We start from the raw sequence: 85,985 nt of genomic DNA, 5'->3' as shown, positions 1-85,985 counted from the left end.
CAGCATTGGTTTCCACCCCAAAATCCTAAAGTCAAGGTTGAGGGGTGCGGAATGTGGGCTCATAGCACACAAACCGACCGATAATGGCTATCGGTCGGTTCTTTTCATACTGATTTTTCTTGTAGTTGACCCTAGAAGCAAGGGAAGGAACCCTCGGACGCGCCTTTTTATACCGAATTCGAATAGATAGCAAGTTTTTTTGTTGCCCAAAGGCCCCTGGGAGAGGGGCGGGGTGAGGGAATGAACGAAGCAAAACGTTGCCAATAAAGATTATCTATCGGAAGTTGGCAGAGTGGGGATTGTACGGGCCGACCAGGACAACCTCGGCCTACTTCAGTGGGGCAACAAGGGGCGCAGGTAGGCCCGGATCTGGTTGTAGTCGAAGGTGTAGACCGAGCCGTTGGGGGTGGTGATTTCCAGCAGATCGCCGCCGTCCTCTACCACCCGGCGCAAGAGCAGAAGACCCAGGGGGTTGTAAAGCTCTACCTGGGCTGCGCGGTAGGCCCCCTCGAGCCGGGGGTGGCGTTGGGTCAGGCCGTAGGGGGAGACCAGTGTTTCGGGCACCTCCACGGCCTCGTGCGACCAGGCCGACTCGTTGGGGTCAAGCAGCTCGTCTTCTTCCAGGTGGGCCAGGCCCCCGGCCAGCTCGAGCGCCGAAAGCCACAGCACTTCCTCCCCGACCCCATCCGACAAAACCAGCTTGAGGTTGTCGTAATTGTTGTCGTCTTCCAGGTGGGCCCAAAAGCCCTCGGGAGGTTTCATGATTTCAGTTTACGACAGACTATTTATGTCAAACGTCCCTCAGCGCAAAGCGCCGCCCCATAGGCCGTAGCCCAGCCAGACATAGGGGCAATAAGGGGCCTGGGCTCGATCTGGTAAAAATACCAGACCCGCTCGAAGGCCTGGCGAATGGGCTTTAGGTCGGGCAGGTGCCCCACAATCACAATCTGGGATAACCCTGCAGCCCGCACCGCGTTGATGGCAATCATGGCGATTACCTGTCCCACCAGCGTAACCAGGCCCGCTGCCAGATCCTCCCGGCTGGGGCTGGTCGCTTCTACCAACCGGCCCAGGTTGACGGCGGTGGCGTCGGGCGGAAGGTGCCCTATCCCCCCTCCGATCACATCCACCAGCGTGGAGTCCACACCGCTGGGGTTGCCTTGGGCAGCCAGGCGGGCCACCTCGAGGGGATCGGCCGTACCCAGCAACAGCCTGGATAAGCCAAGCAGGGTTCCGCCCCCCACCGCCGAACCCGTAAAGTGCTGGGCTTCGGTTTCTCGGGCCGCAATCATGGCCGTGCCGGTTCCTGCCGAGACCACCAACGCCTCCCGCAGCCCGGTGAGGGCCAGCGCACCGCGTCCCACCGCCTGGGCCTCGCCGATTTTCTGGACGGGTATCCCCTCGAAGGCTTCGGGCAGCAAGCGGGACAAGCCGCCCGTACTGGCAATAGCCCCCAGTTCGGCCAGCCTCACACCCAGGCTTTGCACCACGGCAGCCAGGGCTTCCGCACGGGCGGGCCCGGTCTTGAGCATCTGCTTGGCCACAATGCTGCCGTCTTCAACCAGCACCACATCGGTATTGGAAAGCCCAAAGTCTATGCCGAGCTTCAACATTAAGCCCAGGATAACCTGCCCGAGCCAGGTTTGTAGGGGGGCATAGAGCCGCATTAGACCCCAGCCGCCATCTCTCATGGATCGCCATACACTTTACGTATTATAGCGCTTTGGATATCATAAAGTCATGTCGCAGAACCCAAGCCCTACCCTGGCACTCACCGGACTGACCCTGCGGGTACAGAACCTCGAGCGCCAACTGGCCTTTTACCGCGATTTGCTGGGCCTCGAGGTAATCCGCAGCCAGCAGCAAGAGACCGACCTGGCCCTTCCAGGCCGTCACTTCACCCTCACCTTGCAGCACCAACCCACCGCCCCCCTGCGCCCCCAACCCACCCTGGGGCTGTACCACTTTGCCCTGTTGTTACCCAGTCGGGCCGCCCTAGCAAAAGTCTTCTGGCGGCTGGTAGAGGCCCGCTATCCCCACTTTCAGGGGGCCTCCGACCACGGGGTCTCAGAGGCCCTTTACCTGGCCGACCCCGAGGGAAACGGGCTCGAGTTCTACCGCGACCGGCCCAGAGCAGACTGGCCCTTTAGGGGCGAGCGGCTGGCCATGGTTACCAAGCCGCTCGACCTGGAGGCCCTTTTGGCTGAAGCCGAGGGCAGCGAAGGCCTCGACCCCCAGACCACCCTGGGGCATCTGCACCTTCACGTGCGCGACCTGGACGAAGCCCAGGCCTTCTTCGAGGGTCTTGGCATGGAGCTTATGCAGGGGGATTATCCAGGAGCCCGCTTCCTGGCCGCCGATGGCTACCACCACCACATCGGCATAAACCTGTGGGCTCGAGGTCGTACAGCACCCCCCCATGCCACCGGCTTGCTGGGCTACCAGCTGGCCCTAAGGGGCCGCCCCGCCCAGCGCTTGAGCGACCCCAACGGCGCCAGTGTGGAAGTTGTGCCCTTGTAGCCGCACAAACCCATGCCCTGCCCAGGCCATCCCACTGACAGCAACCCCCGACGCAGGCATCCCAAATAAGGGTTTTACCGGGTAGGTTCACCTGAACCGACCAAAAGAGATGTACTGGGCAGAGATGCGCCCATTGAAGCGTTTATTGAACATCGCTGCGAAACCGGCATGATCGGGTAGATTGAAAGCGTGACAGCCTTTAGCAAAAACGACTTTGGCCCCGGCTTTTCCTGGGGGGTGGCTACCTCGGCCTATCAGATTGAGGGCGCGGTGAACGAGGACGGGCGCAGCCCTTCCATCTGGGACACCTTCTCGCATACCCCCGGCAAGATCAAAACCGGCGAGAACGGCGATGTGGCCTGTGACTTCTACCACCGCTACCACGACGACATCGCCTTTATCCGCCAGATGAACATGAAAGTCAACCGCTTTTCGCTGGCCTGGCCGCGCATTCTGCCGGGTGGAACAGGGCCGGTTAATCCCAAAGGGCTGGACTTTTACCACCGGGTGATTGACCGGACGCTGGAACTGGGTCTAGAGCCCTGGATTACCCTTTACCACTGGGACTTGCCGCAGGTTCTGGAAGACCAAGGCGGCTGGACCAACCGGGATGTGGTGGGCTGGTTCAGCGAGTATGTGGGGGTGTGCGCCCGTGCCTTTGGCGACAAGGTCAAGCACTGGATGGTGCTCAACGAGCCGACCATCTTTACCGCACTGGGTTATATGCAAGGCCTCCATGCCCCGGGCCGCAAGGGCTTTGCCAACTTCCTGCCCGCCGTCCACCACGCCGCTATGGCCCAGGCCGAAGGGGGGCGCATTTTGCGGGCCAGTGTAAAGGATGCCCAGATTGGCACCACCTTCTCGGCCTCCTACATACAGCCCGCCGGCCCCACCTGGCTCAGCCGCGCTGCAGCAGCCAGCTACGATGCGGTGGTGAACCGGCTCTTCATCGAACCTGCCCTGGGGCTGGGCTACCCCTGGAAAGCAGCGCCCTTCCTGCTGGCCTTAAAGCGCTACATCCGCCCCGGCGATATGGAAAAGCTGGCCTTCGATTTCGACTTCATCGGGCTGCAAACCTACTTTCGCCAGATGGTGCGCTTCGATCCCCTGGCCCTGGGCACGTTTGCCCGCGAGATCCCCCATGCCGAGCGGGGGGGCGAGCTGACCGAGATGGGCTGGGAGGTCTGGCCAGAAAACATCTACCTGCTGCTCAAGCAGTTTGGTGCCTACAAAGGGGTAAAGCGCATCATCATCACCGAGAACGGGGCCGCCTTCCCCGACACCCCCCAGGGCGAGCGGGTCAGCGACCCCCAACGCTTGAAGTACATTCAAGACCACCTGGCCCAGGTGCTGAGGGCCCGGCAAGAGGGCGTGAGGGTAGAGGGGTACTTTTACTGGAGCCTGCTGGACAACTTCGAGTGGGCCGAGGGGTACCGGCCCCGCTTTGGGCTGGTGTACGTGGACTACCCCACCCAGAAGCGCATCTTGAAGGACTCCGGGCGCTGGTTTGGCGAGTTCCTGGCCAACTGACCAGCGGGTCAGTTAGAATGGCTGGGATGAGTACCCTACCCAAACGCACCGAATTGCCCAAGGAACAAACCTGGAACCTCGAGGCCCTGTTTGCCTCGGAAGCCCTGTGGCGGGCGGCCCTGGAAGAGGCTGCCCAAAGGGTGGAAGAGGTCAGGCCATTTGCCGGACGGCTGGGCGAGTCGCCCCAGGTGCTCTTGCAGGCCCTACAAACCTACGAAACCCGGATGCTCGAGGCCATGAAGGTGCTTCAGTACGCCTCGCTACAGCTCGCCACCGAGGGCACCAACCCCAACTTTACCCGCATGGTGGGGGAGGCCCGGGCGGTGGTTACCCAGCTGGCTGCGGCGGGGGCCTACCTCGAGCCCGAGCTACTCAGCCTACCGAAAGAGACCCTCGAGCGCTTCCTAGAGGCCCTGCCCGAGCTGGCAGTGTATCGGCACTACTTCGAAGCCCTGCAAATCCGCAAACCCCACATACAGAGCGGTGAGGTAGAGACGGTACTGGCCGCGGCTTCTGACCCCCTGGGGGCGCATGCGGCCACCGCCAACGCGGCCACCAACGCCGACATGCAGTTCAGGCCGGTTGAGCACCAGGGCCAGACCCTACCCGTCTCGCACAGCACCATCGGCGAGCTCTTGGTACACCCCAGCCCTGAGGTGCGCAAAGCCGCCTGGGAGTCGTATGCCGACGGGCACCTGGCTTTCAAGAACACCCTGACCCACACCCTGCAGGGCAGCATCAAGAGCTTTGCTTTTCAGGCTCGCACCAGGGGCTACAAAAACAGCCTGGAAATGGCCCTGGCAGGAAGTCGCACCTGCGGCGATAACATTCCCCAGGCCGTCTACGACAACCTGATTGCCACCTTCCAGGCCCACCTGCCCACCTGGCACCGCTTCTGGCGCATACGCAAAAAGGCCCTGGGTGGCAGGCTTCATAGCCACGACGTGCCCATCTACGATGCCCCCGCGCCCCTGGTGCAAAGCCCACCCATCACCTTCTGGGAGGCCGCCGAGACCATCTGCCGGGGGATGGCCCCCCTGGGGCGGGAGTATGTGGAACCCATGCGGCGGGGCCTGTTCGAGGAGCGCTGGGTAGACTGGGGCCAGAACCAGGGCAAGCGGGCCGGGGCCTTCTCCTCGGGCCTCAAGGGCACCTTCCCCTATATTTTTATGAGCTGGTCGAACGACATCTTCTCGCTGAGCACCCTGGCCCACGAGCTGGGCCACTCCATGCACAGCTACTTCACCCGCCAGACCCAGCCCATCATCTACGCCCGCTACAGCCTGTTTATCGCCGAGGTGGCCTCGAACTTCAACCAGGCCCTGGTACGGGCCATGCTGCTGCGCGAGGCCCAGACCCCGGAGTACAAGCTGGCGGTGCTAGAGGAAGCCTTCAGCAACTTCCACCGCTACCTGTTTGTGATGCCCACCCTGGCCCGCTTTGAGCTCGAGCTCTACCAGCGCATCGAAAAAGGCGGCGCCCTGACCGCCCCCTACCTGATCGAGCGGCTGGCCGAGCTCTTCGCCGAGGGCTACGGCGGCGAGGTGGAGTTGGACAAAGAACGGCTGGGGGCAGGCTGGATGAACTTCTCGCACCTGTACAGCCCTTTTTACGTATACCAGTACGCCACCGGCATCGCCGCCGCCAACGCATTGGCCAGGGATGTGCTCGAGCAGGGCGAGCCCGCCGCCAAGCGCTACCTGGACTTCCTCAAGGCCGGCGACTCGGTCTACCCACTGGACGCGCTAAAACTGGCCGGGATTGATATGAACAGCCCCGAACCAGTGGAGCGGGGCTTTGCGGTGCTTGCAAGCATGGTGGACGAGCTCGAGCGGCTGGTAGGGTAAAACCTTCACCTCCACCAACTCAGCCCCAACACCTCCAACAGTTCGGCAAAAGCACGCACAGTTTGGGCAGGGTGGTGTACTCTATGCCCTAAGAATCTGCGCGAACCCCAAGCAAGTGCCAAAACCCAGGGGGGTTCGCGCAAGCCGAGAAATCGGCTAGGGGACATTGAAAACCCACATTTGCCCCACCCTGCGCCACCCTGCGTCGGAAGCACTTTTGGGGGGGTTCGCGCAAACTCCCCCTTGAACCCCGTCCAGCACGCACGCTAGAATGAGGCCGTTGCACTCGGGTGAGAGCTCGAGTGAGGATTGAAACGAGGGAGGCCTCCAGCCCCTCCACCGTGCCCTGCGTTGCACTCGGGTGAGAGCTCGAGTGAGGATTGAAACCTGACCATGTACCCGCTGCTAACCTTCCTGAACGTTGCACTCGGGTGAGAGCTCGAGTGAGGATTGAAACGGGGCCTGGGTGCACTACAAGGCCGCAAGCCCCAGCCTGTTGCACTCGGGTGAGAGCTCGAGTGAGGATTGAAACTGGACGATGCCGCAGCTACCGCGTTCAACGGCTGTTGCACTCGGGTGAGAGCTCGAGTGAGGATTGAAACTTGAGGTTGAGCGCCTGGGGGAAGTTGGGGGCCACCGGTTGCACTCGGGTGAGAGCTCGAGTGAGGATTGAAACCCCACCCTACCCACTCGGGCCAGGGGATACGATTTGTTGCACTCGGGTGAGAGCTCGAGTGAGGATTGAAACTTGACAATACAAGCAAATTTTTCACAACTTCTAAACGTTGCACTCGGGTGAGAGCTCGAGTGAGGATTGAAACAACACTACCGGCTTTACCTGGAGCGGCCCAATAGCCCGTTGCACTCGGGTGAGAGCTCGAGTGAGGATTGAAACCGCGAGCAGGGCGAGGAACTCTGCCGCCTGGTGGCCGTTGCACTCGGGTGAGAGCTCGAGTGAGGATTGAAACTGTGAACCCCTTCACTTCCCTTCGCCCAGCCAGCGCGTTGCACTCGGGTGAGAGCTCGAGTGAGGATTGAAACCATGGGCCAGAAGTAGCGGGCGCTTCTGGGGATATGTTGCACTCGGGTGAGAGCTCGAGTGAGGATTAAAAAACCATGACAGAGCGAAAACCAATGAACGCCCAAAACTACCACCGTTTGGTGGTAAAAGTGGGCAGTGCTGTACTGAGCGATGCAAAAGGACGTCAACAACAGCTCGAGATAGCCGCACAAATAGCTGCTCTTCGGGCAGAAGGCCGCGAAGTGGTGCTGGTTTCTTCTGGTGCAGTAGCTACAGGCCTGAGCAAGCTGGGTTTCAAGGAGCGTCCCAAAACCATGCCCGGCAAACAGGCCCTTGCCGCGGTAGGCCAACCCACGCTGATGCATCTGTGGGAGCAGGCTTTTAGCTGGTACGGGCTGAAGGTAGCTCAGGTCTTGCTCACTGCCGAAGACCTGGCCCACCGCCACCGCTACCTGAACGCCCGGCAGACCCTGGAGACGCTTTTGGAGTGGGGTATTGTCCCCATCATCAACGAAAACGACACGGTGATGGTGGAGGAAATCAAGTTTGGCGACAACGACCAGCTCTCGGCCCTGATTGCCTCGCTGGTGGGGGCCGACCTGCTCATCTTGCTCTCCGACATCGAGGCCCTCTTTGAGGCCGACCCCCGCACCCACCCTAAAGCCAGGCCCATTCCCTATGTGGAACGGGTGGACGCTGCGGTGCTGCGTATGGCGGGCGAGAGCCCCAATCGGGTGGGCACCGGCGGGATGAAAAGCAAGCTGCTGGCGGCAGAAAAAGCCCAGGCTGCCGGAATTCCCACCTTGCTGCTACCTGGCAATAGGCCCCAGAGCATTAGCCAGGCCCTGCGCGGCGAGCCGGTCGGCACGCTTTTTGCCGGGGGCAGCCGCCGCTACAGCGGTCGAAAGCTCTGGCTGTACCAGCTTCCCAAACCCCAGGGGGAGGTGGTGGTGGATGCCGGGGCAGCCCAGGCTTTGCGCCAGGGCGGGGCCTCCCTTTTGCCGGCGGGTATCCTCGAGGTGCGCGGGCAGTTCGGCGTGGGCGAGGCGGTGCGCTGTCTGGACGAAGAGGGCCAGCTCATAGGGGTGGGCCTGGTCAACTACAGTTCCCCCGAGCTATCCCGCATCAAGGGCCAGAAAACCAAAAATATCGAGACGATTCTGGGTTACAAAAACACCGACGAGGTCATCCACCGCGACCACTTCGCTCTGGACTCGGAGCTCGAGTGATATTTTGGTGTCATGACCGCCACCCCCGAACTCAAGACCTACGCCCTGGCCGCCAGGGCCGCCTCGAGGGCCTTATCGTCGGCCTCGCCCAAAGCCAAGAACACCGCGCTGCTGGCAATGGCGGCGAAGCTCGAGACAGAGCAAGAAGCACTTTATGCCGCCAACCGCCAGGATCTGGAAGCCGCCCAGGCCGCGGGCCTCTCGGCGGCCAAGCTCGACCGCCTGCGCCTGAACGAAAAAGTGCTGCACGACCTTTTGGCGGGGTTGCGGCAGGTGGCCGAGATGCCCGACCCCATAGGCGAGATTGAAGGCTTGCAGATTCGCCCCAACGGCTTGCAGGTGGGGCGAATGCGCGTTCCGCTGGGGGTGATCGGCTTTATTTACGAGTCGCGCCCCAACGCCACCGTGGAGGCCAGCGCCCTTAGCCTCAAGGCCGGAAACGCCATTCTGCTGCGGGGGGGCAAGGAGGCCTGGCACTCCAACAACGCCCTGGTGGGGCTGTTGCAGGAAGCCCTGCTCGAGGCCGGCCTGCCCAAAGAGGCCATCCAGCTGGTGCCCACCACCGACCGCAGCGCCATCCTGGAGATGTGCCACCTGGGGGGCCTCCTGGACCTGATCATTCCCAGGGGCGGCAAGGAGCTGATCGAGCTGGTGCAGCGCGAAGCCCGCATGCCGGTGCTGGCCCACGCCGAGGGGGTCAATCACCTCTTCGTGGACCAAAGCGCCGACCTGGAGATGGCGGTGCAAATTGCCCTGAACGGCAAAATCCAGCGCCCCAGCACCTGCAACAGCCTGGAGAAGGTGCTGGTACACCAGGCCATCGCCCCGGTGTTTTTGCCCCGGCTGGCCCAGGCCATGCAACAAGCTGGGGTGGAGTTGCGCGGCGACGAGCGCACCTGTGCCCTTATTTCTGCCAAGCCGGCCACCGCCCAGGACTGGCAGACCGAGTACCTCGACCTGATTCTGACCGTGAAGGTGGTGGACTCGCTCGAGGAAGCCCTGGAGCACATCGCCCGCTATGGCTCGCGGCACACCGAGGCCATCTGCACCCAGCACCACGCCCACGCCATGCGCTTTTTGCGCGAGGTGGACGCCTCGCTGGTGCTGGTGAACGCCTCGCCCCGCTTCAACGACGGCTTCCAGCTGGGGCTGGGGGCCGAGATTGGCATCTCTACCAGCAAGCTGCACGCCTATGGCCCCATGGGGGTGAAGGAGCTCACCACCACCAAGTTCGTGGCCCTGGGCCAGGGGCAGGTGCGCGAGTAAAGATTGCAGCGCCAGGGTCTAAATTTTTCGCATTACCCTGCCATCCGGCTCTACCCCCACGCCCATGCAGCCCATCATCGCGCAGGTCTACCAGCTATATACGCGCGCCCACATCCCCTTTTTCTCGGCGGCCCTGGCCTACTATGCCCTCTTTAGCCTGATGCCCCTGCTGATTCTGCTGGCCGGCGTCTTTGGGCTGGTGCTCTCGGGCAACCAAGACCTGCGCCACGCGGTGCTGCTGCGGCTCATCGAGCTGGTGGTGCTACTCTTCCCCACCCAGCCCGACCTGGCCCAGACGGTGGTGAACTTTCTGACTCGAGGGGCCTTCCCCCTCACGCTGGCCAGCCTGCTGGTGTTGCTGTGGGCCAGTAGCAATTTCTTTGCCGCGCTGGCCTATGCCCTGAGCCTCATCTTTGGCAGGGCTTCGCCACCGCCCCAGCCAGCAACCGACTGGCCCCAGGCCACCCCTTTAGCCGAACCAGGCCTGCGGCGGCGGTTTCAGCGGGGCCTGGCCCTGCTGGCGGTCATGCGCGGGCGCATTGCGGGCCTGCTGGCCCCCTTGCTGCTGGGGCTGGCCCTGATTCTACTGGCCCTATTCGGGCTGGCCCTGGGCTTTCTGCTGCGCTACCTGCCGGCTGAGCTGAGCTTTTTGCGAAACGGGGTGGAAGTTGTTGTGCCCGTGCTGGGGGCAATGCTGCTTTTTTTCCTGACCTATATGCTGCTTCCCGTGCCCACCCCGCGGGTTCTGGCCGCGCTTGCCGCCGCTACCCTGGCCGCTTTGGCCTGGGAGGGCGTCCGGCTGGGCCTGCCCCTGCTCTTGCCCCGTACCCAGTACGAGCTGGTCTATGGCCCCATCGCCGGCTTTCTGCTGGCCCTGGCCGGGTTTTACCTGACCATGTGGATTTTGCTGGTGGGGGCAGTATTAGCAAAAATTTTGACCGACCGCTCGAGCGACACCATATAAGTTGCGCCAGGGCAGATTGGCAAAACCAGCGGAATGAGTCAATGCATACCTGGCGCGATTCCTAAAGCGAACTTTCGGTACGGCATCTCGCATTTCGCTTATGGAGACACTTAAACGCTCAGAGCCGTCCAGCAAGCCGAAAAGGCCCAAATGGCCTGGTACCATGAAGTTCACGCCTGCCGGTCGGTTTGAATGGACACACTCTGGTGCTACCGCACTCTTCACAGGCGTTGCCTCCCGTCCGGGAGGCAACTGTGCTGTGCAGGACTCAGCAATCGAGTTGTAAGCGGCTCAATAATTGCAAAAGCGCTCTAGTACCGCTTATCCACCAGGGGCGGCCCTTCCAGGGTGGGGTCGGCCTGGATATCGTCGAGGCGGATGCCGGTGGCCTGTTGCAGGGCCGGGCCAAGCTGGGGCGGGACGGCCTCGGCCTTGATGCGCAAGGTTAGCTTGTCGGTTCCACCCTCCTTGGTTTCGACCACCAGCTGGGCACCGCCCCTGGGGTCTATACCAAAGGCCATGAGCATGGGCGCGAGTTCGGTGGGGTAGAGTTTGACCCCCTTGACCTTGACCATCAAATCGGTGCGCCCGATCACCCCTCTGGGCAGGCACAGCCTGTCCTCTTTGCGGGATACCACCGCCAGGTCGCCAGTGCGGAAGCGAACCATGGGCATCAGGGTACGCGACAAAGAGGTCACCACCATCTCCCCTTTTTCACCTTCCGGGGTAGGCTGAAGCGTCTCGGGGTCAAGCACCTCGATGATGGCCATCTCGGGAATTTCCCACATCCCATTCTTTTCCAGGCCCTCCCCTGCCACCACACCCAGCTCGGAAGTGCCGTAGGCGTCTACAGCAATGCCCCCTATGGCCTGCTCGAGCCTCTCGCGGTAACCCGGCACCGAAGTAAAGGGCTCGCCACCCGCCATCAGTAGCTCGAAGCGGCCTCCCGCCTGGGCAATCTTCATCGCAAAGCTGGGGTTACAGACCAGGATCTCGAATCCATACTGCTGCTGTAGCTGAACGATGCGCTCGGCCTCGCCCGGGCCATGCGGCAGCACCATGGCGCCGGCCCGCTGCAGGGCCTCGTGGAACAACCAACCACCCGCAAAAATGTGGTAGCCAAAAGCCACCAGGGCTTTCTTCCCGGCCACCCCCAGGCGGCGCATCTGGGCCGCCAGGGCCTCCGCCTGGTACTGCACGTCGTCCGCCGAGAGGTACTCGGGCATCCAGCCAATGGCCGGGCTGGGGGTCAGGTGCATCAGGGCAGCACCCTGGGGCGGCCTGGGGTTCGCCTGGATGTAGGCCAGCCACTCCTGCCGGGTGGTAAGGGGTAAGCTGGCAAGCTGCTCTAGGGTTACGCCAGAAGCGTCCACCGCGCTGAGTTTTTGCGCGTAGACAGGGTGTTTTTGCGCGGCGGCAATCACGGTGCGAAGGCGTTGGACTCGATCCATACTGCTCCTTTCTTCTTTTCTTACGCGGCGATTATACGGCCTACTGCCACGCTTTTGCTTCTGTTGAAGCGGGCTCGGCCCAGAGCGCAAGGTCTTGGGAGTTCAATCGAACAAGTCGAAGAGTTTAGACAGCTTGCTTTTTTTCTTTCCGCGACGCTTGTAGGCCTCGTCTTCATCGGTGTCGTAGGGGCTACGCGGTTGGGGTGGTGGCGCGTACTGTCGGCGGTAGCTATCAAGCTCGGCCTCGTATTCCTGCTCGTACTGCCGTACCTGGCCCAAAAGCTTTTCCAGCTCTCCGCCGTCGAGCCAGACCCCCCGGCACCTGGGGCAAACATCTATGTGCACACCGTTGCGCTGTATCTCGTTCATACCTGTTTCGCAGTTGGGGCAGATTAAAAGCGGCATATGTTTCTCCATATATCAGCATGCAACAAAAGCGGGTTCGAAAACAGTCGGCCATCACGACAGTTACAACAGCGCGGTCTTCAATGGTGTCGTGGGTGGTTCGATTATCACTGGGTTCGCTCGGGAAGGGCCCTATACTCCAGGGCAATGAGCACTTTAATTGCGCCGCTGCTGATCACTTTTGCCTTGAGTGGAGTGGCTTTCTTCGCCCACCGCGCCATGAAGCAGATGCACCGCCGCTTGCTCGAGTCCGAGCTTGGGGGGCGCAGCTACAACGAGCTGAGCGAGCACGAGCAACAGTTCATCAACGAGGTGGTCAACCACAAATTTCAGCAGTCCCTTGGAGGCAGGCTCGCCACATTCGTGCTGCTTTATGCTTACCCTACGCTCTACATTGGCGAAAGGATGTTCGGGCGCACCCACTGGAGTGCCGTTGAGGTTTTTGGCATTTCCTCCCTGTTCTATTTTGTGGCTCTGGCGCTGGTCGATATGGTATCCAGGGCCATGACCATGGGCTGAATGCCAGGCCAGCCCCAGCGGAATGCCCAAAGAAGCCTCCAAGGCGGCTTTGTTTCGGTGGCAAGAAATTTAGCCCTGCCGCTTAAGAAGCTCCAGCGCAAGCCAGAGCCCAAACCGCTTTTCCGGGCTTTCAAGCTCGCCCAGCATGCCCCGGAGCTGCTCGAGGCGGTAGTAAATGCTTTGCCTGCGCACACCCAACTTGCGGGCTGCTTTGGCAATGTTGAACTGCGCCAGAAGCAGGGCCTCGAGGGTAGCCAGTAAGGTGCTTTTGGGGCGGCTGGGCAGGCGCAACAGCGTCCCGAGCTGGCGTTCTAAAAAACGCTGGCCAAGCCCGGCCTCGATAAGGGCATCCAGGAGCGATTCCAGCAGGGGCTCATCCTCCCTGACAGCGGGGCGCAGGATTCGCTCGTGGGCAGCCCGGGTCAGCTCGGCAAAGCGCACCTCGCTGCGAAAAACCAGAATGGGAAACTGCAGCATCCGGGCGGTCTGGAGCATCTCGGGGGGTACTTCTTTTAGCCACTGCACCAGCTCGAGCCCCAGCCCACCCACCCCGGCCTCGGCCAGCGAACGCACGTAGGCCACGCGGGCCTCGGGTGTGGTGCGGGCCAGCTCGAGGCCCGTGGAAAGCAAAAGCTCGCCCCCCGAGAGCAACCTGGCAGCGTCCAGCACCTCCGCCACGTGTACCCAGGTAATCTGCCCATCGAGCCTGGCCTGACCCGAAAGCAGTTCGGCCCCTTTGAAAGCGGGGAGCCCCAGGATTTGACGAAGGGTAGGAAGGCTCATCGGCTCAAACCTGGCCCGGGCCGCTACCGACTCAGAATCCAACGCATGGTTTTATCGGCCAGCCGATCCAGGGCCTGCACCGACAGCTCGAGGTGCTCTTCTTTGGTGTCTTCGATTTTGTTGTGGCTAATGCCGTGCAGGCTTTGCACAAACAGCATGACCGTAGGAATACCAGCCCTGGCCACCTCGGCGGCGTCGTGCAGCGGCCCTGAGGGCAGGCGGTGCGAGACCCCGGCCACCTCGCGGATGGCCTGATCGCAAAACTCGATCAGCTCGGGGTGGAACAAAATGGGCTCGATGCGCCAGATGGTCTGCCAGTCCGGCGCGGGCAGCCCACCTTCGCGGGCGAAACGCTGGCTGGCCTTTTCTGCTTCAAACTTAAGCCGGGCCAAAGCCTCGGCATCGAGGTGGCGCTGGTCGAGGGTGATGGTGCACTCGGCCACCACACTGGTTACGATACCCGGCCTGGTTACGCAACTCCCGATGGTCGAGACCCCGCCATTGCGGTCGGTGATGTTGTAGATTTCGGGGGCCATCCTGGCCGCGGCCAGAAAGGCATCCTTGCGTTTGTGCATGGGGGTCGAACCAGAGTGGGCAGCCTGACCACGGAAGGTGATGGCGTGGCGCTCCACCCCAAACGTACCCAGCACCACCCCCAAAGGCAGGCCCATGTCCAGGAGCACCGGGCCCTGCTCGATGTGGAGCTCGAGGTAGGCCGCAGCATTTTTCTGTTCGAGCTGGGCCTCGAGCATCCGAGAGATTTCCACCCCACAGCGCCGCAGGGCATCTTCCAGGCGAGTCCCGTCCTTATCGGTACGGTCTTTTTCCAGCCCGGGCTCCAGGGTTCCCGAGAAGGCCGAGGAGCCCAGCAGGCTGCGGCCAAAACGGGCCCCCTCCTCGTCGGCCCAGTCTACCAACCGCACCGTTACCGGGGGCTTTCCCTGGTATTCCTGGGCAATCCGGCGCAGAACCTCGAGGCCCGCCAGCACATTCAGACAGCCGTCCAGCCAGCCTCCGCCCGGCACCGAGTCCAGGTGGCCCCCAATCAAGAGGGCCTTCTCGCTTTGGCCTTGTAGCGTAACCCAGTTGTTGCCCGCGGCGTCGTAGTGCTGTTCCACAGGCAGGTCTGCCAGCTTGCTGTTAAACCATTCGCGCGCTTTGAGCCAGGTATCGCTCCAGGCCACCCGCCAGGCTCCGTTTTCATCGGCGGTTAGTTCGCGCAGTTCCTTGAGCTCGGCCACGGTTCGTTTGGGGTTAAGCATGGTTCCCTCCAAAAAGCAGTCTGTTTCGACCACCTGGTGTGAAATAGGGGGCGACACATTGGCCGCCCCCTAGCGCAGATTGCCTTCACGCTTTAGTGCAGGTTATTTCCAGTCTCGAGCGCGCTTGCCGGTAGCGGCTTCCCAGGGGCCATAGTCCACCGTGGCCGCCGGGGGGTCTTTGGTCAGAATACCCTGCTCGCGCAAGAGCCGCACCGAAGCCTGATAATCGGCGGGCACCAGGAAGCCAGCCCAGCCTTTGGTGGTGGCCCCAGCGTTGTAGAGCTTGGCGATTTCGGTCATCTGCCAGGTCTGGTGGCCTTTAGCATCCGCACGGGTGCCGGAGCCCTTGCAGGTGTTGCCACATACCGGCAGCACGTACTTCTCTACTGTCTCGGCCTGGTTGGCTACCGCCCAGTTCCAGCCCTGAATGGAGGCCCGAATCAGGCGGGCTGCTACCTGGCGACCGGTGAGGCCCGAGCCTTTAAAGTTGCGGTCGTTCAGCACCCGCTCGGTGGTAAAAATCAGGTCTTCCAGCAGGTTGATGCCCAGGTCGGCCAGCTTGAAGACATCTACCTTGGTCTCGTCGTAGCCCAGCCCGGCGATCTGGTTGACTTCGTTGTAGATCATGGCCGAGACCAGCTGCACTTTGTCGGGGAAAACCAGGGCGGGGTCGAAGGGGTAGCTCACCGCAGTTACATCGGGGTTGGTAACCCGCGGGTCCAGCGAGCTGGTCAGGCCGCATTTGCGGAACAGGGCCACTGCGGGGTACTCGTTACCGGAGGGCCAGACCCCTACGCTCTTTCCTTTGAGGTCTTTGCAAAGGTCCTTGATGCCGGTGGACTTCAGCGCAACCAGGGTAAAGCCTGAACGCTGGAAAATCTGGGCCAGGTGCACCACCGGAATACCGCGCTCACGGGCAGTTAGCAGGTCGGCAATCCAGGTGGTGCCGAAGTCGGCTGCACCAGACTGCACCACCTGAATGGGCGATTGGTCACCCGCAGGCAGCAGGTTAACGTCGAGGCCCTGAGCCCGGAAAAAGCCCCGCTCTTTAGCCACAAAGAAACCAGCAAACTGCGCCTGAGGAAACCACTTCAGCTGCAGGTTCACCTTGACCAGGTTTTGCTGTGCGCTTGCAAGCGACGCCAGCACGAAGACTGCCAGTACCCAAAAGACCGACCACTTCTTCATCCTTGCCCTCCTTTTTGTGCCAGAACGACTTTAGATGGTAGCCTACTTCAACCTATAACCCTCTTGTCAAGCAATTTCTTTCCTCACCTCCCAACCAGCTAATAACGCATGTTTCGTGGCCGCGTTGCTTTTTCCCATCGGCCACTAGCTGCCTGCAAGTTATGCGCCACCCAAGCCTCCTTTGCCGCTCGAGATGCCGGTTTCGCCGCGAAGCGGGGTGACCGAAGGTGCGAGCCTGGCGTAAGGGTCGTCAGCGGTACGATACGTGCCACCCCGTCAACCTCCGCTCGAGCCAGGCCACCAGGCTGTACCAGGCGATGCCGATAATCGAGGCCACAATAATGGCCGACCACACGATGTCGAAACCGAAACGCCCCGCTTCGATCTGGATTCGAAAACCCAGGCCCTGCCCATTGGCCCCAAAGAACTCGCCCACAATGGCCCCAATCATGGCCAGGGTTGTACCCAGCTTGAGGGCGTTGAATATAAAAGGCAGTGCGTTGGGCAGTCGAAGCCAGCGGTACTGCTGTGCTTCGCCAGCAGCATACGAGCGCATCAGGTCGAGCGAAAGCGGATTGACCTCGGTCAGACCCCGAAAGGCATTCACCACCATGGGGAAAAACACCGTAATGGCTACGATGACGGCCTTGGAGGGCCAGTCGATTCCAATCATCTTGACCAGCACCGGGGCCAGGGCCACAATCGGGATGCTGCTAAAGACCGTGGCATAGGGCAAAAGGCCGCGCTCGAGGAATACGTAGCGGCTCACCAGCAAAGCCGTGAGCAGGCCCAGGCTGCAACCGATCAGGTAGCCCACCATGGCCTCCAGCACCACGGTCTGGTAAGCGTCTCGCAAAAGCACGTCCCGCACATCCAACAGGGTCATGAGCACCCGGCTGGGGGTAGGAATCAAGCCCGTAGGAACCTGATAGGCCCGCAACAGGGCCTCGGCAGCCACCACCACCGCGAGGAGCGTGAGGGCGGCTGGCGTAAAGCCAATAATAGGGTTGGTGATGTTCACAAACTGCTGGGCCACCCTGGCAATGCCCCACACCACCAGCAAGAAGCCCAACCCAATCAGGAGCTTCTGGGCACTGGAAGCCGGTTCGGACATGTCCCACCAGGCCGCGATGAACCAGAGCAATAGCCCAAACCCAAGCCCCAGCAATAGCCACCCCGACCCGTATCTGGCAATAGGCCCGTATAACAGGCTCACGAACGCACCTCCTCCCGCGCAGCCAGGCGGGCCTCTTTTGTGGGCACAGCCACCACCTGGCTCGAGCGTCGCCAGGGCGTGAGCAGGCGCTCGAGCCAGTTCACCAAAGCCACCAGCAAAATGCCCAGCACCGCCGAAGAGAGCATAATCACCCACATCGCCACCACGTCCGAGGCCCTCGAGTTCTCCGCCAGCATCTTGCCAATGCCCTGAAAGCTGATGGTGGAGATTTCGGCCACAATGGCCCCGATCAAAGCCGCCGTCATGGCTACTTTGAAGGCGGTAAACAAATAGGGCACCGAGGCCGGAAAGCGCAGCTTGAGGTAGGTCTGCCAGTTGTTAGCGTTATAGGTTTTCATCAGGTCGAGGGCCAGGGGGTCGGGGCTTTTGAGCCCTTTGGCTACCCCGATGGTGATGGGGAAAAAAGCAATGTAGGCTGCAATGATGGCCTTGGGTAGCCAGCCCTGCACCCCGTACTGCCCCAGCAAGACCACCAGCATGGGCGCAATGGCGATGATGGGCACGGTTTGCGAGGCCACAATCCAGGGCAGCAAAGCCCGCTCGAAGGCCCTCGAGACCACCATCCCGATGGCAAAAAAGAAGCCCACCAGCGTCGCCAGCAGCAAACCCACCACCGTCTCGAAGGCGGTCACGGCGGCGTTGATGGGTATGGCGTTGGGCGAGTTGAGGGGAAACATCAGGTTGGCAAAACCGTTCCAAAGCTGCTGGGGAGAAGGCAGCACCGGGCTTCTGAGCTGGGTCGCACACTCGAAAGCGGTCTTGCAGGGCAGGGCTGCCCCGGTGTCCAGCGCCCGCTGGGCCGCTGGGATGTTGGCAAGGTACATGATGGGCCAGTACAGCGCCACCACCACCAGCGCCACCACCAGCATCGGCACCAGGTTGGGCGAGAGGCGCGTCACTCGGTCACCTCGTAGCCGTGGCCTTTACGCAGGGCTTCGCGCACCTCGGTGGCCAGCTCGAAAAAGCGGGTGGTCTCGCGGGTCTCGAAGGTGCGGGGCTGGGGCAGGTCTACCGGTATGACGGTCTCGATTTTTCCGGGGCGGGGGGTCATGACCACAATCCGGGTGGACAGAAACACCGCCTCGGGGATGGAGTGGGTCACAAAGATGACGGTTTTGCCCGTCTCGCGCCACAGCCGCAGAAGTTCTAAGTTCAGGTTCTCGCGGGTAATCTCGTCCAGGGCCCCAAAAGGCTCATCCATGAACAAAAGCTGGGGGTCGAAGGCCAGGGCCCGCGCGATGGAGACCCGCTGTTGCATCCCGCCCGAAAGCTGCCAGGGGTAGTGCCGGGCGAACTTCTCCAGCCCCACCAGCGAGAGCATCTGTTCGGCCCTGGCCTTGCGCTCAGGCGGCGGAAAGTTCATCACCTCCAGGGGCAGCATCACGTTGGCCAGCACCGTGCGCCACTCCATCAGGGTGGGGGCTTGAAAAACATAGCCGTAGGCCCGGCTTTTCCGCGCTTCCTCGGGAGTTTTGCCCCCGATGCGGATGGTGCCCGCAGAAGGCTTTATCAGGTCGGCCAGCAAGCGCAACAAGGTGGTCTTGCCGCAACCCGACGGCCCAATCAGGCTGATGAACTCGCCCGGGGAAATCTCGAGGTTGGCGTCTTTGAGCGCCACCGTTCCGTTCTGAAAGACCATCGAGACCCCCTGCACCGATACAATTGCGCCAGGGTTGGAACCTTTAGCAGATAGCTCTGAAGCGGTATTGGCTCGCATCATGTTCGTTCCTATTTGTGCCGGTTGCCCGTCAGGGCTGCGGTCAGGCCCAGCCCGATGTAGATACCCCCGGTGACGAGCCGCTGTCCCTGGGCAAAGCGCGGCTCACGGGCTTTGTGACGCAGCCAGCCCCCCAGTGAGCTGGACAAAAAGGCATAGGCCCCATCGCTAAGGGTTGCCAGGCCAATAAAAACCGTCCCCAACAATAAAAACTGCGACCAGGCCGCTCCCCGGGCCGGGTCTACAAACTGGGGCAGGAAGGCAAAAAAGAACAGCGCAGTCTTGGGGTTGAGGGCATTGACCACGAACCCTTGCAGAAAAATTTGCCGCAAGGGCTGGCGGGCCAAAGCCCCGAGCTCGAGGGGCTCTTTAGAAAACCAGGTGCGCAAGCCCAGGTAAACCAGATAAGCGGCCCCCGCATACTTAACCAGGTTGAATGCCAGGGCGCTGGAAAGCAGAATGGCCGAAAGGCCCAAGGTAGCCATCAGCACGTGTACCATACCCCCACACTGGATGCCCAGAACGCTGGCCACACCCGCCGCACGCCCCTGAGAGGCGCTGCGCGTAACGATGTAGAGCACGGCAGGCCCCGGAATCAGGAGCAAAGCCAGGCTGGCCAGGGCAAAAACAAGCAGTTGGTCTGGGGGTATCAGCATCTCGATCTACCTCTTAGTGGGATTTTACCAAGGCTTGCATAAATATTCATTCATGGGCTACCTCTTTCTAAAGCCCCTTTGGGCCAGTATTAAGAGGAGTCCGCCAACTACCGCAAAAAGCGCCCATGCCGAACTGCCCCCAAGCGCCAGGATTGCGGCTATCCACAGGCAGATCCCACCCAGCAAATTCAAGACCCATCTCGGCTTCATCTAAAAGTACATGGGCTCGCGCCGCAGGAGCTTACCCCGCCCTTTCTCGCCGACAAACTGCCCATCCCGCACCGCCACCTTGCCGCGCACCGTTACCACGCTGGGCCTGCCGTCAATCTCGAAGCCTTCAAAGCCGTTGTAGTCGTTGTTAACGTGCTGGGTCCTGACCGAGATGGTGCCGCGGTAGTGGGGGTCGTAGACCACCAGGTCGGCATCGCTACCTACCGCGATGGTGCCTTTGCGCGGGAACAGCCCAAACAACTTGGCGGCCCTGGTGCTGGCAGCATCCACGAAGCGGTGTATGTCCAGATGGCCCCGGCTCACACCATAGGTGTAGAGCAGGTTCACCCGGTCTTCGATGGCCGGGATGCCGTTGGGAATGGCAGTAAAGGCATCTTTGCCCAGTAGCTTCTGCTCGGTATCGAAGGGGCAGTGGTCGGTGCCCACGGTGTCAATGAAGCCCTGGGCCAGCGCGTCCCACAGGGCTTTTTGGTTGTGCTTATCGCGCAGCGGGGGCGACATGATGTACTTCATGGCCTCTACCCCGCCCCGCTCGGCATAGGTTTTGTCGAGCAGGAAGTGGGGAATCACCGACTCGATAAAAATGGGCACCCCCCTGGCCTTGGCCGCCATGGCCGCATCCAGGGCAGGCTTGCAAGAGAGGTGCACCACATAGCCGGTAGCCCCGGTGTTCTCGAGGAAAGTAGCAAAGCGCGCCGTGCCTTCGGCCTCCACCGACTCAGGCCGGCTGGGCTCGTGCCACTCGGGGCCGGTCTTGCCCTCGGACAGTAGCTTTTGCTGCAGCTGCCCCACCAGCTCGGCGTTCTCGCAGTGGGCCGTCACGATCACCCCCAGCTCCTTGGCCAGGCGCAGGGTCTGGTACATCTCCCCGTCGTCTACGCCGAAGAAGTTTTTGTAGGAGAGGAAGATTTTGAAGGAGCTGATGCCGTCGGCCACGATCTCCCGTAGCTGCCCCTCGGTTTTTTCGTCGAACTTGGAGACCGCCATGTGGAAGGTGTAGTCGCAGTAGCTGTTGCCCTCGGCCTTGCTCTTCCAGAGCTGGTAGCCCTCGAGGGTATCGTCGTTGCGGCTGGGACAGCACATCTCGATATAGGTGGTGGTGCCCCCCATCAAGGCCGCCTTGGAGCCGGTCTCGTGGGTGTCCTTGGCAAAGGTAGCCATGAAGGGCAGGTAGATGTGCACGTGGGGGTCAATGAACCCCGGAAAAACGTACTTGCCCGAAGCGTCAATCACCTCAGTGCCGGGCGGGGCCTCGAGGTTCTGCCCGATGCGGCTAATGGTTTCGCCCTCGGCGTAGATATCGGCTTTGTACCGGCTGTCTGCGGTAATGATTTCACCGTTCTTGATGAGCAGTCCCATAGTCTGAAATCCCCCTTGTTTTTAGAAGCCGTATTTGCTTCTTATGGAACTAACAATGAATCTGGCATCGTACACAACGGCGTATCCCGATGGTCTTTCAACAAAACAAATCACAGTATTGGTCGTGCTCGGTCTCGTGATTGTGTAAAGCAAAGTGTTAGTTGCACCAATCGTGACGTTTCTTTGATTTGCAGACTCTGCAACGATAAAATAGCGGTAGCCAGAACTCAGACAAACCTCAGCACTACGCAACATGGCAAAGTCGGTAGCTTGTTCTGGACTTGTAAATCCGTTACCCTTGAATGAAACCCTCCATATATTTTCTCCCAGCCTTGTCTCCGAAAATCCTCCTGTAGGGCCTTCAGGTTGGTACATAGTAGCGCAGGAGGCGAGAACTGCGATCAAAAAAGCATAGCCCAGATGCTGCACTCGTTTCATCACCAGATTGCCCCAATAAACACTGTGCCCGTTATGCAACTGCGAAAAGAAATTGGCTTGGTACCGATTGTCCTTAGTAACGATTTCACCGTTCTTGATGAGCATTCCCATACGCACCTCCATAGATGTAATCGTCCTCGGGAACCAGGTCTTTAGCCATAGCGAGCTCGATAAAGCCTCAGGGCAGGCTCTGCTCAAAAACCCCGCGATAGATTTGGGGCAGCGTGATCTGCCCATCCAAACAAGGCAGCGGGATGTTGCCGTCCCCGGTGAGGTCCTGGTGGTTCCAGTGCCCCGCCTCGTCGCGGTACCAGTGCCGCACAAACAGGGTGTCCTGATCGACAACCAGATAGGTGCGAAGGCTGGGGAGGCGGGTGTACTCCAGATACTTTTCGCGCAAGTCCACGCTTGCGGTAGATGGCGACAGCACCTCGACCAGAATGCAGGGTTCGGTTTCGTAGTATTCGTCAGGGGGTCTCTTACCGCAAACCACCATAATATCCGGGTAGTAAAAGGCCACTTCGGTATCCTCTCTGCCCACGCGAAGCTTTACCGCCTCTTGGTGCACGCGACAGGGCAGGTTCTGGGCGAGCTGCCAGAAGTGGGCATGAATGTTTCCAGCAATACGGCTGTGCCGCAGGCTCGAGCCAGCCATGGCATAGACCTGACCCCCTACATACTCACGGCGCACCTCAGACCGAAGCTCGCTCTCGAGGTACTCTTCAGCGCTCATCAGCTTGGCAACCGGCTTGACCATAGACCTAGTGTAACCTCTCCAGGACAGGATTTACCTTGACCTTTTGCCGTTAGCGTTTAGTGAATTTCAATCCCCATCTCTTCCCGATACCGCTGCATGGCCTCCCAGTCGGTGCCCACCTCGGGCCGGGCCTGGGTGAGTTGATCCCAGGTGATGGAGGGGCGCCCAGAGGGCAGCTCGACCATCTCGATGCAGCCATCCACCGGGCAGACGTTGTGGCAAAGGCGGCAGCCCACGCAGTCGTCCTCGCGCACCACCGGCTGGGGGCGGGTGCTCACCGCCTGGTGTTTTCCGTTGGAGTGGACATCGTAGCGGTAAGGCGGCACCACCTGGCCGCTTGGGTCTACCAGGTCGATGCACTGGTGGGCCGTGTCGTTGCAGGCCACGTAGCAAAGGTTGCAGCGGATGCACTTGTCGGGGTCGATGCGGGCCACCGCCCGGAAGGAGAGGTCGAAGTCCTTGAAGTCGGAGATACGGTGAAGGCTTTTGCCCACCACCTCGGAGATGGTCTTGAAGCCTTTGGCATCCATCCAGGCATTGAGCCCGTCGGTCAGGTCTTCGATGATGCGAAAACCATAGTGCATCACGGCAGTACATACCTGAAGGCTGGTCGCACCCAGCAACAAAAACTCTGCCGCATCTCGCCAGGTTGAGATACCGCCCATGCCGCTGATGGGTACCCCCGACTTTCGCACCACCTCGTCCACGCCCAGCGAAGACAGCATGTTCAGCGCGATAGGCTTAACGGCGGGCCCCGCGTAGCCACCATGACCACCCTTGCCCCCGATGTTTGGGGTGATCTCGAGGGTATCCAGGTCTACCCCGATGATGGAATTAATGGTGTTGATGAGCGAAAGCGCGTTGGCCCCCGCAGCCAGGGCAGCCCGTGCCGGTGGCACCACCGAGGCCACGTTGGGGGTGAGCTTCACGATTACCGGAATCTTGGCGACATCCATCACCCAGCCGGTAATCTGCTGGCAGTAGCTCGGCACCTGACCCACCGCGCTGCCCATCCCCCGCTCGCTCATGCCGTGGGGGCAGCCGTAGTTGAGTTCGATACCGTCGGCGCCGGTGTCTTCGATCTTGAGGATGATGTCCCGCCAGGCCTCGGGGGTCGACTCCACCATGGCCGAAACAATCACCGCCCGGTCGGGCCAGTGGCGCTTCACGTCCCGTATCTCCCGCAGGTTGACCTCCAGTGGCCGGTCGGAAATTAGCTCCACGTTGTTGATGGCCAGCATTTTCTGGCCCCCATAGTGCCAGGCCCCATAGCGGTTGGACACGTTGAGCACGGGGGCCCCGATGGTCTTCCAGACCGCCCCGCCCCAGCCGTGCTCGAAGGCCCGGTGCACCTGGGCCCCGGAGTTGGTGGGGGGCGCCGAGGCCAGCCAAAAGGGGTTGGGCGACTTGATGCCAGCAAAGTTGATACTGAGGTCTGCCATGATTGACTCCTAAAAAGCGAGGAAAGAGAAAAGTAGAAAGAAGAAAGAGAAAAGTTGATAGAGGAAAGTAAAGTCAAAAGAAGGTTTGCTACTTTGTCTGCTTCCTCTGGGTTTGGATAGAGGTCTTGAGGCCGCTGATGATTTTGGATAGCTGACGGCATTGCTGAGATAGCTTTTCGAAGTCGGGCTCGGAGATGTATGCAACGTCGCAGGCAACATAGAGCTGGGAGCGGACTTCGCCACAGGAGGCCTTTGCGATGGCCAGGAACTGGTGGAACTCGTTGCGGTTGCCGCGCTCGTAGCCTTCGGCGATGTTGGACATAATGGAGACAGAGGCGCGTTGAATCTGATCCCTCAGGCCGTAGTCCTTAGCAAAATCGCCTTTGCGCGAAACTCTGTAAATCTCCTTGACCAAGGCTCTAGCCTGCTGCCAAGCAATCAAGCTTTCAAATCCTTCCACTTTCCGTTCCATACTTTCCTCTTTCCACTTTCCCCTTTCCACAGCCATTTACAGCTTGCGGTGTATCGCATGGGCTGCCAGCTTGCCGTCCTGCACGGCCATCACCGTGGAGGCCGAGCCTTTGGCGCGGATGCAGTCGCCACCTGCGTAAACTCCCGGCAGGCTGGTCTGGTAGTCCTGGTCTACCTTGATAAAGCCTTTCTCGGTCTCGAGGCCCAAGAGCTTCGCCACCGTAGGCTTCTCTTGCCCAATGGCTTTGACGATCTGGTCACAAGGCAGCACGAACTCCGATCCCGCCACGGGCACTGGGGCAGGCCGGCCCGTAGCGTCTGGCGCGCCCAGCTGCATCCGCACGCACTTCAAGCCGGTTACTTTACCGTCCTGAACCAGCACCTCTGTCGGCTGGGTGAGGAAGCGAAACTCAATTCCTTCTTTTTTAGCAAACTCAAACTCGTGGGGATAAGCGGTCATCTCTTTTTGGGTGCGACGGTAGACCATCGTCACGCGCTCGGCCCCCAGACGCTTGGCAATGGTGGCGCAGTCCACAGCGGTATTGCCTGCCCCTATCACCACCACCTCACGCCCCACCTGCAAAGCCCCTGGGTTCATCTTGGAGGTCTCGATATAGCCAAGGCCATCTACAATAAACTCCTCACCAGGAATGCCCAGCGGAGGCACTGCGCCCAGACCCACGCTCAGGAAAACCGCATCAAAGTTGTTGCGAACCTCTTCCCAGCTGAGGTTTTGCCCCAGCTCCATCTGGGTTTTTATCTCGACCCCAAGCCGTTTGACCATCTCGGCCTCGGCCAGGGCCACTTCCACCGGTTCGCGCAGCACAATAATGCCATAGGTAGAAAGGCCATTAGGCAATTCACGCTTCTCAAACACCGTTACGCTGTGGCCAAGTTTGGCAAGCTCTCCAGCACAGGTCAGGCCCGCTGGCCCAGCCCCGACTACCGCAACCTTTTTACCAGTAGGCGCACCAGGCTTAAACACATCTATGCCCCGCTGGTAAACGTAGTCGGTGGCGTAGCGCTGCAACCGCCCGATCATGATGGGTTTATGCTCGGCCCCCAGTACGCAGGCCCCCTCGCATAGCTCTTCTACTGGACAAACCCGTGCACACGTAGCGCCCATCAGGTTGGACTCCAGAATCGTCCGGGCCGAGCCCACGAGGTTCCCTGTAGCGATTTTCTTGATGAAGCTGGGAATATCTATGTGGGTCGGGCAGGCCTGGGTACAGGGTGCGTCGTAGCAGTAGAGGCACCGGTGGGCCTCGACCACTGCTTCGTGATCGCTCAGGGGCGGATGGTACTCACTCAGCACTTCCTCGGGTTTGATAACCTGCACACTTCCTCCTTTGCCAGCCGCTTGTGGAAGTTGGCTTAAAAAGCCAAGAGACCTTCTCGGTGAGCGATTCACTAAGAAGGTTCGAGCCCTCGCGGGAGCCGATTTAACCCAAACAAGCTGGCTTTATTGAAAGCGAATATACGAAGAAAAGCAGGCCGTTGTCAAGCATCCAGGTCTTTCTGGGGGCTTCAGTAGGTCTGCCGATTCAGAAACCCTCGAGCCCGCTCGATTGTGTTATAAGTAAAACCCAATAGTCTCATTATGTATTGACTTAAATGGTTCTATGTTATAAACATATTACATGTCGCTGAAACGAACTTCATCCAAAAAAAGTCTGGTTCGGGAACTCCTGCTAGACATAGCAACCGGGGCCATTGCAGCCTTGCTGCTGGTGCTGTTCGCCCGGATGGTGCCTGCCTATTAAGGCACAGGGGCTGCCGTTCACAAAGGGCCTGCGGCTACCTCGATTCCAGCCTGTTGAGCAAATTGCGCACCAGGCTGAAAAGCGTAGCAAGCACCTGCGTAAAATCACAGCATGTACGAGACGCTCGAGGGTACGGTAGTCCACGCTCAGGTCGCTAATATTCACGGAGCAGTTTTTTACGATGTGGTTTTGCAAACCCCAGAGGGAAGGCGCCATTTACGCTTTCAGGACACCTTTTTGAACCCGCCCCCTAGGGAAGGCGAGCATCTACGGCTCGAACTCATTTTGGGCAACGTTAACGAAGTCAGGCGAATTGCAGCACCTTAGCGGTGCTGTGGGGGTAGCTGATGATGGGTTTCAGAAGCCAAGCTAAACCAACCTTGAGCAAAGAAGGCTCAAGTTCGCTAAGTGTAAGATTTGACCCTATCCCAGCACCATCTGCCTTTAGAATCTAAGGTGTATATCGCTCCCAGTACAGCCGCGAGAGCGACGAATCATGAGCAGAACATAGGAGATAGATACCATATGCGCTTAGAACTGCCGGTCATTCCACTGCGAAACACCGTTATCCTTCCCCACACCACCACCCCGGTGGATGTGGGCCGCGCGAAGAGCAAGCGCGCAGTCGAAGAAGCAATGGGGGCCGACCGGTTGATCTTCCTGGTAGCACAGCGCGACCCGGAGGTTGACGACCCCACCCCCGATGACCTTTATGTCTGGGGTGTACAGGCCGTGGTGAAGCAGGCCATGCGCCTGCCCGATGGCACCTTGCAGGTGATGGTGGAAGCCCGGGCCCGGGCCGAAGTCAAGGACTATATCCCAGGCCCCTACCTGCGGGCCCGCGGCGAGGTGTTCACGGAAACTTTTCCTGCCGACGATACGGTCGTGCGGGTTTTGCTTGAAGAACTCAAGGATTCTTTCGATAAATACGTGGCAAGCCACAAATCGCTGCGGCTCGACCGCTACCAGCTAGAAGCGGTCAAGGGGACCAGCGATCCGGCCATGCTGGCCGACACCATCGCCTATCACGCCACCTGGACGGTGGCCGAGAAGCAGGAAATCCTCGAGCTCACCGACCTCGAGGCCCGGCTCAAAAAGGTGCTGGAGTTCCTTAGCCGCGACCTCGAGCGCTTCGAGCTGGACAAGCGCGTGGCCCAGCGGGTTAAAGACCAGATGGACACCAACCAGCGCGAATACTATCTGCGCGAGCAGATGAAGGCCATCCAGAAAGAGCTTGGCGGCGAGGATGGCCTGGGTGACCTCGAGGCGCTGCGCAAGAAAATCGAGGAGGTGGGCATGCCCGAGACGGTCAAGACCAAAGCCCTCAAAGAGCTTGACCGGCTCGAGCGTATGCAGCAGGGCAGCCCCGAGGCCACCGTGGCCCGCACCTACCTGGATTGGCTGACCGAGGTGCCCTGGAGCAAAGCAGACCCCGAGGTGCTGGACATCGCCCACACCCGCCAGATTCTGGATGAGGATCACTACGGCCTGAAGGACGTCAAGGAGCGCATTCTGGAATACCTGGCGGTGCGGCAGCTCACGCAGGGGCTGGATGTGCGCAACAAAGCACCCATCCTGGTACTGGTAGGGCCGCCGGGCGTGGGCAAGACCTCTTTGGGCCGCTCCATTGCCCGTAGCATGAACCGCAAGTTCCATCGCATCAGCCTGGGTGGTGTGCGCGACGAGGCCGAAATTCGCGGCCACCGCCGTACCTACATCGGGGCCATGCCGGGCAAGCTGATCCACGCCATGAAGCAGGTGGGGGTGGTAAACCCCGTCATCCTGCTGGACGAGATCGACAAGATGAGCTCGGACTGGCGCGGCGACCCTGCAAGCGCCATGCTGGAGGTGCTGGACCCCGAGCAAAACAACTCCTTCACCGACCACTACCTCGATGTCCCCTACGACCTCTCCAAGGTGTTCTTCATCACCACCGCCAACACCCTGCAAACCATCCCCCGACCCTTGCTCGACCGCATGGAGGTCATCGAGATTCCGGGCTACACCAACATGGAGAAGCAGGCCATTGCCCGGCAATACCTGTGGCCCAAACAGGTCAAGGAATCGGGCATGGAAGGCAAAATAGAGGTTACCGACGCCGCTATTCTGCGGGTGATCTCCGAGTACACCCGCGAGGCCGGTGTACGGGGCCTCGAGCGCGAACTGGGCAAAATTGCCCGCAAGGGGGCCAAGTTCTGGCTCGAGGGGGCCTGGGAGGGGCTCCGCACCATCGATGTCCCGGACGTACCCACCTATCTGGGCATACCCCGCTTCCGCCCCGACAAAGCCGAGACCGAGCCCCAGGTCGGTACGGCCCAGGGTCTGGCCTGGACGCCGGTGGGCGGTACCCTGCTGACCATCGAGGTCGCCGCTGTGCCGGGCAGTGGCAAGCTGAGCCTTACAGGTCAGCTGGGCGAGGTGATGAAGGAGTCGGCCCAGGCCGCCCTGACCTATCTGCGGGCCCACACCCAGGAGTACGGCCTACCGGAAGACTTCCACAACAAAGTAGACCTTCACGTACACGTACCCGACGGCGCCACCCCCAAGGACGGCCCCAGCGCGGGCATCACCATGGCTACCGCCATCGCCAGTGCCCTTAGCCGCCGTCCAGCCCGCATGGACATCGCCATGACCGGTGAGGTTAGCCTGCGCGGCAAGGTAATGCCCATTGGCGGCGTGAAGGAAAAACTGCTGGCCGCCCACCAGGCCGGTATCCACAAGGTTGTGCTGCCCAAGGACAACGAACCCCAGCTCGAGGATCTGCCCAGAGAAGTGCTGGAAGGGCTGGAAATCAAGCTGGTTGGGGATGTGGGCGAGGTGCTGGAGTACCTCCTGTTGCCCGAGCCAGCCATGCCCCCCGTGGTGCAGCCCGGCGAAAACCGTCAGCAACCCGGTGCCGGTGCCTGACCCAGCCCAGCAAGCCATTGAGCCCCCATTATGGGGGCTTTCCCCGTTATTCGTGAGTGTCCCGCAAGGCTTTCCAGAAACGCTCCTGTAGCTGTGGCTCCACCAACAGCCCACTCCCCCGCTTGCGGCGTACCCGGGGCCGCCCGTGTAAACCCTGTTCGGCCAACACCAGGGCCACCTCTTCCAGTGCCCGGCCCAGATCGTGCGTGGGCCGGTAAAAGATTTCACGCCGAAGTTTTCCCAGGGCATCAAAATACTCCACCTGCACCACCGCCCGGCCCTGCTCGAGCCACACCAGCACCTGATCCAGCCTTGCTTCCACCTCTTTAGATTACGCCAGAGGGGCCAGCTATTTGCCAGCCGGTGCTGTATTGCTAAAAAAATAAGCGCAGCTATTTGGCGCTGCGCTTATTGCACGACCGGCTCGCTAAGGAAGGCTAAAGCTTCTTGAGGGACTGAACCAGTTGCCCCAGTACGTTTTGAGCATCGCCGTAGAGCATCCGGGTGTTATCGGCGTAGAACAGCTCGTTTTCTACCCCCGCGAAACCTTTGCCCTGACCGCGCTTAATCACGATGGCGTTCCTGGCCCTGTCCACCTCTAATATCGGCATGCCGTACAGCGGCGAGCCCTTGCGCCGGGCGGCAGGGTTGACCACGTCGTTGGCACCGATGACCACTGCCACATCGGCTTGGGGGAACTCGGGGTTGATGTCTTCCAGGTCGTAGAGCTTCTCGTAGGCTACCCCGGCCTCGGCCAGCAACACGTTCATGTGGCCGGGCATACGGCCTGCCACCGGGTGAATGGCAAACTTGACCTCGATACCTTTGGCCTCGAGCACATCCGTCAGCTCACGCAGCTTGTGCTGGGCCTGGGCCACCGCCATGCCGTAGCCTGGCACAAAAATCACCTTGGAGGCATAGGCCAGCATGACCGCGGCGTCCTCGAGGTCAATCGGCTTGAGGCTGCCCTTAACCTCGCCGCTATCCTGCTCCACACCAAAACCACCCATCAGCACGCTCCATAGGCTGCGGTTCATGGCCTTGGCCATCAGCAGGGTGAGCAGGGTACCGGCGGCCCCCACCACTGTACCGGCCACGATGAGGGCAGCATTACCGATAGCAAAGCCTTCAAAGCCCACCGCCAGCCCGGTAAAGGCGTTGTAGAGTGAGATCACCACTGGCATATCACCCCCGCCAATCGGCAGGGTCATGAGCACCCCAAAACCCAAGGCCAGCAGGAAGAACACCAGAATCAAGGGCCCCGACTGGGTGAGGAGCACCATTATGGCCAGCACCAAAGCCCCTACCCCCACCGCAGCATTGACCAGCTTCTGGGCAGGGAACTGGATAGGCCGGCTCGACATCAGGCCCTGGAGTTTGGCAAAAGCAATCAGGCTGCCGGTGAAGGAAACCGAGCCTATAAGCGCACCCAGGATGGCCAGGAACTTGAGCCCCTGCGCTTCGCTAAACTCTCCCCGCAGAAGCTCCACGGCCGCAATAGCCCCGGCAGCCCCACCCCCCATGCCGTTGTAGATGGCTACCATCTGGGGCATATCGGTCATCTGTACCCGCTTGGCGGCAATCCAGGCCACCACCGTACCGAGGATGACCGCCAGAATCATCAGACCCTGGTTGTGCAGGCCAGGGACAAAAAAGGTAACCAGGGTAGCCGCGACCATCGCCACCCCAGCCCAGATCACCCCGCTTCGGGCCGTATTGGGCGAGGACATGCGCTTTAGGCCCAGGATGAAAAGGAAGGCCGTAACAAAGTAAACAAGCTCGACGAAGTTCTCCATAACTGCGGATCGCAAAAGCAGATAGCCAAGTAGCCCTAGAGCTGCTGGCTGCCTGTCTTAAGCTACTGACCCCCCTTCGGCTTCCGCTCAAACATTTCCAGCATCCGCTCGGTTACGGCATAGCCCCCAGCGGCATTGGCCGCGCCCAGAATCACCCCAAAAAAGCCAATGGCCTGTTCCAAGGGCGTTTCGGCATGGCCCAGCACCACCATAGCCCCCACCACCACAATGCCGTGGATGAAGTTGGAGCCGGACATCAGGGGGGTATGCAAAATAACCGGCACCCGGCTTATCACTTCGTATCCGGTAAAAGCCGCCAACAAAAAGATATACAGCGCAGCCCAGGTTGAGTCCATCAAGCACCTCCTACCAGCGCCCGGGTGGGCGCATGGGCAATCTCGCCTTGGTGGGTCAGAAGAGCCCCTGCCAGAATTTCGTCGCTCCAGTCGGGCGCAAGCTGCCCATCTTTAATGAGCAGCTTGGATAGGTTATAGAGGTTTTTGGCGTACATCTCGCTGGCGTGCACCGAGAGCGCACTGGGCAGGTTCAAAGGCCCCACCACCTTGACCCCACCGACCTCGAGGGTCTGTCCGGGCTGGGTTAGCTCGCAGTTGCCACCGGACTCGGCGGCCAGATCCACAATAACTGCGCCAGGGTTCATGCGCTCCACCATGTCTTTGGTGATGAGGATGGGCGCTTTGCGGCCCGGAATCTGGGCGGTGGTGATCACCGCGTCCATGCTGCCCACTTCTTTGGCCAGGGCCTCGTGCTGAATTTTCTTTTCTTCTTCGGTCAGCTCGCGGGCATAGCCCCCTTCGCCCTCGGCGCTGATGGGCAGCTCGATCACCTTAGCCCCCAGCGAAAGGGCCTGCTCGGCAGCGGCTTTGCGCACGTCGTAGGCCCAGACGTTGGCCCCCAGGCGGCGTGTGGTGGCGATGGCCTGCAAACCCGCCACCCCCACGCCCATCACCATTACCTTGGCCGGGCGAATGGTACCGGCGGCAGTGGTGAGCATGGGGAAAAACCGGCTGCTCTCGCGGGCCGCAATCAGGGCCGCCACATACCCAGCCACGGTGGCCTGGGAAGACAGCACGTCCATGCTCTGGGCACGGGTAATGCGGGGCACCAGCTCCATGGCCAGGGCGGAAATCTTGCCTGTAGCCATGGCCTGCACCCGCGACGGGTTGCGGTGGGGGTACATCAGGCCCGCCACAATGGTACCGGGCTCGAGCTGGGCCAGGTCGGGCTCTTCCAGGGGCTGCACAGTAAGCACCACCTGTGCACCTTTGAAAAGCTGGTCTCTAGTAACCACGTCTGCCCCAGCATTGCGGTAAGCGTCGTCACTGTAGAAGGCCTGGGCGCCTGCGCCCGTCTCGAGGCGTACAGCCCAGCCTTCCTTGATCAGACGGCCTACCACCTCTGGCGTAAGCGCCACCCGGCGTTCGCCCGGGGCGGTCTCTTTGGGAACTGCGATTAAAACCATTGAACCTCCTATAAAAAACGTGCCGCAGCGTTGGTATACCTTCTCCGCAGGGAAGTATACCAGTGTGTGAATAGAGAGCAACGTCCCGACCCAAAGCATTGACCTCGGTTTCCCGCGCTGGATACAATCGCTTCTGTTCAGATAAGGAGCGCTTGTGGATTTCCAGGGAAAAGTGGTGATCGTGACCGGGGGCGCTTCGGGCATGGGGGAGGCTTCCGCCCGGGAGTTCGCCAGAGCGGGGGCCAATGTGGTGATTGTGGATCGGAACCGGGCCTTAGCCCACCGCATCGCCGCCGAGCTAGGCGCAGAAGTGCAGGTTGGGGATGTGAGCGATTCGGCTTTTTGCAACGCGGTGGTGGCAGATACCCTGGCCCGGTACGGGCGGCTCGACGTGCTGGTCAATGCGGCGGGCATCATCGTGCGGGCCAGCGGCGAAGACACCAGCGACGAGCAGTGGCAGCGCATCATGGCCGTGAACGTTAGCGGCACCTTCTTTATGTGCCGGGCTGCCATCAAAGCCATGAAGCCCCAGGGGAGCGGCGCCATCGTCAACTTTGGCTCCATCTGGGGCGAGCTGGGGGCCGCCGGGGTGGCCGCCTACTGCGCCAGCAAGGGGGCGGTGCACAACCTTACCCGCGCGCTGGCCCTCGACCATGCCAGGGACGGCATCCGCATCAACGCGGTCTGCCCCGGCGAGGTCAACACCCCCATGCTCCAGTCCGAGCGCAAGGAACCCGTTACCCCCGAACTGCTGCAGCGCCTGGCCGATACCGTGCCGATGGGCCGCCTGGCCGACCCGCGCGAGATTGCCCAGGTGGTGCTGTTCCTGGCCTCGAGCAAGGCCAGCTACATGACCGGCTCGCTGGTGTTGGTAGACGCAGGGTTCGCAGCCCGCTGAGGCACCGGTCGGCCATATACCCATCTGAAGGGAGCACGCCATGGAGTACCGAAATCTGGGCCGAACCGGCGTCAAGGTTGCGCCTTTGGCTCTGGGAACCGACAACATCCTGAACCCCACCCCCGAAAAAGAAGCCCAAAAGATGATTTTGCGCGCCATAGAGGCCGGTATTAACCTGCTTGACACTTCCAATAGCTACATGCGGGGCGAGGCCGAGCGGGTGATCGGCCAGACCCTAAAAGAAAGTGGCCTGCGCGACCAGGTAATTGTGGCCACCAAAGCCCACTACCCCACCGGCCCCGGCCCCAACGACTGGGGGAACTCGAGGCTACACCTGATGCGGGCTTGTGAAGACTCGCTCAGACGCCTGCAGACCGACCACATCGACCTGTATCAGCTGCACCGCCCGGTTTTCGACATGCCCATCGACGAGACGCTCGCGGCCCTGACCGACCTGGTGCGCCAGGGCAAGGTGCGCTACATTGGCAGTTCCACCGCTCCGGCCTGGAAGGTGCTGGAGGGCATACTGGTGAGCGAGCTGAAGGGCTACGTGCGCTTTGTGTCCGAGCAGCCGCCCTACAATTTGCTGGATCGGCGCATCGAAAACGAGCTAATTCCCATGGCCCAGGCCTATGACCTGGCTGTTCTGCCCTGGTCGCCCCTGGCCATGGGGATGCTGGCCGGACGCTACGCCGACCAGGAGCTTCGCCCGGAAGGTTCCCGCGCCCGCCTGCGGGGCGGAATTTATGCCGAGCGGGTCTCTGCCCGGGCCGTGCAGATGGGCAACCGTTTTGTAAAACTGGCCCGCGAGGCCGGCTACGACCCCGCCCAGCTAGCCATCCTGTGGGTCAAGGATCAGCCGGGCATCACCGCCCCCATTCTTGGGCCTAAGAGCGTGGAACAGCTCGAGCACCTCCTCCCGGTGCTGGAGATGTCCTTACCTGAGGACATCCGGGCCGCCTGCGACGGGTTGGTGCCGCCAGGCAGCGCAGTAGCCAACTTTCACAACTCGGCCCCCTGGATGAAAATGCAGCTGGAGGTAGGTTGAGCCAGCCCAATTTGGAAACTCAGCAGGCCCCGAAGCCCTTCAGCGCCCCCGCAATAGCACAACGCCCGGCCATACATTGGCCGGGATTTTGAAACAAAAAGCGCACTTACCTCGTTTGATTCAATACTTTTACCTGAGGCGGGCAGCTTTGAGCTAAACTGTATAGAACGCTTAAGGCAGATTTACTGTGCTGGATTCGTAGAAGAGCCCACAGAAGCCGTAGCCGCCGAAGGCTTGGCACCGGGGGCCATGACCATGTTCATGTCCCGGCCCAGCATCTCTGGGCGCATTTCCACAAAGCCAACGCCTTCCAAATCTCTGGCAATGCGATCCAAAAGCTTGTAGCCCAGTTCCTGGTGGGCCATCTCACGCCCACGGAACATAATCGTGACCTTGACCTTGTGCCCTTCCTCAAGGAAGCGCCGGATGTGCCCAAGTTTGGTGTTGTAGTCGTGGGTCTCAATTTTGGGGCGGAGCTTCATGCTCTTGAGTTCGGTGCGCTTGGCTTTCTTGCGGGCCTCCTTCTCGGCTTGCTGCTGCTCGTAGCGCCACTTTCCGTAGTCGAGCAGCTTGGCGACTGGAGGAACCGCATTGGGCGAGACCAGAACCAGGTCATATTCGCGCTCTTTGGCCATGCGCAAGGCTTCGCGGGTATCCACTACCCCAACCTGTGTGCCGTTTTCGTCAATCAGGCGTACCTGACGCACTCGAATCCGCTCATTTACTGGAACGTCCTTGGTTATAAGTTCACCTCCGCAAGCAACAAACCCAGCTGAGTTGAGTTGCCCACATCCTCGAGTGTACACAAAAAGCGGGTTGCGCGGCAACGCTTGGGCGCCATGCGGGCTGCATAAGGTTCTGAAAAGCTCGGCGAAATGCCCTCTCCAACAGTAGCATAAAGACACCATGCTAACCACAACCGACCTACCAGGTATAAGGCTCCTAACCCTAAACGACCCCCAGCGGCGAAACCCGCTCTCCCCTGCCCTGGCCAAAGACCTGCTGGCTGCCCTGGATGCTGCCGAGCAAGACCCGGCCATCCGGGCGGTAGTACTAACCGGGGCAGGCCCTGCCTTTAGCGCCGGGGCCGACCTGGAATTTCTCAAGCAGGTTACCACTGCCGGCGCCGAAGCCAACTATGCCCACTCGCGCGAGCTAATGCGCCTATTTCACCGGGTTTACACCTTTCCCAAGCCCACCCTTGCTGCCGTTAATGGCCCCGCAGTAGCCGGTGGGGCCGGTCTGGCCACCGCCTGCGACCTGGTGGTTATGAGCGAGCAGGCCCAGATCGGTTACACCGAGGTAAAAATTGGCTTTGTAGCCGCTCTGGTAGGGGTAATTCTGGTGCGGGCAGTGGGCGAAAAACACGCCAAAGAACTGCTGCTTACAGGCAAGCTGGTCTCGGCCCTGGAGGCCTACCGCATGGGGCTAGTAAACAGGGTGGTGCCAGCCGAACAGGTGCTGGACGAAGCCCTGGCCCTGGCCCAGGAGGTCGCAACCAACGCCCCCACCTCGCTCTCGCTGACCAAAGAGCTGTTGAATGCCTTGCCGGGAATGGGCCTCGAGGACGGCTTTCGGCTGGCCTCCATTGCCAACGCCTGGGTGCGCGAGACCGGCGACCTGGCCGAGGGCATCGCCGCCTTCTTCGAAAAGCGCCCACCCCGGTTTTAGCGTTTTCTAAGGGCCTTCAGTTGCTCGGCAGCCTCTACCGCGCTAATCTGGCCTTGTTCCAAAGCGGCCAGGATGGCCTCTTTTTCCTGGGGGCTGGGCCCCTCGGGCATCTCCTGGTACTCGTAGCCCAGCACCTTGAGCAGGGCTTCGAAGCGGGCCCGGATGGTGGGATAGGACAACCCCAGGATCCGCTCCACCTCCTTTAGGTTGCCCCGCACCTTGATGTACAGGCGCAAAAACTCCAGGTGTTCGGGGGGCAACAGGGCAAACTCGTTGGGCTGAAACTCGCCGCGGATCTCGCTGTGGCAGGCAGGACAAAAAAGAGTTGTTACGCGCAGGCGCCCGTGGCAACCTTCCACCGGGCATTGGGTAGGCATGGGAAACACACTCATACACTCTCCATGAACCCCACCTGAAGCTTTTTGTTTAGGGTTAGGTCAAAGTCAACCGGATGCAAGAGCAGCTCCTGGCACAGCTTCAGGTGGGGGCCCCAACAAAGGAGACAAACCAAAGACATTTCTTACCAGGACACATATCGCGGTCGCCCCTATTTTCTTTGTAGCATCTTCCCTGAAGACCGCCCTAGGCAGTGGCCTTTAGCGTTCTGTCAGCTGGGGTTTACCATATACCCACCCTGATATAGACCTGCTGCGGGGCTTTGGCCTGAAAGGCCTTAGGCTTCACCTCTAGCTCCAGCAGTGCAAATGGGGGTAATTTGCGCAGCTGCCAGGTCTGGCCCCGCAGGGCCTTTAGGGCAGCAGCAACCTGGGGAGGATGGCCCTTTGAGTGGCGCAGGGCCTGGAGGCCTATGCTTAGAAAGAGCTCGAGCAGCACCAGTGGCGCGAATAAAACGATGGGTATGGGTATCGCCTGCACCCGCACCCACAGGTACACAAACCTTGGGCGAAGCAGGTGCAAGCCTCGCCAGCCTGGCGAAATAGCTACTTTAGACACTGCGGTCATTATATGCGCCTCCAAGCTGGGGGAAGCAAAGCCCACCCTCAGACCACCTCAATCAAGACCTTCATGGGGCCGGAGACTTTTGTCACCCCGTTTTTCTCGCTAGCCACCTCGTTGACCTCTATATCCACCAGGCGCCCTTCGGGCAGTTCGCCCTTGAGCATATCCAGAATGCCCGCCAGGTCGATGCCCTGGGCACTTAGCTGCTGCTTGGTCTCGGGGGGAATGAAGTTGGCGGCAAACTTGGCCAGAGCAGCCGGCAGGTTGACCTTGAGCTTAACCTCTTCACCATCCACCACGATGCGGAGCATCCTGGCGATGCCTCTGGGGGCAGTGGGGGTGCTGGCCACCGCATAGGCCAGGCCCGGGCCAGGGGCCGCCTGGGGCGTTCCCGATTCCATTGCTTCCAACAAGCGAATGGCCTCCTCTGCCGTTATCTTGCCTTCCTTGACCATATTCATAATGCGCTTCTTGTCTTCCATAAACACTCCTTTTAGAACTGGGCTAGGTTTACCGCGCGCGCACTTCCAGATTGCCCATGCGAAGCGCAACCTCGAGGCTGGCCTGGCCGTCTCCAAGCTGCCTAACCCCACTCGAGCCGTAGTCAAAGCCCCGGATTTCCTGGTTGCCCGTGCTCACGCTGGGGTTCAGCCGAACGCTGCTACCGGGCAGCAAGTCCAGTTCGGCGTTGCCCATCGAGACCCGCAGGCGGTGTGTGCCGTCGCGCAACAGGAGTGAGCCTTCGATGTTGCCCGCCGTTACCTCGAGGTCGAGCCCCTCTACCGCCCTTAGTTCGACGTTGCCCACAGCCACCCGGCCCCGTAAGAAGGCGATCCCCTCGGCCTCGATCTGGCCCGCCTTGCCATCCACCTCCAGACCCCAGCCAGGGGGCAGCCGCAGCTCCAGCGTGCCCGTCCGGCCCAGCAAACCATGCAAAAAGCCCTCAGCGAACCAGTTTGGCACAACCTCGAGGTCTTCCCCCAGTGGGCGCACTTCTGCTGAACCCTCAACCACCGGCCTCTTTAAGCCTGGGTCGAGCCTGGCCTCGAGCTGGCCTGCCATAAGCCGGACCCGCACCCAACGCAGCCCCTCTGGCTGCCCGTCCGCAGCCGCAGGAGCGGCATACTGCTCGCCCATGGTCTTTCTGGCCTCTTCAACTGCCGCCTCGCCCTCGTCGAGGGCCGAAAGCAGCAGATCGGCTTCCTGCTGGGTAATTTTGCCCGCCTGTAGCAGGGCCTGGATGCGTTCTTGCTCAGTCATGGGAACCTCCGTAGACAAACGAAACCAAATTGCTATCTAAGCTTTTTGCAGCCGGTGACCTTTTACCTGGGAGGGCTCGAGGGCCTCAGCCCAGGCCCTGAGTTGCCAGGCAATGCGATGTCGAAGGGCATGCCTGGGCAACTGCCGCTCCAACTCGGCCTCCTTACGATAGGTGTTCATTTTGTCGGCCACTAGCACGGCAAGCTCCACTGAATTGAAATGCCCAAACATAACTGCCCTCCTTGGTTATAAATATAAACCAAGGTTTTACATTTTGTCAATATCTGCTTTACATATCCAGAAGATTAGTTTTCTACATCTGCCCCAGCAGCGCCTGGAAGCGCGCTATTCGCTCAAGCAAGACCTCCATACCGCCCTGCCAGAATTCCTCCGACTCCAGATCAAAGCCAAAGCGGGCGGCCAGTTGCTCGGCTGGGTATTTGCCCACCGAGGCCAGCAGCGCGTCGTAGCGGACCACAAAACCTTGGCCCTCTTCCTGGTAGCGCCGGTACAGCGCCAGGCCAAACAAAAGCCCGAAAGCATAGGGAAAGTTGTAAAAGTTCGCGCCGTAGTAGTGGCCTTTCACGGCCCACATGTAGGGATGATAAGAGGCCAGGGCCTCGCCATAGGTGGCTTGCTGGGCCTCCAGCATTAGCTGGCAAAACTCGTCCGCCGAAAGCTCGCGCTCCCGCCGCCGGGCAAACACCGCCTGCTCGAACAGGAAGCGCGAGTGAATGTCGACAATCACCTGGGCAGCACTTTGCAGGCCTCCCTCGAGCACCCCCAGCTGGTCAGCCGGCGGCAGCACCTGCAAAGCCGCCTCACCCACCACCGTTTCGTTCATGATGGAAGCGGTCTCGGCCAGGGTCATGGGCTCCTGACGCAGCAGATGGGGCACCTCCCGCAAGCAGTAGTTGTGGTAGGCGTGGCCAAGCTCGTGGGCCAGGGTCGAGAGCGACTCGAAGCTGTCCTCGTGGTTGAGCAGGATGCGCGAGCGCCCCTGCCCTACCGGGGTGCAGTAGGCCCCGCCCACCTTGCCCTTACGGGGTGGCGCATCCATCCAGCGCTCGGCATAGGCCCGCTCGGCCAGGTCGGCAGCAGCAGGCGAGAAGCCCGATAGGTGCTCGACAATAAATTGCCGTCCTTCTTCCCAGCTCCACTTTTTGGGGCTTTGGCCGGGCAGTCCCACCGGGGCAAACAAATCCCACCAGTCCAGGCGCTCTTTCCCAAGCGCGCGGGCTTTGCTGACAAAGTAGCGCCGCCAGTGGGGAAAGCTCTGCACCATCACCTGCTGCAGCGCATCCAGGGTCTTTCGGCTGATGCGGTTTTCAAACAAAGCGGGAGCCAGGTCGTCTTCCCAGCCGCGCTTGCGGTTCAGGGTCGAGACCTCGCCTTTGTAGCCGTTCAGGGCTGCCGAAAGGGCAATTTCGTTGGCTTTCCAGGCCGCAAGCTCGGCCTCATAGGCGGCCTTTCGCACCGCCTCGTCGGGGTGCATGGCCAGGTTACGCACCGCCGAAATGGGCAATTCTTCCCCATTCAGCACCGCGACAATCTGGCTGCTGAGGTTGCCGTGGAGCTTGACCCAGGCTCGTCCACCTGAAAGCGAGAGTTCGGAGGCCAGCACTTCTTCTGCTTCCGACATCATGTGCTGGGAAAGCACTTTAGCTTCCTCGATTAGAATTTGGTAATCGCCTGCCTGCACCGCCTCGGCATCCAGGCGGGCCAACCAGCGCTGAAGACGGGGGCGTAGCTTCTGGTACTCGAGGTAGAGCAGCTCGAGCTCCGAGAGCTTGGCCTGGGCTAGGGCATCGGAGCTATCGGCATCTACCCGCATCAGCACGTAGGCATACAACGGCCCCAAAGTCTCACCAAAGGCGTTAAGCCTGGTAATCAGGGCCTCGAAGGTTCCTCGGTCGGCAGCCCCTTCCGACCCACAGTGGGTTCGGATAAAATCTTGCAAATCCCGCAGTTGGCTGGCAACCTGGCTCCAGGTAGACTGAAACTTTTCGGATTCAAAGCCCGGGAAAAGAGAGTCTATATCCCAGGTCGGAAGTTCGGCAGTGGCTTGGCTCATATGTACAAGTATAGGGACTGAGCTGAAGCCAGGATAGCGGTTGTCGAAAATGACCCACTGGGCTCACTTCTGCCGCTTAAAGCGGCCACAAAAACACCCGTTTTGTTCGCTGGGGTTCCCTGGGCTTTCTGCTGGCGTGGGCCGAAGATCGGTGGGGGTTCAAAGAAGCGCGATAAAATCCTGGGTATGCAGTTTCCGGTGCGCGTTCCCATCCAGGTGCGTTTTAGCGACCTTGACACCCTAAAGCACGTCAACAACGCAGTTTACCTGACCTACGACGAAGTGGCCCGGGGCCATTACCTGGGTCGGACAGGTGCCGCCATTGATGGCGGAAACTTTGTAATGGCCAGGGCCGAGGTAGATTACGTCCGGCCCATCCTGTTTGATGGCACGGTAGAAATTGCCATCCGGGTCGAAAAGGTGGGCAACTCGAGCTTCCGCACCTATAGCGAGACCTGGGCCAGCGGTGAACTGGCGGCCCGCATCAAGGTGGTGGTGGTCTGGCTCGAGGACGGCAAACCAGCCCGCATCCCCGATAGCCTGCGCGAGGCCATTCGGGCTCTGGAAGTCGAAGCGGTAGAAGGGTTGTGAGAGCGGTTCCCGCGAATGCCCAGACCTGCACAGCACAGCCACCTCCCGGATGGGCGGCAACATCTGTGAAGAGCTAGAGCAGTTTTTAGCTATGCTGGAGCGGTTCGGTTCAGCCCTACAGCCGCAGAATACCTCTCTCCAGCGCTACCGTTACGGCCGCGGTGCGGTCGTCTACCCCCAGCTTTTCGAAGGTGTGCAGCAGGTGGGTTTTGACGGTGGCCTCACTAATTTTTAGCTTGCGGGCAATTTCTTTGTTGGAAAAGCCTTTGGCTACCAGGGCCAGCACCTCGAGCTCACGCACCGACAAGGTTTCTTCGCTGGGGCCGCGCATCCGGCCCAACAGACGGGCGGCTACCGGGGGCGAGAGCACCGCTTCACCTTTGGCACACAGCCGCACGGCGCGGAAAAGCTCCTCACGCGGGACATCCTTGAGCAAGTAGCCGGTAGCGCCCGCCTCCACCGCACGCACGATTTCGGAGTCGGTGTCGTAGGTGGTCAGCACCAGCACCTGAACTTTGGGGAAGCGGGCCCGCACCTGCCGGATGGCGGTTACCCCGTCCATCTGGGGCATACGCAGGTCCATCAGCACCACATCGGCCCCGACCTGCTCGAGCACGCTCAGGGCCTCCAAACCATTGGAAGCTTCACCGACCACCACAAAGTCGGGCTGGGAAGAAAGCAGCCCCGAAAGGCCGGCCCGTACCACGGGGTGGTCGTCTACCAGAAGAATCCGAATAGGGGTTGGGGCAGTCATAGCGATCTCTCCTCTGTTCTGGAGGGAGTCCCGTACAGGGGCAGGCTAAAGGCCAGGGTGGTGCCCAGCCCAGGCTCACTCTCCACGGTCATCCGGCCTCCCAGGGCCTCTACCCGCTCGCGCATTGAGCGCAGGCCAAAACCACCCGAAGTAGACGGTTGCAGGCCCACCCCGTCGTCTTGCACGTCCATCAGCACCATGTCGCCCAGGTAGGAAAGGGTGAGGGTGGCGTGGCGGGCCTTGGAGTGTTTGCGCACATTGGCCAGGGCCTCCTGGGCAATGCGCAGCAGACCCACCTCGAGCTCCGGGTGCAGCGGGCGGGGCTCGCCGGTCAGGGTGAACTGTGCGCTGACCCCACTCTCCTGCTGCCAGCGCCTCATCAGCCGCTGCAAGGCTTCGGGCAGTGAGGTGTTCTCGAGAATTTCGGGTCGCAAAGCCCAGACCATCCGGCGGGCCTCCGATAATCCCTCGCGGGCTGCGTTGCGGGCCTGTTCCAGGTAGTGCGTGGCCGAAGTCTCGTTTTCCGAGGCCATCTCGGCGGCCTCGAGCTGCACCACAATGCTGGCAAAGCCCTGGGCCAGGGTGTCGTGAATCTCGCGGGCCAGGCGCTGGCGCTCCTCCAGGATGCCAGCCTGGCGCGAGGCCTGCTCGAGCTCACGGCGGGTGCGCTCGAGTTCCTCCCGCGCTTTGGTCTCCCGTACCAGGAGCTCGAGGGTAAACAGGGCATACCCCGAGTACAAAAAGGCGATGAAGATAAAAAAGGCCAGGCTCAGGTTGGGGTACTCGGCAGGGGTGGGCAGGGCACCCCAGGAGGTGGTTCCCTGCGGCCCCTGGCTCAAGACGATTTCAAAGGTAATCTGCAAGGGCTCCTGCTGGGCCCACCAGAGCGACAAAGCGCCCAACCCCAGCACGATTAGGAGCACCACCCACAGCGGCAACCAGTAGCGGGCCACCACCGGAACCAGGCCCAGGGCCAGAAAAGGAAGGTAGTTCTGGCTAAGCCAGGCCACCACCCCCACCCCAATAAGGATCAGGAAGGCAAACTCCCAGGCCCGGCGCTGCCCTGGCCGCACCGCCCACACCACCACCCCCAGCACGGCCACCGCTGCGCCAATGCGCCAGGCCGTCTGGGTGGGGTCTTGCCAGGGCAGCAAGGTGGGCACCTCGAGCGGGCGGGCTGGCACCAGCAGGGTAAAGGCCAGCACCGTGAACAGGTTGAGGGCGGTCAAGAGCACCACCACCTGCGCCACCGGGCGGCCTGCAAAAAAGCTCCGGAATGGCCTGAGCATACAAAAATTGTAGCCCAGCCTGCTTCAGTGGTTTGCGCAGGAATGCCCATTTGCCTGCTCTACGCAAAAACTTGGTTCTCATGCAAAAATGGGCCTGTCTCCATCGCCCACGGGCTCAAAAGGGCGGGTTTGCCAACAGGAGGTCTCATGCAGAAAATCACCTTGCCTCATCGCTACTCGGCCAGCGGTTCACGTTTTCGCGAAGCCTCCATCGAGACCGGCTGGTTGTGCTTTAAAAACGGCACGGTCTCGATCCGCATCCACCTTCCGCTGGTCACGCGCCTCGAGCTTTCTTATCAGATGCGCGACTGGCTGATGGCAGTGGCGTTTGTGGGATTATTTGTGGGGCTCTCTAGCCTGGGCTTGCGCTGGCTAGGCTGGCTCAACATTCCCCAGCTGTTGAAAATAAATCCCGCGCTGCTGGAGTATGGCGCGCTTGCCCTGGCCCTCGTCGCCTTCGTCTCGTATCTTCTGTTTCCCATCCGGGTGCTCTACCTCTACGACGGCAACGCCGCACCGCTTCTGGTGCTGGGCAGCAAAAAGGCCATCGAGGACATGGAAAACACCCTCTGGGCTTTCTTAGAGGCCCATAAAAAGCAACCCTGAGGATCGAGGCGCCCCCCGCGAACCCACGGCCCGGCGTGTTCAGGTGCGGCCTGGCGAGCGGGCGCCTGAGCCTCTTAACCCGACCATCGACCACCCTGATAACACCCCATTCCGAAAGACCTTCGCCCCACTACCCCTGAGCCTGTTTGTTGCCCAACAAAGCATAAGAAATGTCTTTGATTTGTTCTCCTTCTGGGACTCCCACCTGACACTGGTAGCAACAGCCCGAAAAAACCAGGATGTTTTGACCCACCCCAAGCGGGATGCTTCAGGTGGGGCGCAAATCAGATGGGTATTTTCATTTGGCAACCAAATAGTTTACAAAAGTTGTCATCTTTGATAACCTGGCCTGCATCGGCTGGGGATACCCAGCCAGTAGGGAGGACAGATGTCGCTTTCACGCAAGAGTACACAGGCTACACCGGTTCTGCCCCAGCAGACCATCCGGCCCCAGTACGGCCTGCTGGGGCTGGGGTTTTTGGGGGCAGCCTGGCTCTATGTGCAGTTGCCCACATCCCAGGGCCTGCTGCTTTTGCTGGGGGTGGGGCTGGGCTTTAGCCTGTTTCACGCCCGGTTCGGCTTCAGCTCAGCCTTCCGTCAGCTTCTGAGCGTGGGGCAGGGGCGGGCCTTGCAGGCCCACATGCTGCTTCTGGCCGTTACCGCCACCCTGTTTGCCCTTTTGTTTGCCCTGGGCCAGGGTCTGGGCGGCCAGCCGCTCGCGGGATACCTGGCCCCCATTGGGCCGGGGCTCTTGCTAGGGGCTTTTTTGTTTGGGGTAGGGATGCAACTGGCCGGGGGCTGCGCCTCGGGCACGCTGTACGCCACCGGGGGCGGCAGCCTGCTGGGCCTGCTCACCCTGGTGAGCTTTATGGGGGGCTCGGTGCTGGGGGCCTGGAACCTCGAGTTCTGGACTTCAGGGCCAGGGGCTGTAGGCAGCCTGCCGCCCATCTCGCTGGCCGAGCGCTTGGGGTTGTGGGGGGCGCTGGCCCTGACGCTTGCACTGGTGGGGGGATTGGCTCTTTTGGCCGAGTGGGTCATCCGCAAGCGGCAGCCCCCGCCGCTTTTCCAGCCCCAGGGGCCTAAGGGCTGGGCTCGAGTGCTGCGCGGCACCTGGCCGCTGTGGGTGGCTGCTTTGGTGCTGGCCGTGCTCAACGCGGCGGTGCTCTACGTAAGCGGCCGCCCCTGGGGCGTTACCTACAGCCTGACCCTGTGGGGTTCGCAGGCCGTGGAAGCCCTGGGCCTGGCCCAGCCGACGTTTTGGGGGTTCTGGAACGGCCAGTCGCCCCTGGGGCTCTCGCCCCTGGGCCACCCCACCGCCCTGACCAACCTGGGCATCCTGCTGGGCGCGCTATTGAGCGCCGCCGCCGCCGGGGTGTTCGGCAAAAACCCCCGCCTGGGCTGGAAAACCCTTCTGGCCGCGGTGGTGGGTGGGCTCCTGATGGGCTATGGGGCCCGGCTGGCCTACGGCTGCAACATCGGCGCCTACATCGGCGGGGTGGCCTCCTTCAGCCTGCACGGCTGGGTCTGGCTGGTCATGGCCTTGCTGGGCACCGGGGCTGGGCTGCTGCTGCGCCCCTGGTTTGGGCTGTCGAACCCCAAACCCACCGACTCGGTTTGCTAGAGCGGTCTTTGGAGAGAATGGTTCGATCCCGATCAAAAAAAGGGCTGTTTGATGCTCATTCTTACCGCTGGGAAACTCGAAAACATGCGCCTGCGCCCAGAGGCGAGAATAGCCAGGACCACGATAAAGACCAGCATCAGGGCGGCGAGAACTTTCATAGGTTCCCCCCTATGCCTAGTTACCCGGCGCCGAACCGCTGCGGCGCACGATGGGGGCTTGGGAGCCCTGGCAACCAGCCAAGCGGGAGCTGGCTTTTAACAGCATTCTGGGTTCACGCTGAGGCTCGGCTGCGTCTACTAACCCCACAGGCTTTGGCCTTGGGCTTTGCCCTAACGGCCAGCGCTGGGCTTGGGCAGGTGTCTGTTGTTGGAGCCGACCTTCCAGGACGTCGTACATAAGGAACCATGTGGCTATCGTGACCCCAGGTTCATCGGCAAAAGCCAGGGCTTTCTTAGGCAACGTCGCCTGGCTCCTGAGGGTTCCTGTACCCCTCAAACGCAGGGTGCCCGTGAGCCCTACGGATTCCACAAGGCCCTCCAGTTGCTCTGTTAAGGTGCTGAAGGTAAATGTGTCCGTCCCCCTAACGTCTTGCTCAGGCCGAGGCGGGCGGTCGCCGCACGGGTAATCTTCTTTGAAGCGGTAGGTGTATTCCCCATCCAGCTCGAGGTTGAAAAGTGGAAGGGTAAGTTTATAGGTTTTGCCCGAACCCATCTCGGCAACAGCAAAACTTTCACCCGGTGGCGCCACCCGGGGCTCCCCGCCCGCAATGAAGCTGTAATCGATGGTGCGGCGAATCGTTCCCTCATTTGGGGCACAAACACAATCTTCCACCAGGTTCAGGCGATACGTTACCCTGGCCCGCGCAAAGCCACCGGGTCTTGGCTTCGCGTAAAAAACAGCACCTATGTCTTTTCCTATGGCCTGGGTGTTTGTCACGTCGAGGGCGTTTTCGGCAAAAGCATCCACTGAAAGTTGCCCGCCATCGCGAAAGGTGCGACTAGCGATCACGACGGTCTGAAACTCCATCCAACCCTCGCTATCAACTACCTTTATTGAGGAGGCCACCGTCACCGTGCGTCCTCTGTCAGCAATTTGTGCAGTGACACGCACTGGGTTGGGTCTGGGCAGGCTTTTGGGAGCCAGGTAGACCCTGGCGCTGGGCTTGCCCTCATCAAGCAAACGCCCCAGCGCGTCGCTGCCCCCCGGAACTCCCTGCACCGCCCAGGCGGTAGCAGGAACCGCAGTAATCTCTGCCAGGTTGTACCCAGAGCCCGCATCCAAAGCTGCGGGGCTGATTTTTAGGGCCGTCAGGGTGAGTCGCGCGCCCACCCGCACCGACTGCTGCTTCGGGTAGATTTTGTAGCGAACGGTCGCGGCATAGTCTCCCGGCCTCCTGACCTGGGCCTTGAGCCTCACCCCCGCATTTTGAGCAGCCCTGGCAGAAGCGGCTTGGGTCTGTGGAACGCTAACCTGCCAGCGCCCATCGTTGCCCTGGTGGGCCATCAGAAGGTCTTCGGGAGCGATGCCCTCGAGCTGCTCGGGGCGCAGCTCAAGGGAGAGCTCGAGGGGCTTTAGCAGTGGCACATCCTTGTCGGGGTTGCCGACCCACTCCTTGGCGGTCACGCGGTAGGTCAGCCCCACCCCACCGGGCACAGCATTGGAGATCAGCTGGATGCCAAACCGGGTGAGGTCGGCGACGGCTCCTTGCGGCACTGTCAGGGTCAGCAGGCCATCCTCACTGCTGAAGCTGCCTCCGGCTGGGCCGATAGCGCTGTTAGGCTGAGCCACATGGTTGCTGATGGGCTTGCCGGGTTTAGTGCTAGCATTGGGCAGCGGGTCATTGGAGTTGAAAACTTCATCACCTCGGTTGCCACCGTTACCCCCGCCGGGTTCGCCCTGCCCGCCACAAGCTGCCAGAAAAAGCATCAAGACCCCTGCGATCGCAATCTTGTAGTTCATAAAAGTCCCCTTTCCTCAGCGCCGCTCGAGGTTGTACCAGGGCCCCTGCCCGCTCGTGTAGCAAATGTAGGGGCCCCAGGCGTGGCCGGGGTAGTGGCAGCCCAGCATGAAGTCCTCCCCACCCGCCGGCAAGGTATAGCTCCAGCGGTGGTAGCCGGTGAGGGGCTTGAGGGTGTGCTCCTGCACGCCATTCTCCGCACCACACTCACGGATACGCACAATCAGCCGGGCCTGGGTAGCCTCGAGGCGCACGTCCCCCTGGTAAGTGTCTGAGCCGCGCTGGTTGGTGATCTTGAACAGGGCGTTGCCCTTTTCGAAGTAGATCAGGTCTTTTTTGCAGACCCCCTCGAGGTTGACCCGGACATAGGCCAAGCCCATCTCGTAGCCGCCTGGCAGCCAGCGGAGGAAGCGGTGATGGCCGGTGCCCTCGGGAAACTGGTAGGCCCCGGTCTGCGGGTTGTAGAAGTTGGTATCCCGGTAACCCCACAGCCCCAGCATCTCGTCATAAGGCCCAGCGGTGCCAAGCTGGAAGTCTTGGGGCTGGGGGGGCTGGGGCGGGTTGGCCGGTAGGGTAGGGTTCAGGAGCTTGAACTTGAGGGGATAGGGGCCACCAGAGAGTACCATCTGCACAGTGGTGTCCAGGAAGGTCTCGTACTCCGCCACCGAGGCATCGAAGCTCACCGGGCTTATGGCCAGGTTCAGCGAGCCCGAGTTGGCGCAGTTTTGCACGTCCAGCCGCCGCTCGCGGGGCCGCAACACAAGTCTGCTTCCGGTAAACTCGGCCTGCCCCACCATCTGGTCGAAAAAGCTGACCAGCGCGCAGGTAGACGATACGCCCTGGGAGTAGTGGGCAAAGTAGAACTCGCCGTTGGGCTTGACCTTGAGCTGGGCCGAGTAGCCCTGGGTCATGTTGAAGGTCACCCCGGTGTAGAGGTTGGTAAACTCCCCCCCGCTGGCCAGGGTGTCCTGCCAGACACCGCTCAGTTCGGCAGGAAAGCTACCGGTGGGCGGGTTGCTGCCGCCGGGCGGACTGCCCTCGTTTCCACCCCCTCCACACGCCGTCAGAAACAGCCCTGCCAGTAGTCCCATCACGGTTTTGTTCATCGTTACCTCCCTTGGCCCGGAGTCGGGAGCCTGGGATACCCCCTTACTCCGGTGCTTCCTCCTGCTCTGCCTCAATCTCCTGCTTCAAAAAGGTCGTCAGGCTGCTTACATCGGCAAAGTAGTGGCGCTCTTCTCCCTGGCTCACCGAGGCCCGCCAGACCGCTCCCTCGGGGCTGGGCTCGTACCAAATGCGAACCACGTAAATCTGGCTGGGTTTCAGGGTCATGGCATCCTTACCTTGGTGGTTGTGGGCAGCCCAATGTGGGTAAATGGGGTGGGTGTCGGCAGGAGGAGGCACTCCACCAACACCCCGAGGTTCTACTTCTGCACCGTGATGATCGCGCCGGTAATGGGCAGACCGCTCACGGTGGGGCTTCCTTGAGCGCTCAGTGCGGTCAGGTTGATCTGGTAGGTCTTGTTAACCGGGGTGGTGTTTGGGCCACCCACACCGCAAGCCGCCAGGGTCAGGGCCAGGGCTAAAGCCAGAAAGCCCGCCCGCAACGAGCGCATGCGCCATGCGCCCAGCAACATCAGGGGCAGCAAGGTCAGCAGCAGCGGCGTGGGTAGCGCCGGGAGGCTCTGGGCTTTTTGCATCGCCGGACGGGCCGCCAGCGTGCTGGCAATATCGGCGGCCACCAGGAACTGGCTAGCGCCTGGGCTAAGTGCAAGCGGGGTAGACAGGGTGAACGTAAGGGTACCATTGTCGGCGCTGAAGGTGCCAGTGGCGATGGGCGTTTCGCTCGAGTCCATCTGGCCGTTGGCGTTGGCATCACGGATTAGCTTGATGGCGGTGAGGTCGAGGCTGTCGTTGCCGCTGCCGCTGGCTTGCAGGGTGATGTTTTGGAGCTGGGTGGCCTGCGAGGGATTGAGGGTAAAGGCCAGCATCAAGACGTTGCTCTGGCCCTTGTTACGGGTGGCATCGGTGGGGGCGTTGGCGGGCTTGGCTGCGGTAATGGTTGGGCTTCCTGCCGGTGTGGTGTTAAAGGTAGCCGTGACCGTCTTGGCGGCGTCCATCGTAACCGAGCAGGTACCTGTACCTGTACAGGCCCCACTCCAGCCAGCGAAAGTAGAAGCTGCATCGGCCACCGGGCTCAGAATCACGCTGGCCCCCGAGCTAAAGGTAGCGCTGCAGGTCACCCCACAGTTGATGCCTGCTGGGCTGCTGCTAACCGTGCCGCTGCCGGTGCCACCTTTATTCACAGTGAGCGCGAAGCTGGCCGCAGGGGCCTGGGTGTAGTTCACGCTGGCGGTAGCGCTGCCGGTGGTCACGGCAACGTTTTGGCTGGCCGGATTGGGGTTGTAGGTGGTGCCACTCACCACCACACTTGGGGCTGTGACGGTGTAGCTGCCAGTTACCACATCGGAAAGCGACTGGCCGGTGCCGGTCAGGATGGTGCGCTGCTGATTGAAACCATCCGGGCCGGTGATGGTGAGGGTCGCGCTGTTGCCGCTGGGAAGGCCCGAGACTTGCAGGTTGAGGGTACCGAAGCTCTGAGCGGTATTGAAGGTAGCGGTCACGTTTTGCGCTGCGTTCATGGTCAGTGAACAGGTGCCCGTGCCGCTGCAACCACCCCCACTCCAGCCAGCAAATGTAGAACCACTGGCCGCTGTGGCGCTGAGGGTGATGGAAGTGCCTGCGCTAAACGCAGCAGAGCAGGTCGCACCGCAGTTGATGCCAGTGGGGTTGCTGCTGATGGTGCCGCTACCGGTGCCGCTTTTGTTGACGGTAAGGCTGAAGGTAGAGGCAGGCGCGGTGTTGAAGGTTGCGGTGACGCTCTGGGCCGCGCTCATCGTCACCGTGCAGACGCCCGTACCGCTACAACCGCCCCCACTCCACCCTGCAAAAACCGAGCCCGACGCGGGTGCTGCGGTTAGCGTTACGGTGGTTCCCTGGGCGAAACTGGCGGCACAGGTGGCCCCACAGTTGATACCCGCTGGGCTGCTGGTTACGGTTCCTGAACCCGTACCATTCTTATTGACCGTGAGGGCAAAGGTGGAAGCAGCCGAGGTGGTGAAGGTCTGGGTTGGACTGTTGAAGGTTCCTGCATCGGTAACGAAGCGATAGCGCCAGAAATAGGTGGTGTTGGGGGTAAGGCCGGTCAGGCTGGTGCTGACGTTGGGAAAATTGAGGGCATTGTTGGGCACGTTAGCCGGAGGGGTGGTCAAGCCAAAGGAATTGGTGGTTCCATAATCCACATATAACTGGCCGCCCTTGAAGTAGCTAAAAAGATTCACCCCAAGGGTTGCTGTGGTTGCGCCAACCCCGCTGCTTTGCAGGTTCTGGAAGCTGGCCTGATAATAAACCGTCACCGCAACAAACGGCGCAACACTGCCCCAGACAGTCTTAGCCACCGCAGTCAAGCGGTGGGTGGTCGGGCCGGCGAGTCCCAACAGTTGTTTGTTGTAACGCACCGGTACACGGATATCCACCTGCCAGCCAGGTGCAACAACTGCATAGCCAAAATACAGGCCCCCGCTGGTTCCGATAGAGGGTGTTTGCGAACAGCCTCCCTGGAAACCCGGTGGATTATCGGTAAACTCAATCACCTGGTTGGGGGTCGTGAACTTGATCGCATAGCAGCGCACCCGGTTGGTACTATCAATTGCCAGCGTAGCCCCGTCCGGAAGGAAAAAATCAAAACCGATGGTGTCGTTGGTACACGGACTTATGTTGGAGCCCACCGCCCGCACATAGCCCACATCACCAGTCTTGGGATAAGACGTGCTGGGATCAGTAAAAAAGCCAACTTTGTTCTGTGAGGCGATCGCGCTAATGTTGGTAATGGGGCAAATCTGCCAAACTGGAACATCGTTTCCGTCCACGTAGCCAGGGGCTGCCTGTGCAATCGGGTTCAACAGGCCCAACACAAACAAAACCCCAAAAGCCAACCTTCGTATCCCTCGCACGAGTCCCTCCTTGCTCAACCCTTCCGGGTAATGCAGACAAGGTAGGGCAAGCGGCATGACTGGAGCATGACTGAAGAAAACAGGCCCCTGGCGGGGCCTGTCCGAAGCGCTAGGGTTACCTCGAGGGCACGCTTTCAAGCCATCTGCGCTGCTCAGGCGTCGGGCGCGTCAGGTCGTCGGTCAGCACCTCGAGCTGAAAGTCGGCCCGAAGGTTACCGGGACGCACCACCACCAGTTCGCCGCTCCGATCCACCACCCCGCCCAGGTAATCTCCCCGGTTTACCAAGTCGTCGTTGTTGACGTCTTTCCAGCCCAGCACCACATAGTCACCTGGTGTCAGGTCGGGGATGGTATAGGGGGCCGAGGTACTGCTCTGGGTCAGTTGAACCACCTTAGACCTGCTTACATCACAACCGCTCGCGACCAGAAAGCAGGCCACCACAAAGGTATCTTTGATGCTGGCGCTGGTTCCAGCGCCCACCCTGAGGCTCAGGGGCAAGGTGGCGGTGGTGCTGCCCGAAATGCCCCGCACGGTCAGGCTGTAGGTTCCGTCGGGAACTGTGCCGGACACGCTCAGGGCGAGGGTGCTGCTATTGGTGGTGCTGGCCGGGTTGAAGCTGCCGCTCACCCCGGCGGGCGCGCCCAGGAGGCTCAGGCTTACCGCGCCGGCAAAGCCCCCGCTGCGGCTGATGGTGATGGGCACGCTCAGGCTGCCGCCCGGCTGCACACTCAGGCTGGTGTTTGGGGTGGTGAGGCTGAAGCCCGCGGTGCTGCCCCCCTGCACCGCGGCCAGGGCCGCGTTGGCATCAATCAGACCGGCCCCGCACTCGCTGTCGCTGGGACGGACGCACTGGGTAGCGCTCAGGGGCCGGGCGGTGGACTTGAGGATTTGCAGAACCTGGGCGGTGCCCAGGCTGGGGTTCAGGGCCTTCATCAGGGCCACCACCCCCGCCACGTGGGGGGCCGCCATCGAGGTGCCGTTCTCGAACATATAATTGAACTGGCCGTTCACGTCGTTGCGGCTAAGACTCAGCACACCGTCAGCATAGCCATCGTTATTGAGATCCTTGCTCACATCCCCCCCTGGGGCCATCACATCGATGCGGGGGCCGTAGTTGGAGTAGGGGGCCCTGGCGCCCGCAAAGTCGGTGGCCCCCACGGTAATGACATTGGCGCAGCTGGCCGGGCTATAGAGCGAGGCATTGTCGTTCTCGTTGCCCGCAGCCACCACCACCACCACACCATTGGCGGTGACCTGGTTGATGGCGTTTTGCCGGGCGGTGGTGCAGGGGTTCTCGCCCCCCAGACTCATGTTGATGACCCTGGCCGGGTTGGGGTTGGTGGGCGCGCCCGGTACCGGCTGGCCCGCAGCCCACAGGATGGCGTCTATCTGGTCGGCGATGGTCGCCCCCAGCAGGCCAATTACCCGCACGTGCAGGAGGCGGGCCTGCCAGTCCACGCCGGCCACGCCGGTGGTGTTGTTGGTGGCCGCCCCGATGGTGCCCCCCACGTGGGTGCCGTGGTAGCCGGTGCTCCGGGCATCGCCAGGGTCGTAGGGGTCGGGGTCGCGCCCGTTGCCATCGCCTGCATTGGCGTAGGGGTTGGGGCCGCCGAGGAGCGAGACCATATCGTAGCCCGGCAGCAGGCGGTTGCCCTGGTCGGGGTGGGACTGGGCCGGGTTGCCCGCACGGTAAAGCACCCCGGTGTCCAACACCGCCACCACCACGCTGTTGCTGCCGGTGGTCTGGTCCCAGGCCTGGGGCAGGTTGATGGCGGGGTAGTGCCACTGCAAGCCGTAGAGCTGATCGTTGGGAACAGCCAGGGGCTGCTCGAGCCAGTTCAGGTCGGCGGAGGCCACCTCCGGGCGGCGGCGCAGGGCCTCGAGCAAAGCGGGGGTCTCGGCCTCGCTCAGGCTGGCGCGGTAGAGCGCGGTGTGGGCAAGCCCCAGGGGGCGCACCTGCTGCAGCTCCACCAGGCGGCCCTGCACTGCAAGCCGCAGGCTACCCAGCGATTGCAGGCTAACCCCTCCGCGAAACTCCACCAGCACCTCGCCCGGCACAAAGCGCGGCGCTCCGCTGCGGCGCAGTTTGCCCACCTGAAAGTCCAGCCGCTGCCCGGTGATGCTCGAGCCCAGCGAAACCGTGCCCCTAATGCTGCCCGGCCCCTCGCCGGGGCAGGCGGTCAGGGCAACCATCAGTACCAATGCCATCCCCCACCTGAGTCTGTTCATCTTGATCTCCTATGTCCCACCTGGCCCCGCGTGTGGTTCAGCCCGTCTTGACCATTCCTAGGTTTAGCCAAGCCCAGGGTAGGGGGTGCGGCATGACTGGAGGATGACAGGGGCTAAAAGGTGGCAATTCCAGCCGCTCGAGCGGCCTCGAGCACCCCCTGAGGCAGGGGATTCTGGCTCAAGAAGCTCTGCCGGTGCTGGGGGGGCACCTGGTTTTCGGTAATCTGCAAGAGGTGGGCCAGCACCTGCCGCAGCAGGGCCTTGTCGCTTTGGTGGTGGGCCGCCTGGGCGCGGTGGTGGGTCCAGAGCACCTCGAGCCTCGAGCAGCCCGCAGGCCAGTAGTGTTCCAACAATTGCATGGCCGCCTGGGTATGGCCCAGGGCCTCGTGGGGGCGCCGGGCCTGCAGAAGGGCCTGGGCATACAGGGTGTGGGTGGCGGCGAGGAGGGCCGGCCAATCGTTTTGCTGGGCCAGCTTTAGGGCCTCCTGGCAGCTCTTCAGGGCCTGCTTGGGGGGCAGCACCCGGGATTGAGCCAGGAGAAAGCGTCCATAGGCCTGGCTTTGCTCACCGGCAAACAGCTCGTTCAGCTTCTTTATCCAGGGGCCAGTCTCTTCTCCGCGCCGGTGTGCCAGCAAAAGCCCCAGAATCCGGTAGGTGGCCTCGTCGCGCCGGGGCAGGTCGGGTTGGCCCAGGGCCCGGCCCAGCCAGTCCGAGGCCAGCGCCCACTCACCCCACACCCCGCACAGGCGGGCCATCTGGTACTCGCTAAAAGCCCGCGTCCAGCCCCACTCCTCCGGCACGATGCGCAGGGCCTGCTCCAGGGCCTGCTGGGCTTCGCGGTAGCGCTCGAGGTCGTGGTAGCGCAGGGCCAGGTTGTTGCAGTGGTGCACCAGGCGGCCCACCACCCCCTGCATCCCCTCCAGCAAACGCCCCGCCTGGAGCTGGGCCTCCAGGGCCGCTTCGGCCAGGCCCAGCGCTGCCAGGCAGACCCCGCGGTTGTGGTGAAAACCCACCCGCATGAGGCGGTTCTCGGAGCGCTCGAGGATGGGCCCGGCTGTCTGGTAGTAGGCCAGGGCCTCGCGGTGGCGCTCGAGCTGATCGTAGGCAATGCCCAGGCGCGAGGTGCAGATGGCGGCCTGTAACTCGTTGCCCCGCGCCAGATGAATATCCCGGAGTTGTTGCAAGGCGGCGATCAAATCGGTGGCTTTGTGCTGCACAAAAAGCGACTGGGCCAGGGCATCCAGAAGCCGGATGCGCAACTCGGGTTGGTCTATGTCCTGGATGTGGTGCAAACCCTTGCGCGCGGCCTGCTCGGCCTCGGCTCCGTAGGCGTGCTCCCCCAGGCGAATGGCCTCGCGTAACCAGGCCCGACCTTGCTGCTCCGGGGTATGGGCCAGGGCCAGCATCCGCTGGATCAAAGCTGCGTGCTGCGAGCCGGTATCGAAGCGGCTCATGACCTCGCTGAGGGCTTCCAGTAAAGCAAAGACCTGTTCGCTTTCCCCCTGGTGTTCAGCCAGTTCAACGGCACGCTGATAGAAATGGGCGGCCTCGACCAGTTGATAAGAATCCTCAGCCCGCTTGGCGGCCCGGGTTAAAAAAGGAATAGCCCGGCTGGGCTCGCCCTCGAGCCAGTGGCTTGCGATGCGGGCCGGGTCGGCCTGCACACTCTCCAGGTAGCGCGCAGTCTGCTGGTGCAGGTAGGTCTTGATGCTGGCCGGAACACCGCTCCGGGTGGCCTCGTAGAGCAGGTCGTGGGTAAAGGCGTTGCCCCGCAGCAGTTGGGCCGCCTCGAGCTCGGCCCAGGGCGGCAAAAGCGCCAGCGGCGTGGTCTGTAGCGCCGCCGCGGCCAGCTCGGGGGAAAAGTCGGGCCCGGCCACCGCTGCCGTGCGAACCAGCCGCAGGGCCTCGGGGGAAAGGCGCTCGAGGCGGGCCTGGATCAGGGTGGAGATTTTGCTCGAGAGCGGCAGGCGGCCCGGTCTGGGCTGGCCCAGGCCCCCCGACTCCCACAGGCTGCGCAGGGTCTCGAGCAGGAAAAAGGGGTTGCCCCCGGTGTGGCGGACGAGGGCCGTAGCCCAGCCCGGCACATCGTCTTGCAGGCTGGGCAGCTCGAGGCTCGCCAGCAGCCCCTGCACGGCCAGCGCGTCCAGGGGTTGCAGGCCGATCTGCACGGCCTGCCCGCCCTGGATGGCCTGCTCCAACAGCGCCTGTGCCCAATCCGGCAGCTCGCTGCTACGAAAGGCCAGCACGGTGTGCAGCCCTCCGGGCTGTCCCCAGTAGGGGCTCAGCACAAAGTGCAGGAGCTCGAGGCTGGCCATATCGGCAAACTGCAAATCGTCCACAGCCAACTGCCCCAGCCCCTCTGCCACCGCCAGGCGCACCAGCTCGGCGCTGGCCTGAAAGAAGCGCAGCTTCTCGGCCCTGGACTGGATGGGGGGCTGGGCCGGCCCCAGCTCGGGCAGCAGGCGGGCCAGCTCCTGCCGAACCCAGTCCGGCAGCAGAAGCCCGGAAAATTGCGCCAGAATCTTTCGGCAGAAGCGGCTAAAGGCAGCGTAAGGAATGCCCTGGTCGCCTGGGCGGCCTTCAAACAGCAGCGCCGGGCCCCGGCTGTGCAAAAAGTCCTGTAGCAATCGGCTTTTGCCCACGCCCGGCGCACCCGCAATCAGCAGGGCTTGCCCCTTTTCCCAGGCGGCTTCCATCTGGGCCCACTCGGCCTCGCGCCCCAGGAGCCGGGGCGGGCGCAACACCGCCAGCGGGATTTCCGGGCGCTGCGCCGGTATGGCCGGAACCAGCAGCTCCCCCCGCTCAATCTGCTGGCGCAGCTCCTGGGTCTGGGGCAGGGGCGCCACCCCCATCTCCCGCAGAAGAATCGCCTGGCAGCGCTCAAAGGCGGTCAGGGCCGCGCTGCGGTCGCCCAGCAGATACAAAAGCCGCATCACCTGGCGGTGGGCCGCCTCCGAGAGCGCGTCCGATTCGAGCAGGGCTTCGGCGTAAACCAGCGCCTCGCGGTACTGCCCGGCCTGCTCGAGGTCATGGGTCAGGGTCCAGAGGGAGGCCCACCGCATCTCGGCCAGCTTCTCTCGCTGCACCAAGAGCCAGTCCTCGAACTCGGGGCAGTCGTCGTAGTCGAGCCCCTCCAGGAGCTGCGCCTGGTAAGCCACCACCTCCAGATGACGGCCCGCAAAGTGGGCCACCTGAAACTCGGCCACATCTACCTGCAAGCCCTGTAGCTCGAGCACATCGCCGCCCCACACCACTTCGGCCTCGGCTGCCTGCTTGAGCCGCCTAAGGGCCTGGGCCAGGTTGTTGCGGGCGGTGGACTCGGAGGAGGCGGGCCATAGCAGGCCTGCCAGCTTGGAACGGCTGGTGGGGCCTTCTAAGGTCAGGTAAGCCAGCAAACCCGCGGTCTTGCGCTCGAGTGGGCGCAGAAGGCGGTGCCGAAGCTGCAACTCGGGATTACCCAGCAGAATAAGGTAACCCGGTAGCAGGTTGGCCCCACCTGCCCTGGTATTTTCCAGGCGCCTTTGCTGCACTTATCCATTGTAAAGAAGCACAGTAAAATTCACTGTTTATTCAGCACACCAAGCGCCACTTCCAGACTTTCGGGTTTGCAAGTGCTGCCCAGGCTACAGCCCGAACCAGGTGAACGGATAATAGCTCACCAGCTCATCGCGGTAAGGCTCCACCAGCCGCACATTGGCCGCCGGGGCTACGGGTTTGGAGAGCTCGACTTTGGGATTAAAGTCCCTGGCCCCAATCTGGCGCAGGATTTCCTGGGGGTTCAGGCCCGGTATGCCGTAACCCAGGGCTGCATAGACCTGGGCCCGCACCCAGGCGTACTCCTCGAGCGAAAAATTGTGCTGGTTGAGCGCCTGAACCTGAATCTTTTTACCCTCGAGCACCAGCGAGCCCCCTTCGCGGAATAAGTCCAGAGCGGCGCGGTAGTCCAGTGTTGGCTGTCCTGCTTGCTGGTTGGCCAACTGGTTAAGCCGGGCCTCTAGCCGCCGGTAGCGCTCCCCAAGTTGCTGCTTCACATCGCGCTGCACCCGCAGGAAACGCTGCAGCTGCTCGGGGCTTAGCCGCGCATCGGCAGGGGGTGTGTATGCGGCCTGTCGCTCAACGCTTTTGTCCAGCGCGATGATCTGCCGAAAATCGTTAACCAGGGTTTGGGCCGGCCGAATCAGAAAAGCATAGGCCGCCCAGCCCGCCAGTCCCAAAAACAACAAAAACCCAAAAAGAACCAGCATGAGCCATCTCGTCATGCAGGCAGGATGGCATATTGCAGGCAAAAAAACTGCGCTTTCTGGTTCAATTTGCCCCAGAAAACAGGCGCGCGTTCTCTGGTAAACTGCTTGCAGCATTGGGCCAGGGTTCTGGACAAGGCTTAGCAAAAAGCAGCCTGAACCCGTAGTATATAGCGCAAAGGGCAAGACTTTCGGGCTATGAACCAGACCCTCCAGAACCTCGAGGCCCAGCTAGGCCAACCCCAAGCACCGTCGGAAAAACTGCGCTTGCTCGATGAGCTATACCAGTTCTTGCGCCATAGCGACCTGCGACGGGCCGGACAGCTTGTGGAGGAGATGCTTGTTTTATCGAAAAACCAGACCGGCCTGGCAGGGCGGGGTCTGGCCCTCAAAAACCTGGGCGATTTCCATTTTCGTCAGGGCAATCTGCCCGCAGCCCAGGGCTGCCTGGAGGAAGCCCTATTGGTTTTGCGCAGTGCGGGCGAGCTCAAAGGCCAAATAGACACCATTAACGCACTGGGCAACCTCCACTACTTTCAGGGCAGCTTTCCCCGGGCCCTCGAGTACTACCTGGAAGCCCTCGAGCAAAGCCGAAAATACGAGCAAAAAGTGCTGGAGGCCAATGCCCTAAGTGGTGTTGGCATGGTTCAGTACACCCTGGGCAACCATCAGGAAGCCACCAAGTACTTCCTGCGCAGCCTGGCCCTCAAGCGCGAGCTGGGCGACCGCCTCAGCGAAGCCGGAACCCTGAACAACCTGGGTCTGGTCTACCTCGAGGTAGGCGACCTTTCCGGGGCAGTCCAGCTCTACCGCGAAAGCCTGGCCATCAAGCAGATGCTGGGCGACCGTCAGGGCCAGGCCAAGGTGCTTTCCAACCTAGGTGTGGTGTTTCAGCGCCTGGGCCGTATCCAGGAGGCCCTGGACTACCACCAGCAAGCCCTGGAGATTGCCGAGCAGCTGGGCAGCCCCCAGGTACGGGCCACCTGTTTGGAAAATCTGGGTCTCTCACATACAGCACTAGGTAAGCTGGATAAAGCGCTGGAATTGTTCCAGGCCTGCAAAGCCCTCTACCAGGAGCTGGGCAACCGACTGGGTGAGCTTAGCGCATTGCTGCAGGTGGGCTCGTTGTTGGGCCGTATGGGGCAGGCCGATAGCGCCATTCGAACCCTGCAACAGGGACTGAGGCTGGCCGAGGAGCTGGGGCCACAAAAACCGCTGCTGGAGTTCCACCAGGCCCTGGCCGCCGTTTTTGAGGCAGAGCAAAAACACGCCCTGGCACTGTACCACCTGCGGCAGGCCCTGGAAATCGAGCGCAAGCTGCACAAAGAGCAGCAGGCCCAAAAGACCGCGGCCCTGCTGGCCGGGTTCCAGGTAGAAAAAGCGCGCCAGGAAGCGGAAATCGAACGCTTGCGCAACACCGAGCTGGCCCGCGCCAACCGCGAGCTGGCTCGAGCCATCGAAAACCTGAAGGAGGCCAATGCCGAGAAGTCGCGCCTGCTGGACAAACTGCGCCAGCAGTCCGCCGAGCTGGAACGCCTGGCCCGCCAGGATCCCCTCACCCGGCTGCACAACCGCCGCTATCTGGAGGAAAACCTCGAGCGCGAGTTTGCTGCCTCCAGGCGCTACAATTTCCCCTTGAGCGTGGCCCTGGTCGATATCGACAACTTCAAGCAAATCAACGACACCTTTTCCCACCAGGTGGGCGACGATGTGCTGCGAATTATCGCACAAATTCTTGAGTCCGGCTGCCGTGGGGTAGATTTTGCCGCGCGCTACGGCGGCGAGGAATTTGCCCTGGTTTTCTCTCAAACCGACCTGGCGGGCGCCCTGGTTGCCTGCGAGCGGGTGCGGCAGCGCGTCGAGAACCACAACTGGTCTGACCTGCATCCCAGCCTGAAGGTCACGGTGAGCATTGGCGTAAGCAGCGACCCCACCCTCCCCAACCACGAAAAACTCCTGGCCGCCGCCGACGAGCAGCTATACGCAGCTAAGCGAGCCGGGCGGAATCGGGTCTGCCCGCAAAGCTAGAGTGCTCTTCACAAGTCTGCTCACAACTCGATTGCTTTGTCCTGCACAGCTCAGTGGCCTCCCGGATGGGAGGCCACGTCTGTGAAGGGTGCGGCCTCTGTTCATGTTTCCTGCAACCAGGGCACGCCTTACGTTGCACGGGGCATTGGTGGGCCTCGCCCGGTAAAGCGACTGCCCTGACCGGGGCCAGGCGTGCTATCCCCTACCTTCGCCCCTACCTTATGCTGTTGGCATGCGTGTACACCCCGATGTCGCCCAGGCCCTGCACACCCACCGGGCCGTGGTGGCCCTCGAGTCCACCGTTATTACCCACGGCTTGCCCCGTCCCTTGAACCTCGAGCTCGCCCGCAAGCTCGAGGACACCGTACGGCAGGAGGGGGCCATCCCCGCCACCATTGCCATCCTGAAAGGGGAGGTGGTGGTGGGCCTAACGCCAGATGAGCTCGAGGCCATCGCCGCCGACGATACCGCCGACAAAGCCAGCCTGTGGAACCTTGGGGCACTCGTCGCCCAGGGTAAAAGCGCCGGCACCACCGTGGCCTCCACCACCTTCCTGGCCCACAAGGCTGGCATCCGGGTGTTTGCCACCGGCGGCATTGGCGGCGTGCACCCCCACCCCTACGACGAATCGGCAGATCTGCTCGAGCTTTCCCGCACCCCCATTGTGGTGGTGTCGGCAGGACCCAAAAGCATCCTCGACCTCGCCGCCACCTTAGAGCGGCTCGAGTCGCTGGGGGTAGCCCTGCTGGGCTACAGAACCAACCACCTTCCCGCCTTTCACAGCCCTTCCAGCCCCTACCTGCTGCCGGCCCGGGTCGATTCGGCCCAGGAGGCCGCCCGGGCTTTTCGGGCTGCCCAGGAACTGGGCCTGCCGGGGGCCAGCCTGGTGCTCAACCCCATCTCCAGGGGGCTGGACTTTGCCCAGGTTCAGCGCTGGGTGGAGCAAGCCACCCAGGAGGCCGCCCGGCTCGGGATTGGCGGCAAGGCCCTGACACCCTTTTTGCTCCGGCGCATATCCGAGTTGAGCGGGGGCCAGACCGACGAGGTCAATCTGCGGCTGCTGGAAGAAAATGCCCGTTTGGCTGCCCAAATTGCCCAGGCCCTGGCCCAGGGGTAATGCCCCTTCCCGTTACGCATGCACAGTCACGCTTTGTGGCATAGAATAGGGCGAAATGTGTGAGCTGGGAAAGCGGCTAAAAGAAGCCCGGGAGGCCAGGGGACTGGAAATTGCGCAGGCGGCGGAGTTTCTAAAGGTGCGGCGGGCTGTTCTGGAGGCCCTGGAAGACTGTCGTTTTGACGAACTCCCCGAACCCCCTCTGGCTCGAGGCTACCTCAGGCGCTACGCCCAGTTGCTGGGTCTCGACCCCGCCCCCTTGCTGGCCCTCTATCCGCTGGGCGTGCCCCAAGCCGCAGCGCCAACAAACCCCACTACCGGTTCCAGAACGCCTTCTGTTGTTGGTTCCAGGTGGCTCTGGCCAATTCCATTGCTTGTGCTGTTGGTGTTGCTGGGCTGGTGGGGATACCGCACCCTCGACCGCCCCAGTACCACAACACCAGCGCCCACCCCATCGGCCCCCGTCGCGCCTCCGCCCCCGCAGCAGGTGAGCCTGCGCATTGCCACGCAACCCCAAGGCGCCAGGGTCTACCTCGATGGCTTCTTGCTTGGACAGGCCCCCCTCGAGGCCCGCGTCGAGGCCGGTGAGCGCACCCTCCGCATCGAAGCGCCCGGCTACCAAAAGTATGAACAGGTGCTCAGCCTGCAAAGCAACCGCAACCTGAGCTTGGCCCTGACCCCGCTTCCCCCCGCACCACCACCTACCCCCACGGCTCCCTCTACCCCCGAAAACACACCCCCCGCGAATCCGGCCAGCCCCACCCCCAGTACCGGACTGGTACTGAGGCTCGAGGGCACCAGCTGGATACGGGTAACCGACGCCCGCACGGGTCGGCAGCTCTACGAAGGCACCGTACCCGGTGGAACCCAGCTCAGCTATCCCCTGCCGGTGGTGGTGCGGGCCGGCAATGCTGGGGTGGTGCGGGTGTTTGTGAACGGCCAGGACCAGGGACGCATGGGCAATGTGGGTCAGGTGGTCACCCAGCGCTTCGGGCAGTAGCAACCAAACCGTTGGTCAGCAAACCTGCTATACTCGGCACTGTTGTCGCGCCAAGGGCGCACAGGAGAGCGAATGGCAGGCAAGGTTGGGTTTGTAAGTCTGGGCTGTCCGAAGGCCCTGGTCGATTCGGAGCAAATTCTCTCGCGCCTGCGGGCCCAGGGGTACGAGACTGCTCCCACCTATCAGGAGGCCGATGTGGTGGTGGTCAACACCTGCGGCTTCATCACGCCCGCGATAGAGGAGTCGCTTTCGGCCATCAGCGAAGCCCTTGCGGAAAACGGCAAGGTGATTGTGACTGGCTGCCTGGGGGCACGGCCCGAGGTCATCCAGCAGGCCCACCCACAGGTGCTCGAGGTCACCGGCCCTGGCGAAGTAGACCGGGTGCTGGCCGCTGTGCAGCGGGTGGTTCCGGTAGACCAGAACCCCTTCACGGCCCTGGTTCCTCCACAGGTCAAGCTTACCCCCCGCCACTACGCCTACCTCAAAATTGCCGAAGGGTGTAACCACAAGTGCAGCTTCTGCATCATTCCCAAGCTGCGCGGCCTGCAAAAAAGCCGCGACGCCGCCGATATCCTCTTCGAGGCCACCCGGCTGGTGGGTACCGGTAGCAAAGAACTGCTGGTCATCGCGCAAGATACCTCCGCCTATGGGGTAGACATTCGCCACCGCACGAGCGAGTACGCAGGTAAGCCGGTGCGGGCACACCTGGTGGATCTGGTTGGCGAGCTGGCCGGCCTGGGGGCCTGGGTGCGGCTGCACTACGTGTACCCCTATCCCCACGTGCGCGAACTGATCCCACTCATGGCCGAGGGCAAGCTGCTGCCCTACCTGGATGTGCCCCTTCAGCACGCCAGCCCCAGGATTCTGCGGGCGATGCGCCGCCCCGGCGGCGCCGAGAGTCACCTCAAAACCCTGCAAGAATGGCGCTCCATCGCACCCGACCTGGCGATTCGCTCAAGCTTTATCGTAGGCTTCCCCGGCGAAACCGAGGAAGATTTTGCCCTACTGCTGGACTTCATCGCCGAAGCCGGGCTCGACCGGGTGGGCTGTTTTACCTACTCCGAAGTAGAAGGGGCCGATGCAAACGCCTTGCCCGGGGCTGTGCCCCAGGAAGTCAAGGAAGAACGCCAGGCACGCCTGATGGCTTTGCAGCAGCAGATTAGCCTGGAGAAAAACCGAGCCCGGCTGGGGCAGACCCTCGAGGTCATCGTGGACGGCTACGGCGAGCTGCCCGGCCAGGTGGTGGGGCGCTCCAAATACGACGCCCCCGGAATTGACGGGCTGGTGTATGCCGAGACCGACGGCACCGTAAAAATCGGCGAGATCATCCGGGTTCGGGTTACCCAGGCCGAAGCCTATGACCTGCACGGCGAGATGGTGGGGCGGGTGGCCTGGAAACCCGGGGTTCCACAGGTGCAGAGCGTAGCTACAGAAACCGTTCGGGTGTAAGCTGAACCAAGTTTGGGTTATGGAACCTTCGCGACTCGGTTTGGGCTTGGACGCGCGGCACAAATGCAGCTTCATCGCTTTTCTCGCCGCCAGCGCTGTTGGCGAAAAGCTGCTACCACACAAGGTTTCGGCCACCTGGAAGCGCAGCCTTTGCAAAAAGCCGGCAGGCTACCGGGCTGGGGGCCTTCGGCAGCCAGCATTTAGCGCCTGGCATGTGAAAAGGAGCCAGCTATGTACATCGTGATTGCTGGCGGCGGCGAAATCGGCTCACAGATCGCCAAAGCCCTACACACCCAGCACGACCTGGTGGTGGTGGACACCAACCCCGAGGCCAAGGAACGGTTGGGGGGTTTGGATGTGCAGGTGGTGATCGGTAGCGTCACCGACCCCGAGGTTTTGCGTGAAGCCAAGGTAGACCTGTGCAACACCTTTATCGCAACCACCAACTGGGATGAGGTCAACCTGATCGCCTGCATGCTGGCCAAAGGCCTGGGGGCCAGGGAAACCCTGTGTTTTGTGGGGAAGCAATCCTACGTGGACATCCTGACCGACCCGCGCACGGTGGAAATTTTGGGCACCCGCATCGACCAGGTCTTCTGGCCTCAGCGCTCGCTGGCCAAGGAAATTGTGGAGGTCATTCGAATCCCCGGTGCCGTGGACACCGAGGTGCTTGCCGGGGGCCGGCTGCGCTTTGTGGAGTACCAGGTGCGGGAGGGTGGCCCCTACATTGGCAAGCAGCTGGTCTTGCTGGACTGGCCTCCCGGCAGCCTGCTGGCGGGCATCATGCGCAATGGTCGTTTTGTCGCAGCCACCGACCCCGAGTTCAACCAACTGGCCCTCGAGCCCGAAGACCGCATCTTCTTCATGGCCACCCCTCAGGGTTTCGATGCCCTCCAGGCCTGTTTTGCCCCCCGCGAGCGGGTACGACGGGTGATGGTGGTGGGGGGCGGCAACGTGGGCTACATGGTCACCAAAGAGCTGCTAAAGCACCGCCTCGAGGTCACCATCATCGACCACAACCCCGACCGTTGTGCCTGGCTGGCCGAACACCTGCCGGGGGCGCTGGTGCTCGAGGGCGACGGCACCGACCTCGAGCTCTTGGAGTCGGAGGGCCTCGACCACGTGGACGTGATGGTAGCAGTTACCGAGAACGACGAAAAAAACCTGCTGGTCTCGCTCTTGGCCAAGCAGGTGGGGGTCGCCAAGGTCATCACCCGGGTCAACCGGGGCGAAAACCGCCGCCTATTCGAACATGTGGGCATCGACATCCCCCTCACCCCCCGTGCGGCAGCAGTGCGCGAGGTGGTGGACTGGATAGCCCCCGACAACGTAGACCATCTGGCCCTGATTGAAGACAAGGTAGAACTACTGGAGTTTGAGCTTCCCTCAGATTTTCGCGAAACCCCTTTTGAAAAATTATCGCTTCCCAAAGGGGCTATTGCGGTAGCCCTCGAGCGCGGCACCAGAGTTTACCTGCGCGCCCCCATGCTGGCCGTCACGGCTGGAGACAAGCTACTAGTGCTCACCGACCGACAGGTAGCCGATGAAGTCCTGGCCCAGGTTCGCTAAAGCACAAGCCGTCAACCCCATCCCGGTCGCCACCTACATGACCGGAACCGTCTACATCGCGCTGGGGGCCGCGATGGGGGTGCTGGGGCTGGCCGACTGGCTGCTGGGAGAAGATGCCCTGGGTTTTTTCGTGGGGGCCGCCATGGGGTTGAGCCTGGGCCTGGTGCTACGCCGGCTGGGAAGCCCCCAGGCCGAACCCCGCCGGGCCGAGGCCCTGCTGACGGTGGCCGGGCTGTGGATTATGGTTCCCATACTGGGCGCCATCCCGCTCTGGATTTCGGGGGGCCTTAGCTACCTGGATGCCCTGTTCGAGGCCACCTCGGGCTTCAGCACCACCGGGGCTACCATCCTGACCGATTTTTCGCAGTTGAGCTACGGGCTTTTTTTCTGGCGCAGTATGAGTCAGTGGTTTGGCGGCATGGGCATTCTGCTTTTGTTTATTGTGGTTCTGCCCCACCTGGCCCTGGCCGGGCGACAGATGTTTTTTGCCGAGACCACCGGCGTACAAAAACAGCAGCTCACCCCCAAGCTGCGCCAGACCGCCTACTACATTCTGCGGGTCTACCTGCTGCTCACCCTGCTCACCCTGACCGCGTACCTGGTTACCGGAGTACCGGTCTTCGAGGCCATTGCCAACACCTTCTCCAGCGTCTCCGCCGGTGGTTTTAGTCCCAACCCCCAAAGCTTTGCCAGCTACGCCCCCCTCACCCAGTGGGTTGCAGTAGGGGTGATGTTCCTCACCGGGGTGAACCTGCTTTTGCAGTACCGGGCCATTTTTGGTCGGGAGTACAACGCCCCCCTGCGCGACCCCGAGTTTCGGGCCTATGCCCTAATCGTGCTCACGGTGGGGCTGGTCATGGCCAGCGTGCTGTTCTTTCGCCACGACTACAGCCTCGAGCCCGCCCTGCGCCACGCCTTCTTTCAAACCACCTCCATCATCACCGGCACCGGCTTTGCCTCGGCCGACTTTGCCCAGTGGGTGATACCGGCCCAAACCCTGCTGGTCATGCTGATGTTTATTGGGGGTAGCGCAGGCAGCGTGGGGGGCAGCATTAAGGTTATCCGCTGGCTGATTATTGCAGCCCTGGTGCGGCGAGAGCTGCAGCGCGCTTTGCACCCTCAGGCCGTGCTGCCCTTGCGGGTGGGCAACAAGAACATCGGCGAGGACGTGATGCGCTCGGTTGCGGCCTTCATCACCCTGTATGTGGGTCTGTTTGCCCTGGGGGTGCTGGTGATGGGAATATTGGAAGAAGACTTTGTGGTAGCCTTTACTGCCTCAGCAGCAGCTATCGGCAACGTGGGGCCGGGCCTTGGTGAAGTGGGGCCCATGGCCCACTACGGTAACCTGCACCCCATCTCCAAGGCGGTGATGATTTTTCAGATGTGGGCAGGCCGCATCGAGCTAATCGCGGTATTTTCACTGTTTACGCCCGAGCTCTGGCGCCGCTTGCGGGCCTGACATCGGTTTTGTATGAAAGCAAGAGCGAAACCCTGGCCCCTGGAAAACCTGCGCTTTGCCTACTATTTTCTGGGCGTGGTCTACCTGGCCCTGGGCCTGGTCATGCTGGGGCTCGAGGTCCTCTCTTTGGTGCTGGGGAAATCGCCCTGGGGGTTTCTTGTCGGCGCCGTCGTAGGGCTGGGGCTGGGCTGGTGGTTTCGCAGCCTGGGCGACCCCAAACACGAGCCAGGCCGGGCCGAAGCCCTGCTTTCCATAGCCCTGATCTGGCTCCTGGTTCCGCTCCTGGGAGCCATTCCCTTCTGGGTGGCGGGAGGCATGAACTACCTCGATGCCCTTTTCGAAGCCATGTCTGGCTTCACCACCACCGGTGCCACGGTGCTGGCCGATTTCGAACAGTTTGGCTACAGCTTGTTTTTCTGGCGCAGTTTAATGCAGTGGTTCGGGGGCGTGGGGATTCTGGTGCTGGTGATTGCGCTGCTGGCGCATCTGGCTGTAGCAGGCCGCCAGCTTTTTATCACCGAGAGTACGGGCATACAAAAAGAACCCTTTACCCCCCGTTTACGCACCGCCGCCCTGAGCATTCTCAAGGTCTATACGGCCCTCACCCTGGCGGCAGCCCTGTGCTACTGGATTGCCGGAGTACCGGCTTTTGAAGCCGTCTGCAACGCCCTCACGACCCTGCCTGCGGCCGGGTTCAGTCCCAACCCCCGCAGTTTTGAGCAGTACACGCCCCTGGCCCAGTGGTTCGGTACCCTGTTTATGTTTTTGGGGGGTGCGGGGTTTGTGTTGCAGTACAAACTCTTTTTTACCCGTGACCCACGTCCGCTTTTGAAAGATGTGGAGTTACGGGTCTATACCCTCATTGTTCTGGTGTTTGGCTTTTCGTTGGCCGTCTTTTTGATGACCCACCACACCCAGGACATGAACTATACCTGGAGCGATGCCATCCGCCATGCCTTCTTTAACGTAACCTCCATCATCACCACCACCGGCTACGCCAGCGCCGACTTTGCCCTGTGGGTTCCGGCAGCCCAGGCCATTCTGGTTGCAGCCATGTTTGTGGGGGGATGTGCAGGCTCGGGCGCAGGCGGCATCAAGGTGGTTCGCTTGCTGGTGGTGGGCGCCATTGTGCGGCGGGAACTGATACGCTCGTTGCACCCCCAGGCCATCATCACCCTTCGGCTGGGCAGCAAAAGCCTGGGTGAGGACGTAATGCGCTCGGTGGCGGCCTTTATTACCCTCTATGTGACGCTGGTAGCTGTTGGGGCCTTGCTGATTTCTTTGCTCGAGAACAACTTTGTGGTGGGTTTTACCGCCAGCGCCCAGGCGGTAGGCAACATCGGGCCGGGGCTGGGCGAGGTGGGGCCGATGGGCAGTTACGCCGGGCTGGAACCGCTCTCCAAAGTAATCCTGATTGTGCAGATGTGGGCGGGGCGCATCGAGCTGATCCCGGTGTTCTTGCTGCTGACCCCGGAACTGTGGAAAAAGCTAAAGAGTTAAAACAAGCCCCCAACGCAGTAAACTATCCTCATGTCCAGACCCCCGGTTGTGCCTGAATCTTTTCGCCTTGACCACAAAAAAGTGAAGGCTCCCTACGTGCGTTTGGCGGGGGTAAAGGAAACCCCCAAAGGCGACCGAATCGAAAAGTACGACCTACGTTTGGCCCAACCCAACCAGGAGGCCCTTAGCACCGGGGCCATCCATACCCTCGAGCACCTCCTGGCTACGTACATGCGTTCCCACCTGGAGGGGGTGGTGGATATCTCGCCCATGGGCTGCCGCACCGGGTTTTACCTGGTGGTGCTGGGCGAACCGGGGCCGCAAAAGGTGCTGCAAGCCTTCCAGGCCACGCTAAAGGACGTGGCAAACCACGCCGAGCCGGTGCCGGGGGTAAGTGAGCTCGAGTGCGGCAACTACCGCGACCACGACCCAGAGGGTGCCAGGGCCTGGGCCAAACGGGTGTTGAGCGGCCATCTGCACGTTCAGGAAACCATCGAGATTGCTGAGTAGAACGTTTTATCCTTTGGGTGTGCCGCGGTTTACACCGACCTTGATACAGGCGTTTCCCGCTGCTTCACCGCTGGATGTTCGGTCGCACCAATGCTAGGCTAACCCAGTATGTCCATGGTTGCGCTATTTGCTGCAGAGGGAGCCGAGGCCCAGGCGTTACGCCGTTTGCTTAGCCTGCAGGAGGCTGTAGACGGCCCCTGGGTCATCCACCAGGGTGAGCTGGGACGCTACCCGGTGGTGCTCATCGAGACTGGGGTGGGCAAGGCCGCAGCAGCGGCCGCGGTTGCTTATGCCAGGGTCCGCTTCAGCCCCATCCAGGCCATCTGGGTGGGTGTGGCCGGGGCTTTGCACCCCGACCTCAAAACCCTGGATCTGGTGCTGGCGCAGGATGCCGTGCAGTACGACGTAGACATCACCGCTTTTGGACGCGCTCCGGGTGAGCTGGCCACCGGTGAACGCTTTATTCCTGCCGATGCCGGGCTCACCTCCAAGGTCTTGCGCACGGCCTTGGGCATGGGGCTGCCCATCCACCTGGGCCGGATTGCCAGCGCCGACCGCTTTCTGGCCCATCGCAGCGAGGCCGAAGAGGTGCGCCGGGTATTTGCTGCCGATGCCGTCGAGATGGAGGGTGCGGCTGCTTTGTGGACTGCCCGGCGAATGGGCCTGCCGATGGCCCTGCTCAGGGCCATCACCGACCAGGCCGGTAGCGATGCGCCCCTGGCCTTTGAAACATTTTTGGAAAGCGCCTCGGAGCGCCTGGCTGCGCTCATAGACCAGGTTTTGAGGAGCTAAGCTGTACCTGGCAGTTGCCCTCCATCTCTGCACAACTGGATGCGGTAGAGCCTTATGCTGTCGGGTTGGTCGCGGGACCCCGCCTCAGGGCCGCCTGGGTATACTGAGGCAAAGTGGGCAGGTCAGGTTGGTAGTGTGGGTACTCGAGGAGGAGATAGCATGGGGGTTGCATCTGTAACTGAGCAGCGGCTGGGTTCAGAATCAGAGGAATTGCAGCACGCCAACAGCGGACACGTCAAACTCTTTTGCGGCAATGCCAACCGCCCCCTGGCCGAAGCGGTGGCCAAAGCCCTGGGCATCCAGCTCGGCGAGGCCACCGTGGAGCGCTTCCCCGACGGTGAGGTGCGGGTACGGCTCCTGGAGAGCATTCGCGGCGACGACGTATACCTGATCCAGTCCACCGCCCCCCCGGTCAACGACCACCTGATGGAACTGCTGGTTCTGGCCGACGCCGTGCGCCGCAGCAGCGCCGGGCGCATCAACGCGGTAATTCCTTACTTTGGCTACGCCCGCCAGGACAAGCAAACCCAGGGCCGCGAGCCCATCACGGCCCGCCTGGTGGCGGGCCTGCTGGAACACGTGGGCATCCACCGGGTCATTACCGTAGACCTGCACGCCCCGCAAATTCAGGGGTTTTTTTATCAGCCGGTAGACGAACTCTCGGCAGTGCGCCTGTTCGCCGAGTACCTGGAAAACCAGCGCCTAACAGATAACGCCGTGGTGGTCTCGCCCGACTCAGGAAGGGCCGAGCAAGCCCGGCGGCTCTCGGAGCGGCTAAACCTACCGCTGGCCATTCTGGCCAAACGCCGCACCGGCCCCCGCGAGACCCAGGTCAGCTATGTGATTGGCGACGTGGCGGGCAAACGCCCCCTCGTCATCGATGACATCATCTCCACCGGTGGAACCATCCGGCGCGGGGTAGAAGCCCTGGTGGCCGCAGGGGCCGCTCCTGAAGTGGTGGTGATGGCCTCGCACGCCGTACTGGTGGGCAACGCCCGGGAAAACCTGGCCCACCCGGCCATCCGCGAGGTAATCTTTACCGATACCATCGCGCTTAACCCAGCCCTGGGCTATACCATCCTGCCCACCGCACCCCTTCTGGCCCAGGCCATCCGGCGGGTGCACACCAACCAGTCGGTGAGCGTGCTCATTTAGGGGCCTCGTCGCATATCCAGCAAGCCCTGGCCAGAAGCCTCCCCTGGGGTCTCCCCCAGCGCGCTGGGGTCGGTGTAGTTGGCCAAGAAAGCCGACTCGAGGGCCTCTGGGGTCAGGGGCACCAGGGCCGTGGCCTGGCGGATAATCGCCACCGCACCGCTCACGATGGGCGCGGCAAAGGAAGTACCGGTGAACTGGGCCTCGGTGTTGTTGGGCTGCAGGCTAAAGACCCGCTCACCGGGGGCCACCAGGTCTACAAAGTCGCCCTGGCCGCTAAACCCGCTCACCCGCAGCCCCGTGCTGTACTGCCCCACCGCCCCCACGCTCAAGAGCCCCTTGAGCAGGGTCATGCGGCGGACCGGGTCGCCGCTGGTCGAGAGCCCCCGGTTGCCGCCAAACGAGGCCGGGAAGTGGTGCAGCACCCCTTTCTTGCTGCTGCGAACAGCCCACTGGTTGCCCGCTGCCGCCACCACCGGAATCCCCTCCACGCCGCGCTTCATCAAGGCATCCTTGAGGATGATGTAGAGAATCTCGCTGGGGGTATCGCTGCCCAGGCTCAGGTTAAGAACAAGTTTCTGATTTTTGTTCTGCTCGGCAAAGGCCACCGCATAGCAGATGCCCCGAACCACCGCCGCCAGGGGGCACTTGCCCTCCTTGTTACAGCTCTTGATGGGCAGAATCCCGGCTGCAGGAGCCACACCGTAGGCGGTGTCCGCAGCCAGCGCGGCTGCCGCTGTGCCGTGACCCATTCCACTGCCATATTCATCCAGGTTGGGGCGGGGGGTGTCGGGGTCGGTGAAGTCGGTTCCAGGAAGCAGGTTGAGGCTGGTCAGGCTGGCCACCCCGGTGTCCACGATGGCGATGGCGGTTCCGGCCCCGGTGTAGTTGCTGCCCGGATTGAGCCTTATGGCCTGACGGGCGTTGATGGGGCTGGTGCCGGGGGCTGGGCTGGGGTCGGTATCGTAGCCGGTAAGGGGATCGATGCCCAGGATGCCATCCAGGTCTACAACCAGGCCCGCAGCGGCGGACTCGAGCCGCTCGAGCAGAGCCCCCAGGGCCAGAGGCGCCCCCGGAAGGGCAGCCACCTGTGCCAGCCGCCCAGCGCAAGGCCCCCCCGAAGCGCCCAGCGGCAGCGAGCGATCCCCCTTGGCAGTGGGCACCACCTGCAGCCCTGCACCAGCCAGCTTCTGGGCCAGGCTGTGGTCGGTAACGCCGGGCCGAACGATTACCAGGGCCTCGGTGCCCACCCCCTCGCCCAGAACGGTCAGGCTGCCGCTGGCGCGGTTGCTGCCCTCGGTGAGCTCGAGGGGCTGGGGGCCACCCCAGAAGTTGCTGGGAACCCTGAAGATAACCGCACTACCCGCTCCTTCCCCCTCGGCGCGAACCTCCGCGATGACCTCCCCCGCCAGGGTCAGGCGCAGGCTCGAGCCCGCCCGCCAGGGAATGCTCACCCGCACCTCCTCGTCCCAGGTGGCCCGTCGGGGTGAGGGGTATACCGTGGCCGAAACCGGGCTCCCCCCACCGCTCGGGGTAAGGTCGCAGCCCACCAGACTCACCAGCGTTGCCAGCACTACCGTCCATCGCATCCTCAACCTCCAACCACAGGATCTCCTCGATCAGGTAGGCACTCCTGGGCATGCGCCCAGGGTGCTCCCTTCAACCTGAACGCTCCATGAACGCCCTTAGCTGCTCGCGCTGCTGCTGGGCCAGGTCGAGGTACCCGGCGTTCTCCGAGACCGCAATGGCCTCCTGCCAGACCTCGAGGTCCCCCTCCAGCTCGGCCAGATTGGAAAGGGCCAGGGCCAGCACGTAGGCCTCGCCGGCCTCTCGCGCGGCGGCAATGGCCCGGTAGTAGAGGTTGCGGGCCTCCTCGAGCTGCCCCAGGATGTGCTGCAAAGCCCCCGCGTTGTTGCGGGCCAGCGCCAGCTGCTTGAGGTTGCCCGAGTTCAGGGCCACCTGCTCGGCTTGCAGAAAGCTGTGCAGGGCCTCTTGGAGGTGGCCTTTGCGCTCAAGTTCTTTGCCCAGGTTGATGAGGGCCTGGGCCCGTACCTGGGGGTTGTCCTGGGCGGCCTGCAAAACTTCCGCAAAAGCCTCGGCTGCGCTCTCGCCCTGTCGGGCCCGGGTGATGGCCAGGTTGCCCAGCGCCCCCAGCCTGCGGCCCTCGTCCCCTAACCCCAGCCACAAGGCAGCCGCCCGCCGGAAGGCCGCCGAGGCCTCGGCCAGCTCACCCCGCGCCAGGAGGATAAGCCCCAGGGTGTTGTGGGCCTCGGCCCGGGCTGCAATGCCGCCCGCAAGGGCTTTTTGCGCAGCTTCCTGGGCCTCTTCGGCCCGGCCCAGGCGGTAAAACAGGGTGGCTTTAAGGGCCAGGTGCTCAGGGGTTTCGGGTAAAAAGCGCATGGCCTCGAGCGCTTCCCTATACATCCCGGCCCGCTCCAAAGCCCGCGCCCGCAGCAGGCTCAGCTCGGGGTGCGGGGGGGCCTCGGCCAGTTCCTCGGCAGCCCGCTTGGGAAACCCGCGCCGGATCAGCTCGCTGGCCCAGGCGGCGTAGGCCTGCAGCATCTGGGGCTTGTCGGCCTCCTCGATGAGGGCCCTGGCCCGTCGGAAGAGGGGCAGGGCTTGCTGGGGTCGGAGCTGGCGGGCCAGCCCCAGGCTCAGACGGGCCTCCTGGGCCGGGCGTTCGGCCACGTAGTGCAAAGCCGCCTCACGGCCAAACACTGATCCATTCAGGTCGATCAGGCCCGCCGCGAGCAGCTCATCTACGGCCTGGGCCATGGCGGTGGCGTTCAGGCCCACCGCCCCTCTGGCCAGCAGCAGGTCGGGGTTTTCCAGCAGGGCCAGGGCCATGTAGACCTGCCGGGCCTCTTCGCTCAGGGCCCAAAGGCGGGCCTCGAGCGCGGCCTCGAGGGGCTCACCCCGCAGCCAGGCCGCCACCAGTACCGGAAGTCCTCCGGTGGCCTCAAAGGCCCCTGGCAGTCCGACCAGGTCTTCCTGGCTTAGCGGCCCCAGCTCTAGCAGCGCCTCTACTGCAAAAGGCGGCTCGCCCTGCCCTGCCAGCACCACCCGCCCCGGGGGCCTCAGCTTGCGCAGACCAGAAAGCAAGCGCTGGCTCTCGGGGTCGGCTTGCTCCCAGCCGTCTACCAGCAGGCTTTCACCCAGCGAGGCCAGGCGCCGCAGCAGGGCCTCTTCCCCGCCCTGCACCGACTCGAGCAGGGGCTCGAGGGTGGCATAAGGCAGCCCCGAGCGGGCCGGTAGGTACAGCCAGCCCGTGCGGGCCTCGAGCTCGCGCAAAAGGGCGCTCTTGCCCATCCCGGCCCCGCCCTTGACCCAGACCCAGTCCCCCTCGGGGGTGTTGAGCAAGCGCTCGAGCTCCCGCACCCGTCCGAGCAGGCCCGGCAGGGTGCTTCGCGGGGCAACGCCACGGGACAGGCGCAGGCCCAGCTCCCTGGCTTCGCGCTCGAGGGTTTCGGCCAGGGGGTGCGCCCCAGCCAGCAGCAGCCGGTGCAGTTTGGGCAGGTCCTCGGGCTCGAGGGGGGGCGCCGCCGCCACCCGGTAGGCCTGCTCGGCCCGCGCCGCTGCCTCGGCAAAGCGGGCCTGGGCAGCTGCGCGCTCGGCCAGCACCAGGTGGGCCTGGCGCACCTCCAGGGCCAGCCGCTCCCGCACCTCCAGCACCCATTCCTCCAGCTCTGGGCCCAGCGCCTCCTTCAGGCCCTCGGCAAATGGCCCCCGGTAAAGCCCGATCCCTTCCTCCCAGCGCCCCGCCCGCAGTGCGTCTTGCAAGGCCAGGGCATCACAGTCCAGGTCTACCCAGGCCCGGCTCTCGTCGTTGTAGGCCACCCCCAGCTTACGCAGCTTGCTCAGCGCGACCGCCAGCGAGTTCAGGGGGTCGGCGGCCTCGGGCCAGAACAGCTCGGCCAGAAACCGCCTCAGCCTGGGGCCCTCCAGGGACAGATAGGCCAGCAGCAATAGCGGCTTCTCGCGGCTGAAACCGCTGCCCTCCAGGCGCAGGCCCCCCAGGGTGTGAAGCATGGCATCAGTTTAGCGGACGCCCTGCCAGAGGATGTAACAGCACCTGCATCAAGCCATCCTCAGGACGTCTTAAGGCGTTGGATTCACGCGTTTACCGGTCAAACAAAGCCCGTCAATTGATGCAAACCGGAAGCTCAAAGCGCTGCGACATGGTTACGGGACGCGGCCAGGCGCTGGATGTAACCCCGTCCGAGACCTCGAGGAGGGCCACAAACTGTTGCTTGTAGCCAGGACAGGTGTTAACCGAGGGGAAAAGGGTGGCCAGGTTGGGGATGGTGACGCTGGGCAGGGTCGCGTTGAGGCGCTGCCCAAAGCTGTCGGTGGTGATATTCACACTGCCCGAACCCCCAGGCACCGCTTGCTTGGGGCCGGGATACCCCCCCACCACCTCGGCAATGTACCAGGCGTAGGTCAGGGTATCGGTATCGGCGTCGAAAACGCTACCTTCCAGCAGCACCTCGGGCAGCCCCGCCTCGCATGGCGGGGTTTTTTTGTGGCGTTCATGGGTCGTTCAACCCCTGGCCTCTACCCTGGGGGCACCTTCGGGAGAACCGAAGCCCTCACGAGGAGGAAGACCATGAAACACCTTTGGAAGTTAGCTCTAGCAAGCGTGCTTTTGGTGCTGGCGGCCTGTACCGCAACCCAGCCCAGGGAAACCCCAACCTATACTGCGGGTTCCCATCCCGGCTACGCCCCGGGCCGCAAGGGTGAGGTCAAGACCATCACCATCGGCGGCAAGCCCTTCACTTACGAGGTAATCGACGGCCTGGCAATCTACCAGGGCGACATGATCTTGGGAAGCGAGGCCCAGTTGATGCGAATGGCGGCTCGAGCCGCCGAGTCCGGCATCAAGCCCCAGGGTGTGGGCTGCTCGGAGGGTTTCGGGGGCGACTTCGGCTGGAGCTGTACCCGCTGGCCCGGTGGGCGGATACCCTATGTCTTCGCCAACGACTGGGGCAGTGAGGCCAGCAACATCACCATGCGCACGCGCATCCTGCAGGCCATTGCGCACTGGGAGGAGCACACCAACCTCGACTTCTACGAAGACGCTGGCGGGCCCAACAAACTGGTCTTCAAGAACTCCCAGGGGTGCTCCTCCTTCGTTGGGCGGCGGGACGATCTCTTCAACGAATCGCAAGATGTCAACCTAAACATGGGCTGCGACCTCTCGGCCGTGATCCACGAGATCGGGCACGCGGTGGGCCTGTACCACGAGCACTCGAGGGAGGATCGCGACAGCTTTGTGCAGGTGCTCTGGGGCAATATCCAAGACGGCAGGGGACACAACTTCAACCGCCACGTTGATGACGGCTTTGACATCGGGCCTTACGATTTTGAGTCCATCATGCACTACGACTGCTTCGCCTTCAGTCGCAACGGTATGCCCACCCTTCAGATTCTGACCCCGGGCATCACCTGCGCCAACGTGGGCGACAACGTGGTGCTCTCCGAGGGGGACATCCTCTCGGCTTACCGGATGTACCCACCCAGCTTCAGCATCGGTGGGTTGACCGAGGGGCAGAGTTTCCAGCGCAACGGCACCCTCAACCCCACCCTCACCGCCCCCGATCCCATCCGCCCAGCCTTCGTCCAGTGGTTCCTCGACGCCTCAGCTACCCCCTTCGGCAGCGGCACCTCCCCCAGCCTGAACCTCAACTCGCTCACGGTGGGCAACCACACCCTTACGGCACGGGTGATCATCAAGGGCGTGGTGGTGGGGGAACGCAGCATAGGCTTCAGGGCCACCAACGTCAATCCCACCGTTAGCATCCTCGAGCCCGCCAACGGAACTACCGTCTGCGTCAATCAGAACGTGACCTTCCGCGCCAGCGTTGGCGACGTGGATAGCCCTGGCTTCACCCTGCCCAACAGTGCCGTGAGCTGGCGCGTTGGCGCGGGCGCACCCTTCGCCACCGGAAAGGAGGTCAGCCGTAGCTTTAGCCCCGCCGGCAGCTACACCGTCACCGTCACCGCCTCCGACGCCGACGGGGGCACCGCCAGCGCCCCGGTGAACCTTACTGTGGTCAACTGCACCAACAACCCGCCCACTGCCTCCATCACCAACCCCGCCAGTGACCTCGACGTGACCCCTTCTACCTCAGATGCCAACGGCTTCTACTACCAGATTACCCTCCAGGGCAACGCCACCGACCCCGAAGACGGCCCGCTGAGCGGCGCCTCCCTCGTCTGGACCACCAACCGCGCCGACGTCCAGCCCGGCGGCCCATCCACAGGGGATCAGGACTTGGGAACCGGAACTTCAGTGACCAACGTCCGTCTTTATACCACTTGCGCCATGCCCTACTTCGGTACGGTAGTACACCGTATTACCCTCACCGCCACCGATAGCGCAGGCAACCGCGCCTCCCGAACCCGCCTGATTACCGTTCGCACCCTCTGCTAAAAACACCTGTTGCTCCTGCCTGCACTCATTCGGGCAGGAGCTATTTTTTGGTAGGAAGAGCGTTGTTTAGTCTCTACCAATACACAGCCTCGGTAATACAATGTCTGTAAACCCAGCAAAGGAGGAGGTATGAATAGACTACTGGCTGGTATCGCAATCGCCCTATCGGCCCTGGTGCTGGCCCAGGCCGCCCAGAAAACCTACCGGCTCATTGTCAACGGCCAGGCCCAGGCCAGCCCGGCCATCGTGGTGGGGGGCAAGACCTATGTGCCCCTCGAGGCCCTGCAAAAAGCCGGGGCCCAGGTCTCGCTATCAGGCAACGAGGTGCGGGTGCAGTTCATCCCGGTGGGGGGACAGGAGCAGGCCATGCTGCTCGAGGGCAAAAAGGGCGAGTGGCTCTCCAACGGCACCTGGCGGCTGCGGGTGCTGGATGTAACCCCCGGCACCAACCCCTTCTTCGGCTCGGGGCCGGGGTATGTGGTGCGGGTAGAGGTGCGCAACCTGACCAGCGGTCGGCTCTCGCTGCACAAAACGGGTTTCGACGGCTTCCAGCTCCTGGACAACCGGGGCAACAAGCTGGTGGCCGCTAGTTTTGGCGAGCAGTACACCGATCTGCCCCAGGCCGACGGTGTGGTAATCAACCTGCGCTTCGGGCCCAACCCCAAGCTGGAGGAAATCGGCACCCCCGACAAGCTCCTGGTCAATTTCCGCCCCAGCGGCGGCAAGCCCGCGCTGCGGGGTTTTAGGGTATTCCTGGGCGATTGAACGTTGCCGAAAGCAGGTCTTTGAAGTTAGGAACCGACCAACACAAAGGTGCAGACGCCATGCCGGTTTTGGTCACCCAATGCAGCGGAGGGCGCGAGAGCACCCGCAGCCAGCATCCGGATTTACCGCCGACGTTCGTCCTGATGCGGGTGTGGACTCCCTTCGGTCGGTACGAACAGTCAGCTCGCCCAAACTCGGCGCACACCCCACAAAAACAGCCGGGGAGGCATATCCTCCCCGGCCTTTCTGATGAAGCGCTATTCCTTGCTCTCTGCTTCGCTGGTCTGAGCCGCAGCCTCGGCTTCCAGCTTAGCAGCGGCCCTGGCCTCGGCTGCTTCCTTGGCGGCAACAGCGCGGGCTTCAACGTCCTCGTTGAGGCGCTTGCGGTCGCCCTTGATGCGGGCCGCCTTACCGCGCAGCTCACGCAGGTAGTACAGTTTGGCCCGGCGCACCTTACCCCGGCTCACCACCTGCACGCTTTCGATGAGGGGCGAGTTGAAGGGGAAAATGCGCTCCACCCCTTCGTTGAAGGAGATTTTGCGTACCGTGAAAGCGCTGTTGAAGCCGTTGCGCTTGATTTTGAGCACCACGCCTTCGTAGGCCTGCACACGGGTACGGTTGCCTTCGACCACCTTGTAGTTGACCCGCACGGTATCGCCCGGTTTGAACTGGGGGATGTCGGTACGGGTGTACTTTTTCTCTACCACTTTTAGCAATGCGCCACGGTTCATGGTCTGACTCCTTGCTCCAGCGGAACCTACTTATGCGCCCTTTGCCGGTCTGGCAAGCCTGCGGGTTCATGGATTGTTGCCCTCGAGCGTATCCGCTAAAGCAGATACTCGGGACAGTCAGCAAGTTGTGATTCTAGCAGCCGGGATAGCCGTTGTCAAAGTTTTTTGACGCGCTATGCCCACATCTCAAGTCTCGTTTTCCTCGAGCCAGGCCAGATCCTTTGGGGTCAACTCGGCTTTTTCCAGCAGGTCGGGTCGGCGCATTCTGGTTCGTTTTAGGGCCTGCTTGCGCCGCCATTCGGCAATTTTGCCGTGATGGCCCGAGGTGAGAATTTCGGGCACCGCCAGGCCACGAAACACCGGGGGGCGGGTGTAGTGGGGGTAGTCCAGCAGTCCAGTAGCGAAGGAGTCCTGCTGGTGGCTCTGGGCCTCTTTAATCACCCCCGGCAGCAGGCGGGCGGTGGCTTCCAGGATCACCAGCGCGCCCAGCTCCCCACCCATCAGCACGTAGTCGCCAATCGAAACCTCGCGGGTTACGAACTGCTCCACACGGGCATCAATTCCTTCGTAACGACCACAAACCATCACCAGGTGCGACTTTTTGGCGAGCTCCTCCATCAGCCGCTGGTTAAGGGGTTGGCCGGCGGGGGTGAGCAGGATGACCTCATCGGCAGGCCCGGCGGCCTCGAGGGCCCGCACCACCACGTCCACCCGCATCACCATACCGGCCCCGCCGCCATAAGGGGTGTCGTCTACAGTTTTGTGTTTGTCCTCGGCGTAGGCCCGGATATCGCGAATATCTACATCAATCAAGCCCTTCTGGATGGCTTTTTGCAGAATAGATTCCTCCGTCCAGGGGCGGATTAAATCGGGGAATAGGGTCAGGATGGTGTATTTCATAGCAAGGCTACTCGAGCAAACCCGGTATGGCCTCGATGTAGATGCCGTCGGCCTCGACCCTGACGTACGGGGCCTGAAAGGGCACCATGTAGGTCTTGCTCTGGGCCCGCAAGGAAGCGCCCCTGGCTTTGATGACAAGCCGCTCCTGGGCTCCATCTTCTACGTCAACCACCTCTCCAAAGGGCTGACCGTCCACAAAAACCGGCCTGCCGATCAGCTCAAAGTAGTAGTATTCGCCTTCTTCCAGCGCAGGCAGGTCTTCCTGGTCGGCGTAGACCCGCAAGCCAGCGAGTTGCTCGGCCTCCTGGCGGCTTTCCACGCCCGCCAGATGCAACACCATCTCGTTGCCTTGCTCCTCGATCTCTTCTATTGCACGGTAGCCCAGACCCTCGAGGTAGACCCGCTCGAGGTCAAAAATCACCGTCTCGCCTCGAAACTTGAGGCCCCCCGCCATGCCATAGGCTTTTCCCAGTCGTCCAATTTCGATACGCCGCATAAAAAGTCGGGCATATGGCCCGGCGACTAACGCACTTCCACCGAAACGCGGCCCTTGGCAAACGAGCGCACCACTGTACGAATGCTCTCGATGACACGGCCCTGCCGTCCAATAATCCGACCCTTATCCTCGGGGTGGGTCTCGATGTAGTAGACCAGACCCTCGCGGCCCCGGCGCTCGTCCACGCGAATAGAGGCCGGGTGGTCTACAACTGCTTTGGCCAGGTATTCAACCAGATCCTTCATACCTACTAGCCTAAGGCCAAAAGCTAAAAGCCGAAAGCCCGGGTTTTGAGCTTTCGGCTTTGCCCAGGGCTGGCCTCAGGCCTGCTTGATGAGCTTCTTGACGGTATCGGTGGGCTGGGCACCTACCCCCAGCCAGTACTGCAAGCGCTCCTGGTCGAGCTTGAGCCAGTCTTTGGTGGTCTTGCGGGGGTCGTAGTAGCCGATGCGCTCAATGTAGCCCCCATCGCGCTTGGTACGGCTATCCACCACCACGATGCGGTAGTGGGGGTTTCCTTTGGAACCGAAACGAGACAGACGAATCTTGGTCATGTTTTACTCCTTTTGTGTCTAAAGCGGCACTTCCAGCACCGCATTGTCAGCCGCAGGCCAGGGGTCTCCCCTCCTGCGACACAAGACCTATCTCCTGAACAAACCCCGTCCTCCTCTGGCCTGTTGTTTAGCCAGGGCTTTCAGCATCTGCTTGGCGTCTTCAAAGGTTTTGATGAGGCGGTTGACCTCCTGCACCGAAGTACCGGAGCCCGCCGCAATGCGCTTTCGGCGCGAGGCGTTCAAGATGCGCGGATCGCGGCGCTCCTTGGGGGTCATGGAGAGCACGATGGCCTCCATGCGGTTAATCTGCTTTTCATCCACCGAGAAGCCCGGGGGCAACATTCTGGACATGCCCGGAATCATGCTCAGAATTTCGCTGAAGCTGCCCATCTTGCGCATCTGGCGCATCTGGCTGATGAGGTCCTCGAGGGTGATCTCCTTGAGGTCTTTTTGGGGCGCCTCGAGCTCGGCCTGCTTGGCCCGCTCCATAAGGGTCTGGAGGTCGCCCATGCCCAGGATACGCTGGGCCAGCCGGTCGGGGTAGAAGGGCTCGAGGCCCTCGATCTTCTCCGAAACACCCGCAAAGTAGATGGGCTTGCCGGTCACATAGCGGGCCGAAAGCGCCGCACCACCCCGGGCGTCGCCATCGAGCTTGGTGAGAATCAGGCCCGAGACCCCAATGCGCTCGTCAAAGGTTTTGGAGACATTCAGGGCCTCCTGGCCGGTCATGCTATCCACCACCAGCAAGGTTTCGGAGGGACCCAGCATCTGTTTGAGCTGGGCCAGTTCGTCCATCAGGGCCTGGTCTATCTGGAGACGACCGGCGGTGTCTACGATCACCAGGTCGCGGTAGTCGAAGGTCAGGTGCTGCTGCAGGCGGGTACGGGTGGTCTGGGGGGGCTCACCGTCGGCCACTTCCAGAACCGGAACCCCGATTTTCTCGCCCAGGATGCGTAGCTGCTCGCGGGCCGCAGGCCGCTGGGTGTCGGCGGCTACCAGCAGGGGGCGTCGTCCTTTGGACTTGTAAAAATGGGCCAGCTTGCCCGAAGTGGTGGTTTTACCCGAACCCTGCAACCCCACCATGAACCACAGGTTGCCCTCGTTCTTGAGCAGGGGCTGTTTGGCCTCCCCTCCCAGCATCTCCACCAGTTCCTCGTAAACCACGCTCAGGATTTGCTCTGCTGGGGTCAGGCTCTCCAGCACGGCCTGCCCCAGGGTTTTTTCCTGCACCCTGTTTACGAAGTTTTTCGCCACCTCGAAGTTGACGTCGGCGTCCAGCAGCGACATGCGGATTTCGCGCAAGGTGGCTTTGAGGTCGGCTTCTGTGATACGACCCCGCCCACGCAGCTTATCTACTGCGCTACGGATGCGTTGGGAGAGGTTTTCAAACATAAGTTTTAGTTTAGCGAACTGCCCAAGAAACCACTAAAGGCATTTTTGCGATTTTTGGCCCATGTCTTGCAGGCCGCCCGCTAGGGTAGCAGCAAAAGGTTGAGCGTGTCAATATCAAGTTGAGGCGGCCCCTCCAGCAGCAAAAGCAGGGCCTATTCCTCTATCTCGCTTTCCAGCTCGCCTTCCTCGGGGTTTCTCTTCATCAGCTCGCGCAGCACAGCGGTGGCGTAGGCCCCTTTGGGCAGGAAGAAGCGCACCCATAGCCCCTCTGGCGCTTCCTCCACCCCCCATTCCGTCAGCGGGAAGCGGATCAGGCGACGATCCCCCCGGCGTGAGGCAAAGTGGCTGCGCTCGAGCTCATATTTTTGCAAAATCCGATCCTCGAGGGCCCGGGCCAACCCTTGCGCTTCGCGGTACTTTTTGCCGTACAAGGGGCCGGTTGCGCTTATTTCGAAGCGCAGGGCGCGGGGGTTTTCCAGCGCGGCCTCCTGCACCACAAACTCCCCGCCGGTATCGTGCTTTTTAGCCACATCCCCTTCAATCACCTGGGCAAATAGTCCTTCTTCCAGGCGAAGGGCCAGCCAGTCGTTGAACAAGAGGCTTTGCAGGCTCGAGAGCAGAAACTTCTTCAGCCAGGAGGGGCTGTGTACCTTGCCCTTCTTGACCAGCTCGTAGCCTTTGACGGGGTTTAGCCCGCCAATGCCAAACCGCTGTGGCCCGTAGTAGTTGGGCACCCCCTGCTGCTCCAGCTCGCGCAAAATGGCCTCGGCTACCTGCTTGGGCAGGGTAGCCTGACCCCTAGCACGAATCAGAATGCGGAAGCGGTTGCCCCGCAAGTGGCCCACCTTCAGTTTGTGGGGATGCAAATCCCGCTGCAAAACCCGTACCCCCTCGAGCTCAGCCAGGCTTTCCAGGCGCGGCTCATGCCGGGCGGGAATACTGAACCACTGGCGGGTCAGGGCGTGTTTGTCCTTTAGGCCCGCAACCCCAATGTGGGCTTCGTTGATATGCAGGCGGTCGCGCAAAAACTCAAAAACGGCCCGGGTGGTCAGGCCCTGCTTTTCGATCAGCACGAACAGGTGTTCACCGCTGCCCAGCGGGCTGTAAGCGGGCACCTCTTCGACCTGAAAGTCCTGCGGTAGGTGGCGAATCACCCCCTCTACGCCCGGCAGGTGGGGGGTCAGGTAAGGGTAGGCATTGAAGTCGAAGCGCAGGTTGGGCAAATCTGGCATACCCTATAGCATATAGGGGTGGATTTGCTGGAGGCCAGCCAACTTGAAGCCCAGTTCGCCACCCATCTGACCCGCATGGTACCCGAAGGGGGCCTGGTTGCTGCGGTGTCGGGCGGTAGCGACTCGGTGGCCCTGCTGCTGCTGCTCACCTCCACCCCCCGCAAGGTGGTGGTGGCCCATCTCGACCACGGGCTGCGGCCCGATTCGAGCCAGGATGCCCAGTGGGTCAGGGCCCTGGCCGAGCGCCTGGGCTACCCCTTTGAGTCGGAAAGGCTCGAGGTGGCCCGAATCGCCGAAGAGCGGGGGGGGAACCTCGAGGCCACCGCACGGGAGTTGCGCTATGGCTTTCTGGCTAAAGTTGCCAAAAAGCACCAGGCCCAGGCCATTCTGACAGCCCACACCGAGGATGATCAGGCCGAAACGGTATTGCTCCAGCTATTGCAGGGCACGGGTCGCGGCCTGGGCATGCGTCCCCGGCGGGGCAAGGTGGTGCGACCGCTGCTCGAGCTCAGCCGCAGCACCCTGCGGGCCTACCTGAGGTGCAAAAAGCAAGACTGGCTCGAGGACATTTCCAATGCCGACACCTCGCTGGATCGGAATTTTCTTCGGCATGAGGTTTTCCCCAAGCTAAAGCAGCGTTTTCCCCAGACCAACACTTCCCTGGCGCGGTTTGCAACCATCTCTCAGGTAGACGACGATGCCCTCGACCCCCTGGCCGGGCAATTGCTGCTGCGTGACCTGCGCTGGCCCTGCCCGGCTTTCCGCATCGCGCCGCTTCTACAGGCCTCCGCGGGTCTGCGCCGCCGGGCTTTGCGGCAGATGCTCGAGCAGATCAACCTGCGCCCCGAAATGGGCTGGGTAATGCAGCTCGAGCGGGCCTTGCAGGGTGAGGCCTTTACCTTACCCGAAGGCTGGCAGGTACGCCGCCGCGACGGCACTTTGTTCCTGATTCCCGCCAAATTGGAGGATTTTCCAGCCTGGCGCGGCTCGAGGCTCCCCCTGCCCGGCGACCTGATCGACCCGGGCAAAGGTCTGGTTCGGCTGATGGATTTTTTCACCGAGCACGGCGTCCCAACCGAACTAAAGCAAGCCTGGCCGGTGCGCGCAGTGGGCAACATCGTGCAGGAGGTGTGGAACCTCTGGCCCGAGTCAGAAGACCTCGAGCACATGCGCACGGCGCTCGAGCAGGCCCGGCTGGCCGGGCACAACCACGAGGTGCCCATTGGGGCGGTGCTGGTCTGGGACGATGAGGTGCTGGCTGTAGCGCACAACCAGGTAGAACACCGCCGCGATGCCACCGCCCACGCCGAGCTACTGGCCCTGCAAAAAGCCCTGCACAAAAAGCAGGCCAAGGTACTGCCGGGGGCCACCATCTACGTTACGCTGGAGCCCTGCCCGATGTGTTTTGGAGCACTCATGGAGGCCCAGGTGCGGCGGGTGGTGTATGCGGTGGAGAACCTCAAGGCTGGGGCCGTAACCATTCACCACATGAAACCGCCTTTTGCCTGGGAAGGGGGCTGGCTCGAGCGGGAATCGGCCCGCTTGCTAAGGGACTTCTTCTCACAAAAACGCGCGGCAGAACAGGGCAGCCCCTAGTCCGACCCAGCCCAATTGCTCAAAACCCACCCAGGGCAACAAGGGCCAGGCGCGGCAGACCCTGGGCAGTGTCTCCATAAGCAAAATGCAAGATGCCATACCGAAAGTTCGCTTTAGGAATTGCGCCAGGTATGCATTGACCCATTCCGCTGGTTTTGCCAATCTGCCCTGGCGCAACTTGGCAACCCGTGACTTCTCGGCCAAGTTGTGCTAAAGTCTCTAGTCGGCGCTGCCAGGCCCGCCTGCGGAGGGGTGCCGGAGTGGTTGAACGGGCCGGTCTCGAAAACCGGTATAGGGGTTTCCCCCTATCGAGGGTTCGAATCCCTCCTCCTCCGCCAGCTTCAAAGAGGCACCACAAACCACGACCCCAATAGCCCAAAGGCTGGGGTTGTTCGCTGTTCTTTTTCACCCTAGAAATGCATTTTTGGGCTTAACCTATAAGGCAATGGACACCATTTTGCGCGAAGTCACCACCGAAGAGGTGCGCATTCTCCTGGATCAGTTCGGCCTCAATGCTGAACAGGTCAAGGAAGACCTGTTCCATCTGGAGCTGCCCAACGGCCTGCGGGGTCATCTGATTACCTACGGCGAGCCGTATGTCAGCAGCTTGCAGTTGCGGGCTGGGTTCTCGGGTTTCGACCGGGTAGAAGCGCGCCACCTGCTCAACTGGAACCGTCGCTACCGCTTTACCAAGTCGTACCTGGATGCCGACAACGACCCCGTTCTGGAAAGCGACCTGCGGCTTGTGGGGATCACGCCCGAGGCCATCCACGCCTTTGTGCACGATTTTGGCGACCAGGTTACCCTGTTTTTTTCCTATCTGCGCATGATTGACGCCAACCTGGTCGAATAAAGCGCTCTTCGCAATTATTGGGCCGCACAATCAACCCGCCCAAAACCCAAACTGCCCCCCCAGCAACCGCCGCCCACGCAACACCTTCTGGGTTGCGGCCAGGCCGTTTTGCAAGGCCTCCCGAAAGTCCGGCTGCCCCAGCAAGTACATTAGACCCACCAGTTCACCAATTACGGTAAAGCCACGCACCTGTTGTTCTGTTGCCCACAGTTTTTGTGCCGTGCGCTCGGAAAGCTGCCAGGGCACCTTCAGGTAGTGTTCGGGGCCATGCCAGGGCTCGAGCTGGCCCTGATAGGCAGCTTTCTCTCGTCCCCGTAGGGCTGGCACCACCCCAGGGGCACAGTAACGGGGCGAAAGGTTGGTTAGCACCCCGCGGCAGGCCAGGGGGCGGTGGGCATGCACCGAGCATGCGCCCTCCGGTGTGAGCAGTGGGCAGGGGTTATCTTCCAGAAAATACCGGGTAGGAAAATCGGGCTGGTTTTTTTGCTGAGCCAGGCGCCTGAGCCTTTTGGGGCCTTCGGCTTCGACACGGGCAAGCACCCCAGGCTGGTAGGCCTCGAGCGCTTCACGCAGGTATTCGGCCTCGACCAGCCCCACCACCACCCAGGCCGAGCAGCAAGCAAAGCAGCCCTTACCACAGCTCACCTGCACACGGCGTTCGCCCAAGTAAGCCATAGTGCGACGCTCGAGCTGCCCGTGGGCTTTTATTACCGCCTGGCGCAAAACCGCGTTCATTTGGTTTTGATGATACTCTCACAAACCCAAAAACCAGCAGCTTGCTTGCAATCCCCTTACGGGGCTTTTTGTTTGCGACTTTCAAAGATGGCTCAAGACTTGGGCCTGTTTGCGCGTTGCAATCCCCTTACGGGGCTTTTTGTTTGCGACAGCATACCCCGTTAATCGCCGTCCTGTAAAGGGCTCTTAGAGGGGGTATTTATGAGAAAACCGAGTTATCCACAGGCAACCTGTGGATAAGTGGGCAAAAAGTGGCAGTTTTTGCGATGA

At 61.9% G+C, this 85,985-nt stretch carries 79 protein-coding genes, 1 tRNA gene and 1 CRISPR repeat array; of the genes, 31 read left to right on the top strand and 49 right to left on the bottom strand.

The features are described from left to right. Nucleotides 1–333: 333 nt before the first annotated feature. The gene (locus ABWU19_RS01065; protein WP_435899948.1) at nucleotides 334–762 is read right to left on the bottom strand and encodes an RHS repeat domain-containing protein; all 429 of its coding nucleotides are present in this window, start codon (nucleotides 760–762) and stop codon (nucleotides 334–336) included. Nucleotides 763–785: 23 nt separating this feature from the next. Next, nucleotides 786–1,613 carry a Fumble domain-containing protein gene (locus ABWU19_RS01060; protein WP_435899947.1) on the bottom strand — a complete coding sequence of 276 codons (828 nt, stop codon included), beginning with the start codon at nucleotides 1,611–1,613 and terminating at the stop codon, nucleotides 786–788. A 127-nt stretch (nucleotides 1,614–1,740) separates the two neighbouring features. On the opposite strand from ABWU19_RS01060, the gene ABWU19_RS01055 reads away from it, so the two are divergent. The 6 genes from ABWU19_RS01055 to ABWU19_RS01030 all read left to right on the top strand — a co-directional run bounded on the left by ABWU19_RS01055 (nucleotide 1,741) and on the right by ABWU19_RS01030 (nucleotide 10,377). After that, nucleotides 1,741–2,520 (top strand): VOC family protein, encoded by a 780-nt coding sequence (locus ABWU19_RS01055; protein WP_435899946.1) that lies wholly within the window; start codon nucleotides 1,741–1,743, stop codon nucleotides 2,518–2,520. A 189-nt stretch (nucleotides 2,521–2,709) separates the two neighbouring features. After that, nucleotides 2,710–4,050 carry a GH1 family beta-glucosidase gene (locus tag ABWU19_RS01050; protein ID WP_435899945.1) on the top strand — a complete coding sequence of 447 codons (1,341 nt, stop codon included), beginning with the start codon at nucleotides 2,710–2,712 and terminating at the stop codon, nucleotides 4,048–4,050. Nucleotides 4,051–4,076: 26 nt separating this feature from the next. After that, the gene (gene pepF, locus ABWU19_RS01045; RefSeq protein ID WP_435899944.1) at nucleotides 4,077–5,897 is read left to right on the top strand and encodes an oligoendopeptidase F; all 1,821 of its coding nucleotides are present in this window, start codon (nucleotides 4,077–4,079) and stop codon (nucleotides 5,895–5,897) included. A gap of 279 nt (nucleotides 5,898–6,176) precedes the next feature. Continuing rightward, a CRISPR array of direct repeats spans nucleotides 6,177–7,010; the repeat unit is 37 nt; unit sequence GTTGCACTCGGGTGAGAGCTCGAGTGAGGATTGAAAC. Nucleotides 7,011–7,031: 21 nt separating this feature from the next. Then, nucleotides 7,032–8,147, top strand: a complete 1,116-nt coding sequence (gene proB / locus ABWU19_RS01040; RefSeq protein WP_435899952.1) for a glutamate 5-kinase — start codon at nucleotides 7,032–7,034, stop codon at nucleotides 8,145–8,147. 12 nt (nucleotides 8,148–8,159) lie between these two features. After that, entirely contained in the window at nucleotides 8,160–9,413 is a 1,254-nt protein-coding gene (locus ABWU19_RS01035) for a glutamate-5-semialdehyde dehydrogenase (protein WP_435899943.1), read from the top strand. 64 nt (nucleotides 9,414–9,477) lie between these two features. After that, the gene (locus tag ABWU19_RS01030; protein WP_435899942.1) at nucleotides 9,478–10,377 is read left to right on the top strand and encodes a YhjD/YihY/BrkB family envelope integrity protein; all 900 of its coding nucleotides are present in this window, start codon (nucleotides 9,478–9,480) and stop codon (nucleotides 10,375–10,377) included. A 311-nt stretch (nucleotides 10,378–10,688) separates the two neighbouring features. Here ABWU19_RS01030 and ABWU19_RS01025 read toward each other — a convergent pair whose 3' ends face one another. Further along, nucleotides 10,689–11,828, bottom strand: coding sequence for a phenylacetate--CoA ligase family protein (locus ABWU19_RS01025; protein WP_435899941.1), 1,140 nt, complete (start codon nucleotides 11,826–11,828; stop codon nucleotides 10,689–10,691). 102 nt (nucleotides 11,829–11,930) lie between these two features. Then, entirely contained in the window at nucleotides 11,931–12,233 is a 303-nt protein-coding gene (locus ABWU19_RS01020) for a zf-TFIIB domain-containing protein (protein ID WP_435899940.1), read from the bottom strand. A gap of 147 nt (nucleotides 12,234–12,380) precedes the next feature. Here ABWU19_RS01020 and ABWU19_RS01015 point away from each other — a divergent pair, with 147 nt between their 5' ends. Next, nucleotides 12,381–12,752: a hypothetical protein gene (locus tag ABWU19_RS01015; protein WP_435899939.1), complete on the top strand. Its 372-nt coding sequence runs from the start codon at nucleotides 12,381–12,383 to the stop codon at nucleotides 12,750–12,752. A gap of 69 nt (nucleotides 12,753–12,821) precedes the next feature. Here the strand turns inward: ABWU19_RS01015 and ABWU19_RS01010 are convergent, their stop codons facing one another. From ABWU19_RS01010 to ABWU19_RS00950, 13 genes are all read right to left on the bottom strand, one after another. Continuing rightward, the gene (locus tag ABWU19_RS01010; protein ID WP_435899938.1) at nucleotides 12,822–13,535 is read right to left on the bottom strand and encodes a PucR family transcriptional regulator; all 714 of its coding nucleotides are present in this window, start codon (nucleotides 13,533–13,535) and stop codon (nucleotides 12,822–12,824) included. Nucleotides 13,536–13,558: 23 nt separating this feature from the next. Then, on the bottom strand, nucleotides 13,559–14,797 hold the full coding sequence (locus ABWU19_RS01005) for a Zn-dependent hydrolase (RefSeq protein ID WP_435899937.1): 1,239 nt from the start codon (nucleotides 14,795–14,797) through the stop codon (nucleotides 13,559–13,561). 102 nt (nucleotides 14,798–14,899) lie between these two features. After that, nucleotides 14,900–15,985, bottom strand: coding sequence for an ABC transporter substrate-binding protein (locus ABWU19_RS01000; RefSeq protein WP_435899936.1), 1,086 nt, complete (start codon nucleotides 15,983–15,985; stop codon nucleotides 14,900–14,902). A 250-nt stretch (nucleotides 15,986–16,235) separates the two neighbouring features. Continuing rightward, a complete protein-coding gene (locus ABWU19_RS00995) occupies nucleotides 16,236–17,201 on the bottom strand; it encodes an ABC transporter permease (protein WP_435899935.1) in 966 nt (321 codons plus the stop codon). Beyond that, nucleotides 17,198–18,121 (bottom strand): ABC transporter permease, encoded by a 924-nt coding sequence (locus ABWU19_RS00990; RefSeq protein WP_435899934.1) that lies wholly within the window; start codon nucleotides 18,119–18,121, stop codon nucleotides 17,198–17,200. Before ABWU19_RS00990 ends, ABWU19_RS00995 begins: the two co-directional genes overlap by 4 nt. After that, the gene (locus ABWU19_RS00985; protein WP_435899933.1) at nucleotides 18,118–18,942 is read right to left on the bottom strand and encodes an ABC transporter ATP-binding protein; all 825 of its coding nucleotides are present in this window, start codon (nucleotides 18,940–18,942) and stop codon (nucleotides 18,118–18,120) included. The genes ABWU19_RS00990 and ABWU19_RS00985 overlap by 4 nt, the downstream gene beginning before the upstream one ends. Nucleotides 18,943–18,950: 8 nt before the next feature. Continuing rightward, nucleotides 18,951–19,595, bottom strand: coding sequence for a LysE family translocator (locus ABWU19_RS00980; RefSeq protein WP_435899932.1), 645 nt, complete (start codon nucleotides 19,593–19,595; stop codon nucleotides 18,951–18,953). 210 nt (nucleotides 19,596–19,805) lie between these two features. Then, entirely contained in the window at nucleotides 19,806–21,185 is a 1,380-nt protein-coding gene (hydA, locus tag ABWU19_RS00975; RefSeq protein WP_435899931.1) for a dihydropyrimidinase, read from the bottom strand. A 21-nt stretch (nucleotides 21,186–21,206) separates the two neighbouring features. Then, on the bottom strand, nucleotides 21,207–21,734 hold the full coding sequence (locus ABWU19_RS00970) for a CC0125/CC1285 family lipoprotein (protein ID WP_435899930.1): 528 nt from the start codon (nucleotides 21,732–21,734) through the stop codon (nucleotides 21,207–21,209). 67 nt (nucleotides 21,735–21,801) lie between these two features. Continuing rightward, nucleotides 21,802–22,380 carry a Uma2 family endonuclease gene (locus ABWU19_RS00965; protein WP_435899929.1) on the bottom strand — a complete coding sequence of 193 codons (579 nt, stop codon included), beginning with the start codon at nucleotides 22,378–22,380 and terminating at the stop codon, nucleotides 21,802–21,804. Between the two features lie 56 nt (nucleotides 22,381–22,436). Further along, complete coding sequence (gene preA, locus ABWU19_RS00960; RefSeq protein ID WP_435899928.1) at nucleotides 22,437–23,822, bottom strand: NAD-dependent dihydropyrimidine dehydrogenase subunit PreA; 1,386 nt, start codon at nucleotides 23,820–23,822, stop codon at nucleotides 22,437–22,439. Between the two features lie 88 nt (nucleotides 23,823–23,910). Beyond that, the gene (locus ABWU19_RS00955; protein ID WP_435899927.1) at nucleotides 23,911–24,294 is read right to left on the bottom strand and encodes a four helix bundle protein; all 384 of its coding nucleotides are present in this window, start codon (nucleotides 24,292–24,294) and stop codon (nucleotides 23,911–23,913) included. A 36-nt stretch (nucleotides 24,295–24,330) separates the two neighbouring features. Continuing rightward, entirely contained in the window at nucleotides 24,331–25,632 is a 1,302-nt protein-coding gene (locus ABWU19_RS00950; RefSeq protein WP_435899926.1) for an NAD(P)-dependent oxidoreductase, read from the bottom strand. A 301-nt stretch (nucleotides 25,633–25,933) separates the two neighbouring features. On the opposite strand from ABWU19_RS00950, the gene ABWU19_RS00945 reads away from it, so the two are divergent. The 3 genes from ABWU19_RS00945 to lon all read left to right on the top strand — a co-directional run bounded on the left by ABWU19_RS00945 (nucleotide 25,934) and on the right by lon (nucleotide 28,963). Further along, nucleotides 25,934–26,056 (top strand): hypothetical protein, encoded by a 123-nt coding sequence (locus tag ABWU19_RS00945; RefSeq protein WP_435899925.1) that lies wholly within the window; start codon nucleotides 25,934–25,936, stop codon nucleotides 26,054–26,056. 111 nt (nucleotides 26,057–26,167) lie between these two features. Then, the gene (locus tag ABWU19_RS00940) at nucleotides 26,168–26,383 is read left to right on the top strand and encodes a hypothetical protein (protein ID WP_435899924.1); all 216 of its coding nucleotides are present in this window, start codon (nucleotides 26,168–26,170) and stop codon (nucleotides 26,381–26,383) included. A 198-nt stretch (nucleotides 26,384–26,581) separates the two neighbouring features. Beyond that, nucleotides 26,582–28,963, top strand: a complete 2,382-nt coding sequence (gene lon, locus ABWU19_RS00935; RefSeq protein ID WP_435899923.1) for an endopeptidase La — start codon at nucleotides 26,582–26,584, stop codon at nucleotides 28,961–28,963. Nucleotides 28,964–29,009: 46 nt separating this feature from the next. On the opposite strand, the gene ABWU19_RS00930 is transcribed toward lon, so the two are convergent. The 4 genes from ABWU19_RS00930 to ABWU19_RS00915 form a co-directional block, all read right to left on the bottom strand. Then, nucleotides 29,010–29,285, bottom strand: coding sequence for a hypothetical protein (locus ABWU19_RS00930; RefSeq protein WP_435899922.1), 276 nt, complete (start codon nucleotides 29,283–29,285; stop codon nucleotides 29,010–29,012). Nucleotides 29,286–29,400: 115 nt separating this feature from the next. Then, a complete protein-coding gene (locus tag ABWU19_RS00925; protein ID WP_435899921.1) occupies nucleotides 29,401–30,759 on the bottom strand; it encodes an NAD(P)(+) transhydrogenase (Re/Si-specific) subunit beta in 1,359 nt (452 codons plus the stop codon). 62 nt (nucleotides 30,760–30,821) lie between these two features. Beyond that, on the bottom strand, nucleotides 30,822–31,115 hold the full coding sequence (locus ABWU19_RS00920; RefSeq protein WP_013014151.1) for an NAD(P) transhydrogenase subunit alpha: 294 nt from the start codon (nucleotides 31,113–31,115) through the stop codon (nucleotides 30,822–30,824). Beyond that, nucleotides 31,115–32,242 (bottom strand): Re/Si-specific NAD(P)(+) transhydrogenase subunit alpha, encoded by a 1,128-nt coding sequence (locus tag ABWU19_RS00915; protein WP_435899920.1) that lies wholly within the window; start codon nucleotides 32,240–32,242, stop codon nucleotides 31,115–31,117. The genes ABWU19_RS00920 and ABWU19_RS00915 overlap by 1 nt, the downstream gene beginning before the upstream one ends. Nucleotides 32,243–32,396: 154 nt before the next feature. Between ABWU19_RS00915 and ABWU19_RS00910 the strand changes: the two genes are divergently transcribed. Then, nucleotides 32,397–33,140, top strand: coding sequence for an SDR family NAD(P)-dependent oxidoreductase (locus ABWU19_RS00910; RefSeq protein WP_435899919.1), 744 nt, complete (start codon nucleotides 32,397–32,399; stop codon nucleotides 33,138–33,140). Between the two features lie 40 nt (nucleotides 33,141–33,180). Next, nucleotides 33,181–34,188, top strand: coding sequence for an aldo/keto reductase (locus ABWU19_RS00905; RefSeq protein WP_435899918.1), 1,008 nt, complete (start codon nucleotides 33,181–33,183; stop codon nucleotides 34,186–34,188). A gap of 182 nt (nucleotides 34,189–34,370) precedes the next feature. Here ABWU19_RS00905 and infC read toward each other — a convergent pair whose 3' ends face one another. After that, on the bottom strand, nucleotides 34,371–34,931 hold the full coding sequence (gene infC, locus ABWU19_RS00900; protein WP_435899951.1) for a translation initiation factor IF-3: 561 nt from the start codon (nucleotides 34,929–34,931) through the stop codon (nucleotides 34,371–34,373). A gap of 163 nt (nucleotides 34,932–35,094) precedes the next feature. Between infC and ABWU19_RS00895 the strand changes: the two genes are divergently transcribed. After that, nucleotides 35,095–35,859, top strand: coding sequence for an enoyl-CoA hydratase/isomerase family protein (locus ABWU19_RS00895; RefSeq protein ID WP_435899917.1), 765 nt, complete (start codon nucleotides 35,095–35,097; stop codon nucleotides 35,857–35,859). On the opposite strand, the gene ABWU19_RS00890 is transcribed toward ABWU19_RS00895, so the two are convergent. From ABWU19_RS00890 to ABWU19_RS00865, 6 genes are all read right to left on the bottom strand, one after another. Beyond that, nucleotides 35,856–36,251: a DUF2089 domain-containing protein gene (locus ABWU19_RS00890; RefSeq protein WP_435899916.1), complete on the bottom strand. Its 396-nt coding sequence runs from the start codon at nucleotides 36,249–36,251 to the stop codon at nucleotides 35,856–35,858. The genes ABWU19_RS00895 and ABWU19_RS00890 overlap by 4 nt on opposite strands. A gap of 226 nt (nucleotides 36,252–36,477) precedes the next feature. Next, complete coding sequence (locus tag ABWU19_RS00885; protein ID WP_435899915.1) at nucleotides 36,478–36,822, bottom strand: hypothetical protein; 345 nt, start codon at nucleotides 36,820–36,822, stop codon at nucleotides 36,478–36,480. A gap of 38 nt (nucleotides 36,823–36,860) precedes the next feature. Continuing rightward, nucleotides 36,861–37,301: an SHOCT-like domain-containing protein gene (locus ABWU19_RS00880; protein ID WP_435899914.1), complete on the bottom strand. Its 441-nt coding sequence runs from the start codon at nucleotides 37,299–37,301 to the stop codon at nucleotides 36,861–36,863. Nucleotides 37,302–37,329: 28 nt separating this feature from the next. Further along, nucleotides 37,330–38,079 carry a hypothetical protein gene (locus ABWU19_RS00875; RefSeq protein WP_435899913.1) on the bottom strand — a complete coding sequence of 250 codons (750 nt, stop codon included), beginning with the start codon at nucleotides 38,077–38,079 and terminating at the stop codon, nucleotides 37,330–37,332. 36 nt (nucleotides 38,080–38,115) lie between these two features. After that, the gene (locus ABWU19_RS00870) at nucleotides 38,116–38,259 is read right to left on the bottom strand and encodes a hypothetical protein (protein WP_435899912.1); all 144 of its coding nucleotides are present in this window, start codon (nucleotides 38,257–38,259) and stop codon (nucleotides 38,116–38,118) included. A gap of 133 nt (nucleotides 38,260–38,392) precedes the next feature. Further along, a complete protein-coding gene (locus ABWU19_RS00865) occupies nucleotides 38,393–40,153 on the bottom strand; it encodes a M3 family oligoendopeptidase (protein WP_435899911.1) in 1,761 nt (586 codons plus the stop codon). Between the two features lie 186 nt (nucleotides 40,154–40,339). Between ABWU19_RS00865 and ABWU19_RS00860 the strand changes: the two genes are divergently transcribed. Beyond that, nucleotides 40,340–40,744 carry an acyl-CoA thioesterase gene (locus ABWU19_RS00860; RefSeq protein ID WP_435899910.1) on the top strand — a complete coding sequence of 135 codons (405 nt, stop codon included), beginning with the start codon at nucleotides 40,340–40,342 and terminating at the stop codon, nucleotides 40,742–40,744. 115 nt (nucleotides 40,745–40,859) lie between these two features. On the opposite strand, the gene ABWU19_RS00855 is transcribed toward ABWU19_RS00860, so the two are convergent. Both ABWU19_RS00855 and ABWU19_RS00850 read right to left on the bottom strand, forming a co-directional pair. Next, on the bottom strand, nucleotides 40,860–41,498 hold the full coding sequence (locus ABWU19_RS00855) for a response regulator (RefSeq protein ID WP_435899909.1): 639 nt from the start codon (nucleotides 41,496–41,498) through the stop codon (nucleotides 40,860–40,862). Then, nucleotides 41,495–42,787, bottom strand: coding sequence for a sensor histidine kinase (locus ABWU19_RS00850; RefSeq protein WP_435899908.1), 1,293 nt, complete (start codon nucleotides 42,785–42,787; stop codon nucleotides 41,495–41,497). The genes ABWU19_RS00855 and ABWU19_RS00850 overlap by 4 nt, the downstream gene beginning before the upstream one ends. A gap of 147 nt (nucleotides 42,788–42,934) precedes the next feature. On the opposite strand from ABWU19_RS00850, the gene ABWU19_RS00845 reads away from it, so the two are divergent. Further along, a complete protein-coding gene (locus ABWU19_RS00845; protein ID WP_435899907.1) occupies nucleotides 42,935–43,393 on the top strand; it encodes a hypothetical protein in 459 nt (152 codons plus the stop codon). A gap of 388 nt (nucleotides 43,394–43,781) precedes the next feature. Beyond that, a complete protein-coding gene (locus ABWU19_RS00840) occupies nucleotides 43,782–45,014 on the top strand; it encodes a YeeE/YedE family protein (RefSeq protein ID WP_435899906.1) in 1,233 nt (410 codons plus the stop codon). A gap of 32 nt (nucleotides 45,015–45,046) precedes the next feature. Here the strand turns inward: ABWU19_RS00840 and ABWU19_RS00835 are convergent, their stop codons facing one another. From ABWU19_RS00835 to ABWU19_RS00800, 8 genes are all read right to left on the bottom strand, one after another. Continuing rightward, the gene (locus tag ABWU19_RS00835) at nucleotides 45,047–45,172 is read right to left on the bottom strand and encodes a hypothetical protein (protein WP_435899905.1); all 126 of its coding nucleotides are present in this window, start codon (nucleotides 45,170–45,172) and stop codon (nucleotides 45,047–45,049) included. Between the two features lie 16 nt (nucleotides 45,173–45,188). Beyond that, on the bottom strand, nucleotides 45,189–46,973 hold the full coding sequence (locus ABWU19_RS00830) for a hypothetical protein (protein WP_435899904.1): 1,785 nt from the start codon (nucleotides 46,971–46,973) through the stop codon (nucleotides 45,189–45,191). A gap of 15 nt (nucleotides 46,974–46,988) precedes the next feature. Beyond that, complete coding sequence (locus ABWU19_RS00825) at nucleotides 46,989–48,077, bottom strand: hypothetical protein (protein ID WP_435899903.1); 1,089 nt, start codon at nucleotides 48,075–48,077, stop codon at nucleotides 46,989–46,991. Between the two features lie 43 nt (nucleotides 48,078–48,120). Beyond that, complete coding sequence (locus ABWU19_RS00820; protein WP_435899902.1) at nucleotides 48,121–48,303, bottom strand: hypothetical protein; 183 nt, start codon at nucleotides 48,301–48,303, stop codon at nucleotides 48,121–48,123. 92 nt (nucleotides 48,304–48,395) lie between these two features. Then, entirely contained in the window at nucleotides 48,396–50,984 is a 2,589-nt protein-coding gene (locus ABWU19_RS00815; protein ID WP_435899901.1) for an InlB B-repeat-containing protein, read from the bottom strand. A 115-nt stretch (nucleotides 50,985–51,099) separates the two neighbouring features. Then, nucleotides 51,100–53,214: a S8 family serine peptidase gene (locus ABWU19_RS00810; RefSeq protein WP_435899900.1), complete on the bottom strand. Its 2,115-nt coding sequence runs from the start codon at nucleotides 53,212–53,214 to the stop codon at nucleotides 51,100–51,102. A 113-nt stretch (nucleotides 53,215–53,327) separates the two neighbouring features. Further along, nucleotides 53,328–56,744 carry an ATP-binding protein gene (locus ABWU19_RS00805; protein WP_435899899.1) on the bottom strand — a complete coding sequence of 1,139 codons (3,417 nt, stop codon included), beginning with the start codon at nucleotides 56,742–56,744 and terminating at the stop codon, nucleotides 53,328–53,330. Nucleotides 56,745–56,837: 93 nt separating this feature from the next. Continuing rightward, nucleotides 56,838–57,473: a hypothetical protein gene (locus tag ABWU19_RS00800; protein WP_435899898.1), complete on the bottom strand. Its 636-nt coding sequence runs from the start codon at nucleotides 57,471–57,473 to the stop codon at nucleotides 56,838–56,840. A 180-nt stretch (nucleotides 57,474–57,653) separates the two neighbouring features. Between ABWU19_RS00800 and ABWU19_RS00795 the strand changes: the two genes are divergently transcribed. From ABWU19_RS00795 to ABWU19_RS00750, 10 genes are all read left to right on the top strand, one after another. After that, a complete protein-coding gene (locus ABWU19_RS00795; RefSeq protein ID WP_435899897.1) occupies nucleotides 57,654–59,483 on the top strand; it encodes a diguanylate cyclase in 1,830 nt (609 codons plus the stop codon). A gap of 232 nt (nucleotides 59,484–59,715) precedes the next feature. Next, complete coding sequence (locus ABWU19_RS00790; protein WP_435899896.1) at nucleotides 59,716–60,600, top strand: pseudouridine-5'-phosphate glycosidase; 885 nt, start codon at nucleotides 59,716–59,718, stop codon at nucleotides 60,598–60,600. A gap of 55 nt (nucleotides 60,601–60,655) precedes the next feature. Then, complete coding sequence (locus ABWU19_RS00785) at nucleotides 60,656–61,597, top strand: RodZ domain-containing protein (protein WP_435899895.1); 942 nt, start codon at nucleotides 60,656–60,658, stop codon at nucleotides 61,595–61,597. Between the two features lie 72 nt (nucleotides 61,598–61,669). Then, complete coding sequence (gene rimO, locus ABWU19_RS00780; RefSeq protein ID WP_435899894.1) at nucleotides 61,670–63,046, top strand: 30S ribosomal protein S12 methylthiotransferase RimO; 1,377 nt, start codon at nucleotides 61,670–61,672, stop codon at nucleotides 63,044–63,046. Between the two features lie 231 nt (nucleotides 63,047–63,277). After that, on the top strand, nucleotides 63,278–64,615 hold the full coding sequence (gene trkA, locus ABWU19_RS00775) for a Trk system potassium transporter TrkA (RefSeq protein WP_435899893.1): 1,338 nt from the start codon (nucleotides 63,278–63,280) through the stop codon (nucleotides 64,613–64,615). Then, nucleotides 64,590–66,074, top strand: coding sequence for a TrkH family potassium uptake protein (locus tag ABWU19_RS00770; RefSeq protein WP_435899892.1), 1,485 nt, complete (start codon nucleotides 64,590–64,592; stop codon nucleotides 66,072–66,074). The genes trkA and ABWU19_RS00770 overlap by 26 nt, the downstream gene beginning before the upstream one ends. A 12-nt stretch (nucleotides 66,075–66,086) precedes the next feature. After that, nucleotides 66,087–67,574 (top strand): TrkH family potassium uptake protein, encoded by a 1,488-nt coding sequence (locus ABWU19_RS00765; protein WP_435899891.1) that lies wholly within the window; start codon nucleotides 66,087–66,089, stop codon nucleotides 67,572–67,574. Between the two features lie 30 nt (nucleotides 67,575–67,604). After that, nucleotides 67,605–68,084, top strand: a complete 480-nt coding sequence (locus ABWU19_RS00760; RefSeq protein ID WP_435899890.1) for an S-ribosylhomocysteine lyase — start codon at nucleotides 67,605–67,607, stop codon at nucleotides 68,082–68,084. A 114-nt stretch (nucleotides 68,085–68,198) separates the two neighbouring features. Further along, nucleotides 68,199–68,876, top strand: a complete 678-nt coding sequence (gene mtnN, locus ABWU19_RS00755) for a 5'-methylthioadenosine/S-adenosylhomocysteine nucleosidase (protein ID WP_435899950.1) — start codon at nucleotides 68,199–68,201, stop codon at nucleotides 68,874–68,876. Between the two features lie 159 nt (nucleotides 68,877–69,035). Next, a complete protein-coding gene (locus tag ABWU19_RS00750; RefSeq protein ID WP_435899889.1) occupies nucleotides 69,036–70,031 on the top strand; it encodes a ribose-phosphate diphosphokinase in 996 nt (331 codons plus the stop codon). On the opposite strand, the gene ABWU19_RS00745 is transcribed toward ABWU19_RS00750, so the two are convergent. The 3 genes from ABWU19_RS00745 to ABWU19_RS00735 form a co-directional block, all read right to left on the bottom strand. After that, nucleotides 70,028–71,617 (bottom strand): S8 family peptidase, encoded by a 1,590-nt coding sequence (locus ABWU19_RS00745; RefSeq protein ID WP_435899888.1) that lies wholly within the window; start codon nucleotides 71,615–71,617, stop codon nucleotides 70,028–70,030. The two genes, ABWU19_RS00750 and ABWU19_RS00745, sit on opposite strands and share 4 nt — an antisense overlap. 70 nt (nucleotides 71,618–71,687) lie before the next feature. Continuing rightward, nucleotides 71,688–74,057: a tetratricopeptide repeat protein gene (locus ABWU19_RS00740; protein WP_435899887.1), complete on the bottom strand. Its 2,370-nt coding sequence runs from the start codon at nucleotides 74,055–74,057 to the stop codon at nucleotides 71,688–71,690. A 112-nt stretch (nucleotides 74,058–74,169) separates the two neighbouring features. Then, nucleotides 74,170–74,514: a hypothetical protein gene (locus tag ABWU19_RS00735; RefSeq protein ID WP_435899886.1), complete on the bottom strand. Its 345-nt coding sequence runs from the start codon at nucleotides 74,512–74,514 to the stop codon at nucleotides 74,170–74,172. A 120-nt stretch (nucleotides 74,515–74,634) separates the two neighbouring features. On the opposite strand from ABWU19_RS00735, the gene ABWU19_RS00730 reads away from it, so the two are divergent. Both ABWU19_RS00730 and ABWU19_RS00725 read left to right on the top strand, forming a co-directional pair. Further along, nucleotides 74,635–76,461 (top strand): M12 family metallopeptidase, encoded by a 1,827-nt coding sequence (locus ABWU19_RS00730; protein ID WP_435899885.1) that lies wholly within the window; start codon nucleotides 74,635–74,637, stop codon nucleotides 76,459–76,461. 129 nt (nucleotides 76,462–76,590) lie between these two features. Continuing rightward, the gene (locus ABWU19_RS00725; protein WP_435899884.1) at nucleotides 76,591–77,226 is read left to right on the top strand and encodes a hypothetical protein; all 636 of its coding nucleotides are present in this window, start codon (nucleotides 76,591–76,593) and stop codon (nucleotides 77,224–77,226) included. Between the two features lie 257 nt (nucleotides 77,227–77,483). On the opposite strand, the gene rplS is transcribed toward ABWU19_RS00725, so the two are convergent. From rplS to truD, 7 genes are all read right to left on the bottom strand, one after another. After that, a complete protein-coding gene (gene rplS, locus ABWU19_RS00720) occupies nucleotides 77,484–77,957 on the bottom strand; it encodes a 50S ribosomal protein L19 (protein ID WP_435899883.1) in 474 nt (157 codons plus the stop codon). Between the two features lie 186 nt (nucleotides 77,958–78,143). Continuing rightward, nucleotides 78,144–78,857, bottom strand: a complete 714-nt coding sequence (gene trmD, locus ABWU19_RS00715) for a tRNA (guanosine(37)-N1)-methyltransferase TrmD (RefSeq protein WP_435899882.1) — start codon at nucleotides 78,855–78,857, stop codon at nucleotides 78,144–78,146. Between the two features lie 7 nt (nucleotides 78,858–78,864). Then, complete coding sequence (gene rimM / locus ABWU19_RS00710) at nucleotides 78,865–79,353, bottom strand: ribosome maturation factor RimM (RefSeq protein WP_435899881.1); 489 nt, start codon at nucleotides 79,351–79,353, stop codon at nucleotides 78,865–78,867. 26 nt (nucleotides 79,354–79,379) lie between these two features. Then, entirely contained in the window at nucleotides 79,380–79,598 is a 219-nt protein-coding gene (locus ABWU19_RS00705; RefSeq protein ID WP_015586465.1) for a KH domain-containing protein, read from the bottom strand. Between the two features lie 75 nt (nucleotides 79,599–79,673). Continuing rightward, the gene (gene rpsP, locus ABWU19_RS00700; protein ID WP_435899880.1) at nucleotides 79,674–79,907 is read right to left on the bottom strand and encodes a 30S ribosomal protein S16; all 234 of its coding nucleotides are present in this window, start codon (nucleotides 79,905–79,907) and stop codon (nucleotides 79,674–79,676) included. Nucleotides 79,908–79,994: 87 nt separating this feature from the next. Continuing rightward, nucleotides 79,995–81,299, bottom strand: a complete 1,305-nt coding sequence (gene ffh, locus ABWU19_RS00695) for a signal recognition particle protein (protein ID WP_435899879.1) — start codon at nucleotides 81,297–81,299, stop codon at nucleotides 79,995–79,997. Nucleotides 81,300–81,451: 152 nt separating this feature from the next. Beyond that, on the bottom strand, nucleotides 81,452–82,531 hold the full coding sequence (gene truD, locus ABWU19_RS00690; protein WP_435899878.1) for a tRNA pseudouridine(13) synthase TruD: 1,080 nt from the start codon (nucleotides 82,529–82,531) through the stop codon (nucleotides 81,452–81,454). A 75-nt stretch (nucleotides 82,532–82,606) separates the two neighbouring features. On the opposite strand from truD, the gene tilS reads away from it, so the two are divergent. The 3 genes from tilS to ABWU19_RS00675 all read left to right on the top strand — a co-directional run bounded on the left by tilS (nucleotide 82,607) and on the right by ABWU19_RS00675 (nucleotide 84,980). Beyond that, nucleotides 82,607–84,127 carry a tRNA lysidine(34) synthetase TilS gene (tilS, locus tag ABWU19_RS00685; RefSeq protein WP_435899949.1) on the top strand — a complete coding sequence of 507 codons (1,521 nt, stop codon included), beginning with the start codon at nucleotides 82,607–82,609 and terminating at the stop codon, nucleotides 84,125–84,127. A gap of 246 nt (nucleotides 84,128–84,373) precedes the next feature. Then, nucleotides 84,374–84,465 (top strand) — tRNA-Ser (locus tag ABWU19_RS00680). A gap of 107 nt (nucleotides 84,466–84,572) precedes the next feature. After that, complete coding sequence (locus ABWU19_RS00675) at nucleotides 84,573–84,980, top strand: YbjN domain-containing protein (RefSeq protein WP_435899877.1); 408 nt, start codon at nucleotides 84,573–84,575, stop codon at nucleotides 84,978–84,980. A 30-nt stretch (nucleotides 84,981–85,010) separates the two neighbouring features. Here the strand turns inward: ABWU19_RS00675 and ABWU19_RS00670 are convergent, their stop codons facing one another. After that, nucleotides 85,011–85,715, bottom strand: a complete 705-nt coding sequence (locus ABWU19_RS00670) for a YkgJ family cysteine cluster protein (protein ID WP_435899876.1) — start codon at nucleotides 85,713–85,715, stop codon at nucleotides 85,011–85,013. Nucleotides 85,716–85,985 lie beyond the last annotated feature (270 nt).

Source organism: Meiothermus cerbereus, assembly GCF_051297115.1.
Taxonomy (GTDB): Bacteria; Deinococcota; Deinococci; order Deinococcales; family Thermaceae; genus Meiothermus; species Meiothermus cerbereus_A.
Note: the sequence above shows the minus strand (reverse complement) of the source record. Positions and strands in the feature narration are given on the sequence as shown.

What these genes read in the sequence shown, in the direction of transcription:
- ABWU19_RS00810 (WP_435899900.1), bottom strand. Translation starts at nt 53,214, where the DNA reads ATGAACAGACTCAGGTGGGGGATGGCATTGGTACTGATGGTTGCCCTG.
- trkA (WP_435899893.1), top strand. Translation starts at nt 63,278, where the DNA reads ATGTACATCGTGATTGCTGGCGGCGGCGAAATCGGCTCACAGATCGCC.
- ABWU19_RS00675 (WP_435899877.1), top strand. Translation starts at nt 84,573, where the DNA reads ATGGACACCATTTTGCGCGAAGTCACCACCGAAGAGGTGCGCATTCTC.
- ABWU19_RS00670 (WP_435899876.1), bottom strand. Translation starts at nt 85,715, where the DNA reads ATGAACGCGGTTTTGCGCCAGGCGGTAATAAAAGCCCACGGGCAGCTC.
- ABWU19_RS00740 (WP_435899887.1), bottom strand. Translation starts at nt 74,057, where the DNA reads ATGCTTCACACCCTGGGGGGCCTGCGCCTGGAGGGCAGCGGTTTCAGC.
- ABWU19_RS00770 (WP_435899892.1), top strand. Translation starts at nt 64,590, where the DNA reads ATGAAGTCCTGGCCCAGGTTCGCTAAAGCACAAGCCGTCAACCCCATC.
- hydA (WP_435899931.1), bottom strand. Translation starts at nt 21,185, where the DNA reads ATGGGACTGCTCATCAAGAACGGTGAAATCATTACCGCAGACAGCCGG.
- ABWU19_RS01060 (WP_435899947.1), bottom strand. Translation starts at nt 1,613, where the DNA reads ATGTTGAAGCTCGGCATAGACTTTGGGCTTTCCAATACCGATGTGGTG.
- ABWU19_RS01020 (WP_435899940.1), bottom strand. Translation starts at nt 12,233, where the DNA reads ATGCCGCTTTTAATCTGCCCCAACTGCGAAACAGGTATGAACGAGATA.
- ABWU19_RS00880 (WP_435899914.1), bottom strand. Translation starts at nt 37,301, where the DNA reads ATGGAAGACAAGAAGCGCATTATGAATATGGTCAAGGAAGGCAAGATA.
- preA (WP_435899928.1), bottom strand. Translation starts at nt 23,822, where the DNA reads ATGGCAGACCTCAGTATCAACTTTGCTGGCATCAAGTCGCCCAACCCC.
- ABWU19_RS00730 (WP_435899885.1), top strand. Translation starts at nt 74,635, where the DNA reads ATGAAACACCTTTGGAAGTTAGCTCTAGCAAGCGTGCTTTTGGTGCTG.
- ABWU19_RS00765 (WP_435899891.1), top strand. Translation starts at nt 66,087, where the DNA reads ATGAAAGCAAGAGCGAAACCCTGGCCCCTGGAAAACCTGCGCTTTGCC.
- ABWU19_RS00850 (WP_435899908.1), bottom strand. Translation starts at nt 42,787, where the DNA reads ATGCTCAGGCCATTCCGGAGCTTTTTTGCAGGCCGCCCGGTGGCGCAG.
- ABWU19_RS00970 (WP_435899930.1), bottom strand. Translation starts at nt 21,734, where the DNA reads ATGGGAATGCTCATCAAGAACGGTGAAATCGTTACTAAGGACAATCGG.
- ABWU19_RS00965 (WP_435899929.1), bottom strand. Translation starts at nt 22,380, where the DNA reads ATGGTCAAGCCGGTTGCCAAGCTGATGAGCGCTGAAGAGTACCTCGAG.
- tilS (WP_435899949.1), top strand. Translation starts at nt 82,607, where the DNA reads ATGGTACCCGAAGGGGGCCTGGTTGCTGCGGTGTCGGGCGGTAGCGAC.
- ABWU19_RS00745 (WP_435899888.1), bottom strand. Translation starts at nt 71,617, where the DNA reads ATGCGATGGACGGTAGTGCTGGCAACGCTGGTGAGTCTGGTGGGCTGC.
- ABWU19_RS01025 (WP_435899941.1), bottom strand. Translation starts at nt 11,828, where the DNA reads ATGGATCGAGTCCAACGCCTTCGCACCGTGATTGCCGCCGCGCAAAAA.
- ABWU19_RS00905 (WP_435899918.1), top strand. Translation starts at nt 33,181, where the DNA reads ATGGAGTACCGAAATCTGGGCCGAACCGGCGTCAAGGTTGCGCCTTTG.
- ABWU19_RS00845 (WP_435899907.1), top strand. Translation starts at nt 42,935, where the DNA reads ATGCAGAAAATCACCTTGCCTCATCGCTACTCGGCCAGCGGTTCACGT.
- ABWU19_RS01055 (WP_435899946.1), top strand. Translation starts at nt 1,741, where the DNA reads ATGTCGCAGAACCCAAGCCCTACCCTGGCACTCACCGGACTGACCCTG.
- ABWU19_RS00885 (WP_435899915.1), bottom strand. Translation starts at nt 36,822, where the DNA reads ATGACCGCAGTGTCTAAAGTAGCTATTTCGCCAGGCTGGCGAGGCTTG.
- ABWU19_RS00980 (WP_435899932.1), bottom strand. Translation starts at nt 19,595, where the DNA reads ATGCTGATACCCCCAGACCAACTGCTTGTTTTTGCCCTGGCCAGCCTG.
- ABWU19_RS00985 (WP_435899933.1), bottom strand. Translation starts at nt 18,942, where the DNA reads ATGATGCGAGCCAATACCGCTTCAGAGCTATCTGCTAAAGGTTCCAAC.
- ABWU19_RS00820 (WP_435899902.1), bottom strand. Translation starts at nt 48,303, where the DNA reads ATGACCCTGAAACCCAGCCAGATTTACGTGGTTCGCATTTGGTACGAG.
- rplS (WP_435899883.1), bottom strand. Translation starts at nt 77,957, where the DNA reads ATGAACCGTGGCGCATTGCTAAAAGTGGTAGAGAAAAAGTACACCCGT.
- ABWU19_RS01015 (WP_435899939.1), top strand. Translation starts at nt 12,381, where the DNA reads ATGAGCACTTTAATTGCGCCGCTGCTGATCACTTTTGCCTTGAGTGGA.
- ABWU19_RS01035 (WP_435899943.1), top strand. Translation starts at nt 8,160, where the DNA reads ATGACCGCCACCCCCGAACTCAAGACCTACGCCCTGGCCGCCAGGGCC.
- ABWU19_RS00940 (WP_435899924.1), top strand. Translation starts at nt 26,168, where the DNA reads ATGTACGAGACGCTCGAGGGTACGGTAGTCCACGCTCAGGTCGCTAAT.
- ABWU19_RS01000 (WP_435899936.1), bottom strand. Translation starts at nt 15,985, where the DNA reads ATGAAGAAGTGGTCGGTCTTTTGGGTACTGGCAGTCTTCGTGCTGGCG.
- ABWU19_RS00895 (WP_435899917.1), top strand. Translation starts at nt 35,095, where the DNA reads ATGCTAACCACAACCGACCTACCAGGTATAAGGCTCCTAACCCTAAAC.
- ABWU19_RS01010 (WP_435899938.1), bottom strand. Translation starts at nt 13,535, where the DNA reads ATGAGCCTTCCTACCCTTCGTCAAATCCTGGGGCTCCCCGCTTTCAAA.
- ABWU19_RS00785 (WP_435899895.1), top strand. Translation starts at nt 60,656, where the DNA reads ATGTGTGAGCTGGGAAAGCGGCTAAAAGAAGCCCGGGAGGCCAGGGGA.
- proB (WP_435899952.1), top strand. Translation starts at nt 7,032, where the DNA reads ATGAACGCCCAAAACTACCACCGTTTGGTGGTAAAAGTGGGCAGTGCT.
- ABWU19_RS00750 (WP_435899889.1), top strand. Translation starts at nt 69,036, where the DNA reads ATGGGGGTTGCATCTGTAACTGAGCAGCGGCTGGGTTCAGAATCAGAG.
- ABWU19_RS00915 (WP_435899920.1), bottom strand. Translation starts at nt 32,242, where the DNA reads ATGGTTTTAATCGCAGTTCCCAAAGAGACCGCCCCGGGCGAACGCCGG.
- ABWU19_RS00890 (WP_435899916.1), bottom strand. Translation starts at nt 36,251, where the DNA reads ATGAGTGTGTTTCCCATGCCTACCCAATGCCCGGTGGAAGGTTGCCAC.
- ABWU19_RS01065 (WP_435899948.1), bottom strand. Translation starts at nt 762, where the DNA reads ATGAAACCTCCCGAGGGCTTTTGGGCCCACCTGGAAGACGACAACAAT.
- ABWU19_RS00725 (WP_435899884.1), top strand. Translation starts at nt 76,591, where the DNA reads ATGAATAGACTACTGGCTGGTATCGCAATCGCCCTATCGGCCCTGGTG.
- ABWU19_RS00945 (WP_435899925.1), top strand. Translation starts at nt 25,934, where the DNA reads ATGTCGCTGAAACGAACTTCATCCAAAAAAAGTCTGGTTCGGGAACTC.
- lon (WP_435899923.1), top strand. Translation starts at nt 26,582, where the DNA reads ATGCGCTTAGAACTGCCGGTCATTCCACTGCGAAACACCGTTATCCTT.
- ABWU19_RS00800 (WP_435899898.1), bottom strand. Translation starts at nt 57,473, where the DNA reads ATGACGAGATGGCTCATGCTGGTTCTTTTTGGGTTTTTGTTGTTTTTG.
- ABWU19_RS00795 (WP_435899897.1), top strand. Translation starts at nt 57,654, where the DNA reads ATGAACCAGACCCTCCAGAACCTCGAGGCCCAGCTAGGCCAACCCCAA.
- ABWU19_RS00790 (WP_435899896.1), top strand. Translation starts at nt 59,716, where the DNA reads ATGCGTGTACACCCCGATGTCGCCCAGGCCCTGCACACCCACCGGGCC.
- ABWU19_RS00855 (WP_435899909.1), bottom strand. Translation starts at nt 41,498, where the DNA reads ATGACTGCCCCAACCCCTATTCGGATTCTTCTGGTAGACGACCACCCC.
- ABWU19_RS00860 (WP_435899910.1), top strand. Translation starts at nt 40,340, where the DNA reads ATGCAGTTTCCGGTGCGCGTTCCCATCCAGGTGCGTTTTAGCGACCTT.
- ABWU19_RS00955 (WP_435899927.1), bottom strand. Translation starts at nt 24,294, where the DNA reads ATGGAACGGAAAGTGGAAGGATTTGAAAGCTTGATTGCTTGGCAGCAG.
- pepF (WP_435899944.1), top strand. Translation starts at nt 4,077, where the DNA reads ATGAGTACCCTACCCAAACGCACCGAATTGCCCAAGGAACAAACCTGG.
- ABWU19_RS00760 (WP_435899890.1), top strand. Translation starts at nt 67,605, where the DNA reads ATGTCCAGACCCCCGGTTGTGCCTGAATCTTTTCGCCTTGACCACAAA.
- ffh (WP_435899879.1), bottom strand. Translation starts at nt 81,299, where the DNA reads ATGTTTGAAAACCTCTCCCAACGCATCCGTAGCGCAGTAGATAAGCTG.
- ABWU19_RS00840 (WP_435899906.1), top strand. Translation starts at nt 43,782, where the DNA reads ATGTCGCTTTCACGCAAGAGTACACAGGCTACACCGGTTCTGCCCCAG.
- rimM (WP_435899881.1), bottom strand. Translation starts at nt 79,353, where the DNA reads ATGCGGCGTATCGAAATTGGACGACTGGGAAAAGCCTATGGCATGGCG.
- ABWU19_RS00870 (WP_435899912.1), bottom strand. Translation starts at nt 38,259, where the DNA reads ATGAACACCTATCGTAAGGAGGCCGAGTTGGAGCGGCAGTTGCCCAGG.
- rpsP (WP_435899880.1), bottom strand. Translation starts at nt 79,907, where the DNA reads ATGACCAAGATTCGTCTGTCTCGTTTCGGTTCCAAAGGAAACCCCCAC.
- ABWU19_RS00865 (WP_435899911.1), bottom strand. Translation starts at nt 40,153, where the DNA reads ATGAGCCAAGCCACTGCCGAACTTCCGACCTGGGATATAGACTCTCTT.
- ABWU19_RS00875 (WP_435899913.1), bottom strand. Translation starts at nt 38,079, where the DNA reads ATGACTGAGCAAGAACGCATCCAGGCCCTGCTACAGGCGGGCAAAATT.
- ABWU19_RS01005 (WP_435899937.1), bottom strand. Translation starts at nt 14,797, where the DNA reads ATGCTTAACCCCAAACGAACCGTGGCCGAGCTCAAGGAACTGCGCGAA.
- truD (WP_435899878.1), bottom strand. Translation starts at nt 82,531, where the DNA reads ATGCCAGATTTGCCCAACCTGCGCTTCGACTTCAATGCCTACCCTTAC.
- ABWU19_RS00920 (WP_013014151.1), bottom strand. Translation starts at nt 31,115, where the DNA reads ATGGACTCAACCTGGGCTGCGCTGTATATCTTTTTGTTGGCGGCTTTT.
- ABWU19_RS00705 (WP_015586465.1), bottom strand. Translation starts at nt 79,598, where the DNA reads ATGAAGGATCTGGTTGAATACCTGGCCAAAGCAGTTGTAGACCACCCG.
- ABWU19_RS00925 (WP_435899921.1), bottom strand. Translation starts at nt 30,759, where the DNA reads ATGGAGAACTTCGTCGAGCTTGTTTACTTTGTTACGGCCTTCCTTTTC.
- mtnN (WP_435899950.1), top strand. Translation starts at nt 68,199, where the DNA reads ATGGTTGCGCTATTTGCTGCAGAGGGAGCCGAGGCCCAGGCGTTACGC.
- ABWU19_RS00835 (WP_435899905.1), bottom strand. Translation starts at nt 45,172, where the DNA reads ATGAAAGTTCTCGCCGCCCTGATGCTGGTCTTTATCGTGGTCCTGGCT.
- rimO (WP_435899894.1), top strand. Translation starts at nt 61,670, where the DNA reads ATGGCAGGCAAGGTTGGGTTTGTAAGTCTGGGCTGTCCGAAGGCCCTG.
- trmD (WP_435899882.1), bottom strand. Translation starts at nt 78,857, where the DNA reads ATGAAATACACCATCCTGACCCTATTCCCCGATTTAATCCGCCCCTGG.
- ABWU19_RS00830 (WP_435899904.1), bottom strand. Translation starts at nt 46,973, where the DNA reads ATGAACTACAAGATTGCGATCGCAGGGGTCTTGATGCTTTTTCTGGCA.
- ABWU19_RS00825 (WP_435899903.1), bottom strand. Translation starts at nt 48,077, where the DNA reads ATGAACAAAACCGTGATGGGACTACTGGCAGGGCTGTTTCTGACGGCG.
- ABWU19_RS01030 (WP_435899942.1), top strand. Translation starts at nt 9,478, where the DNA reads ATGCAGCCCATCATCGCGCAGGTCTACCAGCTATATACGCGCGCCCAC.